At 55.0% G+C, this 101,637-nt stretch carries 100 protein-coding genes, 1 other RNA gene and 1 pseudogene (1 of these 102 only partly in view); 32 read left to right on the plus strand and 70 right to left on the minus strand.

Going from position 1 to position 101,637, the window contains the following annotated elements; genetic code table 11:
- The 9 genes from murD to rsmI form a co-directional block, all read right to left on the minus strand.
- On the minus strand, positions 1–501 hold the 5' portion of the coding sequence (gene murD / locus HALA3H3_RS23050; protein WP_022523904.1) for a UDP-N-acetylmuramoyl-L-alanine--D-glutamate ligase. It extends 888 nt beyond the left edge of the window; the window shows 501 of its 1,389 coding nt (coding positions 1–501); it begins with the start codon at positions 499–501; its stop codon lies beyond the left edge, outside the window.
- A 72-nt stretch (positions 502–573) separates the two neighbouring features.
- Positions 574–1,656 (minus strand): phospho-N-acetylmuramoyl-pentapeptide-transferase, encoded by a 1,083-nt coding sequence (mraY, locus tag HALA3H3_RS23055; RefSeq protein ID WP_022523905.1) that lies wholly within the window; start codon positions 1,654–1,656, stop codon positions 574–576.
- 14 nt (positions 1,657–1,670) lie between these two features.
- Positions 1,671–3,023: a UDP-N-acetylmuramoyl-tripeptide--D-alanyl-D-alanine ligase gene (locus HALA3H3_RS23060; RefSeq protein ID WP_022523906.1), complete on the minus strand. Its 1,353-nt coding sequence runs from the start codon at positions 3,021–3,023 to the stop codon at positions 1,671–1,673.
- Positions 3,023–4,516, minus strand: a complete 1,494-nt coding sequence (locus tag HALA3H3_RS23065) for a UDP-N-acetylmuramoyl-L-alanyl-D-glutamate--2,6-diaminopimelate ligase (RefSeq protein WP_022523907.1) — start codon at positions 4,514–4,516, stop codon at positions 3,023–3,025. Before HALA3H3_RS23065 ends, HALA3H3_RS23060 begins: the two co-directional genes overlap by 1 nt.
- A 17-nt stretch (positions 4,517–4,533) precedes the next feature.
- Positions 4,534–6,240, minus strand: coding sequence for a peptidoglycan D,D-transpeptidase FtsI family protein (locus HALA3H3_RS23070; RefSeq protein ID WP_022523908.1), 1,707 nt, complete (start codon positions 6,238–6,240; stop codon positions 4,534–4,536).
- On the minus strand, positions 6,237–6,572 hold the full coding sequence (gene ftsL / locus HALA3H3_RS23075) for a cell division protein FtsL (protein WP_022523909.1): 336 nt from the start codon (positions 6,570–6,572) through the stop codon (positions 6,237–6,239). The genes HALA3H3_RS23070 and ftsL overlap by 4 nt, the downstream gene beginning before the upstream one ends.
- 8 nt (positions 6,573–6,580) lie before the next feature.
- Complete coding sequence (rsmH, locus tag HALA3H3_RS23080) at positions 6,581–7,537, minus strand: 16S rRNA (cytosine(1402)-N(4))-methyltransferase RsmH (RefSeq protein WP_022523910.1); 957 nt, start codon at positions 7,535–7,537, stop codon at positions 6,581–6,583.
- 81 nt (positions 7,538–7,618) lie between these two features.
- Positions 7,619–7,977: RNase P RNA component class A (gene rnpB / locus HALA3H3_RS24920), an RNA gene on the minus strand.
- A 32-nt stretch (positions 7,978–8,009) separates the two neighbouring features.
- Positions 8,010–8,867 carry a 16S rRNA (cytidine(1402)-2'-O)-methyltransferase gene (gene rsmI, locus HALA3H3_RS23085; protein ID WP_022523913.1) on the minus strand — a complete coding sequence of 286 codons (858 nt, stop codon included), beginning with the start codon at positions 8,865–8,867 and terminating at the stop codon, positions 8,010–8,012.
- Between the two features lie 114 nt (positions 8,868–8,981).
- On the opposite strand from rsmI, the gene HALA3H3_RS23090 reads away from it, so the two are divergent.
- The 4 genes from HALA3H3_RS23090 (at position 8,982) to HALA3H3_RS23105 (ending at position 12,165) form a co-directional block, all read left to right on the plus strand.
- Positions 8,982–10,490 (plus strand): penicillin-binding protein activator, encoded by a 1,509-nt coding sequence (locus tag HALA3H3_RS23090; RefSeq protein ID WP_022523914.1) that lies wholly within the window; start codon positions 8,982–8,984, stop codon positions 10,488–10,490.
- A complete protein-coding gene (locus tag HALA3H3_RS23095; protein ID WP_022523915.1) occupies positions 10,480–10,851 on the plus strand; it encodes a YraN family protein in 372 nt (123 codons plus the stop codon). The genes HALA3H3_RS23090 and HALA3H3_RS23095 overlap by 11 nt, the downstream gene beginning before the upstream one ends.
- An 86-nt stretch (positions 10,852–10,937) precedes the next feature.
- Positions 10,938–11,528, plus strand: a complete 591-nt coding sequence (locus HALA3H3_RS23100) for a phosphoheptose isomerase (protein ID WP_007114714.1) — start codon at positions 10,938–10,940, stop codon at positions 11,526–11,528.
- Between the two features lie 64 nt (positions 11,529–11,592).
- Positions 11,593–12,165 (plus strand): BON domain-containing protein, encoded by a 573-nt coding sequence (locus tag HALA3H3_RS23105; protein WP_022523916.1) that lies wholly within the window; start codon positions 11,593–11,595, stop codon positions 12,163–12,165.
- A gap of 88 nt (positions 12,166–12,253) precedes the next feature.
- Here HALA3H3_RS23105 and HALA3H3_RS23110 read toward each other — a convergent pair whose 3' ends face one another.
- The 8 genes from HALA3H3_RS23110 to zapE all read right to left on the minus strand — a co-directional run bounded on the left by HALA3H3_RS23110 (position 12,254) and on the right by zapE (position 18,649).
- A complete protein-coding gene (locus HALA3H3_RS23110) occupies positions 12,254–12,760 on the minus strand; it encodes a ClpXP protease specificity-enhancing factor (protein ID WP_009287785.1) in 507 nt (168 codons plus the stop codon).
- A gap of 66 nt (positions 12,761–12,826) precedes the next feature.
- Positions 12,827–13,453, minus strand: coding sequence for a stringent starvation protein SspA (gene sspA / locus HALA3H3_RS23115; RefSeq protein WP_007114711.1), 627 nt, complete (start codon positions 13,451–13,453; stop codon positions 12,827–12,829).
- Between the two features lie 149 nt (positions 13,454–13,602).
- Positions 13,603–14,370, minus strand: coding sequence for a cytochrome c1 (locus HALA3H3_RS23120; protein WP_009287784.1), 768 nt, complete (start codon positions 14,368–14,370; stop codon positions 13,603–13,605).
- On the minus strand, positions 14,370–15,629 hold the full coding sequence (locus HALA3H3_RS23125; RefSeq protein WP_009287783.1) for a cytochrome b: 1,260 nt from the start codon (positions 15,627–15,629) through the stop codon (positions 14,370–14,372). The genes HALA3H3_RS23120 and HALA3H3_RS23125 overlap by 1 nt, the downstream gene beginning before the upstream one ends.
- A complete protein-coding gene (gene petA / locus HALA3H3_RS23130) occupies positions 15,629–16,228 on the minus strand; it encodes a ubiquinol-cytochrome c reductase iron-sulfur subunit (protein ID WP_022523917.1) in 600 nt (199 codons plus the stop codon). Before petA ends, HALA3H3_RS23125 begins: the two co-directional genes overlap by 1 nt.
- 208 nt (positions 16,229–16,436) lie before the next feature.
- Positions 16,437–16,826 carry a 30S ribosomal protein S9 gene (gene rpsI / locus HALA3H3_RS23135; protein WP_022523918.1) on the minus strand — a complete coding sequence of 130 codons (390 nt, stop codon included), beginning with the start codon at positions 16,824–16,826 and terminating at the stop codon, positions 16,437–16,439.
- Positions 16,827–16,839: 13 nt separating this feature from the next.
- A complete protein-coding gene (rplM, locus tag HALA3H3_RS23140) occupies positions 16,840–17,268 on the minus strand; it encodes a 50S ribosomal protein L13 (RefSeq protein ID WP_022523919.1) in 429 nt (142 codons plus the stop codon).
- 184 nt (positions 17,269–17,452) lie between these two features.
- Positions 17,453–18,649 (minus strand): cell division protein ZapE, encoded by a 1,197-nt coding sequence (gene zapE / locus HALA3H3_RS23145; protein WP_022523920.1) that lies wholly within the window; start codon positions 18,647–18,649, stop codon positions 17,453–17,455.
- A 210-nt stretch (positions 18,650–18,859) separates the two neighbouring features.
- On the opposite strand from zapE, the gene HALA3H3_RS23150 reads away from it, so the two are divergent.
- The gene (locus tag HALA3H3_RS23150; RefSeq protein WP_022523921.1) at positions 18,860–19,318 is read left to right on the plus strand and encodes a Z-ring associated ZapG family protein; all 459 of its coding nucleotides are present in this window, start codon (positions 18,860–18,862) and stop codon (positions 19,316–19,318) included.
- A gap of 54 nt (positions 19,319–19,372) precedes the next feature.
- On the opposite strand, the gene HALA3H3_RS23155 is transcribed toward HALA3H3_RS23150, so the two are convergent.
- Positions 19,373–20,134 (minus strand): Nif3-like dinuclear metal center hexameric protein, encoded by a 762-nt coding sequence (locus tag HALA3H3_RS23155; protein WP_022523922.1) that lies wholly within the window; start codon positions 20,132–20,134, stop codon positions 19,373–19,375.
- Positions 20,135–20,262: 128 nt separating this feature from the next.
- Between HALA3H3_RS23155 and HALA3H3_RS23160 the strand changes: the two genes are divergently transcribed.
- Complete coding sequence (locus HALA3H3_RS23160) at positions 20,263–21,528, plus strand: Do family serine endopeptidase (protein ID WP_022523923.1); 1,266 nt, start codon at positions 20,263–20,265, stop codon at positions 21,526–21,528.
- Between the two features lie 46 nt (positions 21,529–21,574).
- Here the strand turns inward: HALA3H3_RS23160 and hisD are convergent, their stop codons facing one another.
- The 9 genes from hisD to HALA3H3_RS23205 form a co-directional block, all read right to left on the minus strand.
- Entirely contained in the window at positions 21,575–22,891 is a 1,317-nt protein-coding gene (gene hisD / locus HALA3H3_RS23165; RefSeq protein WP_022523924.1) for a histidinol dehydrogenase, read from the minus strand.
- Positions 22,892–22,904: 13 nt separating this feature from the next.
- The gene (gene hisG / locus HALA3H3_RS23170; protein WP_022523925.1) at positions 22,905–23,558 is read right to left on the minus strand and encodes an ATP phosphoribosyltransferase; all 654 of its coding nucleotides are present in this window, start codon (positions 23,556–23,558) and stop codon (positions 22,905–22,907) included.
- A gap of 61 nt (positions 23,559–23,619) precedes the next feature.
- A complete protein-coding gene (gene murA / locus HALA3H3_RS23175) occupies positions 23,620–24,882 on the minus strand; it encodes a UDP-N-acetylglucosamine 1-carboxyvinyltransferase (protein WP_022523926.1) in 1,263 nt (420 codons plus the stop codon).
- A gap of 10 nt (positions 24,883–24,892) precedes the next feature.
- A complete protein-coding gene (locus HALA3H3_RS23180; RefSeq protein ID WP_022523927.1) occupies positions 24,893–25,144 on the minus strand; it encodes a BolA family protein in 252 nt (83 codons plus the stop codon).
- A gap of 93 nt (positions 25,145–25,237) precedes the next feature.
- Positions 25,238–25,576 carry an STAS domain-containing protein gene (locus HALA3H3_RS23185; RefSeq protein WP_022523928.1) on the minus strand — a complete coding sequence of 113 codons (339 nt, stop codon included), beginning with the start codon at positions 25,574–25,576 and terminating at the stop codon, positions 25,238–25,240.
- Positions 25,573–26,214 (minus strand): MlaC/ttg2D family ABC transporter substrate-binding protein, encoded by a 642-nt coding sequence (locus HALA3H3_RS23190; protein WP_081742670.1) that lies wholly within the window; start codon positions 26,212–26,214, stop codon positions 25,573–25,575. Before HALA3H3_RS23190 ends, HALA3H3_RS23185 begins: the two co-directional genes overlap by 4 nt.
- A 90-nt stretch (positions 26,215–26,304) precedes the next feature.
- Positions 26,305–26,769: an outer membrane lipid asymmetry maintenance protein MlaD gene (gene mlaD, locus HALA3H3_RS23195; RefSeq protein ID WP_022523930.1), complete on the minus strand. Its 465-nt coding sequence runs from the start codon at positions 26,767–26,769 to the stop codon at positions 26,305–26,307.
- Positions 26,770–26,785: 16 nt separating this feature from the next.
- The gene (mlaE, locus tag HALA3H3_RS23200; RefSeq protein WP_035539165.1) at positions 26,786–27,586 is read right to left on the minus strand and encodes a lipid asymmetry maintenance ABC transporter permease subunit MlaE; all 801 of its coding nucleotides are present in this window, start codon (positions 27,584–27,586) and stop codon (positions 26,786–26,788) included.
- 67 nt (positions 27,587–27,653) lie between these two features.
- The gene (locus HALA3H3_RS23205) at positions 27,654–28,466 is read right to left on the minus strand and encodes an ATP-binding cassette domain-containing protein (RefSeq protein WP_022523932.1); all 813 of its coding nucleotides are present in this window, start codon (positions 28,464–28,466) and stop codon (positions 27,654–27,656) included.
- Positions 28,467–28,793: 327 nt separating this feature from the next.
- Here HALA3H3_RS23205 and HALA3H3_RS23210 point away from each other — a divergent pair, with 327 nt between their 5' ends.
- From HALA3H3_RS23210 to HALA3H3_RS23255, 10 genes are all read left to right on the plus strand, one after another.
- Positions 28,794–29,780, plus strand: coding sequence for a KpsF/GutQ family sugar-phosphate isomerase (locus tag HALA3H3_RS23210; RefSeq protein ID WP_022523933.1), 987 nt, complete (start codon positions 28,794–28,796; stop codon positions 29,778–29,780).
- A gap of 52 nt (positions 29,781–29,832) precedes the next feature.
- Positions 29,833–30,375, plus strand: a complete 543-nt coding sequence (locus HALA3H3_RS23215; protein WP_022523934.1) for a KdsC family phosphatase — start codon at positions 29,833–29,835, stop codon at positions 30,373–30,375.
- On the plus strand, positions 30,376–30,945 hold the full coding sequence (lptC, locus tag HALA3H3_RS23220) for an LPS export ABC transporter periplasmic protein LptC (RefSeq protein ID WP_022523935.1): 570 nt from the start codon (positions 30,376–30,378) through the stop codon (positions 30,943–30,945). It begins immediately after the preceding gene.
- An 11-nt stretch (positions 30,946–30,956) separates the two neighbouring features.
- Positions 30,957–31,472: a lipopolysaccharide transport periplasmic protein LptA gene (lptA, locus tag HALA3H3_RS23225; protein WP_009287774.1), complete on the plus strand. Its 516-nt coding sequence runs from the start codon at positions 30,957–30,959 to the stop codon at positions 31,470–31,472.
- A gap of 11 nt (positions 31,473–31,483) precedes the next feature.
- Complete coding sequence (gene lptB, locus HALA3H3_RS23230) at positions 31,484–32,233, plus strand: LPS export ABC transporter ATP-binding protein (protein ID WP_022523936.1); 750 nt, start codon at positions 31,484–31,486, stop codon at positions 32,231–32,233.
- 129 nt (positions 32,234–32,362) lie between these two features.
- Positions 32,363–33,775, plus strand: coding sequence for an RNA polymerase factor sigma-54 (locus HALA3H3_RS23235; RefSeq protein ID WP_022523937.1), 1,413 nt, complete (start codon positions 32,363–32,365; stop codon positions 33,773–33,775).
- 97 nt (positions 33,776–33,872) lie between these two features.
- Complete coding sequence (hpf, locus tag HALA3H3_RS23240; protein WP_007114683.1) at positions 33,873–34,181, plus strand: ribosome hibernation-promoting factor, HPF/YfiA family; 309 nt, start codon at positions 33,873–33,875, stop codon at positions 34,179–34,181.
- Positions 34,182–34,185: 4 nt separating this feature from the next.
- Positions 34,186–34,656 (plus strand): PTS sugar transporter subunit IIA, encoded by a 471-nt coding sequence (locus HALA3H3_RS23245; protein ID WP_039859784.1) that lies wholly within the window; start codon positions 34,186–34,188, stop codon positions 34,654–34,656.
- Between the two features lie 87 nt (positions 34,657–34,743).
- Positions 34,744–35,676 (plus strand): RNase adapter RapZ, encoded by a 933-nt coding sequence (rapZ, locus tag HALA3H3_RS23250; protein WP_022523939.1) that lies wholly within the window; start codon positions 34,744–34,746, stop codon positions 35,674–35,676.
- A gap of 45 nt (positions 35,677–35,721) precedes the next feature.
- Positions 35,722–35,991, plus strand: a complete 270-nt coding sequence (locus HALA3H3_RS23255; RefSeq protein ID WP_022523940.1) for an HPr family phosphocarrier protein — start codon at positions 35,722–35,724, stop codon at positions 35,989–35,991.
- Positions 35,992–36,007: 16 nt separating this feature from the next.
- Here HALA3H3_RS23255 and pmbA read toward each other — a convergent pair whose 3' ends face one another.
- A complete protein-coding gene (pmbA, locus tag HALA3H3_RS23260; protein WP_022523941.1) occupies positions 36,008–37,348 on the minus strand; it encodes a metalloprotease PmbA in 1,341 nt (446 codons plus the stop codon).
- Positions 37,349–37,471: 123 nt separating this feature from the next.
- Between pmbA and yjgA the strand changes: the two genes are divergently transcribed.
- Positions 37,472–37,993, plus strand: coding sequence for a ribosome biogenesis factor YjgA (gene yjgA, locus HALA3H3_RS23265; protein ID WP_022523942.1), 522 nt, complete (start codon positions 37,472–37,474; stop codon positions 37,991–37,993).
- Positions 37,994–38,044: 51 nt separating this feature from the next.
- Here yjgA and tldD read toward each other — a convergent pair whose 3' ends face one another.
- From tldD to HALA3H3_RS23300, 7 genes are all read right to left on the minus strand, one after another.
- On the minus strand, positions 38,045–39,496 hold the full coding sequence (gene tldD, locus HALA3H3_RS23270; protein WP_022523943.1) for a metalloprotease TldD: 1,452 nt from the start codon (positions 39,494–39,496) through the stop codon (positions 38,045–38,047).
- Positions 39,493–43,344, minus strand: coding sequence for a YhdP family phospholipid transporter (locus HALA3H3_RS23275; RefSeq protein ID WP_022523944.1), 3,852 nt, complete (start codon positions 43,342–43,344; stop codon positions 39,493–39,495). Before HALA3H3_RS23275 ends, tldD begins: the two co-directional genes overlap by 4 nt.
- Before the next feature lie 2 nt (positions 43,345–43,346).
- Positions 43,347–44,810, minus strand: coding sequence for a ribonuclease G (gene rng, locus HALA3H3_RS23280; RefSeq protein ID WP_022523945.1), 1,464 nt, complete (start codon positions 44,808–44,810; stop codon positions 43,347–43,349).
- Between the two features lie 71 nt (positions 44,811–44,881).
- Positions 44,882–45,463 carry a Maf family protein gene (locus tag HALA3H3_RS23285; RefSeq protein WP_022523946.1) on the minus strand — a complete coding sequence of 194 codons (582 nt, stop codon included), beginning with the start codon at positions 45,461–45,463 and terminating at the stop codon, positions 44,882–44,884.
- Positions 45,460–45,948, minus strand: coding sequence for a rod shape-determining protein MreD (gene mreD / locus HALA3H3_RS23290; RefSeq protein ID WP_022523947.1), 489 nt, complete (start codon positions 45,946–45,948; stop codon positions 45,460–45,462). The genes HALA3H3_RS23285 and mreD overlap by 4 nt, the downstream gene beginning before the upstream one ends.
- On the minus strand, positions 45,948–46,910 hold the full coding sequence (gene mreC, locus HALA3H3_RS23295) for a rod shape-determining protein MreC (RefSeq protein ID WP_009287769.1): 963 nt from the start codon (positions 46,908–46,910) through the stop codon (positions 45,948–45,950). Before mreC ends, mreD begins: the two co-directional genes overlap by 1 nt.
- Positions 46,911–46,934: 24 nt before the next feature.
- Entirely contained in the window at positions 46,935–47,972 is a 1,038-nt protein-coding gene (locus HALA3H3_RS23300; RefSeq protein ID WP_007114671.1) for a rod shape-determining protein, read from the minus strand.
- A 229-nt stretch (positions 47,973–48,201) separates the two neighbouring features.
- On the opposite strand from HALA3H3_RS23300, the gene gatC reads away from it, so the two are divergent.
- The 3 genes from gatC (at position 48,202) to gatB (ending at position 51,488) form a co-directional block, all read left to right on the plus strand.
- Positions 48,202–48,489: an Asp-tRNA(Asn)/Glu-tRNA(Gln) amidotransferase subunit GatC gene (gatC, locus tag HALA3H3_RS23305; protein ID WP_022523948.1), complete on the plus strand. Its 288-nt coding sequence runs from the start codon at positions 48,202–48,204 to the stop codon at positions 48,487–48,489.
- Positions 48,490–48,573: 84 nt separating this feature from the next.
- A complete protein-coding gene (gene gatA / locus HALA3H3_RS23310; RefSeq protein WP_022523949.1) occupies positions 48,574–50,034 on the plus strand; it encodes an Asp-tRNA(Asn)/Glu-tRNA(Gln) amidotransferase subunit GatA in 1,461 nt (486 codons plus the stop codon).
- Positions 50,034–51,488: an Asp-tRNA(Asn)/Glu-tRNA(Gln) amidotransferase subunit GatB gene (gene gatB, locus HALA3H3_RS23315; RefSeq protein WP_009287767.1), complete on the plus strand. Its 1,455-nt coding sequence runs from the start codon at positions 50,034–50,036 to the stop codon at positions 51,486–51,488. Before gatA ends, gatB begins: the two co-directional genes overlap by 1 nt.
- A 54-nt stretch (positions 51,489–51,542) precedes the next feature.
- Here gatB and sixA read toward each other — a convergent pair whose 3' ends face one another.
- The 4 genes from sixA to HALA3H3_RS23335 form a co-directional block, all read right to left on the minus strand.
- Positions 51,543–52,025, minus strand: coding sequence for a phosphohistidine phosphatase SixA (gene sixA / locus HALA3H3_RS23320; protein ID WP_027959073.1), 483 nt, complete (start codon positions 52,023–52,025; stop codon positions 51,543–51,545).
- Entirely contained in the window at positions 52,018–53,163 is a 1,146-nt protein-coding gene (locus HALA3H3_RS23325; protein ID WP_022523951.1) for an NAD(P)H-dependent glycerol-3-phosphate dehydrogenase, read from the minus strand. The genes sixA and HALA3H3_RS23325 overlap by 8 nt, the downstream gene beginning before the upstream one ends.
- A gap of 114 nt (positions 53,164–53,277) precedes the next feature.
- Positions 53,278–55,212, minus strand: coding sequence for a molecular chaperone HtpG (gene htpG, locus HALA3H3_RS23330; RefSeq protein WP_022523953.1), 1,935 nt, complete (start codon positions 55,210–55,212; stop codon positions 53,278–53,280).
- Between the two features lie 151 nt (positions 55,213–55,363).
- Positions 55,364–55,696 (minus strand): YkvA family protein, encoded by a 333-nt coding sequence (locus tag HALA3H3_RS23335; RefSeq protein ID WP_022523954.1) that lies wholly within the window; start codon positions 55,694–55,696, stop codon positions 55,364–55,366.
- A gap of 139 nt (positions 55,697–55,835) precedes the next feature.
- On the opposite strand from HALA3H3_RS23335, the gene HALA3H3_RS23340 reads away from it, so the two are divergent.
- Positions 55,836–57,785 (plus strand): transglycosylase SLT domain-containing protein, encoded by a 1,950-nt coding sequence (locus tag HALA3H3_RS23340; RefSeq protein WP_022523955.1) that lies wholly within the window; start codon positions 55,836–55,838, stop codon positions 57,783–57,785.
- 35 nt (positions 57,786–57,820) lie between these two features.
- Here the strand turns inward: HALA3H3_RS23340 and HALA3H3_RS23345 are convergent, their stop codons facing one another.
- Complete coding sequence (locus HALA3H3_RS23345; protein WP_022523956.1) at positions 57,821–58,477, minus strand: LysE family translocator; 657 nt, start codon at positions 58,475–58,477, stop codon at positions 57,821–57,823.
- A gap of 133 nt (positions 58,478–58,610) precedes the next feature.
- Here HALA3H3_RS23345 and HALA3H3_RS23350 point away from each other — a divergent pair, with 133 nt between their 5' ends.
- A complete protein-coding gene (locus HALA3H3_RS23350; RefSeq protein ID WP_007114660.1) occupies positions 58,611–58,814 on the plus strand; it encodes a cold-shock protein in 204 nt (67 codons plus the stop codon).
- Positions 58,815–58,883: 69 nt separating this feature from the next.
- On the opposite strand, the gene HALA3H3_RS23355 is transcribed toward HALA3H3_RS23350, so the two are convergent.
- The 4 genes from HALA3H3_RS23355 to HALA3H3_RS23370 form a co-directional block, all read right to left on the minus strand.
- A complete protein-coding gene (locus HALA3H3_RS23355) occupies positions 58,884–59,774 on the minus strand; it encodes a hypothetical protein (protein ID WP_022523957.1) in 891 nt (296 codons plus the stop codon).
- Positions 59,775–59,818: 44 nt separating this feature from the next.
- Positions 59,819–60,778, minus strand: coding sequence for a lipid kinase YegS (gene yegS, locus HALA3H3_RS23360; RefSeq protein WP_022523958.1), 960 nt, complete (start codon positions 60,776–60,778; stop codon positions 59,819–59,821).
- A gap of 55 nt (positions 60,779–60,833) precedes the next feature.
- On the minus strand, positions 60,834–63,464 hold the full coding sequence (gene pepN, locus HALA3H3_RS23365) for an aminopeptidase N (RefSeq protein WP_022523959.1): 2,631 nt from the start codon (positions 63,462–63,464) through the stop codon (positions 60,834–60,836).
- Between the two features lie 67 nt (positions 63,465–63,531).
- Entirely contained in the window at positions 63,532–64,017 is a 486-nt protein-coding gene (locus tag HALA3H3_RS23370) for a YajQ family cyclic di-GMP-binding protein (protein ID WP_007114656.1), read from the minus strand.
- Positions 64,018–64,265: 248 nt separating this feature from the next.
- On the opposite strand from HALA3H3_RS23370, the gene cobO reads away from it, so the two are divergent.
- Positions 64,266–64,865 (plus strand): cob(I)yrinic acid a,c-diamide adenosyltransferase, encoded by a 600-nt coding sequence (cobO, locus tag HALA3H3_RS23375; protein ID WP_022523960.1) that lies wholly within the window; start codon positions 64,266–64,268, stop codon positions 64,863–64,865.
- 68 nt (positions 64,866–64,933) lie between these two features.
- On the opposite strand, the gene HALA3H3_RS23380 is transcribed toward cobO, so the two are convergent.
- The 11 genes from HALA3H3_RS23380 to HALA3H3_RS23430 all read right to left on the minus strand — a co-directional run bounded on the left by HALA3H3_RS23380 (position 64,934) and on the right by HALA3H3_RS23430 (position 78,054).
- Positions 64,934–66,229: an adenylosuccinate synthase gene (locus HALA3H3_RS23380; RefSeq protein WP_022523961.1), complete on the minus strand. Its 1,296-nt coding sequence runs from the start codon at positions 66,227–66,229 to the stop codon at positions 64,934–64,936.
- Entirely contained in the window at positions 66,229–67,425 is a 1,197-nt protein-coding gene (locus tag HALA3H3_RS23385; protein ID WP_022523962.1) for an ATP phosphoribosyltransferase regulatory subunit, read from the minus strand. The genes HALA3H3_RS23380 and HALA3H3_RS23385 overlap by 1 nt, the downstream gene beginning before the upstream one ends.
- A 143-nt stretch (positions 67,426–67,568) precedes the next feature.
- Positions 67,569–68,465: a protease modulator HflC gene (hflC, locus tag HALA3H3_RS23390; RefSeq protein ID WP_022523963.1), complete on the minus strand. Its 897-nt coding sequence runs from the start codon at positions 68,463–68,465 to the stop codon at positions 67,569–67,571.
- Positions 68,466–69,737 carry an FtsH protease activity modulator HflK gene (gene hflK / locus HALA3H3_RS23395; protein ID WP_022523964.1) on the minus strand — a complete coding sequence of 424 codons (1,272 nt, stop codon included), beginning with the start codon at positions 69,735–69,737 and terminating at the stop codon, positions 68,466–68,468.
- Positions 69,738–69,886: 149 nt separating this feature from the next.
- A complete protein-coding gene (hflX, locus tag HALA3H3_RS23400) occupies positions 69,887–71,197 on the minus strand; it encodes a ribosome rescue GTPase HflX (RefSeq protein ID WP_022523966.1) in 1,311 nt (436 codons plus the stop codon).
- A 37-nt stretch (positions 71,198–71,234) separates the two neighbouring features.
- The gene (hfq, locus tag HALA3H3_RS23405; protein ID WP_007114649.1) at positions 71,235–71,483 is read right to left on the minus strand and encodes an RNA chaperone Hfq; all 249 of its coding nucleotides are present in this window, start codon (positions 71,481–71,483) and stop codon (positions 71,235–71,237) included.
- Between the two features lie 192 nt (positions 71,484–71,675).
- Entirely contained in the window at positions 71,676–72,614 is a 939-nt protein-coding gene (gene miaA / locus HALA3H3_RS23410; RefSeq protein WP_022523967.1) for a tRNA (adenosine(37)-N6)-dimethylallyltransferase MiaA, read from the minus strand.
- 60 nt (positions 72,615–72,674) lie between these two features.
- Positions 72,675–74,582, minus strand: coding sequence for a DNA mismatch repair endonuclease MutL (gene mutL / locus HALA3H3_RS23415; protein ID WP_041158154.1), 1,908 nt, complete (start codon positions 74,580–74,582; stop codon positions 72,675–72,677).
- Between the two features lie 18 nt (positions 74,583–74,600).
- Positions 74,601–76,064, minus strand: a complete 1,464-nt coding sequence (locus tag HALA3H3_RS23420; protein ID WP_053857083.1) for an N-acetylmuramoyl-L-alanine amidase — start codon at positions 76,062–76,064, stop codon at positions 74,601–74,603.
- Positions 76,055–76,570, minus strand: coding sequence for a tRNA (adenosine(37)-N6)-threonylcarbamoyltransferase complex ATPase subunit type 1 TsaE (gene tsaE / locus HALA3H3_RS23425; protein WP_039859770.1), 516 nt, complete (start codon positions 76,568–76,570; stop codon positions 76,055–76,057). The genes HALA3H3_RS23420 and tsaE overlap by 10 nt, the downstream gene beginning before the upstream one ends.
- 11 nt (positions 76,571–76,581) lie before the next feature.
- Entirely contained in the window at positions 76,582–78,054 is a 1,473-nt protein-coding gene (locus HALA3H3_RS23430; protein WP_053857084.1) for a bifunctional ADP-dependent NAD(P)H-hydrate dehydratase/NAD(P)H-hydrate epimerase, read from the minus strand.
- Positions 78,055–78,151: 97 nt separating this feature from the next.
- Between HALA3H3_RS23430 and queG the strand changes: the two genes are divergently transcribed.
- On the plus strand, positions 78,152–79,279 hold the full coding sequence (gene queG / locus HALA3H3_RS23435; RefSeq protein WP_022523971.1) for a tRNA epoxyqueuosine(34) reductase QueG: 1,128 nt from the start codon (positions 78,152–78,154) through the stop codon (positions 79,277–79,279).
- 16 nt (positions 79,280–79,295) lie between these two features.
- On the opposite strand, the gene orn is transcribed toward queG, so the two are convergent.
- From orn to HALA3H3_RS23480, 9 genes are all read right to left on the minus strand, one after another.
- Positions 79,296–79,901, minus strand: a complete 606-nt coding sequence (gene orn / locus HALA3H3_RS23440; RefSeq protein WP_022523972.1) for an oligoribonuclease — start codon at positions 79,899–79,901, stop codon at positions 79,296–79,298.
- A gap of 253 nt (positions 79,902–80,154) precedes the next feature.
- Entirely contained in the window at positions 80,155–81,129 is a 975-nt protein-coding gene (locus HALA3H3_RS23445) for a 2-hydroxyacid dehydrogenase (RefSeq protein WP_022523973.1), read from the minus strand.
- A 24-nt stretch (positions 81,130–81,153) separates the two neighbouring features.
- Complete coding sequence (locus tag HALA3H3_RS23450) at positions 81,154–81,864, minus strand: GntR family transcriptional regulator (RefSeq protein WP_022523974.1); 711 nt, start codon at positions 81,862–81,864, stop codon at positions 81,154–81,156.
- 180 nt (positions 81,865–82,044) lie between these two features.
- Positions 82,045–83,088, minus strand: coding sequence for an L-idonate 5-dehydrogenase (locus HALA3H3_RS23455; RefSeq protein ID WP_022523975.1), 1,044 nt, complete (start codon positions 83,086–83,088; stop codon positions 82,045–82,047).
- Between the two features lie 9 nt (positions 83,089–83,097).
- Positions 83,098–83,865, minus strand: coding sequence for an SDR family oxidoreductase (locus HALA3H3_RS23460; RefSeq protein ID WP_022523976.1), 768 nt, complete (start codon positions 83,863–83,865; stop codon positions 83,098–83,100).
- 11 nt (positions 83,866–83,876) lie between these two features.
- Positions 83,877–85,076, minus strand: coding sequence for a mandelate racemase/muconate lactonizing enzyme family protein (locus HALA3H3_RS23465; RefSeq protein WP_022523977.1), 1,200 nt, complete (start codon positions 85,074–85,076; stop codon positions 83,877–83,879).
- A 12-nt stretch (positions 85,077–85,088) separates the two neighbouring features.
- Complete coding sequence (locus tag HALA3H3_RS23470; protein ID WP_022523978.1) at positions 85,089–86,396, minus strand: TRAP transporter large permease; 1,308 nt, start codon at positions 86,394–86,396, stop codon at positions 85,089–85,091.
- Entirely contained in the window at positions 86,386–86,907 is a 522-nt protein-coding gene (locus tag HALA3H3_RS23475) for a TRAP transporter small permease subunit (RefSeq protein WP_022523979.1), read from the minus strand. Before HALA3H3_RS23475 ends, HALA3H3_RS23470 begins: the two co-directional genes overlap by 11 nt.
- 57 nt (positions 86,908–86,964) lie before the next feature.
- Positions 86,965–87,990 (minus strand): TRAP transporter substrate-binding protein, encoded by a 1,026-nt coding sequence (locus HALA3H3_RS23480; RefSeq protein WP_022523981.1) that lies wholly within the window; start codon positions 87,988–87,990, stop codon positions 86,965–86,967.
- A 616-nt stretch (positions 87,991–88,606) separates the two neighbouring features.
- On the opposite strand from HALA3H3_RS23480, the gene rsgA reads away from it, so the two are divergent.
- The 3 genes from rsgA to asd all read left to right on the plus strand — a co-directional run bounded on the left by rsgA (position 88,607) and on the right by asd (position 91,572).
- A complete protein-coding gene (gene rsgA / locus HALA3H3_RS23485) occupies positions 88,607–89,626 on the plus strand; it encodes a small ribosomal subunit biogenesis GTPase RsgA (protein WP_022523982.1) in 1,020 nt (339 codons plus the stop codon).
- An 18-nt stretch (positions 89,627–89,644) separates the two neighbouring features.
- Positions 89,645–90,487, plus strand: a complete 843-nt coding sequence (locus HALA3H3_RS23490) for a sulfurtransferase (protein ID WP_022523983.1) — start codon at positions 89,645–89,647, stop codon at positions 90,485–90,487.
- Positions 90,488–90,738: 251 nt separating this feature from the next.
- Positions 90,739–91,572, plus strand: a complete 834-nt coding sequence (asd, locus tag HALA3H3_RS23495) for an archaetidylserine decarboxylase (RefSeq protein WP_022523984.1) — start codon at positions 90,739–90,741, stop codon at positions 91,570–91,572.
- 21 nt (positions 91,573–91,593) lie between these two features.
- Here asd and HALA3H3_RS23500 read toward each other — a convergent pair whose 3' ends face one another.
- A complete protein-coding gene (locus tag HALA3H3_RS23500) occupies positions 91,594–92,256 on the minus strand; it encodes a TetR/AcrR family transcriptional regulator (RefSeq protein ID WP_022523985.1) in 663 nt (220 codons plus the stop codon).
- Positions 92,257–92,437: 181 nt separating this feature from the next.
- Between HALA3H3_RS23500 and HALA3H3_RS23505 the strand changes: the two genes are divergently transcribed.
- A complete protein-coding gene (locus HALA3H3_RS23505) occupies positions 92,438–93,613 on the plus strand; it encodes an HlyD family secretion protein (RefSeq protein WP_022523986.1) in 1,176 nt (391 codons plus the stop codon).
- Positions 93,610–95,160 carry a DHA2 family efflux MFS transporter permease subunit gene (locus tag HALA3H3_RS23510; protein WP_009287747.1) on the plus strand — a complete coding sequence of 517 codons (1,551 nt, stop codon included), beginning with the start codon at positions 93,610–93,612 and terminating at the stop codon, positions 95,158–95,160. The genes HALA3H3_RS23505 and HALA3H3_RS23510 overlap by 4 nt, the downstream gene beginning before the upstream one ends.
- 28 nt (positions 95,161–95,188) lie before the next feature.
- Here the strand turns inward: HALA3H3_RS23510 and epmA are convergent, their stop codons facing one another.
- Both epmA and efp read right to left on the minus strand, forming a co-directional pair.
- Complete coding sequence (gene epmA, locus HALA3H3_RS23515; protein WP_009287746.1) at positions 95,189–96,169, minus strand: EF-P lysine aminoacylase EpmA; 981 nt, start codon at positions 96,167–96,169, stop codon at positions 95,189–95,191.
- Positions 96,170–96,255: 86 nt separating this feature from the next.
- Positions 96,256–96,822, minus strand: coding sequence for an elongation factor P (gene efp, locus HALA3H3_RS23520; RefSeq protein ID WP_022523987.1), 567 nt, complete (start codon positions 96,820–96,822; stop codon positions 96,256–96,258).
- 164 nt (positions 96,823–96,986) lie between these two features.
- On the opposite strand from efp, the gene epmB reads away from it, so the two are divergent.
- Complete coding sequence (gene epmB, locus HALA3H3_RS23525) at positions 96,987–98,021, plus strand: EF-P beta-lysylation protein EpmB (RefSeq protein WP_022523988.1); 1,035 nt, start codon at positions 96,987–96,989, stop codon at positions 98,019–98,021.
- A 71-nt stretch (positions 98,022–98,092) separates the two neighbouring features.
- Here the strand turns inward: epmB and HALA3H3_RS23530 are convergent, their stop codons facing one another.
- Entirely contained in the window at positions 98,093–98,479 is a 387-nt protein-coding gene (locus HALA3H3_RS23530) for a type II toxin-antitoxin system VapC family toxin (RefSeq protein WP_022523989.1), read from the minus strand.
- Between the two features lies 1 nt (position 98,480).
- Positions 98,481–98,720: a type II toxin-antitoxin system Phd/YefM family antitoxin gene (locus HALA3H3_RS23535; RefSeq protein WP_022523990.1), complete on the minus strand. Its 240-nt coding sequence runs from the start codon at positions 98,718–98,720 to the stop codon at positions 98,481–98,483.
- 248 nt (positions 98,721–98,968) lie between these two features.
- On the opposite strand from HALA3H3_RS23535, the gene HALA3H3_RS23540 reads away from it, so the two are divergent.
- Entirely contained in the window at positions 98,969–99,334 is a 366-nt protein-coding gene (locus HALA3H3_RS23540; protein WP_022523991.1) for a hypothetical protein, read from the plus strand.
- Between the two features lie 10 nt (positions 99,335–99,344).
- A complete protein-coding gene (locus HALA3H3_RS23545) occupies positions 99,345–101,363 on the plus strand; it encodes a pyrroloquinoline quinone-dependent dehydrogenase (protein ID WP_022523992.1) in 2,019 nt (672 codons plus the stop codon).
- Positions 101,364–101,433: 70 nt separating this feature from the next.
- Here the strand turns inward: HALA3H3_RS23545 and HALA3H3_RS27545 are convergent.
- A pseudogene (locus HALA3H3_RS27545) lies at positions 101,434–101,637 on the minus strand (hypothetical protein); the annotation flags it as partial.

The following is a 101,637-nucleotide window of genomic DNA, read 5'->3' on the forward strand; positions in this document are numbered from 1 at the left end:
GATATAGAGCGCGGCATCGGGATGGCTGGCCAACAGATCCAGCGCGGGGGTACCAAGATTTCCCCCTACCGCCGCATTAACACCGGCAGCAGCGGCCATTTCTCCCAGCAGCGAAGTGACTGTTGACTTGGCATTGGATCCGGTAATAGCGGCGATGGGGGCGTTAGCGGCGCGTACAAAGAGGGCTATCTCGCCCACCACCATCGGTTCACCTGTGTGCGGGTTTAGTTGATCCGCCAGCTCTATCAAACCCGGCATTCTCGGATCAAGACCAGGGCTAACCACTACCTCTTCAACATCACGCAGATCCAGCGACGTTAACGGGCCACAGTGAACTTCAACATCCGGATGAGCGGCTTTAAAGTCATCCAACCCCGGAGGTTCGGCACGTGTATCCGCTACCATGTAGGGCACTTTCAAGCGGCTTAAATGGCGGCATATCGCTCGACCCGACAGCCCCAGCCCCACCACTAGCGTTAATCCTTTAGCAACTCGAACCATCACCGGCTTCCTCTCGCCTCATGCTCTCGACCCGTCGATCCACTCTTGGCCATTTGCATCAACGAACTTTCATTAACGAACCTTGAGCGTTGCGAGGCCGAGCAGCACCAGCACCACGGTAATGATCCAAAAACGCACGATTACCCGCGGCTCAGGCCAACCTTTCAATTCATAGTGGTGATGCAGTGGCGCCATGCGAAAGATGCGCCGCCCGGTAAGCTTATAGGACCCCACCTGAAGAATGACCGACACCGTCTCCATGACAAAAATACCGCCCATAATAAACAGCACGATCTCCTGACGCACGATCACTGCCACCACGCCCAACGCAGCCCCTAACGCCAAGGCACCTACGTCGCCCATAAAGACCTGGGCGGGGTAAGTGTTGAACCATAAAAAGCCAAGCCCGGCACCGGCAATGGTGGCACAAAAAACCGCCAGCTCACCGGTACCGGCAATAAACGGAATATGTAAATACTCGGCAAACACCGTATTGCCGCTGGCATAAGCAAACACTGACAAGCCCATGGCCACCAGTACCGTAGGCATAATTGCCAAGCCATCCAGACCATCGGTCAAATTAACCGCATTGGAACTGCCCACAATCACTAGGTAGGTGAGCACGATATAGAATAGGCCCAGCGGCAGTGCGACCTCTTTGAACATTGGCACTAACAAGCTGGTTTCGACCGGCGTTGAGGCAGTCAAATAGAGCAGCACTGCCGCCCCAATCCCCACCACCGACTGCCAGAAATACTTCCAGCGGGCGGGTAAGCCACGCGGATTTTTCTCCACTACTTTGCGGTAATCATCGACCCAGCCGATGGCACCAAAACCTAGAGTGACGCCTAACACCACCCAAATATAAAGATTGGTTAGGTCACCCCATAGCAAGGTACTCATGGCAATGGCCAACAGAATCATCGCCCCACCCATGGTCGGGGTACCCGCCTTGGAAAGATGGGACTGAGGGCCATCGTCACGCACGGATTGACCGATTTGCCCCTCGACCAGTTTGCGGATCATCCATGGCCCCAGCCATAAGCAGAGCATTAATGAGGTGAGAGCGCCTAAAATCACGCGCAGGGTTAAATAATTGACTACCTGAAAATCAGATTGGTACTGCGACAGAAAATTCGCCAAGTGAAGTAACATGAACGGCGTTTACCTTATTTATCCGAACGCAGTGCATTGATGACATGTTCCATGCCCGCACTGCGCGACCCTTTCACCAGCAAGGTGGTGTCCGGCGGCAAAGTATTAGTGACATGACGCGTTAGCGCCTCGTGATCGTTAAAATGCAGCCCACGACCAAAGGCCTCGCTGGCAGCGCGTGCCGCGTCGCCCAGCGTCAACAGCTGATCAATGCCAAGCTCTGCAGCGTAACGGCCAATGTCCGCATGCAGCGCTGCCGACTCGTCTCCCAGCTCGCCCATTACGCCCAACGCACACCAGCGTGGAGCCGGGAAACTTGCCAGCGTATCCAGAGCGGCTTTGACCGCCCCGGGGTTGGCATTGTAAGTATCATCCAGTAGCTTGCCCCCCCGCAAACCGGGCACTACGGTTAGTCTACCCGCTAGCGCTTGCAATGCACCCAAGCGCGTAATGATCTGCTCTGGCGGCACGCCCAGCGCTAATGCCGCGGCAGCCGCAGCTAAGGCATTGCTGACATTATGCTTGCCAAGTAGCGGTAAACGCACTTGGCCCAGCGCCTGACCATGCTGCAGTAGCGTGAAAGCATACCGCCCTTGAGGATCACAGGAAAGCGCTGAGGCGCTGACATCTGCCTGGGGATGAAAGCCAAAGCTAACCACTCGCCTTGGGGCCGCACGCGAAGCCCAAAAGGAGTAGTAGCGATCATCGCGGTTCAATATGGCCGTACCCTGCTCGCTTAGCCCGGCGAGCAGTTCACTTTTCGCCTGGGCGATCTGCCCCATGCCGCCAAACTCACCCACATGGGCGCCGGTGACATTGGTGATAATCGCAATATCGGGCTGTGACAGCGGCGCCGTCCAGGCGATTTCACCCAGATGATTAGCGCCTAACTCTATCACGGCGACTTTGTGCTGTTGGCGCAATCGTAATAAGGTCAGCGGCGCACCGAAATCGTTGTTCAGATTCCCCTCAGTCGCTAACACCTCGCCCAAAGGCGTCAGCAGTGCCGCACACATCTCCTTAACCGTGGTTTTACCACTATTGCCGGTGACCGCTACCAAGGGCCCATGCCATGCACGTCGATGTGCACCGGCTAGCAATCCCAGGGCTAAGCGCGTATCGGGACACACCAACTGGGGTAAGTCGCTGGCAACAGGTGCGTCGACCAACGCCGCTGCCGCGCCAAGCGCATGGGCACGCTCGACAAAATCGTGGCCATCAAAATTGACGCCTTTTAACGCGACAAACAGGCAGCCAGGCTCAATTTTACGGCTATCGGTAACAACCGAGTGAATGATTAACTGTGCACTGCCTGATGGCGCTTCGATGCCGAGCGCGGCGGCCACTTGACCAAGAGCCCAATGCATTACTGCGCTCTCCGCTGAGCAAAAGCGCGTTGAATCTCTTCGCTATCGGCGTAAGGATGGCGCACCCCCTGTATCTCCTGATACGCCTCATGCCCTTTCCCGGCGATCAGCACCACATCCTGGGCGCCAGCTTGTTGAATAGCCGCTACTACGGCCTCGCGACGCTCAGCAATTTCAATCGGCTGCACAGCGGTTGAGAACCCGGTCAGAATCTGCTCACGGATTTGCGCGGCGGATTCATTCCGCGGATTATCGTCAGTGACAACGATGCGATCTGCCAACTGCTCGGCGACCCGGGCCATCTCGGCTCGCTTACCCGTATCACGCTCCCCGCCGCAGCCAAACACACACCACAATTTACCCGCGTCCCCCAAGTGAGCACGTAGCGCCTGAAGGGCACTCTGTAGGGCATCCGGTGTGTGGGCATAGTCCACGACCACACTGGGGGCGTCCACATCGCCATAGCGCTCCATACGCCCCGGCACCGGAGAAAGTGTTGTCGCTGCATCAAACAGCGCATCGAGGGATTCACCTAACCCATACAGCACAGCCATCGCCAGCAGGACGTTATCTAAATTAAAGCGTCCCATTAACGTTAAGCGCAGCATTTTCTCGCCGTCGGGGGTCGCAATCATTGCCTGCTGCCCCTGCTCGAACGCCTGCCAGTCCAGCACCCGCAGCGTAACAGCCTCGTCTTGCCCAGTGGCCAGCACACGTACGCGGCTACTAGAACCAGCCAGCATTAAGCGCGCCAAGGGGTCATCACCATTCACCACCGCCAAGCTAAGCTCAGAACGGCGAAACAGCTTGGCTTTCGAGGCCGCATAGGCCGCCATGCTGCCGTGATAATCTAAATGGTCGCGGGTCAGATTGGTAAACACCCCTACACTAACGTTGACCGCTTCCAACCGGTACTGATCCAGAGCGTGGGAAGAGGCTTCGAGGGCAACGCGCTTCACCCCCTGTTGGGCCAACTCACCCAGCGTCGCCTGCAGCGCCAAGGGGCCAGGCGTGGTTAAGCCACTATCGCTCAGTTCGCCAGGACGCCCCACGCCTAAGGTGCCGACAAGACCCGCAGGTGTTCCCAACGCTTCGCTGAGGGCAGCAATATAGTGAGTAACAGAGCTTTTACCATTGGTACCGGTCACCGCAATGACTTCCAGATCACTAGGCACCTGGTACAGCGCCCTACCTAGCTCACCTAAGCGCGACGACAAATGTGGCAGTTGCAACACCCGCCCTTCAAGCTGTACATCGCCGTGAGCCCCCTGCGCTAAAACAAGCGAAGCCCCAGCTTCAAGGGCTTGCTCAATGAAATCGCGTCCGTCACGCTGACTGCCGGGCACGGCCACGAAAATGTCGCCCTTGGCAAGCTTGCGCGAGTTCATTTCAATGCGCACCTGATCCGGCAGCTTGGGCAGGTCAGCGGGCAGTGGTGACTTGGGCCATACTTTCGCGAGTGCCGTTAATATTTCGCCTGGACTCAGCGTCATGCCATCTCCTTAAAAAACTACTCCGCCTCGTGATCCGGCGGGACGTCCAGCAAGCGTAAAGCATTCCCCGTCACGCTGGAAAAAACCGGTGCGGCAACGGCGCCGCCATAAAATTCGCCTGCTTTGGGGTGATCAATCATTACCACTGTGACAATGCGCGGGTCGGAAATAGGCGCAATACCGGCAAAAACGCTGCGGTAGGCATCGGTGGTATAGCCCTGCTGGCCTATTTTGCGCACCGTGCCCGTTTTTCCGCCAACACGATAACCCTCGACACGAGCTCGCCGCCCGCCGGTATAGGCCGCAACGGAAGTTTCCAGTATTCGCAACAGGTCATTGGCAACCGTGGGCTCTATCGCGGGGATGCCTTGGGGTGGCTCAGAAAGGCGTAACAGCGAAGGCGGCAGACGCACGCCATCATTGGCTAGCGCCGTGTAAGCACTCGCCAACTGCACCGCTGACACGGATAGGCCGTAACCGTAGGAGAGCGTCGCCCGCTCGCTGCGCGACCAGCGAACTGGCGCCGGTAAGCTGCCAGTGGACTCGCCAGGAAAACCGGTTCCGGGTGCCTGCCCCAGCCCTAACTGGTTATACTTTTCCCAAATCGCCGTATCGCTCAACCGCAGTGCTAGTCGGGACATCCCCACATTCGAAGAGTGTTCCAGAATGCCAGCCAAATCCAGTTCGCCATAATTACGGAAATCGCGAATGGTGAACTGATCCAATCGCATCCAACCGGGCGAGGTATCGACCACAGCGTCGCGATCCACCACGCCACTCTCTAACACGGCAGCCATGGCCAGCGGCTTCATCACCGAACCGGGCTCAAATACATCGACCAACGCTTGGTTACGTAACCCACGCGGATCAAGCCCCGCTCGGTTGTTAGGGTTGTAGGAGGGCAAGTTAGCCATAGCCAACACCTCTCCCGTACGGGCATCCATCATCACCAGCACGCCACCATCAGCCTCATTCTCAGCCACCGCTGCGCGCAGCTCCCGGTAAGCCATATACTGGATGCGTTGATCAATAGAGAGGGTCAGTTCGCCCCCTGGCTGGGCTTCGTCAATAACGCCCAGCTCGCGCACCAAGCGCCCGCGACGATCTTTAATGACCCGCCGCTGACCTGGTCGCCCTGCCAGGTAAGGCTGATAAGCAAGCTCCAGGCCTTCCTGACCGACATCGTCAACGTTGGTTACCCCCAGCAGTTGAGCGGCAACCTCGCCAGCGGGATAGTAGCGTTTATATTCACGCTGCGGGTAAACGCCGGGCGTGCGCAGGTTTAGAATCTGCTGGGCCGCCGCGGGGGTCATCTGACGGCGTAAATACATGAACTCATGCTCGCTGAAGCGCGCCACCCGCGCCTCGAAGTCACCCAGCGTCATACCCAGCGCCTGGGCCAGCATTACACGCTGTATAGCATCGTCGGGTAGTTCTTGCGGATTGGCCCAGAGGGTGACCACTGGTGTGGAAATCGCCAACGGTTCGCCATTGCGGTCTGTAATCATGCCGCGGTGGGCAGGGATCGTTTCGTGACGAAGAGTACGCGCGTCGCCCTGGCTTTGCAGAAAGGGTCGGTCAATGACCTGCAGCAAGGTAATCCGACCAATCAAAATAGCCGATGCCAAGCCAATCGCAAGCAGAATAAACATGAACCGCCCGCTGCCGAGCGGAGGGGCAATCGGCGCCTGACGCGAGGTACCGCCTCGACGTTCGCTTCTCATGGTCGAATCACCTCAACATCATGGACATCGGGGATTCGCATACCCAGGCGGTCAGTGGCAATTTGTTCAATACGGGCAGGTGTCGACCATGCTCCCTCCTCGAGCAGCAGTTGCCCCCACTCCGTTTGCAGCTGGTTCTCTTCTTGCTCCAGCTGTTGCAGCTGAGCAAATTGAACCCGCGTCATATGGGTAGTGACAACCACGCCCAGCCCGGAGGCCATGCAGAGTAGAAAGAGTAGCGTAATAGCTACCGGCCAGGCGCGTAAACGCAGCCTGAAAGGCCATTCGGTGCGTAGCGTGGTTGCCCACTGCTCAATCCGATCCATGCTCATGATGACATTTACATCCGTTTGCGTGCAGCCCGCATGACGGCGCTACGTGCGCGGGGATTGGCATCCACTTCCTCCTCGCTTGGCCGCACACCTTTGCCTAGCGCTTCAAGACGCCGATTCATTTGATCATCGCGAATCGGCACCCCTCGCGGCAAGTCGGTATCGCCGCGGACATGGTGGCGAATAAAGCGCTTCACGCGACGATCTTCCAACGAGTGAAAGCTGATAACCACTAAGTGACCACCAGGTGCCAGCGTCTCTAGCGCGGCGTCTAAAGCACTGTCTAACTGCTCCAGCTCGCCGTTGACGAAAATACGCAGCCCTTGAAACGCTTTGGTGGCAGGATGGCGTCCCTTTTCCCAGGCGGGGTGGGCTACTTTTAATACCTCGGCCAAATCCACCGTGTGGGTAAACGGCTTCTCGACCCGGCGAGTGACCACAGCGCGGGCCAAACGTTTGGCATAGCGCTCTTCGCCGTAGGTTTTAAACACGTAGGCAATGTCTGCTTCACTGGCCCGGGCCAGGAAATCAGCCACACTTTGCCCTTGGTTAGGATCCATACGCATATCTAGCGGGCCATCGCGCATAAAGCTGAAGCCGCGCTCGGGGTCATCTAGTTGAGGCGACGACACGCCAACATCGAGTAACACACCGGAAAGCTTGCCAAATACGCCCTGTTCACGGGCAAACTCGGCGAGCTGAGCAAATTCTCGCTGGGCAATCTGAAAGCGTGGATCGTCTATGTCAGCGGCCGCGGCAATCGCTTGGGGATCGCGATCCATCGCAAGCAGTTGGCCCTGAGCATCCAGACGATCAAGGATCAAGCGTGAGTGACCGCCCCTCCCAAAGGTGCCATCTAAATAGACGCCTCGCGCATCGTGCACCAGAGTATCGACAGCACCTTCCAGTAGTACGCTGGTATGGCGAAAGCAGTTAGCAACCTGTTCAGCGTCAGGAGAAGGCATGTTTTTCTCACACAAAATGATAGTGACAGCGTACAGCGTACAGCGTAATAAAGAGCGTGCGGACACGCTCTGGTACGTAAGTGGGGGAGTCGGCCGATAAGCCGGGTTCTGTCGTGGACAGCCATTCCTCTAGGCGCTGCGTTACCACAGCGCTCAAGCAACCTACCCGGATCCAGCGCGGGCCACGCCATTGGATCCCTATTTGGTCTTGCTCCGAGTGGGGTTTACCATGCCACGCACTGTTACCAGGCGCGCGGTGCGCTCTTACCGCACCCTTTCACCCTTACCGGCCCCGAAAGGCTTAGGCGGTCTACTCTCTGCTGCACTTTCCGTCGGCTCACGCCGCCCAGGCGTTACCTGGCACTCTGCCCTATGGAGCCCGGACTTTCCTCCCCCAACACCTTTTAAGGGGTATTAGCGGCGACTGTCTGGCCAACTCCGGCGGCAAGCATACCAGCGCCCTCGACTTGCCTCAATGCTCACCTTTGATTGCTTGCAAACGCGCGTACCAGACTTGCTTACGACCACCAAGCATTCGCGCGGCAATTGCAGCGCCCTGTTTCACACCAACCCCCTCTGACAGCAGTGCCTCCAGCAAGGCGTCCGCTGATATATCCTGATGCTCACTCTGCTCAACCGGCGGAGCCCCGGCAACAATCACCACGAATTCACCGCGGGCTTGATTAGGGTCGGCAGTCAATTGCTCCAGTAACGATGCAGGCGTACCGTGCAAAAACGTTTCGAAGGTTTTAGTGAGCTCACGCGCCAATACCACATCGCGATCCGCCATTTGCGCCTGTAACGCTTCAAGGGTATGCACGATACGATGGGGAGATTCATAAAACACCAGCGTCTCTTCGCGGGTTTTCCAACTCTCCAATGCTTGGCGTCGTGCGCCTGGCTTGGCAGGCAGAAAACCGGCAAACACAAAGCGGTCTGTTGGCAGGCCTGCCCCTGACAGCGCAGTAATCAGCGCACAGGGGCCGGGGATAGGCACAATATGGCGATTGCGCGCCCTCAGTTCACGTACCAGCACAAAGCCGGGATCGCTAATCAACGGTGTGCCGGCGTCACTGATCAGGGCGATGTCTTCACCTGCAGCGAGATAACTATCCAAAGCCTCTACCCGGCGCGCCTCGTTGTGCTCATGTAAAGAGAGCATGGGCTTGTTTAGCCCCAAGTGCGCCAACAGGCGGCCACTATGGCGAGTATCTTCAGCGGCAATTCGTGTCACTTGGCCCAGCACCCGAGCGGCACGCGCGGTTAAGTCATCCAAATTCCCAATTGGCGTGGCAACCACGTACAATGTACCCGGATTATCGTCTGTCATTGTTGACTCTCAATTCGTTGATGGCTTGCCCTGCTGGTGCGCTATGCTTGTGCAGTGGCTTGGTCAATCGCTGACAAGCAGCGACAGCGCAAATGGAAACCTAAGGAAGGATACATGAAACAGTCATTACGTGGCTTACTCGCCGCTGCCCTTGTGGCATTTCTCGTTGCTGGCTGTGCGATGCAATCGCCTAGCGTGGTAGATCGAGTGCCCGATGAAAACCCTGGCCAGCTACTCAGCCAAGCGGAACAGCAAGCGCCAGAGCAAGCCGCAAAAACACGCCTGGAAGCGGCTAATATTCTGGCCCGTCAAGGTGAGCGCGACAGAGCCTTCGAAACCGCCGATGGGATTGATGAAAGCTTGCTCTCAGAACCCGACCGGGTACGCTGGGCACTGCTATTTTCCGAGCTTGCCCGCGCGTTGAATGAACCCCGTGCCGTGCTGCGCGCCACTCAGGTACTCGGCGACGAGCTGCCGATGCAGGCTAACCAGCAGGAGCGGCTTGAAGAACGCCAGCGCTGGGCCCGTGAGGCGCTTGATCAGCCCAGCGGCGCAGTGAGCGTTGCGCTGCCAGAGCTTGAGGGTCAGGAAATACGCCGCATCGTGGTAGCACTGCCCGAATCAGGCCCGCTTAGCAGCGTCGCCAATACTATCGCTTCGGCTATGCGGCAGCACCATGACGCCAAGGGCAGCAACGTCGAGCTAAGCTTCCTGGACACCTCGCGCTACTCGATGGATGAGCTCTATGACCGCGCCCAACAAATGAATGCGCAGTTAATTATTGGCCCACTGGATAAGGATCGAGTTACCCAGCTAGAAGAGCGCGATAGCGTGCTGCTCCCTACACTGGCACTCAACTATGGTAGCGGTGATAACAATCAAGCCCAGCGACTCTTCCAGTACGGCCTTTCAGCTGAAGACGAAGCACGCCAAGTTGCCCGCCGCGCCTGGCAGGACGGGCACCGCCAAATGTCCATGATGGTTCCGGATAACGGCTGGGGCCGACGCGTAGGCGAAGCCTTCTGGAATGAGTGGCATAGCCAGGGTGGCGAAATCACCAACGCCGTGCGCTATAACCCGGATAGCTCGGTCTCCAATGCCGTACAAACCGCGCTCAGTGTTAGCGGTGATCGCGCGCGCCTAGGCAATATTGACGCCCTATTCCTGCTCGCACTGCCCGAGTATGCGCGCCAGGTACCGCCGACTATGGATTACTACTACGCTCCCAATCTGCCGATCTATGCCACCTCACACTTGCATGAAGGACGCCTGCAGACACGCCTTGACCAAGATCTAAACGATGTCATGTTCGTTGATATCCCCTGGCAAATCCCCGACGCCGCCGTTGGTGGCGAAGAGGCTCTGCCCTTTGCATCTACCTACCAAAGCCTGCGGGATGAATCAGACGCCTCCATGTTCCGCCTGATGGCAATGGGCGTTGATGCTTACGAGCTGGCTATCCGCTTTTCCAACCTTGGCGAGCTGAACGGCCTTCATGGCAGCACCGGCACTCTCTACTTAAGCGACGATGGTCGCATCTACCGCGAGCTGCCCTGGGCGAAATTCCAGAATGGCGTTCCATCACCTATTTTAATTCCTAACCTGATCGAAAGTGACGACTAACGCCCACACTGCCCGTGCCCGCGGCGCAGCCATTGAGCAGCTTGCCGCTCAATGGCTGCGCCAACAGGGGCTCACCCTTGTCACGCAGAATCATTACGTGAAAGGGGGTGAGCTTGACTTGGTAATGCGCGATGGCGATATTCTCGTCTTTGTTGAGGTCAAACACCGCACCACGACGCGCTACGGTCACCCGCTGGAAACCGTCACTTATCAGAAACAACAGCGCCTGGTGCGTGCAGCACGGCTTTATATCGCCCGCGGCGGGCTTTCTTCACCCTGCCGCTTTGATATCCTGGCCATAACGGGTAAGCCGCCCAACCTTGAGTTTCACTGGGTAAAAGCTGCCTTTGATGCCTTTTGACTGTTTTTTAAAGCTGTTTTTATAAACCGGCTTTAAAAACGGTCTTTAAAAAACACTCTTTATCACTATTCAACCAGGAAGCCCTGATGGACTTTCAATCTCGGATACTCGGCCACTTCAACGCTAGCATCGACACCAAGACGTACGCCAGCGAAGTACTTCCGCCGTTCATTGAAGTGGCTAGCCAAATGATGGTGCAGTGCCTTGTCAGCGAAGGAAAAATTCTTGCCTGCGGCAATGGCGGCAGCGCTGGTGACAGCCAACACTTCTCCTCTGAACTGCTCAACCGCTTTGAGCGAGAACGCCCTAGCCTACCCGCACTGGCACTCACCACTGATACGTCCACGCTCACTTCAATCGCAAACGACTATAGCTACAACGAGGTGTTTTCAAAGCAGATTCGCGCCCTCGGGCAGCCCGGTGATGTACTCTTGGCCATCTCCACCAGTGGCAATTCGGGCAATATTGTGCAGGCCATTCAAGCCGCCCATGATCGCGATATGACCGTAGTTGCCCTTACCGGCCGCGACGGTGGCGATATGGCGTCACTGTTAGGCCAGGATGACTGCGAGATTCGCGTCCCGGCGACATCAACGGCCCGCATCCAGGAAGTTCACCTGCTGGTGATTCACTGTTTATGCGATCTTATCGATGAACAGTTGTTTGGCAGCGCTTAGTCGCCATTTGTACTGTGTTAACAACCACGATGTCTTTAACTGCTAGCATCAAAGGAGTCATACGATGACCCAACGCCTCTCCCCCCGCGGCTTCATGGCCGTTGCGCTTTGCGCGGCACTCTTCATTACCGGCTGCGCTAACAACTCAGCCTCCAATCAGTCCAACTATGCTCAGCGTAGCGACGATGTTGAAGCCATCGACACCACCATTGAGCGTGAAGTTGATGACGCGTTAAAGCGTGCTGACGCCCGGCTAGGCGATGCCCGCATTCGTGCCCACAGTTATAACGGCGTTGTGCTCCTGGTGGGCCAAGTACCCAGTGAAGAGCTTCGCGATATGGCGGGTGAAGTTACCAGCAACCTACGCGGTGTTACTGACATCCACAACGAACTCACCATCGCCGCTCGCCTACCGGCCAGCCAGCGCCTGACCGACACATGGCTCACCACGAATGTCGTCAGCCACCTGGCAACCAACGACCGCATCGACTCTTCAAAAATCAAAGTCACCACCGAAAATGCCAGCGTATATCTGATGGGCCGCGTGACCCGGGAAGAGGCTGACCGTATCGTCAATGCCGCTTCCTCGGTTGGTGGTGTACAACGAATCGTAAAAGTATTTGATTACCTAGACTAATCCACTGTTTTCCCATTGCGTTTTAGCAGCCACAAAAAAGCCTCGCTTAATAAGCGAGGCTTTTTTGTGGGCGGCACACCCCAGGGTGTTATTTAACGACCCGCAGGGTGGGTTTTTTCTTCGTCTTGCTCTTAGCTTGAGACTCTTTTTCAGACGTATCCGCTGACGCCGTTGAGTCACTGTCACTCTTTTCGGAGACGGGCTCTGTGATCGACAGCTCAGGCTTACTAGAGGGCTTCTCTTCGTCCTCAATAGCGCCAAAAGAGTCGGCTCCATCACCTAGCTCAGGCTCATGACCAAAGACCATTCCTGCACCGTTCTCACGGGCGTAAATAGCGATTAAGGCCGGAGTCGGTATCATTACCTGCATAGGCTGCCCGCCAAAGCGCGCATTAAAGCCTATCGCCTGATTCTCCATAAAAAGATCACGTACTGCAGTCGGCGCCACGTTCAAAACGATCTGACCGTTTTGAACAAACTGACGGGGCACCTCAACGCCAGGCAAGGTAGCATCAACCACCAGGTAAGGCGTTAGCTCATTATCCAGCAACCACTCATAGAGTGCTCGGGCGAGATAGGGGCGACTCGATTTCATCTAGACTCCCTCCTCCTTACAAGAAAGGCTCCCTGCCCTTATCAAGCACAAAGGAGCCAAATGAATTCAAGCGCGCATCTCTTTTTCACGCTCACTTAAAGATGCCTTGAACGCTTCACGCTCGAATACTCGCGACATGTAGGACAGCAGCGGCTTAACCTGCTTCTCGGGCAATTCGATATTGAGTTCCGGCAAACGCCACAATACAGGCGCTAAACAACAATCCACCAGCGTAAACTCTTCGCTCATGAAGTAAGGCATATCCTCGAAAATTGGCGATATGCCGATCAGACTTTCACGCAACTCTTTACGCGCTTTATCTGCCTCTTTCTTTCCACCACTGCGAATCAGGTCGACCATTGGGCACCACTCGCGCTCAATGCGGTGCATCCATAGGCGGCTTTGCGCACGCGCTACTGGATAAACAGGCAATAGCGGAGGATGCGGGAAACGCTCATCCAGGTACTCCATCATAACTTTGGACTCATACAGCACCAAGTCACGATCTAACAGCGTCGGTACGCTGTTGTACGGATTGAGGTCTGCCAGCTCTTCCGGTGGTTTTTCGTCGAGTACATCGACGATGTCGACGGCAACCCCCTTCTCGGCCAGCACAATGCGCACACGATGACTGAAATGATCATCACTGCCTGAGTAAAAGATCATCGACGACCGTTTGGCCACAACACCCATGAAAGCATCCTCACATCAAAACAATCTTGGATAATAACACGCCAGCGCTACCTTAGGGGAAGCCAGCTTGCTTTGCTTTACTGCCATGCTGACAAGCAAAAGGCGCACGACTTACGCCGTGCGCCCCACTGACCATCAGCTACTGCTAATTAGTGGATATCTCGCCAGTACTCGCGCTTGAGCAGGTAAGCAATCACACCAAAAATGAAAATAAAGATCAGTACTTTAGGTGCCAGCGCCTGTGCTTGAAGCTTGGAGGGCTCACCTACATAAGCCAGGAAGTTAGTAAGATCATACATCGCCTCCTCAAATTCCGCAGGTTCGAGCTCCCCCGGCTCGGTCACTTGCAGCACGTTACAAGACTGATACTTGCCCGATAACGCATCCGGTTCTTGCCCTTCTACCGGGTGATCGGTTTCAGCACACACCAGCTCTTGCACGCCCTGCAGAGGCTCTAACACGTTCGGCATTGCCACTAGGTCAAACACCGTATTGTTAACGCCCGTGGGACGGCTAGGATCTTTGTAGAAACCGAGCAAATAAGAGTAAATCCAATCGGTCCCACGCACACGCGTCTTGAGCGACAGGTCGGGCGGCGGCGCACCAAACCAACCCTCCGCATCACCGCTATTCATGGCGTTATGCATTTGATCGTTGTAAGCCAAATCTGACGAGAAAATCAAATTCTCTTCAACCAAATCCTGAGGCATCCCCAAGTCGTCTGCCGCACGCGAAAAGCGTTGATAGTTAAGCGAGTGACAGCCCATGCAGTAGTTAACATAGAGCTTCATGCCATTTTGCAACGAGGCCTGATCATGCAGATCAGGATCCATCGAGTGAGGCACACTTGCGCCCCCCGCAGCCATCGCGGTTACTGGCACTAAGGCGAAAAGGAGTCCAAATAGATACTTTTTCATTAGCCAGTCACCCTTTCCGGAACGGGTTTAGTCTTCTCCAGCTTGGTGTAGAACGGCATCAAGACAAAGAAGGCGAAATAGATCACGGTGCACGCCTGGGCTAGCAGTGTTCTACCCTCTGTCGATGGCAACACACCTAAAACACCCAGGATGACAAAACTGATAGCAAACAGCAGCAGCATGACTTTCGACATCCAGCCTTTGTAACGCATAGAGCGCACGGGGCTACGATCCAGCCAGGGCAGAACAAACAGGATTGCAATCGCCGCGCCCATAAAGATAACCCCTAGGAACTTGGCGTCTAAACCAAAGACCGAGAAGGTGATGGCGCGGAGAATGGCGTAGAACGGTGTCATATACCAAACGGGGGCAATGTGATCTGGTGTCTGCAGCGGGTTCGCCTGATCAAAGTTAGGCCGCTCAATAAAGTAGCCACCACCTTCGGGGAAGTAGAACACCACTACGCAGAAAACGAAAAGGAACACTGCCACACCGACAAGGTCTTTCACCGTGTAGTAAGGGTGGAAAGGAATTCCATCCAACGGCACACCAGCCTCATCCTTCTTCTGCTTGATATCAATGCCGTCCGGGTTATTCGAGCCCACCTCATGCAAAGCAATGATGTGCAGCACAACCAGTGCCAGAATAACGATTGGCAGCGCAACCACATGCAGTGCAAAGAAGCGGTTTAGGGTAATGCCTGAAATCAGGAAGTCACCACGCACCCACTGTGCCAGGTCAGGGCCGATCGCCGGAATCGCTGAGAACAGCGAGATAATCACCTGCGCCCCCCAGTAGGACATTTGCCCCCACGGCAGCAGATAACCCATAAAGGCTTCCGCCATTAGCACCAGGTAAATAGTCATGCCGAAGACCCACACTAACTCGCGCGGGGCTTTATAAGAACCGTACAAAAGGCCACGGAACATATGCAGATAGACAACGAGGAAGAAGGCGGAGGCCCCCGTGGTGTGCATATAGCGAATCAACCACCCCCATTCCACATCACGCATGATGTATTCGACGGAATCGAAGGCACCTTCAGCTGAGGGGTTAAAGCTCATGGTCAACCAAACCCCGGTGAGGATTTGGTTGACCAGCGCCAGCAGCGCTAACGAGCCAAAGAAGTACCAGAAATTGAAGTTTTTCGGCGCGTAATATTTGGAGAGGTGCTCTTGCCACATCTGAGTAGCAGGGAAGCGATCATCCACCCAACGCATGAGGCCTTTTTCCGCCTTGGCTTTATTCGGATTACCCATTAGGCAGTCTCCTCATCTTCGCCGACGATAATGATATCGTCATTCTCAAAGCGGTAGGGTGGAACCTCAAGATTGGTCGGCGCAGGAACGTTGTTAAATACGCGACCAGCCAAATCAAAGCGGGAACCGTGGCATGGGCAGAAGAAACCACCCGGCCAGTTATCAACGCCTACGCCCTCTGCGTCGGGTTCAGGCCGGAATAACGGCGAACAGCCTAGGTGAGTACAAATACCGATCAACACCCCAATCTCGGGCTTGATAGAGCGCAATCCACCCTCGATATAAGCGGGCTGTTGTGGCTCTTCCGAATCCGGATCGGCCAGTTGCTCACCGCTCAGCGACTCAGTACGCTCGATCATTTCCGGCGTGCGATTAATGATCCATATTGGCCGACCACGCCACTCAACGGTCATACGCTGCCCAGGCTCAAGCTTGGAAATATCTGCTTGAACGGGAGCACCCGCCGCTCTTGCTTTGGCACTAGGCTGCCAAGAAGCCACAAAGGGTACCGCTACCCCGACAGCACCTACCGCACCCACAACGGAGGTGGCGCCTACGAGGAAACGGCGTCGGCCTTTGTTTACGCCGTTATCTGCCATTTCAGGTTTCTCCCATCAGCTTACCCGTTCCGCCACAAAGGCATCTTGCGGCGACGAATATTAATTACGCTCTATGGTAAAAAAACAAAGCGCTGTGCACAAGAACAACCGCTCGTGACCATAGTGGTACGAGCAATATAATTTTTTGATATTCCAATAAAAAACGCCCAGGTCGATGACCTGGGCGTTTTCCCGCATAGCGTAAAAATTAACGCTTCGAGAACTGCGGACGACGACGTGCTTTGCGCAGACCGACTTTCTTACGTTCAACTTGACGTGCATCACGCGTTACGTAGCCAGCGGCACGTAGCGAAGGACGCAGGTCTTCATTGTAGTTCATCAGGGCACGTGTAATGCCGTGACGGATCGCACCAGCTTGAGAAGAACCACCACCACCAGCGACAGTCACGAAGATGTCAAACTGGTTCAGGGTTTCAGTCAGTTCAAGCGGCTGGCGAACAACCATACGACCGGTAACACGACCAAAATAGAGGTCAAGGTCTTGGTTGTTGACAGTAATTTTGCCAGAGCCCGGCTTCATAAACACGCGAGCGGTGGAAGTCTTGCGGCGCCCGGTACCGTAATACTGCTGTGTCATGGCGAAGATTTCCTCAGAGGTTCAGTTCAAGCGGCTGTTGGGCAGCATGCGGATGCTCGTCGCCAGCGTACACTTTCAACTTCGTGTACATGGCACGGCCCAAGGGACCTTTCGGCAACATACCTTTAACGGCAGACTCAATGATACGCTCGGGCGCATGATCAAGCATTTTGTCGAATGTCATAGAGCGCAGACCGCCCGGGTAACCAGTGTGGCGGTAATAGGTTTTAGCCTTCGCCTTATTACCAGTTACGTGGACTTTCTCTGCGTTGATCACGACGATGTAGTCGCCAGTATCAACGTGAGGGGTAAATTCGGGCTTATGCTTGCCACGTAGGCGGCGAGCAATCTCGGTTGCCAGACGACCGAGCGTTTTGTCCGTAGCGTCGACTACATACCAGTCGCGCTGGACGGACTGCGGCTTAGCACTGAACGTCTTCATGGATGAAATCACCAGATTAAATGTATTGGGTGACTTACACCGTTGTACGGCGAAGCACCATCCCTATTCTTTTTGGTTGCTGGTTTAACCCAGCAACATGCAGCGAGGCGGCATTCTACAGTAAGGCTACTGACAAGTTAAGCCGTATCGTGACTTTTTTACTGAGCCGACATCCCGTCAGGCTTTAAGGCTTATGCGCCAACGCCAAGTACTCCTTGGACTGCATCTCTTGTAGGCGCGACAAAGTCCGCTGGAACTCGAACGTTAGCTTGCCATCGCTATACAGCTCTTCAATCGGCGCTTCCGCGGACATCAGTAGTTTGACGCCACGATCATAAAACTCATCGACCATATTGATGAAGCGGCGTGCCTGATCATCCTGCTTGGCATTCATACGCCTCACATTGGAAACCAGCACTGTATGAAACTCCCTGGCCAGTTCAATATAGTCATTTTGACTGCGCGGCCCGTCACACAGCTCAAGAAACTCAAACCAAGCGACATCATCATGCAGCCGACGCGTTTTCAACACACGGTGGTTTACCTCTAGCGACGCCTCTGACTCGCCTTCGTGCCCGGCTATTTCCCGAAAGCTGCGCGATAGTTCGCGCTCAGCCGCTTCATCCAGCGGCGAGTAGAAGATGGCCGCACGCTCCAATGCGCGCAGTCGATAATCCACCCCTGAATCGACATTAACCACCTCACAATGACGATTCACAAGCTCAATGGCTGGCAAAAAGCGCGCCCGCTGCAGGCCATCTTTATATAAATCATCAGGTACGATATTAGAGGTCGCCACCAATACCACTCCGCGCTCAAATAACGCCTCTAGCAAGTTGGCAAGAATCATCGCATCGGTAATATCTTTGACGAAAAATTCATCAAAGCAAATAACACGCGCCTCAGTGGCAAACTTACCCGCGATTAGGGTCAGTGGATTCTTTTCACCTTTATAGTGGGTCAGCTCGTTATGGACACGCTGCATAAAGCGGTGAAAATGGGTACGCATTTTGTCGGGAAAGGGCAAGGCTTCATAAAAGGTATCGACCAAGTAGGTTTTGCCCCGCCCTACCCCACCCCAAAAATAGAGGCCTTGGATATCAGGCAAGACAGGCTCATCAGCCAATGAGGATTTCTTGCCCATGAAACCCGCCATCTTGGCTTTTAACCCTTTATGGAGCCCCTTATTCGCAACCAGAGCTTTGGGAACGGTTGTTGGCGCAGCGACAAGCTCATCATAGAGCCGCTGTAGATGCTTTACGGCCAACTCCTGCGCTGCATCATATTGAAAATCATCGCGCTCTAAGTCCGCCCGATAGCGCTCTATAGGCGATGCAGGGCGCGTTTTTGACGATGCCCTACTCGCAGTTGTTGATGACATGCACTCGCCTCCCACAGCATGTAAGGCAGCCGCCAGTACATGACTGGCAACCTTGAAAAGGTTGTGATTATACCTGTAGAGACATCTAAGCGCATGAGCGGATTGACCCAACCGGCTGAGTGACGCCTATAATGGCAGCCTGTTTGATTCTTAAGCTGCTAGCATATGCAGCCTCTAAATCATTATATTCAAGGCGCCAGGGAGAACACTGTGGACGCGAGCTCACCATTAACGTTTGCCATAATCGGTTTTATCGTCGGCCTGATCATTGGAGCGGTTGCTTATCGCCTCTTCAGCAAAAGCCAGCGTGAAGCGGCTTCCATGCGCCAAAAGCTACTCGAACGCGAGCACCAGATTGCCGAGATGAAGAGCAGCGTGGGCAGCCATTTAACGGGTATTTATCAACGCCTAAGCAATATACGCGATGAAGCCAACCAGCTTGAGCTTCAACTGAAAGAGGACGCCGCGGAGTGGGATATTCGCGACGCTGCTATTCAGCCTAGCCTTGATCTCTCGGGTATTGATCCAGCGCGCGAGCAGCAGACGACGGCAGACGCCAGCTCCCCTTCGACGCCACGTGACTACGCGGATGGTAAGGGCGGCACGCTGTCAGAAGACTTTGGCTTGAAGAGCAATGAGGCGGCGACACCACAGCCACCGCGCTACTAATAATGATTGATCAGCCCCGGCTCCTGTTATCGGTGATCCGGGGCATTTAATGCGTTAAGCGGGATTATCAATATCCACAAAGCGGTGCTCAACGTCATACTCATCGCTTAGCCACTCGCCCAGCGCCTGAACACCATAACGTTCAGTGGCATGGTGCCCGGCGGCGATATAATGAATACCCATCTCCCTCGCCAGGTGAGTGGTTCGCTCGGATATCTCACCCGATACAAATACCTGTGCGCCCGACTCATAGGCGTCGGTGATCATGTCCTGCGCACCACCGGTACACCAGGCGATGCGCTCAATATCTCCCACCTGCGGGGCTTCAATGACCAACGGCTTGCGCTGTAAGGTTTGCGCTATTTGCGCTGCCAGCTTACTGACTGAGTGTGGCTGCGGTAATCGTCCTGACCACAAAAGCCCCTCCCCCAGCGCGCCATCAATGCATCCCTCTACTTTCCACCCCAAGTGACGGGCTAACTCCGCGTTATTGCCCATCTCGGCATGCGCATCCAGAGGCAGATGATACGCTAACAGACTAATGTCATGATCAAGCAGGGTTTTAATCCGCCGCTGCTTCATACCAGTAATCGCCACGGGCTCGTTTTTCCAAAAGTAACCGTGATGCACCAGCACCATATCTGCCTGCCAGGCAACGGCTTCGTCCAGCAGCGCTTGGCAGGCAGTAACACCGGTCATGATGCGCTTGACGTGCTCACTGCCCGCCACCTGTAAGCCATTAATGGTAAAATCTTTAAACTCTGCCGCACGTAACTGATGGTCACAAGCCGCTACTAGTTGATCACGATGAATCATATTGAGTCCTTTATTGATTTAACCGCACCCGTGAGGTAGCTGCTAAGAAAGTGTTACCATAAAACCATTGTAAAACTCGCTGCTTTATATCGCGAACAGCGAGACTGACCCGTTAAGGAATTGATTGCATGCGACGCTACGTGCTGCCTTATCTCTGGCCTGTTATCACTGGCGTACTGCTCGCGGTGGTGATTCTCTTCGCACTCCCCGAGCAGTTGCCCAACCCGTTTCGTGACTCGTCGCCTCAAGCCCCCCAAGTCGCCGCGCCGGTCATCTCGACGACACCAGAAGTGGTAGAACCCAACCCTAGTCGCCCTGCGCCTGAAATTCATCAGGCAGCGCCGCTTTCCCGGAACAAAGGCCCCGTCAGCTATGCTCAGGCAGTGGAGCAAGCCGCGCCGGCGGTAGTAAATATCTACTCATCGCGCATCGTTGAGCGCGACCAGCACCCACTGATGTCAGATCCATTTTTTCAGCAATTTTTTGATAACCAGGGAGATGACGCGACGACCCATCAACGCATGCTCTCAAGCTTGGGCTCTGGCGTTATAGTCAGTGAGGACGGCTACGTACTAACCAATCACCACGTCATCAACGGCGCCGATGAAATCCAGGTCGCTCTGCGCGACGGACGCGAAACCCTGGCAGAGGTGATCGGCACAGATCCTGAAAGTGATTTAGCCGTGCTAAGAATTAACCTGGACGATTTGCCAGTCATTGAACTCACAGACTCAGCCGACGTAGCGGTAGGCGACGTAGCGCTCGCTATTGGCAACCCTTTTGGTGTCGGTCAGACGGTCACCATGGGTATTATTAGTGCCACGGGGCGCAATCATTTAGGGCTAAACGCCTATGAAGACTTTATTCAAACAGATGCGGCTATCAACCCGGGTAACTCAGGTGGCGCGCTGGTCAATCCTGAGGGCGCCATGGTCGGCATTAATACGGCTATTTTCTCGCGCTCAGGTGGCTCCCAAGGCATTGGCTTTGCCATTCCTGCCAACCTTGCCCACAGCATTCTGGATGAACTGGTCACTCAAGGACGGGTAATTCGTGGCTGGTTAGGCATTGAAGCGCAAGCACTATCACGGGAACTGGCAGCCTCTTTTGGACTGCAAACACCCCAAGGTGTGATCGTCGCGGGGGTTGTCAGCGGAGGGCCTGCCGCGGAAGCGGGGCTAGAGCCAGGCGATGTGCTTCTCTCTGTCAATGGCCAGCCTATTCTGGATGCCCGCACCACGATGAGTGAAATCGCCTCTATCGCACCCGGCACCTCGCTACCACTCACCATCGTCCGTAGCGGCGAGCGCCTGGAGATGACCCTCGAAGTGGGCGAACGCCCACTCCCTACCATCCCAATTAATGAAGAGACTCCTGGCCCACGCGACTCGTAGCCTGTTTACAAAACGCGCTGGCGTAGCGCAAAGCGCATTGGCAGTATCAATCGCGAATCCGGTACTCCGCGGAGCGGGCGTGGGCGGTGAGTGATTCACCTCGCGCCAATACCGAGGCGATTTTGCCCAGCTCAGAAGCACCGTCTGCGGAGCAGTGAATAATCGAAGAGCGCTTCTGGAAATCGTAAACCCCCAACGGTGAAGAGAAGCGCGCCGTGCCAGAGGTAGGCAGCACGTGATTTGGCCCGGCACAGTAATCACCCAGCGCCTCGGCGGTGTAACGCCCCATAAAGATTGCCCCGGCATGACGAATATCGTCTAACCACGTCTCGGGGGCAGCCACCGAAAGCTCCAGGTGCTCAGGAGCAATCCGGTTAATCAACGTAATCGCTTCTTGGGCGTCCTGGCAGAGCACTAACGCTCCTCGCTTACGCAGCGACTCACGCACGATCTCTTTGCGCTCTAAGGTCGGCAGTAGCCGCTCAATTGCCGACTCCACAGCATCTAAGTGTCCGGCATCCCAGCTCACCAAGATCGCCTGGGCATCTTCGTCGTGTTCGGCTTGAGAAAATAGATCCATTGCCAGCCAATCGGGATCAGTCTGACCATCGGAAACCACCATAATCTCCGAGGGCCCGGCAATCATATCGATACCCACCTGACCAAATACTGCACGCTTCGCCGTGGCCACATAAATATTGCCCGGCCCAACTATTTTATCGACTCGAGGAACACTTTCAGTGCCGTAGGCAAGGGCGGCTACGGCCTGAGCGCCGCCGATGGTAAACACATAGTCGACTCCCGCCAAGTGAGCCGCTGCCAGCACCAACTCATTGAGCACGCCATCCGGCGTAGGCACGACCATAACGATTTCGCGCACGCCGGCCACATGGGCAGGAATCGCATTCATCAGCACTGACGAGGGATAGGCAGCTTTGCCGCCAGGAACATAAATACCGGCGCGATCCAGGGGGGCAACTTTCTGCCCCAGTACCGTGCCGTCTGCTTCTTCGTATTGCCAGGAGCTGGGCTTCTGACGCTCGTGGTAGCACTTAATCCGCTCGGCGGCGCTGGAAAGCGCCTCGCGCTGCTCAGCAGGCAAGTTATCAAACGCTCTTTTCAACTGCTCGGGCGTTAACTGCAATTCGTCCATCGAGGTAGCCGCAAGTCGGTCAAAACGATTCGTGGCTTCCACTACCGCAGCATCGCCGCGCTGCTTTACACTGGCAAGAATTTCTTCGACCCGCGCCTGCACCGCTTTGTCAGACACCCCTTCCCAATCTAACAGCGCATCAAGTCGATGGTTAAAGGCATCATCGCTTGTCGATAGGCGTGAAATCGTTGCAGTCGTCTGTTTGCTCATGGGTAACCTCACATCATTCGGCAAGCTGGGTCTGACGCTTTTTGACCGCACTGTCCAAGCGCTCTAGTAACGGCTTAATACGCTCATGCTTCATGGTCATGGCGGCCTTATTCACCACCAGCCGGGTGCTGATATGGGCAATAAGCTCACGCGGCTCCATACCATTCGCCCGCAGGGTATTGCCAGTATCGACGATATCGACAATTTCATCGGCGAGATTCATTAACGGCGCCAGTTCCATAGCGCCATAAAGTTTGATCACCTCAGCCTGAATTCCCTGCTCGGCGTAGTAGCGTCGCGCCACGTTAACAAATTTCGTTGCCACCCGACGCCGGGCACGGGCTGGCAACTGGCCGGTCACACCCGCGGTCATCAACTTACAGCGGGCAATTTCCAAATCCAACGGCTCATAAAGCCCTTCGGCACCGTGCTCAAGCAGCACATCTTTACCTGCGATACCGACATCGGCTGCCCCTAGCTGAACGTAGGTGGGCACGTCGGTGGCACGGATAATCACCAGTTTTACGTCGGGCAAGTTGGTATCAAATAGCAGCTTACGACTTTTGCTTAAATCCTCTGCAGGTGTAATACCCGCATCGGCCAGTAGTGGCAGCGTCTCTTCCAGAATACGGCCCTTCGAGAGGGCTAAAATCAGTTGCTTACTCATCGTGTTGCCCAGTGGTTATTAGCATGCAGGGGCTTAGCAGCAGAGACTCAGTAGAAATGGTCTAGCCAGGAATACGGCGAATGCGCGCACCCAGCAGCTGCAATTTCTCTTCGATACACTCGTAGCCACGGTCAATGTGATAGATGCGGTCTACTAGAGTTTCCCCCTCGGCCATCATGGCCGCAATCACCAGCGAAGCCGACGCGCGCAGATCGGTTGCCATTACCGGTGCACCGGAAAGCTTCTCGACCCCCTCAATCAAGGCGGTGTTGCCCTCCAGCACGATATTGGCGCCCATTCGGTTAAGCTCTTGAACATGCATAAAGCGGTTTTCGAAGATCGTCTCGACCACCCGAGAGTGCCCCACGGCCACAGCGTTCATGGCCACGAACTGCGCCTGCATATCGGTTGGGAACGCTGGATAAGGCGCAGTACGAATATTCACCGCCTTAGGACGCTTGCCGTGCATATCCAGGGCGATCCAGTCGTCTCCACTGGTGACTTCCGCACCCGCCTCTTCCAGCTTGGCAATGACCGCGTCCAGGATATCGGCCCGGGTGCGCTTGACCTTCACCCGTCCGCCAGTCATGGCGGCGGCAACTAGAAAGGTGCCTGTCTCGATACGGTCGGGCATGACATCGTGCTCGCAACCGTGCAGTTTTTCGACGCCTTCGATAGTAATGGTGTCAGTGCCTTGACCGCAGATTTTAGCGCCCATTTTGATCAAGCACTCAGCCAAGTCGACAATTTCAGGCTCGCGGGCAGCGTTTTCCAGAACGGTTTTGCCATCGGCTAGGGTCGCCGCCATCAGCAGGTTTTCGGTACCGGTCACTGTCACGGTATCAAAGTAGATAGTTGCCCCTTTTAGACGACCGTCCACCCGCGCGCGGATATAGCCAGCCTCAACGCGAATCTCCGCCCCCATGGCTTCTAAACCGCGAATATGCAAATCCACCGGGCGCGAGCCAATGGCGCAACCACCGGGTAGCGATACATCGGCTTTACCGAAGTGGGCAAGCAGAGGGCCCAACACCAGTATCGAGGCACGCATTTTCTTAACCAGCTCATACGGTGCGTGACACTGAGTGACTTGGGAGCCATCCAACTGAATACTCAGCTTTTCGCCCATCACCGGCTCAACGCCCATGCGGCCGAGCAGTTCTAAGGTGGTGGTAATATCCTGTAAGTGCGGCAAGTTACCAATCACCACGGGGCCATCGGCCAACAGGCTGGCACACAGAATAGGCAGCGCCGCATTCTTAGCGCCACTCACCCACACTTCACCGTCTACCGATCCATTGCCGGTAATGATTAATTTATCCATGGGGCGACCGTTATTGAACGTTTTCCGGTGCAGTTTGCCACTGCACCGGGGTAAACGTTTTGATGCTAATAGCGTGGAGCGCACCCGAGGCGATCTCATCGCTCAGCGCAGCGTAGACAAGCTGCTGACGTTTGACCGGAGAGAGACCTTCAAAGGCATCGCCAACCGCAATCACCTGAAAATTACAGCCTTCACCCTGGATATGGAACTGACATCCGTCGATACGGGATTCAAGCAGTGCTTTTACCTCGTTGGGTTGCATGGCGCAGAAAACTCCTTTGGGGTCATCGTTATTAATGAACGTAATTGGGTCGACATAATAAAGAAAAGCAGTGCGCTTGGCGATGCCGGAGCGTTAAATGGCCAGAGTAGCCGCAGGCTGATCAATCAAAGCATCCAACTCAGCCAGGGAGGCAAGTCGGCGTAGCGGCGCTGAAAAAAGAATGGCTTGGATATGGATACCGCGCTGCCGACAAATTCGAAGCCATTCAAACAGCACGCTAATGGCAGCGCTGCTAGCCTTCTCAATGCGACTAAAGTCTAAGCTAAGCGAAGTTAGCTCGGTGTGCTTGAGCCATTTAACACCACAGGCGGCCAAATCGGCCGCCAAGGATACCTCCACATCACCTTCCACCAGCAAGGTAGTGTTTTCTACACTAACCGTTACACTGGGGCGTGAAAACAGCACTGTCACGCATCGCCTCCCTGCTCAAGCTCTTCAACGCCCACTTCAGGTGACCATCCGTCAATAACCGCGTCATAATCACGATTGTTATCGCGCATGGCTTGGTCAAACTGATTGCGGAACGTCAGACCCAGATTAATACCGTTAACGATCACGTTAACCACCCGCCACTCGCCGTCGGAGAGTCTCAGGCTATAGCTTACGGGGTACACCTTGCCGTTATTGGCCACCACTTCCATGGCAACGCTGGCCTGGTCGTCATAGCGCTGAGCCTGCTGGGCATTCAGCACCCGCAGCTCATCATAATCAAACGTCACCAGTCCGCGGGTATAGGTATCAATCAGCGTTTGGCGAAACACATCGACAAAACGACGGCGCTGTTCCGGGGAAGCGTTGCGGAAGTAGTTCCCCATCACGCTGGCCCCGATATAGCGGAAATCCGCCACTTGTTCGAGGTTGCTATCCACTAACGCCTCAAGCTCGCTAAGATTATTGGCGTAATAATCCTTGCGACCTTCGAGCTCCGACATCAGTGACTCAACGTTATCGCGAATCATTGCTTCTGGCGTCTGAGACTGCGCCTGTGACTGCAGTGGCACCATTAACGCCGCCATCATCATTACCACCAATAACCAACGACCCATCATCAAGTTCACTCCATTCATAACCATCATCTCCCCACCCGGTATTGCACTGGGCCCGTTATTACACTGGATTAGTGCCTGCCGTTTGAAACACTAGTTAGTTGCCATATTGGACACAAACTGCTGGATAAGTTCTTCCAACACCAGCGCCGACTGGGTGTCACGAATCGTATCGCCATCCTCCAACATTTCAGGGTCGCCGCCCACGCTAAGGCCAATGTACTGCTCACCTAATAAGCCTGCGGTCAGGATCGAGGCAATCGAGTCTTTGGAAAGCTGACCCTCAAGTTCGCTATCCAGGCTAAGAACGACCCGCGCATCGAACCACTGCGTATCCAGTTCAATGGCTTCTACCCGCCCCACTGTCACACCCGCCATGGTGACCCTGGCACGGGGTTTTAAACTGCCAATATTGGCGAAGTTGGCCTCTAACTGAAACGACTGCGTGGGCGCTGAGAGCGTCAGTCCACTCACACGTAGGCCGAGGAACACCAGCCCCAGAATGCCCGCCACCATAAACAGGCCCACACCGAACTCCATGGTTTTACTGCGTTTCATGAAACTGCTCCAGCCATTAAAGGCCGCCAAACATAATGGCGGTCAACACAAAATCAAGCCCCAATACTGCAAGCGACGAATACACCACCGTGCGCGTAGTAGCGCGGGAAATACCTTCAGAAGTGGGCACCAAATCATAACCTTGAAATACCGCGATCCAGGTCACCACCAAAGCAAATACGGCGCTTTTGATCATGCCGTTACCGATATCACTGATAAAGGCTACATTGGCCTGCATGTTGCTCCAGTAAGAGCCCTCGAAGACGCCTAGCCACTCCACGCCCACCAAGTAGCCGCCCCAGATGCCCACGACACTAAACCCAACCGTTAAAATAGGCAGTGACACAAAGCCTGCCCATAGGCGTGGCGCCACCACGCGGCGCAGTGGGTCAACACCGATCATCTCCATGCTGGTGAGCTGCTCTGTCGCTTTCATTAAACCGATCTCGGCGGTGAGCGCAGATCCCGCCCGGCCAGCAAACAGTAGTGCTGCCACCACTGGGGCTAACTCCCTCAATAGCGACAGTGCCACCATTTGTCCCAGCGCCTGCTCAGCCCCGAAATCGACCAAAATGGTATAGCCCTGCAGTGCCAGCACCATGCCGATAAACAGCCCCGACACCAATACAATGGCTAACGAAAGTACGCCCACAAAGTGCATCTGGTGCAACCATAATCGCCAGCCTTCCCGGGAAGGCACGCCGACCACCGACTGGAATAGAAACACGCCCGCTCGACCCAATGCTTCCATTAAGTCGCACCCTCGGCGCCCCAGCCGTGTAACACGTGCGGCGCTATTAGAGAACTTTGACTGCATTAACTCTGCCCTTTATTTACCCTGCATTGGTGCATTTAAGCGCCTTATGTCACCCACCCTAGCAGTTCTATTTAACCGGAGCCTCGCCCAGAATATCGCGATAAAACGCCTCAGCGGGGTAGTGAAATGGTACCGGCCCATCAGGTTCGCCATGAATAAACTGGCTAACCCGGGGATCTTGATTTGTGTCCAGGGTTTGCGGTGTGCCATGGGCTACCACCTGGCCATCGGCGATCAGATAGAGATAGTCCGCAATGCTCAAGGTCTCCTTGATATCATGGGAGACCACCACCGAGGTTAGCTGCAGTGCTTGATTAAGGCGCTTGATTAGCTGCACCAACACGCCCATAGAGATGGGATCCTGACCAACAAACGGCTCATCATACAAAATCAGTTCTGGATCCAGCGCCACCGCACGAGCCAATGCGACCCGGCGCGCCATCCCTCCGGACAGCTCCGCAGGCGTTAAGTGTCGCGCTCCACGCAGGCCGACCGCCTGTAGCTTGAGCAACACCAGGTCACGCACCATTGTATCGGGTAAATCCGTATGCACCCGCAGCGGAAAGGCAACGTTTTCAAACACATCCAAATCAGAAAACAGCGCACCACTCTGAAACAGCATTCCCATCCGCTTGCGTAGCGTGAATAGCGCCTTCCGGGACAGTTTATGAACATCCTGCCCATCAATGAGTATTCGACCACTCTCCGGGGTTAGCTGGCCGCCGATCAGCTTCAGTAGCGTGGTTTTACCGGTACCACTTGGCCCCATGATCGCGGTTACTTTACCCCGCGGTATGGTCATATTCACGCCACGGAAAATTTCGTGATCACCACGCGAAAAGTAAAGCTCTTCAATTTCTATAAAGGGTGCATCTGTCATGGATCAGTTGACTCTTAACGAGGCGCGACTAAAGCTGTATAGCATACCCTACTTGCGGCTATCGCAATTAGAAAACAGCGTTTCTAAAACATTATCGAACATTGTACTATAACGCTACAAGGCATTAACTGCACGAATGGGCTTTCCTATTGTTCAGGGTTATCAAAGTTGCAAAGGCTTGCTTACCCTCGCCTAAACCTGCTCTCGGCCCTGGTGATGCGGGTATGCCCCCCAGGGAGTCGCCTCAATTACTGCCTATTAGAGGTGTCGAGATGTTATTCTTACCGGTTACTACTTTTATATTTTCATTTGTTAAGAGAAAACGCTATGCGCCAGCCTATCGCCCCCTCCAGCCTACTACGTGAAAGCGCACTGCGTACGCTACAAATCGAGCAGGCAGCGATTGGAGGCCTTCAGGCTAAGCTAGACGAAAGCTTTGATCGCGCCTGTGAGCTAATTCTCGCCTGCCAAGGTCGTGTCGTGGTGACCGGTATGGGCAAGTCGGGGCATATTGCTGGCAAGCTAGCGGCGACACTTGCCAGTACCGGTACGCCGGCTTTTTTCGTTCACCCCGGCGAAGCCAGCCATGGCGATCTAGGCATGATTACCCGCGCAGATGTAGTACTGGCGCTCTCTAACTCGGGCGAAACTGCCGAAGTCACTGCTCTGCTACCACTGCTTAAACGCCTGGGCACACCGCTGGTCAGCATGACGGGGCGGCCCCACTCCACGCTTGCCAAGCACGCTGATGCGCACCTAAACAGTGGCGTCGAGCGTGAGGCTTGCCCGCTCGATCTAGCCCCCACCAGTTCCACCACCGCTGCCCTCGCCCTGGGTGATGCACTGGCGGTTGCGTTACTGGAAGCACGCGGCTTTACCGCTGAAGATTTTGCCCTCTCCCACCCCGGCGGCAGTTTGGGCAAGCGCTTACTGCTACGCGTTAGAGACCTCATGCACGACGGCGCACGCCTGCCCCAAGTCGCATTGGGCAGCCCGCTGCGCGACGCACTACTCGAAATTACCCGGCAAGGGCTTGGCTTTACCTGCGTAGTGGATAGCGAAGGACGATTAGCGGGGGTCTACACCGATGGCGATCTACGCCGCACGCTGGATCAATTCCATAATCTGCGCGACGTGCGCGTTGATGATGTCATGACCCGGCCGGGCAAGCGCATAGGCCCCGATATCCTGGCGGCCGAAGCGGTACGCATCATGGAAGAAAGCCGTATTACCGCGCTAGCGGTGGTTGATGAACAACAGCGCCCAATTGGGGCTCTACATATGCACGACCTGCTCGCCAGCGGCGTTATTTAACCCAGCGGCGCCAACACGACCTGCTTTACGAACTGATTGATATGGAGGTTCTATGACCCTACCTGCCTCGCTACTCGACCAACTCCGCCGTGTACGCCTGCTAGCACTGGATGTTGACGGCGTCCTTACCGATGGGCGCCTCTACTTTCAGGCCGATGGTATCGAAATCAAAGCATTCCACACCCAGGATGGCCACGGGCTAAAGCTTCTCAAACGCGTGGGCGTACATGTCGCGTTGATTACCGGGCGCGACTCCCCCATGGTTAGCCAACGCGCGGCGGCACTCGGCATTGACCATGTTCACCAAGGCTGTGAAGACAAGCTGGCCACACTGCGCGGGCTCTGCCAGCGCCTCGATATTGAACTAGAGCAGGTGGCTTATTGTGGCGACGACCTACCCGACCTAGCGGCTATCAAACGTTGCGGCGTCGGCATTACCGTGCCAAACGCGCCGGACTATATGCATACCCACGCCGACTGGACTACCGAACGCCTGGGTGGCCACGGTGCCGTACGTGAGATCTGCGATACGCTGCTTGAATCTCAAGGACACTGGGGCGCGGTGCTCGACACCTATCTGCACGGCCGCACGTAAATGTTTAAACGCTTTAAAGTACGCCTCTGGTTAGCCGGGCTAGTCATCGCGCTGGGGATTCTGCTGGTATGGCTTGACCCCCGCGGGCCTCAAGACACCAGCATCGACCCCGAAGCACAGGCTCAGGAACCTGGCCACGTGCTGGAAAATGCCGAGATTACCCTATTCGGGGATAACGGCAGTGTCATGCAGTCGCTAAAAACACCGCGCCTTATCCATACCCCGCAGCGCAGCGAAACCTGGACGGAAGAGCCCGAGGCAGTACTGTATGACAGCGAAAACCGTCAGTGGCTGGCCAGCGCCGATGTAGGCACGCTCAACACCGCTACCCAAGCCCTGCTGCTGTCAGGTTCGGCTCGGCTGTTTGCACCAGATGAAGGCTGGCAGCTAGATACCGAGCTACTGCACTATGATGGCCTCGAGCAGCATGCCTGGAGTGACACACCGGTATTGATGCAGCAACCGCCGCAGCAAATGAGCGCTTCACGTATGGACGTTTGGCTTAACACCAGCCAGGTTCGCTTAACGGATAATGTGCGCGGCACGCACCCCCCGGCCACACAACGCTAATAGGAACCGCCATGAAAGCCATGATTTCCCCAGCCCTGCTCTACACTGCACTGTTCGGTTTAGCGATACCTTTATCAGTGTTAGCCCAAACCAACTCATCTTCCCAGGCCCCAGTGGAAGTGGAAGCCGACCGTTTAGATCTTGATCAGCGGGCAGGCACAGCTGTTTATACTGGGGATGTGGACATTCGCCAAGGCGAAATGCAGCTGCGCGGCGAGCGGGTAGAGATCGAACGCAACGACGCGGGCGAACTCTCGACAGCCACCGCTACCGGTGAGCGCGCCTACTTGCGCCATCAAGGCGAAGGGCAAGAAGGCCCCACGGAAGGCTGGGCGCGGCGGATTATTTATCACGTCGCCGAGCGTCGCGTAGAGCTGATCGACCAAGCCGAACTGACCCAGCAAGAGGACACCTTTAGTGGCGGTCGCCTTGAGTATTTTATTGACCGAGAAGTGATTCAAGCGCGCTCTGACGTTGATGGCAGCGAGCCCCAGCGCATACGCATGACCCTTCAGCCTGAACAATAGGGAGCCTAGCTGTGGCCACTGCTGACACTGCGCCGATCAAAACCCTTTATGCCCACCACCTGGCTAAAAGCTACAAACGCCGCCGAGTGGTCAAAGACATCAATCTGGAGATATCCCAAGGCAGTGTCGTTGGCCTTTTGGGCCCCAACGGCGCGGGCAAAACCACCTCATTTTATATGATTGTTGGGCTGGTCAAATCCGACGCTGGCAAGGTGGGTATCGACGATGTGGATTTAACGCGCGCCCCCATGCACGAGCGCGCAGCCGCGGGGATTGGCTATCTACCTCAAGAGGCGTCTATTTTCCGCAAACTCTCGGTTGCCGAGAATATTATGGCGATACTCGAGACCCGCAAAGAGCTTAACCGCAGCGATCGCGAACAGCGCCTGGAAGCGCTACTCGAAGACTTCCATATCACCCATATTCGCGACAACCTGGGCATGAGCCTTTCGGGCGGCGAGCGCAGGCGTGTAGAAATAGCCCGCTCGCTAGCCACAGAGCCCGCTTTTATTCTGCTCGATGAGCCTTTTGCGGGCGTTGACCCCATCTCGGTAGGTGAGATTAAAACCATCATTCGTGCACTGAAACAGCGCCATATCGGCGTGCTGATCACCGATCACAACGTGCGTGAAACACTAGACATTTGCGATATCGCCTATATCGTCGGCGATGGGCAAATCATCGCCAGTGGCTCGCCCGCCTCGATTCTCACCAACCAAAAAGTAAGGGATGTGTATTTGGGCGCCGATTTTCGCCTGTAATGTTTTTGCCTTAATCACCCCTAAATAGCGCTTTAAAACAACTTTACGACCAATGGCATGCTTATTGCACTTGCGCCAAGCACTCACTCGCACTAGGGTGGAGCATTCTGATTAACGAGTGGTTCTCAGATGGTCATGAAAGCTTCTCTCCAACTGCGTATCGGCACACAGCTGACCATGACGCCCCAGTTGCAGCAGGCCATTGCGCTGCTGCAACTCTCTACGCTGGATCTTCGTCAAGAAATTCAGCAGGCCCTCGATGCCAATCCCATGCTGGAGCAGGAAGATGAATTTAGTGAACAGGCTGTCAGCGAGCCTAAGGAAGAAGAGTGGTCAGAGAGCATCCCTACTGAGCTCTCGGTAGATAGCGACTGGTCAGATACCTATCAAGATATGGGAAGCCAGGGGGGCAGCAGCGAAGGCCCCGACTTTGAGCGCCAGGCAGCCGGGCAGAGCCTTCATGGCCACCTGCTGTGGCAACTCGCCATGACCGATTTTAGCGCTCGCGAGCAGCTTGTCGCGGAAAGCTTAATCGACGCGCTAGACGCCAACGGCTACCTGACCCAGCCGCTCAACGACATCCGTGAAGGGCTTCGTGCCCAGGGCATTGACGGGCTAAGCCAGCGCGAAGTGGAAACCATTCTACTCAAGCTCCAGCAGTTTGAGCCGACCGGCATATTTGCCCGTGACTTGCGTGAGTGCTTGATGCTGCAGCTCGCAGCTCTCCCCGATGATACGCCACTGCTGGTTCCCGCCCGCCGCTTGGTGCGGCAGTTTCTCGAAGCGCTTGGCAAAGACGATATGCGTCTGCTGAAACGCCGTCTAGGGCTCGACGACGAACAGCTGGCCGATGTCATCCTGCTTATTCGCAGCCTAGACCCACGCCCAGGCAGCGCCTACGGCGACACCGATGACAGCTATGTCACCCCCGATCTAGTCGTCCGCCACGATAATGAAGGCTGGCATTTAGAGCTCAACCCCGAGGCCCTGCCACGGCTGCGCATTCAGCCCGACTACGCCAGCTTGATTAAGCGTGCGGATAAAAGCGATGACAACCAGTTTCTCAAAGAGCACTTGCAGGAAGCGCGCTGGTTGATCAAGAGCCTCTCTAGCCGAAACGATACGCTGCTGCGTGTTGGTCGCGAAATCATTACCCGCCAGATTGGCTTTTTAGAGCACGGCGAAGAAGCCATGAAACCACTGATACTGGCCGACATTGCCGAAGCCGTGGAGATGCACGAGTCGACTATTTCACGGGTAACGACGCAAAAATATATCCATACACCCCGTGGTGTGTTTGAACTCAAATACTTTTTCTCAAGCCAGGTGAGCGGTCAAGATGGCGACAGCCACTCCAGCACCGCCATCCGTGCACGACTCAAGAAACTGATTCAAGAGGAGCCGCCCGGCAAGCCGCTTTCAGACAGCCGCTTAGTGACGCTATTAGGCGAAGGAGGGATTCAAGTGGCGCGTCGTACGGTGGCGAAATACCGTGAAGCCATGGGCATTCCCTCTTCCAGTGAACGGCGTCGTTTGCGCTAACTTCGTTAACGTTTCAGGGAAACTCTCGACAAGGGCTTTGCAACGCGGCAAAAAGGGTTACAATCGAAGTACAGTCCGATGGATAAGGAGCACGTCAATGCAAGTAAATATCACTGGTCATCACGTAGAACTGACTGACGCCTTGCGTGACTATGTCAACGAAAAGCTTGAGCGTGTAGAGCGCCATTACGACAATATAACTACGGTGCAAGTCACCTTATCAGTGGAGAAAGAGCGCCAGCAGGCCGCCTGTACGCTGCACGCCGCAGGTGCTGACTTACATGCGGAAGCCCTAGACAGTGATATGTACGCCGCTATCGACGCACTAGCGGACAAAATCGACCGTCAACTCGTTAAACACAAGGAAAAAGCACAAGCTCGCGCCCAAGGCGCCGGTGTGCGTTAATTCAATGACGTTGGAAACCATACTCCCCCCGGAACGCGTTCTGTTCGACGTCCCCGGGGGCAGCAAAAAAAGGGTGCTGGAGTTTTACAGCACCTTTATCGCCCAAAATATCCCCAGCCTGGACAGCCAAGAAGTGTTTAGCCGTTTAATCGGCCGCGAGCGCTTAGGTAGTACGGGTATTGGTAACGGCGTGGCTATTCCTCATGCGCGTAGCCCCCACTGCAACGCCCCTATCGCTGGATTTTTGAAACTGGCTGAAGCGATCGATTTTGACGCTATCGACGGCGACCCGGTAGATCTGGTGTTTGTCCTGTTGGTACCCGAAGAGGCAGATGACACGCATCTCTCACTGCTGGGTCAGGTAGCGACCATCATGAATGATGCGGACACGCGCCAGCAACTGCGTAAAGCAGCCAGCCAGCGCGAACTGCTTGAGCTGATTACCGCCAAAATTCGCGAGCAATCAGCGGCCTAAGGGTCTGAAACCCTGTTCAGGGCAGATCACAGCAGGTTATCCGCTCACCACCCTCAACGCAGCTTGATCAAAGCAAAGAGAGACTCTATGCAACTGGTGATCATTAGCGGCCGCTCCGGGTCAGGTAAATCTATCGCCTTGCAAGCGCTGGAAGATCTTGGCTACTACGCGATTGATAACCTCCCAGCTATGTTGCTGGGGTCGTTGGTGGATGAACTGCGTGACCAGGGCGACCGAGCACATTTAGCGGTGAGTATTGATGCCCGCAATTTGCCGGGAGCTCTGGAGCGCCTGCCCTCTTTATTAGACGAGTTGCGCCAGCGTAAAATCGACTTTCAAGTTATTTACCTGACCACCGATGCGCGCATACTGCTTGAGCGTTACTCAGCAACGCGTCGCCGTCATCCGCTGACCCGCGATAGCGAAATGACGCTGGAAGAGGCGATCAATAAAGAAGAGACGACGCTAGAGGATATTCGCGATCTGGCCGACCTATTGATCGATACATCACGATTATCGGTGCACGATTTACGCCGTCGCATTACCGACCAAGTAGCCCATCAGCGGCGCGACAAGCTGACGCTAACGCTGGAATCGTTTGGGTATAAACGCGGCGTACCGTTAGACGCCGACCTGGTCTTCGATGTGCGCTGCCTGCCAAATCCGTACTGGGATCCAACGCTGCGCCAATTCACTGGCCGCGACGCGGAAATCGTGGCTTTTTTGAACAGCTATCCGATTGTTGATGCCATGAGCGACGACATCTTGGCCTGGCTAGAGCGTTGGCTACCCGCTTACCAGAATAGCCAACGTAGCTACATGACTATCGCGATTGGCTGTACTGGTGGCCAGCACCGCTCGGTCTATATGGCCGAGAAGTTAGCGGAAAAATTGACTCCTAGCATGGGCGAAGTTCAACTTCGCCACCGCGAACTGGGTCTGCACTACACCATAAGCGAACAGTTGGCCGCTCCCCTCGTCAGCGCTTCCACACCTAACGAGCGGCCAGAGACCTCTTAAGCGCGTCTATCCATTAATGACACCACTCGGCGAAAAGGAACCAGGGTGCCAGAACGCATACTTACACTTACCAATCAACGCGGGCTACACGCTCGCGCGGCGACAAAACTGGTCAAATGCGGCCAACAGTTCACGGCAAACATACGCGTTTACAAACAGCAACAGGCCGCCGACGCCGCCAATATCATGTCACTGCTGATGCTTGCCGCACCTTGTGGCACCGAGCTTAGAATCACCGCCGAAGGCGATGACGCCGAACAGGCGCTTGAAGCGATTCAAGCGCTGTTCGACGCCCGCTTTGAGGAGGATCAGTAAGCCGCCGCTTGACTTGTTAGTCCCCCGCCACGGTCATGGCATCAATCAACCAGCTACCCGTGTGAACACTGCCACGGGTATCAGTGTCATCGCCAATACCTACTAAGCCAGCAAACATCCGCTCCAGGTTTCCAGCAATGGTGAACTCTTCGACCGGGTACTGCACCTTTCCATTTTCGACCCAAAAACCTGCTGCACCGCGGGAATAGTCACCGGTCACACCGTTGACACCTTGGCCCATCAACTCAGTCACCCAAATACCCCGCCCCATCTCTTGCAACAAGCTTTCGCGTGATTGCAGTGGCGTTGCTAAACGCACGTTACGTGCCCCACCGGCATTGCCCGTGGTTTGCATATCGAGACGACGAGCGCTGTAAGAAGAGAGCATATAGCTGGCAATGCGTCCCTGATCGATAAAGCGATTATTGCGCGTTTGCACGCCCTCGCCATCAAACGGTGAGCTTGCCGTGGCGCCAATCTCCATTGGCCGCTCTTCGAGACTAAACCAGTCGGGAAACAATGGTGTACCGAGCCGGTCGCACAAAAACGAGGCCTGCCGGTAAAGCGCACCACCGGCTAACCCACCGAGCAGGTGGCCAACCAAGCCACTGGCCAACGATGGGTCAAACAGCACCGGAAAGGTGCCCGTTGGCGGCCGTTTAGCACCTAGCCTGCGCAGCGTACGCATCGCGGCTTCGCGCCCCACCTCAGCGGGGTCACGTAGCGCCTTGGGGTCACGGGCAGAGGTGTAGTCATAATCACGCTGCATACCGCTCGCGTCTTGGGCAATCAGCATGCAAGAAAGAGAGTGACTACTGCCCTTTTGGGTACCTAAAAAGCCGTGGCTATTGGCGTAAACGCGCACCCCTTCGCCACTGGAGAGAGACGCGCCATCTGACTGTGAGATGCCGTCAACGTCTCGCCCCGCCTGCTCGCAGGCAAGCGCTAACTCAATCGCCTCATCCGTTGTGAGCGCCCAGGGGTAGTGCACTTTTAGATCGGGCAACTCAGTAGCCATAAGGGAGGCATCGGCCAGCCCTGCGGCCGGGTCTTCGCCGGTATAGCGGGCAATCGCCAGCGCTTTCTCTACGGCTGCCTGGATCGAGGCACTGCTGGCATCAGTGGATGAAGCGCTGCCTTTACGTTGACCCACGTATAGCGTGACGGCAATGCCTTGGTCACGGGATAACTCAACCGTTTCAACTTCGCCCAGGCGTACGCTAACGCCTATACCCTGATCGACGCTTGCGCCTACTTCGGCAGCATCCGCGCCCAAGCGCTTCGCCAGCGCTAACGCCTCTTCGGCGCGCGCGGTCAATAGCGACTGCTGCGCGGATGCATCAAATGCCTGTGCCATATGGCCTCCTATTTCAACCGAATGCCTCTCAACCAAAGTCTTGCAAGAGAGTGTCATCGGCGAATCAATGTTGTACTCGCAGCTGGTATAATGCCGCCACGAATCTTGTCTGTGAGTCACACTATGCGTAAGCAACGTCCCGATCCCGTTGAAGTAGAAGAACAGGAAGAACGCCCTAGCAAGTCGCAACTCAAACGCGAAATGCATGCCTTACAGGCACTTGGGGAAACCTTAATCGCCATGCGACCGGCGGAACGCGCCCGTTTCCCCCTCTCTGACGATATGCTACGCGCTATCGAGGAAACCTCGCGTATTCGCACCCATGAAGGTCGCCGCCGCCATATGCAGTATGTCGGTAAGCTGATCCGTAAAGAGGATCTTACCGCCATTCAAGCCGTGTTCGACTCCATCGATCAGGAGCAAGAGCAGCGCGACCACGCGTTCCACCGACTGGAAAAATGGCGGGAACGCTTAATTGACGAGGGCGATGCGGCAGTTGACCTGTTTATGGCGGAGCACCCCGACGCCGATCGCCAGACACTGCGTCAATTGATTCGCAACGCCCAGCGGGAACGCGAACAGGGCAAACCGCCGACCAGCTCGCGCAAGCTCTTCAAACACCTGCGCGAAACCTTAGCGCTTTAAAAACCGCACTTTAAAAGCAGCCTCTTTAAGACGGCTTTTCAAGACCGCCTATCAAGACTGCGTGCCGCCGACGGTCAGCTCATCCAATTTCAGGGTGGGCTGGCCCACACCCACCGGCACGCCCTGCCCTTCTTTACCACACACGCCAATACCGGTATCCAGCGCCATATCATGGCCAATCATGGAAACACGCTGCATCGCTTCCGGCCCGTTACCAATCAAGGTGGCGCCTTTCACCGGCGCCGTCACCTTACCGTCTTCAATCAAGTAGGCTTCGCTGGCAGAGAACACAAATTTGCCAGAGGTGATATCCACCTGCCCGCCCCCAAAGCTCACCGCGTAAATACCGCGCTTAACGCTTTTGATAATATCGCTGGGCTCATCTTGGCCCGCAAGCATGACCGTATTCGTCATGCGCGGCATCGGCAGGTGGGCAAAGGATTCGCGTCGCGCATTGCCTGTGGGAGCCATACCCATTAAGCGGGCATTGAGTTTGTCCTGCATATAGCCGGTCAAAATGCCGTCTTCGATAAGCGGCGTGTATTGGCCCGGCGTGCCCTCGTCATCCACGCTCATTGAGCCACGGCAATCCGATAGTGTCGCATCATCGACAATCGTCACGCCTTTTGCGGCCACGCGCTCGCCCATTTTGCCAGCAAAAGCGGAACTGCCCTTACGGTTGAAATCCCCTTCCAAACCATGGCCGACGGCTTCATGAAGCAAAATTCCCGGCCACCCCGACGCCAGCACCACAGGCATTTGCCCCGCGGGCGCATCGACGGCTTCCAGGTTGACCAGTGCCTGACGCACCGCCTCTTTGGCGTACTGCTCGGCAACTTGGTCATCGCGCAGCTTGGCCATGGAGTAACGGCCACCGCCGCCCGCACTGCCACGCTCACGACGACCATTTTTAACCGCGATAACGCTGACATTAAAGCGCACCAGCGGGCGAATATCCGCCGCCAAGGTGCCATCGCTTGCCCGCACCAGCACTACTTCGTAGGTACCTGAAAGAGAAGCACTCACTTGGCTAATGCTGGGATCCGCGGCACGGGCGACACGGTCAGCCTGTTTTAGCATGGTGACTTTGTCTTCCGCGCTTAGCCCGGCCAGGGGGTCGATTCCCGCATAGCGCGACATGGCGGATACCGGGCGCACCAACTGTCCAGGCAGACGTTGACCGCTGCGGACGATGCCTGCCGCCGTGCGGCCGGTGTCCATTAGCGCATCGGCCGTTATTTGGTTGGAGTAGGCAAAGCCAGTCTTTTCACCTGCCAGTGAGCGTACGCCGACGCCACCGTCAATATTGTAGCTGGCCTCTTTTACCTCTCCATCCTCCAGTACCCAGCCCTCTTGCCAGGTACGCTGGAAATAGAGATCGGCATAGTCAATGCCCGCGCCCATGGCGTAGCCCAACCCCGTTTCCAGAGCCTCTAAATCGAGCCCTCCGGGGGTCAACAGAATGGCGGCGGCCGTATCTACATCACTTTTATATGCGGTCATTGGGGGCCTTCTAAAGTAACCTGCGGCGAAGTCCAAGGGCCTCGCACGCGATAATGGAGTGTCGTGGCGCGATCTAAGGCGTCGCCAAACAGCTGGTCAGCAAGGAACAGCGCGCCACCCACGATGGGTGCGCCAACGGCAATCGCCGCGATCGGTAAACTTTGCGTCACTGGTAGTGTGACGCCAAGCCGCTGGTCAAGTTCACGCGTCACCAGGTTGACACTGCCGGTAAGCGTTAGGGTGGTGGCCGGAGTATCAATTTGCAATGGCCCGCGCAGCGTCAGCAACTCACCAGTAACATCAGCCGTCCCCTTAACACGGTCAAATGCCGTGCCGCGGCCGGTAACGTCGGAAAAATCCAAGCGTAGACGACGTAAAATATTATCGAAATTGAGCAAGCCAATTAAGCGCGCAGGTGCCGATTCCAGAGTGACAAAGCGGCCATCACGAATGTCGGTACTGATATAGCCATCTGAGCGGCTTAACTCCAACTGCCAGGGCGCCCCCGGCCAATCAAGCGAAGCAGCCACATCGGTACTTCGGCTACGCATGGCCACCGGTTGGTCAAGACGCTCAAGGGCGGTGCCGATGTCGCCACCCTGAATCGTAATGTCCGCACGGGTATGACTGGAAACAGCGTCCCCCTCCCAGTAAAGCTCACCTCGCGCAGAGAGCTGACCCAGGGTTAAGCCAACGGGGGTAAGCGAAAAACGCTCGCCGTCAGTTTTCCAGTAAGCAGTCAAAGGGCCGAAGCGGCGCGGCCCCATAGCAATTTCGGCTAAGCGTAATCGTCCATTGGGCACATCGGCTAGCCAATCAGGAATGGCCACAGGCACCTTGCGCTGGGTGTCGACCGTTTCCATCCAGGAGTCTGGCATCGGAGCATCGCTGTCGTGTTCAACATTGGCTAACGCCAGCAAGCGATCAAGCGCCAGCGCTTCAATGGCCACATCTAACGGTTGCGGTGATTGAGCATCGTACAGTAAATGCCCAGTGACCAGATTACCGCTTAGCCCCAAATCGATCCGGCCATCGTTCACGCCTCCCGACGCGTTAAGGCTGCCTAAACACTCCCTTTGGTAAACCACACAGGGTGTGGCTAACGAGACCGCCAACGGTATTTGAGTACCTCCACCCGACGCACTGAGCAACCCGCTGGGCATTAGCGGTGAAATCGCCTGCTGCCACGCTAGCGGGTCAATGCGAGGTAGGGCAGCATCGATACTAACCCCTGGCTGGGATGGCCAGTCGGGCAGGCGCACCGCCTGGCTGCCTAAATTTAGCGTCCCGGCAAGCGAGCCATTAAGCTGTTGCAGTCGTGCAGAAGCGATATCGGCTAGGCGGCTTTCGATACGTTTTGTGTCCATATCGGCGGTTAATGTCCAGGGCCAGGCCTGCTGTGGCGATTTTGCAAAGGGCTCGGGAAGATGACTGGTGACGCCGACTAAACGACTCTCCAAGCGCAGGATGGGAGTTGGCGTTAGGGCGACACTGCCCTGCCACTCTAGCGGTCCTTCTAGCGGCATACGCCCTTGACTATCCAACCCTGCAAGCCCAAAAAGCGCCCCAGTGGCGACACTCCCCTGCAGCTGTATGTCGTTGCGTTGAGTATCAATATCAGCGTTGATAGGGCCTCCCAGCAACTGCCCACTAACCTCACCGACGAGACCTGAACTCTTCCCGTTTTGAAGCCAGGTGAGATCCCCCTCAACCGATTGAAGACGTAGATCGAGCGGTTTATACACCACTTCCGGAAAGCGTGGCCGAGCATTGATTTCCAGTTGCAGCGCTTCAGGGTTTGCCAACGGCAACGACAACGCAATATCGCCGTTAACGCCACCCGTTACGCGCAAATCACTTAGTGGGGAAAGATCAATCTCGGGCATTGCCTGTAAAAATGATATCAGCGCTGGCCCATCCGATGTTAACTGCCCCGAAAGGTTGAGCGTCTCATCCTCCATCACCACCTCACCCTCTGAAGCAGTGATGCCATGGCTCTGAGCGTTATCAATTTCAGCTTCTAACACTCTGTTTTGCCACTTTAAGCGCCCCTCGACGTCGTCAAGACGTGGCCAGCCTGGCGCGATCGGCAAATGTCCTTGGGTCACCGCCAGAGCGAGCGTTGCAGTAAAGTCGTTGGCGGTCGCCCCTTCGCCTAACGGTTGGCTAAGCTGCAGAGAGCCCTCGCTCACGTAGCCACCAATATCATTAAGCAGCCATTCGCGAAGCTCGTCATCCATGACGCTGAGCGGCAACCACTGGGCCAGCGGACGCTCAACAGCATCCACGTCACTGAAATTGAGGTCTAAACCAAAATGCCCGCGCTGATTACCCGTCACCAAACCAAAGCCGCCCGCTATCTGGGCGCCGTCCCAGTCGACGCTTAGGCGCTTGCCACTCACCATGGTATTGGGGCCGTCGTATACCCACTCCACTTCCCCTTCAGCACGTCGCAGTTGCATGGGAGCGGCAAAAAACTCAGGAAAGTAGAGAGTGCTTTCACCGTTGCTGCTAAACAGCACGCGGCCGCGTAAATCCCGCGCCTGTACCCAGGCATCCAGCGGGCCTCCGCCCGGTGCCTGCTGCCACGGTGAGACCTCCACGCCGGTTAGCGCCGCATCCACTCCCCAGTGGCCATCCTGCTGCCCCACGTGCAAACCCTCGACTTGCCCACGGGGAGCGAGGGTTTGTAATACCCGGGTGACGGATTCAGGGAGCAATACGTAGTCACGCCAAGCGGTCAGCGAGGCAAGCTCAAAGGCGCTGGTGCGCACTTCCCACTGTCCTGGTTGGTGGGTGGCATGCCAGTGGCGTGGCAACGCTGGCCCAACGTTACCTCCAGGGGGCTGGGCCCACTCAACGCTCTCCGCGTCGCCGCTTAGCCACGCCTCACCACCTTCGCCGTCGCGCTGCCACAGGCCATTAGCCTTAATATCTCTTAACACCGCGTACTGAACCTGGTGGCGAAGCGTCAACTGTGGAACGTCGACGGCAACACGAGCTTCCTCAAGACGCCCGGTGGTCCAACGCCCCCATAGCCGCGCACTGCCCCCGGCTTGCTCTAAATAGGCGGCATGATCAGGTCGAAACATATCCGCCAGAACCACTAACTGATCAAGCTGAATATCCAACTGCAGTGCTGCCGAAAAATCGCTAAAACCTCGTCGGCCGGGCTGCATTTCGACCTTCATTTCCGCCGCAGGAAGGTCTATATCGCGAGCCTGCTCTAACGATGGGGCAATATTGATGGCGCCCTCTAACCTTGTGCGCCGCTCATCACCGGTCAGCAGCAGTGTCTGAGCATGCAGCATCACGGTGTCGTCTTTGCCGTGCAGTACAACCCGCGTGTCATCCACCCACAGGCGTTGGCGTAGAATCAAGCCCGCCCAGCTATCAATTGTGGCCAGATCCACATCGGGTTCTGCCGCCATCAATAGCGGTAACTCCGCAGGCTCAGGCCACTGTAAAGACCTCCCCGAACCTTGATAGAGGTGAACCTGTGTACCACTGATACGCGCATCACTAAAAATCGGTGCCAGATTGGCAAACGACGCCCAGGTATCTAAGCGCAGTCCCGCATGCTCAAGGGAAAAGAGTGCTTGGCCATCGGGGGTTTCCGCGTTCACCCCGTCAAGCCGTAGCAGTAGATCGCTACGCGCTAGCGATAGCGATAAGCGATCGATGGTCACCGGCACGCCAATGCGCGCCTCGAGTAACGCTTCAATGTGGGGGGTAAGGGCATCGGATTGGCTGATCGCTAGACGCAGCAGCAACAGCAGCACAGCCGCGCTGCCCAAAAGCCAGGCCGCTATCAGCAAACTCCAACGCACCAGCGAACGAGTCAGCATGGTTACATCAGCACAATATCGTACTGCTCTTGGGAGTAGTGTTGCTCAACCTGAAAACGGATCGTTTTATTGATAAACGTCTCCAGGTCAGCCACTGCCGCTGACTCTTCATCTAGTAAGCGGTCAACAACGGGCTGCGATGCAAGCACCATATAAGTTTCAGCACTGTAGGCACGCTCTTCGCGCAGAATTTCACGGAAAATTTCGTAGCAGACAGTCTCAGGCGTTTTAAGTGTGCCCCGGCCACTACAGGTGGGGCATGCTTCGCAGAGCGTTTGCTCCAGGCTCTCCCGGGTGCGCTTGCGGGTAAGCTGAACCAAGCCAAGCTCGGTGACACCGGTACACTTGGTTTTAGCGTGGTCGCGCTCTAAGGCTTTTTCCAATACTCGCAACACTTGCCGCTGATGCTCAACATCGCTCATATCGATAAAGTCGATAATGATGATGCCGCCCAGGTTGCGCAACCGAAGTTGGCGGGCAATCGCCGTGGCCGCCTCAAGGTTGGTTTTGAAAATGGTCTCTTCAAGGTTGCGGTGACCTACATAGCCGCCGGTATTAACATCAATGGTGGTCATTGCCTCGGTGGGGTCAATCACCAGATAGCCACCGGATTTCAGCTGCACCTTGCGACCCAAGGCTTTCTGGATCTCATCCTCGACACTGTAGAGATCAAAGATGGGGCGCTCACCTGGGTAGTACTCAATCCGCTCAACGGCATCGGGCATAAACTCTTCGGCAAACTCGACCAGTTTGACGAAGTTTTCCCGCGAATCGATACGCACTTTTTCAATATCGTCGCGCATTACGTCGCGCAGAGTGCGCATAAAGAGCGGCAAATCATCATAAATGACGCTTTGTGGCGTCGCGGTGACTTTACGCTCACTCACCTTACGCCACAGCCGCAACAGAAAGTGCATATCGCCTTTTAGCTCTTCGTCACCTACGCCTTCCGCGGCAGTTCGGACAATAAAGCCACCCGTCACTTCCAGCGTCTGCTCCGCCACGCTGTTATCCAGCAGGGCTTTTAAACGCTCGCGTTCACGCTCATCCTCGATGCGCTGCGAAACGCCGTGATGCGGCGAGTCGGGCATATACACCAAATAGCGGGAAGGGATCGAGAGGTGCGTGGTTAAGCGCGCACCTTTACTTCCAATAGGGTCTTTGGTCGCTTGCACCACCAACGCCTGACCTTCATGAAGCAACTGGCCGATGGTCTGCTGCTCATCGAGCGGCGTGCCGGGTGGCATCACTTCGTGGGCATGAATAAATGCCGCCCGCTCTAAGCCAATATCAACAAAGGCAGCCTGCATACCAGGCAACACACGCACTACTTTGCCTTTGTAGATATTGCCCACGATGCCACGCCGACGGGAACGCTCGATCAGTGCCTCTTGCAAAACGCCATTTTCAACCAGCGCGACGCGGGTTTCCATTGGCGTTAAATTGATGAGAACTTCACCGCTCATGCAAAATTCCTTGTTGGTTGACGTATTCCTTGCCAGCGATACAGGCGGCGTTGCCCTCTATATCTAGAGAATTAAACGCGCTGCCAGATAGGAACTCCCTGTCGGCATAGCAAGTGCGTCGTCTCATACAGCGGTAGCCCTACCACTGCTGAGTGACTGCCTTGAATCTGTTTTACAAATATGGCGGCTAACCCCTGTATTGCGTAGCCACCAGCCTTATCAGCAGGTTCACCCGTGCGCCAATAGGCAACGATTTCATCAGCGCTTATCTCACGCATTGTCACCTGAGTAGTCACGCAGGAGGAGAGCATACCTTCTGGCCCACTTATCGCCACAGCGGTAAGCACCTCGTGGCACCGCCCCGAAAGCAGCCGCAGCATCTCGGCGCCCTCCTCAGCATTCGCTGGTTTACCTAGGATACGCCCATCGACCACCACAGCGGTATCTGAACCTAGGATAGGCAAGTGGGTAAAAGGGGCTGCTGCCTCGGCTTTGGCAACTGCTAAGCGCTGCACATACGCTTGAGCCGACTCACCCACCTGCGGAGTCTCATCAATATCACAAGGGTGAACCGCGACCGGCACACCAATGGATGCCAGCAAAGCTCGACGGCGTGGAGAGGCAGACGCTAAACACAAAACAGGCGCAGTCATGAAGCGGCCAACCGACGTTCTAATGCCTGGAACATCGTCGCTAGCCATGGCCATAGCAACGCACTGATCAGCGCGGGAATCAAAAAGGCTAAATGAATCGAAAAATCACCCACGATAGTGCGTAGCCATTGAGCAACTAATTGCATCAAGCCCAACAGCACCAACACCAGCGCTGACTGCTGTACCAGTGAATAAGCACGGAAGCGGGGATAGACCAGCGCACACAGGAAGGCCAGCAGTGCATAAATAAGCGCATGCTGGCCCAGCACGGTGCCTTCAATTAAATCCATCAAAATCCCCAGCACAAAGCCATGAAAAACGCCGACTCTGTCGGGTGTGCGCATACACCAGTAGATCAGCATCAGCCCTAACCACTCAGGGCGATATACCTGCCAGCCATCGGCCAGCGGCATCACCTGCAAGCAAAGAGCCAAGACCAAACTAAACCAAATAATCACTAGCGGAACAATCGGTGCTCGTGGCATCAGGGCACCTCTTGAGATGATGCATTTGAGTCGCGCAACGCATTATTGGGACTTGTTGAAAGCTGGAGTGAAGAGCGCAAGGCTTCTGCGGAGATATCCAGCGTCTCATCCCAGGCATGCTCTTCTACCTCCTCTCGCGGGGGCGGAAAAAGTAGCAAGAAATGACGCGAGCGCTGCAGTTGAGCCATCGGTTCGGCCGTCACGCGAGCAAAAGGCTGCCCCGGATCGTGAAACACCTCGGTGACTCGCGCCACGGGGTAACCCGGAGGAAAGCGTCCAGCCAAGCCCGATGTGGTCAGTAAATCACCTTCACGGATATCAGCCGTATCAGGTACGTGCATCACATTAACGCTGCTGTAACGCCCCGCCCCTTGGACGATAAAACGTAAGCCATTGCGGTTTAACTGAACCGGCAACGCATGACTGGCATCAGCTAACAGCAGTACCCGACTTGAGTAGGCAGAGACCGCGGTAATTTGCCCCACCAAGCCCGAGGCATCAATCACCGGCTGCCCCACGTAGGTGCCATTGCGATGGCCGCGATTAATCACCATCTGATGACTAAAGGGGTCGTTATCAAGCGACAACAGTTCGGCGGTGATATAAGGAATATCACGCCGCTTCGCGGCTTTTAGTAATTCGCGCAGCTCGCTGTTTTCCGCGGTCAAATTCGCCATTCGCTGACCACGATGGGAAAGGGTGAGAATCTGCTCACGCAGGCGACGATTTTCATCCACCAACGCCTGCTGATCGGAGAGCGCAAGCGACCCCCAATTCAACAGGTCGCTAGGCACACTGACGACCCATTGAATAGGAGCAACGACCATCGACATTTGCGCGCGCACTTTCTCCATACGCGTGAAATGCTGGTCGACAAACATCAATGCACTGGCGGCCAAGACGCAAAAAAACAGCCGGTAGCCCGGCAGTGGCCCGTGCGAAAACAGCGGTTTAATAGGCAATCCCCCCGCAATTAACCGCTGCGATTAGTCGCTCGACAGCAACTCAAAGGTGTGCTGATCAATCATCTCCAGCGCCTTACCACCGCCGCGAGCAACGCAGGTCAACGGGTCTTCGGCAACAATTACCGGCAACCCTGTCTCTTCAGCGATCAGCTTGTCCAGGTCTCGCAACAGCGCCCCACCGCCCGTTAGCACCAAGCCTCGCTCAGCGATGTCGGATGCCAACTCAGGCGGTGACTGCTCAAGGGCGCTCTTAATCGCGGCCACGATAGAACCCAGGGTTTCTTGCAATGCTTCCAGGGTTTCGTGGGAATTGAGCGTGAAGCTGCGTGGAATGCCTTCGGCCAGATTACGACCGCGCACGTCAATTTCGCGCAGTTCGCCACCGGGGTAGGCGCAACCAATCTCTTCCTTGATGCGCTCGGCTGTCGCTTCGCCTATCAGGCTGCCGTAGTGACGACGTACATAGGCGGTAATGGCCTCATCAAAGCGGTCGCCGCCCACCCGAATCGATTCGGAGTAGACCACGCCGTTGAGTGAAATAATCGCGATTTCAGTGGTACCACCACCGATATCCACCACCATCGACCCCTGCGCTTCATCAACCGGAAGGCCAGCGCCAATTGCCGCCGCCATGGGTTCTTCGATCAAGAACACCTCGCGGGCACCTGCCCCTTCGGCAGACTCACGAATCGCCCGACGTTCTACTTGTGTTGACATGCAAGGAACGCATACCAGAACGCGTGGACTGGGGGTTAAGAAGGTGCTTTGGTGAACTTTACGGATAAAGTGCTGAAGCATCTGCTCGGTGACGGTGAAGTCGGCAATAACGCCATCTTTCATCGGCCGAATCGCGGTAATATTGCCGGGCGTACGCCCCAGCATTCGCTTGGCATCAGTACCAACTGCCGCGACGCTGCGCATATTGCCAGACTGGCGGATAGCAACCACGGACGGCTCATCGAGCACGATACCGCGACCGCGAACATAAATCAGTGTGTTGGCCGTACCCAAGTCGATCGATAGATCGCTGGAAAACAGCCCCCTCAAACGTTTAAACATGGATGTTGTTACCTAGTGCAGACCGGGAACCCTGTGCGGATGCAAACGGTATCACCGCAACCCCCTGGCAGCAAGCACGAGTCGCGCCTAACACTGCCCGTTAAGGCCAAGATGTGGTACCTTTTGCGGCTATTTTCCACGTCTGCAACACAAGACGTTTTTTTGATATCGGTATGTATACCGCTTAAAGCCGATTATGTTCCATCACGTTTATAAGGAAATATCGATCATGGCGCTTGAAGAATCTCATGTGCGCCGGGCCGCTCACTTGGCCCGACTCGCTGTCAGCGATGACCAAGCCAGCGGCTTTGTAGACGACCTAAGCCGGATTCTGGACATGGTCGACCAGCTACAAAGCCTCGATACTGAAGGCGTTACGCCGCTCGCCCATCCGCTAGATGCGACCCAGCGACTGCGCGCCGATGAAGTGACGGAAACCAACCAGCGCGACACGTTTCAGCGCTGTGCTCCGGCAGTGGAAAATGGCCTGTATCTCGTGCCCCGCGTCGTTGAATAAGTACGCTGAGTAACAACGCACGAATATTTAATCAAGCCACCACTATTGCCTCTTTTTTTCTCCCCTGAACGGAGCTTCTGGGTCATGTACGAGAAAACCTTAACGCAACTCGCCGCCGCGCTAAAAAGCGGTGAGTTCTCAAGCCGCGAGCTGACCGCTCACTATTTGCAGCGTATCGAACAGGCTGACGGCAAGCTGAATAGTTTTATCAGCGTGACCGCCGAGCAAGCGCTGAAACAGGCTGAAGTAGCCGACAACGCCCGAGCGGCAGGCAACGCCGGGCCGCTGTCAGGCATTCCCCTAGCGCTCAAAGATATTTTTTGCACCCAGGGCGTGAAAACCAGCTGCGGTTCAAAAATGCTGGATAATTTTATCGCCCCCTACAACGCCACAGTGGTTGAAAAGCTCAACGCGGCGGGCACGATCAGCCTGGGCAAAACCAATATGGACGAGTTCGCCATGGGCTCCTCCAACGAAAACAGCTACTACGGCCCGGTCAAAAATCCCTGGGATCTGACAGCGGTGCCCGGCGGCAGCTCCGGCGGCAGCGCAGCAGCAGTCGCGGCTGGTTTGGTGCCCGCCGCCATGGGTACCGACACCGGCGGCTCGATTCGCCAGCCCGCGGCATTTTGTGGCATCACCGGTTTAAAGCCCACCTATGGTCGTGTGTCGCGCTTCGGCATTATTGCCTACGCCTCAAGCCTTGATCAGGCTGGCCCCATGGCGCGCAGCGCCGAAGATTGCGCCCACCTACTGGGTGTTATTGCGGGCCATGACGGCCGCGATTCCACCAGCGTTGCCCGCGGCGTACCCGACTATGTGGAAGGCCTTAATGCCCCCCTCTCGGGCCTCAAGATCGGGCTTCCCAAAGAGTATTTCGGCGATGGTTTAGACCCTGATGTCGAAAAAGCCGTCCGTGAGGCGGTAAAAGTTTACGAATCCCTAGGCGCGACGGTTCGTGAGGTCAGCCTACCGCATACCCACTATGCGATTCCGGCCTACTACGTGATCGCCCCCGCGGAAGCCTCTTCCAACCTGTCCCGCTACGACGGTGTGCGTTTTGGTCACCGCTGCGACAATCCCAGCGATTTGATTGACCTCTACACACGTTCGCGGGCTGAAGGCTTCGGCGAAGAAGTTAAACGACGCATCCTGATCGGCACTCACACGCTCTCTGAAGGCTTCTTTGACGCTTACTACACCAAAGCCCAGCAGGTGCGCCGTTTGATCCGTCAGGACTTCCTGGACGCCTTTGAAGACGTCGACGTGCTGATGGGCCCCGCCTCGCCTACCCCCGCGTTTGACCTGGGTGCCAAAAAAGATCCGGTGTCGATGTACCTGCAGGATATCTACACTATCGCGGTGAACCTAGCGGGCATTCCCGGCATCAGCGTGCCGGCGGGTTTGGCCGGTGGCCGCCCCGTTGGTCTCCAGATTCTGGGCACCCACTTTGCCGAAGCGCAGCTGCTTAACGTCGCTCACCAGTTTCAGCAAGCGACCGACTGGCACTTACAACGTCCTGCCTTTGCCGAGGAGTACGCCTAATGCAATGGGAAACCGTGATTGGGCTTGAAGTCCACGTTCAGCTCGCAACGCGTTCAAAAATCTTTTCCGGTGCCTCAACGGCGTTTGGCGCCGAGCCAAACACCCAGGCCTGCGCGGTGGATTTAGGCCTACCTGGCGTGCTGCCAGTGCTCAATGAGCAGGCCGTGGCCATGGCCGTGCAGTTTGGCCTGGCGGTGCATGCGGATATCGCCGAAGTCTCGGTGTTTGACCGTAAAAATTACTTCTACCCCGACCTGCCCAAGGGTTATCAAACCAGCCAGATGTACCATCCCATCGTCGGCCCTGGCGATGTTGAGATTACGTTGGAAGATGGCAGCACCAAGCGTATCCGCATTCACCATGCCCACCTTGAGGAAGATGCCGGTAAATCGCTGCATGAAGATTTTCACGGCATGACCGGTATCGACTTGAACCGTGCTGGCACGCCGCTACTGGAGATCGTCTCCGAGCCGGATATGCGTAGCGCCAAAGAGGCCGCGGCGTATCTCAAAGCGATTCACTCGATCGTTACTTACCTGGGCATTTCCGACGGCAATATGGCGGAAGGCTCCATGCGTTGCGACGTTAACGTCTCGGTACGCCCCAAAGGTCAGGAAGCCTTTGGCACCCGCGCTGAGATTAAAAACGTTAACTCTTTCCGTTTTGTCGAGCGCGCCATTGCCTTTGAGGTTGAGCGACAAATTGAGCTGATCGAAGATGGCGGCAGCGTGGTTCAAGAAACCCGCTTGTTTGACCCAGACCGTGATGAAACCCGCAGCATGCGTACCAAGGAGGAGGCCAACGACTACCGTTACTTCCCCTGCCCTGACCTGCTGCCGGTGGTGCTTGACCAAGCTTATCTTGACCACCTGCGTGGCCAGTTGCCCGAGCTGCCAGCAGATAAGCGTGAGCGCTTCCAGAACGAGCTGGGTCTGTCTGCTTATGACGCCAATGTCATCTCCGCCAGTCGCGATATGGCCGAATTCTTTGAAGCGGTGCATAGCGAGTGCGGCGATGCCAAGCAGGCAGCTAACTGGGTACAGGGTGAACTTTCCGGGGCACTTAACCGCGAAAACCTGAGCATTGCCAATAGCCCGATCTCAGCGCGCCAGCTAGGCGAGCTGATCAGCCGCGTACTGGATGACACCATTAACGGCAAAGCCGCTAAGGAGGTTTTTCAGGCGTTGTGGAACGGTCAGGGTGAGTCCGCCGACGAGGTGATTGACGCAAAAGGCCTCAAGCAGGTGACCGACACCGGCGCCATTGAAGCAATGATCGATCAAGTGATTGCCGACAGCCCCGCTCAGGTCGCCCAGTACTGCGACTCGGAGCCGGAAAAACGCGGCAAAATGATCGGCTACTTTGTTGGTCAGGTGATGAAGGCGTCGCGCGGCACCGCCAACCCACAGCAGGTGAACGGCTTGCTAAAAGAGAAGCTCGACGCGCTGCTGTAAAACCCAAAAAAACGGCTGCCTAGGCAGCCGTTTTTTTAATGACACACATTTGAACTAGGCCAACTGGCTGGGTTGGGTAAATCGCTTCAACTGCGCGCACCCAGCGGCCCACACATCGGCTTCAAACTCGGCGATGGCGGCGGTAGGGAAGCCAAGCCCCTGAGCAGGGCTGCCCTCTACTAATAACCCCGCCAGCTCGCCTACCAGCGGCATATGGCTGACCAGCATGATCGGCGCACCTTCAGGCTGCTCAAGCAACCAGTCGCTTACTGCATGAGGCGAGTCATCCGGAGTGATAAAATCCAGCGTTTCCAGCGAGGCTCCCAGCGCATCACATAGCGTTTGCGCGGTTTGCTGCGCGCGAGAATAGGGGCTGGCATAAATTTGCGGCATAAACAGCTCCCCATCAGCCACGCGCTCAGTCAGCCAACGGGCCATTTTTTTGACCTCCTGCTCACCATGAGGCGTTAATCGACGCGCTTGGTCGGGATACCCCGGTGCGGCCTCAGCGTGGCGCATAATCAACACATCAGGCATTCCTGCCTCCCTTGTCCTTAGAAACCTGGCCCTTAGAAACCTGGTTCTTAGAAGCGTGGTTGTGAGGAGCTTGGTCTCGATGGGCCTGCTGTACGGCTTCACGGGGCAGAATAAACTCTACATCGCTACTCTGCTCACCCATCATAAGGGTGCGCGCCATCTCCTGGGCGGGCACGCCGTCAAACAGCACATGATTGAGACCTTCCGCCAACGGCATATAAACACCCATTTCACTCGCTTTAGCGCATACCAGTTTAACGGTGTTTACCCCTTCTGCGACCTGGCCAAGGGCATCAACCGCCTCTTCCAACGTACGCCCTTCGCCCATGGCGTAGCCAACACGATAATTACGCGACAGGTTAGACGAGCAGGTAACGATCAAATCCCCCACCCCCGCCAGTCCTAAAAAGGTCATTGGGTTAGCCCCCTGGGCAACGGCAAAGCGGCTCATTTCGGCTAAGGCGCGAGTCATCAGCATACTGCGGGTGTTTTCGCCCATGCCCAGCGCCGCCGCCATACCGGCGGCAATCGCATAAATATTTTTCAGTGCACCACCCAGTTCAACACCATGACGGTCATCGCTAGCGTACACACGAAAGTAACGGCAACCCAATACTTGCTGTACGCGGGTGCGGGTAAGCGGGTCAGCGCTGGCAATCACGGTAGCAGTTAACTGCTTATCGGCAATTTCAGAGGCCAGATTTGGGCCCGCAATCACGCCAATGTGACTAAAGCCCGTTTCCTGCTCGAGTACCTGGCTCATCAGCAGAAAGCCCTTCTGCTCGATCCCCTTGGTGGTACTGACCAGTATCTGCTCGGGTCTCAACCACGCTTTCGCCGCCTGCACAACGCTGCGAAAGGCCTTTGAAGGAATAGCGATGAGTACAAGCTCCGCGTCGGCCAGCACGGCTTGGAGGTCGGTTGAGGCTTTCACTGCCGGATTCATTGCATAGTGGGGCAGATAACGACCGTTACGATGCTCTTGGTTGATTTGTGTGACCAGCGTTTCGTCACGCATCCACTGACGAACGCGGGCACCATTATCGGCGGCAATACTTGCTAGCGCCGTACCAAAACTACCGCCTCCCAGCACCGCTACGTTGGTTGTCACTGGGACATTGGTTTGCTGCTCAGCCATGACGATATCCTGATCGTTAGTCTCTTACATTTACTGGGTACTTTAGCATCTTCACTAACAGATGCGGCCCGCTTGGAAATCCAAGCGGGCCGCGTGTCTGACGCTATTGGCTCATTAAGCCGTCAAGACGCTATTCAGACGCTTCACGTAGGCAGCCGGGTCATCCAGATGGCCGCCCTCTGCAATAATTGCCTGATCGAGCAGGATGTGGGCTAACTGTCCAAATTGATCGCCTTCAGCCCCTTCCAAACGCGCTACCAGCGCGTGGCTAGGGTTAAGCTCAAGAATCGGCTTCACCTCGGGCAGCGGCTGACCGGCGGCTTCCATAATGCGGCGCATCTGGTAGCCCATTTCATGCTCGGGTAGCACGACGCAGGCCGGTGAATCGGTAAGGCGGTGAGTCACTTTTACCTCTTGAACACCATCGCCCAGCGCTTCTTTTACGCGCTTCACCAGTTCCTCTTTGGCTTTAGCGGTCTCCTCCTGAGCTTTTTTCTCTGCTTCGTCTTCCACATCGCCAAGATCAAGCTCGCCCTTGGCCACATCAGCAAAGGTTTTACCGTCGAATTCAGTCAGATGGCTCATCAACCAGTCATCGATACGGTCAGACAACAGCAGAACCTCGATGCCTTTTTTGCGGAAGATCTCCAGGTGAGGGCTGTTTTTCGCCGCATTGAAGCTATCAGCTACGACGTAATAAATCTTCTGCTGCCCCTCTTTCATGCGCTCGACATAGTCTGCCAGCCCGTGCTCCTGGGCAGCCGTATCGGTATGGGTTGAGGCAAAGCGCAGCAGACCAGCAATTTTTTCCCGATTAGAGGGGTCTTCGCCCGGCCCTTCTTTCAACACGCTACCAAAGGTATTCCAGAACGTCTGGTACTGCTCTTTATCTTTGGCCAGCTTCTTCAGCATATCCAAACCGCGCTTAGTAAGCGCCGATTTGATCTTATCAACATTGGGATCCTGCTGGAGCAGCTCACGGGATACGTTTAGCGACAGTTCGCGGGTATCCAGTACGCCTTTGATAAAGCGCAGGTAGAGCGGCAGGAACTGTTCGGCATCGTCCATAATAAAGACACGCTGAACGTAGAGCTTAACGCCCCGGGCACCGTCGCGCTCAAACAGGTCAAAAGGTGCCCGACCCGGTACATAGAGCAGGCTAGTGTATTCGAGCTTGCCTTCGACCTTGTTGTGGCTCCAGGTCAGGGGGTCAGAGAAATCGTGGGCAACGTGCTTGTAGAACGCCTTGTACTCATCGTCGGAAACCTCGCTCTTGGGACGCGACCACAGCGCCGTCGCCTCGTTAACGGTTTCCCAGGTAGTCACTTCACTACCCTCGATAGGATTGCCCTCGTCGTCCTTCGCCGTTTCTGTTTTCGGCATGCGCACGGGGACTTCGATATGATCCGAGTACTTACGAACCAAGCCCTGCAGCCGATAGTCGTCAGCAAACTCTTTGGCGTCCTCTTTCAGATGCAGAGTGATTTCTGTACCGTGCTGAGCACGCTCAATATCGGCAACGGTAAATTCACCTTCCCCTTTCGAGCGCCACTCAACGCCTTCTGAAGCGTCTGTACCCGCCTTGCGGGTGCGCACCGAAATTTCATCAGCGACGATAAAACCCGAGTAGAAACCAACGCCGAACTGACCGATTAGCTTGGCGTCTTTCTGCTGCTCACCAGAGAGCTGCTTGAGAAACTCAGCGGTACCGGAACGCGCAATGGTACCCAAGTTGGCGATCACGTCTTCCCGGTTCATGCCAACGCCATTATCACGTAGGGTGATAGTGTTGGCATCGCGGTCGTGTTCGATTTCAATGCGTAGTTCGCTGTCGCCTTCGTAGAGCGCATCGTTATCGAGAGCCGCGTAACGTAGCTTATCGCAGGCGTCGGCGGCGTTTGAGATAAGCTCGCGTAAGAAAATCTCCCGGTTAGAGTACAGGGAGTGAATCATCAAATTCAGCAGTTGCTTAACTTCCGTCTGAAAGCCTAGCGTTTCTTCGTGGTTAGCCGATTTATCAGTCGCTTGTTCGTGGGTAGCTGTAGTCATGCGCTTAGCCCTTATCAATCACGTTGAGTCGCATCCCTCTGCGTGTAGATGCAGTGGGATAAAATGGTTTCGTGGAGTAGATATGGGGATAGGCAGCGATTTTTCAAGCAGCCTTGATCAAGAAGCCACTGGCGGTAGCAAGCCGCTGGGGTCAAGAAGGCGTCATATCGGGATCGGTATATTTCCAGGCTCGATAGCCTTCCAGGCGCTGATCGATACGATTGAGCAGCCAGCCGACAATCAGCACGTCATCCACCACGCCGATTAGCATCAGAAAATCGGGTATCAGATCGAACGGCAGTACCAAATAACCCAGCGCTAATGCCATCATGCCGAATGCCGACCAGGGAATAGGCCGAAAATCGCCACGCATGACGTCTCGCGTCATGGGGATAAACAGTTTTAAAGCACGCACTATACGTTTTGTCGCCCAAACGCGGGATTTGAGTCGACGCAGCAACGACCAAGTGGATAATGGGGCCATAGGTAATTAAATCCTTTTAGTATCTGGGCTGTCAGATCATGACGGCTAATATTCGTTCAGTATAGCGGTTGCACCGCAAACTGCGTGGGCTGCTCCCGAGCCCCGATTAAGTGACACCGATTTACAGAGAGAGAGCACCATGTTGGTTTCGCCATTTCGCCATACCGCCCGCGTGCTGTGTACAGCACTACTGGCGGGATTACCTGCACTTTCGTGGGCCGCATCCGATAGTGAGTTACGCGATGCCCTCGCTGCTGCCCGCGAGCAGCAGTGGGCACGGGTCGATGAGCGCTCAATTGAAGACCACCCGCTGCGTGGCTATGTGGAGTACCACCGCTTAAGGGGGCAATTGCCTAACGTGGCTCCTGAAAGGGTGCATCAATTTATCGACCAGCACGCAGACTCTCCTCTAGCAGGGTGGCTGCGTGGTCAAGCGATCGCAAAGTATGGCCATGCGGGTCGCTATAGCGACCTGCTGGCAGTGGCCGATGGCGAGCCTGCGGGCACGGTTCGCCAGTGCTACTACTACACGGCGCTGCTGGATGAGCAGCCTCAGCAGGCGAGCGAAGCGGGGTTGGCTTTATGGCGCGTAGGCAGCTCGCAGCCTAATGCTTGCGACCCGCTATTTGCACGCCTGCGGGCCAATGGCACTATTGATGCCACAGCTATTTGGGAGCGTAAAATGCTCGCCTGGCAGGCGGGAGAAACGCGCCTATCGAGCTATCTTGGTGGGCTATTAAGCGGTCAGTGGCAAACCGCTCTAGAGACGGTGGATAGTGCCACCGCGCGCAGCAGCGCCATTACCCAGGCGCCCAGCTGCCTAGGCCCCGAGTGTGCCGCCACGGCAAGCTTCTACCGGGCCGCCATGCAGCGCTACACCCGTGAAGATACGCCTGCAGCCTTTGCCGCCTGGCAGACGCTCTCGTCGCGTTTAAACCTGCTGCCCAGTGACCGTCAAGCTATTGAAGAAGAACTGGCTTTTTACGCCCTGGTGCGCAATGTACCGGGCACGCTAAGCTGGGTTGACAGCGTGCTACCGGGCCTGGAAAGCGAGCGCGTATTAGAGCTGCGTGTCCGCAATGCGCTGGCTAGCCGGGATTGGAACGGAGTGCTCTACTGGATTGCCGAAATGCCCGCTATCCAGCAGGAGAATAGCCGTTGGCAGTATTGGCTGGGCCGCGCCAATGAGCAGCTTGGCAACCAGGCGGCCGCCGAAGCACGCTACCAACAGGCTGCGCAGGATCGCAGTTTTTACGGCTTTGCAGCAGCAGAAAAGCTCGGCCAACCCTATCAACTGAATCTTGAACGCAATCATTTTGACGAAGCGTCGCGTCAACGTATTGCCCAACTACCCGCCGTTCAGCGCACCGAGGCCTTGCTACGCATTGGTGAGGATGGTCTCGCCAACAGTGAGTGGCTGCACGCGGTGCAGAGCGGTTCGCCGCAACAGGCACGAGCGCTAGCCGACTATGCCGCTCAACAGCAGTGGCATGCGCGCCTGGTGCAAACCACCATTGCCGCTGAAATGTGGGACGCCTTGGATTGGCGCTTCCCCCAGGCCTACCACGACAGCTTTCAACATTGGGGCCGTCTCACCGGCGTGGATCCATACCTATTGATGGCCATTACCCGGCGTGAAAGCGCTTACAACCCTAACGCCCTTTCACCGGCCGGGGCGCGTGGATTAATGCAGCTAATGCCCGGTACCGCCAGCCAAGTCAGTCGCGAATTGGGCATTAGCGATCCTGGCCCCTACGGCGTTCTCGACCCAGAGCTTAATATTCGCCTGGGCAGCACCTACCTGCGCGACAAGCTGCAACGCTACCAGGGCAATCGACTGGCCGCCGCAGCGGCTTATAATGCGGGCCCTGGCCGCGTCGATCAGTGGCTGGGCGATGGCGTAGAGGCCTTTGATCTCTTTGTAGAGAGCATCCCTTTCCGCGAAACTCGCGACTACGTGCAGGCGGTGCTTAGCTATCGGGTGATTTTTGAAAGCCTCGCTAACGGTGGCAGCAGCGAAGGCGTTTCACTACTTAGCGATAACGAGCAGCAGGTACGCTACGACCGAGCCCTGCTGGCCCGCCGCTAAGCCCTTCTCTACTTACCATATTACCAGCGCCTGGTTTATACCGGGCGCTGTGTTAATGCCAGCCGAATACCAAACACCACCAATACACTGCCCGTCACGGCATTAAGCGCTTGCGCAAAACGTGCGTTAGCCAACCATTTGCCGGCGCTTCCCACCATCATGACCACGCTGATTTGCCAAATATTGGCGATGATAAAGTGCACCCCTGCCAGCCATAGCGACTTCAGTAGCGCAGGATCCCCAGGAGCAATGAACTGAGGCAAAAAAGCCATGTAGAACACTACGGTTTTGGGATTCAACACATTGGACAAAAAACCCTCTTTAACCGGCTGCCAGCGCGAAACGGCAGGCACACCTTCTAGCACACCATTAACCGGCAGTGGCTGGCCTTTCCGCGCTGCTAACAAGCTGGTAATACCCAGCCAAATTAGGTAGCCCGCCCCCAGCAGCTTCAGCATATGAAACGCCCAGGCCGACTGGAGCAGGATCAACGAAATGCCCAATGCAGAAATCGTGGCATGCACAAACAGGCCGCAGCAGATAGCTAAACTCGTGGTGACCCCATCGCGGATGCCTCCGCGGGCCGTATTGCGTATCACCAGCAACGTATCAACACCGGGGCTTATCGTCAGCAACGTGATCGCTACCAAAAAGGAAATAAACTGCGCATCAATAAAACCTAACTGCATCATTTGTGCTTGCTCGCAACCAAATAAAAAATCTTAGGAATGTCGCTGGACGACAGCCGTGTTTACATCTAGAGTAATTGTAGCGGGTGGACAATAGAGTTGCCCGTGATTACTAAGCACGTTAAGGAAATAGAAAATGGCAACTGGCACTGTTAAGTGGTTCAACGACACTAAAGGCTTCGGCTTCATCTCTCCTGATGACGGCGGAGACGATCTGTTCGCCCACTTCTCCGAAATTCAAGCTGAAGGCTTCAAGACCCTGCAAGACGGTCAAAAAGTCAGCTTTGAAGTGACTCAGGGTAAAAAAGGCCTTCAGGCTTCCAACATCCGCCCAGCTTAATTGCTAACGGATGGACAAAGGCCCGCATACGCGGGCCTTTTTTATTGCCTGACTATTGGCTAAAGAGAATCACTCAAGCGATCCTCTCTCACTCCGCGACTCTCCATTAGCACCGGTTTCCTGGCTATCTCCAGCGCTATCGACATCACGATTATCAGAATCACCGCTATCGGAGTCATTGCTGTCAAAGTCATTGCTATCAAGCTCGCCTGACGGCTCGACCACAGCACCACTCTCCGCCTCACGATTCTCCAACTCTTGGAATTGTTCCTCAAGCCGCTGCTGCGCTTCTTCAAAGCGACGTTCGGTGTCTTCAATCAAGGCGTCAACATCGGTTACATCACTGTCATCCTGCAAGGGTGTGCGCTCGGGCAGACTGCTTTCGGTGTCCCAGCTAGGCGGTACATCCTCGTTCTCCATCGGCTCCAAGGTTGGCGCCTGCTGCTCTACCTCCTGAAACTGCTCCTCCAAACGCTGCTCGGCCTCTTCAAAACGGCGTTCAGTTTCGGCAATGATGTCATCTACATCGGAACGTGTAGCTTCACCCGGCATAGCGCTCTCTTCATCGAGCACCTCTTCAGGATCCGCCGCCAAGGTGTCTTCACCAGCCTCAACCTCTTCACCGCCAGCCGTCGCACTGCCACTGGACTGAGTGCCGCTGGATTGGGGATCACTAGCCTGAGTGTCGCTATCCTCGCGCAGCGCTTCCGCTCGCTCAAGCTCCTCAGCAGCTTGGCGCTCCTCAATATCATCCTCTACTTCTTCAGGACTGGACATCTCAGTCGCGTTTTCAGCCGTGACCGACGCTTCTTCGCCCGCCCCCTCATCACGAGCCGTTTCTTCATCCGTCACCGCAGCATTATCATCGGGTGTCACGCTGGGATCTTCCTGGGAGTCACCGCAGGCACTCAGCAAAAGAGCCACGGCGGCGAGCGCGGGTATCCACACGCGATTTGCCATTTAATTCTTCTCCTTTATAACGTTAACAATGTGAGCCAAAAGAACTAAGGCCGGCTGGTCGAGGAGAGCAACGGGCACTCCTCAGGCAGTAACACACGCAGAGCAAGGGGCACTACTTCCGCGCAGAACTGGTCATAGTAGCGCGCTTCGCCGTCTAACGTGAGTGGCCAGGGCGAACCATTTGCCTGGGTGGTCACGGTTAGTTGGGTCGTGGTGAAGTAGCGCACGAATCGCCCGTCATAGGGGAAACTCTGCAGCTCGCTAATGAGCTTGGTCAGTTCCGTTATCGACCGAAAGTCTTTGACCAGCAGCACGTCCAGACGGCCATCATCCAGCTTGGCACGCGGCCCCAGTACCTGTCCCCCGCCCGACTGGCGGCCATTACCTAGCGCCAGTAGCAACAAAGACGCACTCTCCTCTTTTTCGTCCCAATGGAGCGTGCCGCGATAGCTGCGGTGGCGCCAAGCCTTCAGCGCGCCCATCACTGAGTAAGCCCCGCCCCCGAGCAGCCGCTTAAGCGTTTTCGGTGTCGACGAGGTAACTTCAGCGCCAAACCCACCGGTGGTCATGTTGATATAGTAGCTGGTGGACGATTCGCCACCTGCACCTGCGGTCACGCGCACAACATCAATGGGATAGGCGCTTAACTCCCGTGCAGCGGCCAAAGCGGCGCCTGGCTCCAGCGGTAAACCAACGGAGGTAGCAAAATCATTGGCACTGCCTAGGGGCACAATGCCCAACGCAGGACGCCGGTCATGAGGCAAGCGCATCAGCCCGTTCATGACTTCACTGACGGTGCCATCGCCACCACAGGCAATCACGTGGGTAATGCCCATGGCGCCAGACTGCTCTGCAATATCCGCAGCGTCGCCCCCTTCCCAGGTAGCGCGAACCGTAATCAGCATCCCTGCCTGACGTTGTTCATTGACTGCTTCACGCAATGCCGGGTTACCGGCGGATTTACCATTGATAATCAGTAAATAGTGTTGCTGTGAGTCTGTCACTATTGTTATTCCTTTCCATGGTTTAACTACGGTTGTTCACTACTGCGCTAAACGCTTATGCCAGTGCTTTCTCGACCACCTCGTATACATTTGAAGATAGCGGCTGTTGTTTGATCCGCTCAAGCTCAGACCGCATTAGTGCTTGGCGGGTTTCATCAAAGCGCTGCCAGCGGGTTAACGGGGTGATTAGCCGCGCGGCAATTTCCGGGTTAAGCCGGTTGAGCTCAATGACCACATCAGCCAGCAGTTGGTAGCCTTGACCATCCAAACGGTGGAAATTGACCCGGTTCTGAGCAAAGGCGCCGACCAATGCACGGACTCGATTGGGATTCTTGAGTGAAAAGGCGGGATGCTGCATCAGGTACTTCACCCGCTCAAGCACATCTGGCTGAGGGCGCGATACCTGGACGGTGAACCACTGATCCATCACCAGCGGGTCATGCGCCCACTTCTCACCGAAGGCTTTGAGTGCTGGCGAAGCCAGGTCGTCGCGGTCGCTGTGCACCAGCAGGGTGAGCGCCTGACGCACATCGGTCATATTGTGGTCAGCAGCGAATTGGCTTTCACACAGTGCCAAGCCCTGCTCATCTTCAATCGACATAAGATAAGAGAGCGCCACGTTTTTCAGGCTACGCTGAGCTATTTGCTCAGATGTCGGCGCGTACGCTTCTTCCGTCACATTGGCTTCATAGATAGCCAGAAACTCATCCCGCAGAGCCACGGCTAATGACTGACGGACAAATTCCCGCGCGGCATGGATAGCATCTACATCCACAATGGGCTGCTGCTCGGCGATATATGCTTCAGAGGGTAGCGCCAGCATCTCTGCCAATACCGCCTTATCGCTCATTGGCCCGCTCAGCAGCGCTCTAAAGGCATCGACGACGCGGCTATCCATGACCTTTTCGACGCCATTCCTATGGGCAGCAATCAAGTCATCCAAGGCCAAAAGCGCCAGGCGTTGACCCGCATCCCAGCGGTTGAAACCATCGCTGTCGTGGGTCAGCAAGAAGGCGAGATCTTCCCTTGAATAGGGGTAATGCAGCTTCACCGGGGCGGAAAATTCGCGTAGCAAAGAGGGCACTGGCGCTTCGGCAACATCGGTGAATACGAACGTTTGCTCATCGTCACGTAGATGAATAACCGCGTCTTTGCCGAGCTTTTCGCCATTGAGCGTCAGGGTGAGATCCTGCCCCGACTTGGTACCTACCAGCCCCATACGCACCGGGATATGCAACGGCAGCTTATCTGGCTGGCCAGGTGTTGCAGGCGTACGCTGACGCAGCGTCAAGTGGTACTCGCCCTGAACATAATCATACTCACCGTGGGCATCAATATCCGGCGTTCCCGCCTGGGAGTACCAGCGCATAAACTGGCTGAAGTCTTCACCGGAGGCTTCAGCCATACAGCCGACAAAGTCTTCAATGGTCACCGCTTGACCGTCGAACCGCTCGAAGTAAAGGTCTGAACCGCGACGAAAGCTCTCCTCCCCTACTAAATTACGCAACATGCGTACGACTTCGGCCCCTTTCTCATAAATCGTCAGGGTGTAGAAGTTGGTAATTTCGATAAAGTGGTCGGGACGAATCGGATGCGCCGTGGGGCCAGCATCTTCGGCAAACTGGGCCGTGCGGAAAAAGGAGACATCCTGAATGCGCTTAACCGGCGCTGAATTGGTATCCGCTGAAAAGCACTGGTCACGAAAGACCGTGAAGCCCTCTTTCAGCGAGAGCTGGAACCAGTCGCGGCAGGTAACGCGATTGCCCGACCAGTTGTGAAAGTATTCGTGGGCGACTATGCCTTCCACGTTTTGGAACGCTGCATCGGTGGCGGTCTGGGGGTGGGTCAAGACTGCGGCAGAGTTAAAGATATTGAGGCCTTTGTTCTCCATCGCCCCCATATTGAAGTCATTGACGGCCACGATCATAAACAGATCCAGGTCGTATTCGCGCCCATACGCCTGCTCGTCCCACTCCATGGCACGCTTTAACGAGGCCATGGCATGCTCGGTCTTATCCAGGTTCTCTTTTTCTACCCAAATTTGCAGCGTGACATCCCGCCCACTCATGGTGGTGAAATGATCTTCTACGCTATGCAGGTTGCCTGCCACCAAAGCAAACAGGTAACAGGGCTTGGGGTGCGGGTCTTCCCAAGTAACAAAGTGGCGACCGCCCTCCAGCTCGCCGCGCTCAATCGGGTTACCGTTAGCCAGCAAAATCGGCTCTTGCTGCTGATCGCCGATCACAGTGACCTTAAAGGTCGCCATGACGTCTGGGCGGTCAGGGTAAAAGGTAATCCGCCGGAAGCCTTCGGCCTCGCACTGGGTGCAGTACATACCGTTGGATTGGTACAGCCCCTCTAACGCCGTATTCTCCTGCGGGGCGATCTCCACCTCGCTCTCCAACACAAAACGCTCGGGCACCTGAGCAATGCGCAGGACTTCATCATCTAGTTCATAAGCAGCGGCATCCAGCGGCGTTGCATCAATCGCCAGAGAGATAAGCTTTAGCTGCTCGCCATTTAAGGCGAGCGGTGCATTAGCGTCAGCTTCTGGATGTCGCTCAATCAACAGTCGCGCTTTCACACGGGTCGCGGCGGGGTCAAGATCAAACGTCAGCTCGGTATGAGTTACCCGGTAGGCGGGTGGCTGGTAGTCGCTTAAATAAACCGGCTGCGGATCAGACATAGTGCGTGACTCCTGTATAAAACGAATATTACATACTTCAAAATGTTCGACAGCTTAACACCGCTACCTAGTCGCGGAAGTTATCGAATTGGAGCGGTAAATCCGGCCCCTCTTCGCCGCGCAGCAATGCCATAACAGCTTGTAAATCGTCGCGCTTTTTACCCGTTACACGCACTTTCTCACCTTGAATTTGCGCCTGCACTTTGAGCTTGCTGGCCTTGATGCGCTTGACCACATCTTTGGCTTCCGCCGCGTCGAGCCCCTCCTTGAGAGCGACTTCCTGGCGTGCTTTCACGCCGGAGAGCACCGGGTCTTGAACATCCATACAGCGGGCATCGATACCCCGGGCGATTAAACGGGCTCGCAGCACATCGAGCATCTGCTTGAGCTGGAAATCGACTTCCGCCTCTAGCTGCACTTTGTCACCTTCAAGGGTGAAGCTGGCATCGACCCCCTTAAAATCGAACCGTGACTGCACTTCCCGGTTAGCTTGGTCTACGGCGTTAGCGCCTTCGTGTTTATCGAACTCTGAAACAATATCAAATGAGGGCATGATGTAATTCCTGAAAAGACATGACCACCTATTCTAGAGCAGCCAGCCCCCTAGGGGCCAATCCTGTTCTTTTTTGTTGGATTTTAGGGTGCATTATTGAGACAAATATTCACAAAACACCGAAAATACCTGTACAAAAATTATCTTCAAGTACCTCCATAAAGATGTTCAACCCTGTGCTGATAGCTTAGGCTAGCGGATTATGAATATTGGCTATTTTTCAGCTTTCCGCTTTATCAGGAGATACCATGAGTGACCGCGACACCCGCCACAAAGCCTCTATGGAGAAGCTTAAAACGCGCGTAGAGGAGAAAGTCGCCAGTGCTAACGAGCAGCGCGGCCTAATCATCATTAACACCGGTAACGGTAAAGGCAAAACAACCGCTGCCTGGGGCACGGTCACCCGCGCTTTGGGTTATGGCTATAAAGTGGGCGTAGTGCAGTTTATCAAGGGGTTGTGGGAGTGCGGCGAACGCAATCGATTGGAGGAGGATGCCAATCTAGAGGTGGCGATAATGGCTACCGGTTTCACCTGGGATACGCAAAATCGCCAAGCGGACACCGACGCCTGCCAAGCAGTGTGGAAAGAGGCTGAGCGTATGCTCGCAGACCCAGAGACCTATCTGGTGGTGCTCGACGAAATCACCTATATGCTCAAGTTTGGCTACCTGGAGATCGAAACCGTTAAACAAGCACTGGAGAATCGTCCTAAAGAACAGACAGTGATTATTACCGGCCGCAACGCTCACCGCGAACTCGTCGCTATGGCCGATACAGTGACTGAAATGCAGGAAGTGCGCCATGCCTTCAACAATGGCCTGCAGGCGCGTCGGGGTATCGACTTTTAAATAGCAAAAGGGGCAACTAAGTTGCCCCTTTTGCTCATCTGCTCACTAATGGCCCGCTTAAAGCGTGCTTAGCTATCGAACGGGTTACGTAGCACGATGGTTTCCATGCGGTCTGGACCGGTGGAGATAATATCGATACTGGTACCTACCTGCTCTTCAAGGTAACTGATATAAGCGCGGGCATTGGCAGGTAAATCCTCTACCTTTTTAGCCCCTAGAGTCGACTCTTTCCAGCCTGGCAGGTCTTCGTAGAGGGGTTCAACAGCTTCATAGCCTTCTGAATCCACTGGCGTTTCCAGCACGTCACCATCTTTACTGCGATAGCCAACGCACACGCGGATATTTTCCAGCCCGTCCAGTACGTCCAGCTTGGTCAGGCAGATACCGGTGACCGAGTTGATTTGCACCGCGTGACGCAGTGCCACAGCGTCAAACCAGCCACAGCGGCGGGCACGGCCAGTGGTAGCACCAAACTCGTGGCCACGCTCGGCAAGGTGGCGGCCATCGACATCGAACAGCTCAGTGGGGAACGGGCCTGAACCAACACGGGTGGTATACGCCTTGGTGATACCCAGCACGTAGTCCAAATAGAGCGGGCCGACGCCAGAGCCGGTGGCTGTGCCGCCTGCGGTGGTGTTAGAGCTGGTTACATAGGGGTAGGTACCGTGGTCGATATCCAACAGCGAGCCCTGAGCCCCTTCAAACAGGATATTCTCACCGGCTTTTCGCAGGTCGTGCACCATACTGACGGTATCGCACACCATGGGACGCAGCTCTTCGGCCATTTGCATCGCCGTGTCCAGCACTTCCTGGAAGTCGACCGCCGGTTCACCGTGGTAATTCACCAACACGAAGTTGTGGTAGTCGAGCACTTCGCCCAACTTGGAAGCGAAACGTTCGCGATGCAGCATATCGCCTAAGCGCAGGCCACGACGGGCGACTTTGTCTTCGTAGGCAGGCCCAATGCCCCGGCCAGTGGTGCCAATTTTGGCAATGCCACGGGCTTTTTCACGGGCCTGATCCAGGCGCACATGGTAGGGCAGGATCAGCGGACAAGCTGGCGACAGACGCAGGCGTTCGCGTACTGGCACACCTTTGGCTTCCAGCTCACGGATCTCTTTGATCAGCGCTTCCGGCGAAAGCACCACACCATTACCAATCACGCAGGTTTTGCCTGGGCGCAAAACGCCAGATGGAATCAGGTGAAGAACGGTCTTTTCACCGTCGATGACCAGCGTATGACCCGCGTTATGGCCACCTTGAAAACGCACCACGGCGGATGCGGATTCAGTCAGCAGGTCAACGATTTTACCCTTGCCTTCGTCACCCCATTGGGTGCCCAGCACTACGACATTCTTACCCATTATGATGCACTCGTCTCTTGTGTCAGGGCCGTTGGCTGCCAACGACCATCGATAAGCTCAAGACGGCGGTCACACTCATGCTCCGCCGGCCCAGTACGCTGCCCTGGCAGCGCTTGAATCACGCGTTCCCCCTGCTCACGCAGCGCGACAATGGCAGCGTTGAGCGACTCATCCTGCACAGCGGGCGACCAAATAGCCCCGCGACTCGGGGAGGCCAGCGCCAGCGACGCCAGCTGTTTCAGATCCATCGAGAAGCCGGTGGCCGGGCGCGCACGACCAAAAGCCCGCCCGGTATCGTCATAACGTCCGCCTTTAGCCAACGCATGTCCGTAGCCCGGCACATAAGCGGCAAACATCATACCCGTGTGGTATTGATAGCCGCGCAGTTCCGCCAAGTCAAAGTAGAGCGACACATCAAAGCGTGCCAGCACCCCTTGATAGAGCGCATCCAACTGATCCAGTGCCGCCGTGACCGAGGCCGGCGCACCGGCAAAACGCTCCCGCGCCTGGCGTAAAACATCCGCACCGCCGTGCAGATCACCCAGAGCTAACAGCATGTCCGCTAAGGCCGGGTCGCTGACGCTGGCATCTACATGCTGCGCCAGTTGACTGGGTGATTTTAGCGCTAACGCCTCAAATAACGCACGCTCCTGCTCGTCACTGAGCGCTGCCGCTTCTGCAAGGCTTCGATAGATACCGATATGCCCCAACGCCAAGTGAATCTCCTCAGCGCCCGCGGCCTTCATACTGGCCAGCGCCAAGTGAATTATCTCACTGTCCGCTTCTAGCCCGGCATGACCAAACAGCTCAGCACCCACCTGTACCGGGCTACGCCCTCCCTGATGCTGGTCTGCCTTAGCACGCAGTACATTAGTGCAGTAGCAAAGGCGCACCGGCCCCTGACGCTTTAGCGAATGGGCATCCATACGCGCAACCTGCGGCGTAACGTCCGCCGAGGCGCCCATCATACGGCCGGTCAACTGATCAGTCAGTTTGAAGGTCTGAAGATCCAGATCCGTACCGGTGCCGGTTAACAGCGAATCCAGAAACTCCACTGGAGGCGGCATAACTTGGTCGTAGCCCCAGCAGTGGTAAAGATCGAGCAGCGCGCGGCGCAGCTCTTCCATACGGCTTGCCTGAGGCGGGAGCACCTCATCCATGCCGTCGGGCAGTAGCCAGCGGTCAGCGATGGTCATGACGATTGCCTTGAACTTGAAGAAATAGGAGCCACAAAAAAACCGGGCGACGCCCGGTCAACAAATTCTATCACGTTTATTGGCCGGGTGAACCCCGCTTGGCTATCAACAAACCAAGACGAGGAGCACCGGCCAACGGCGGTTTACTCGCCGCTGTCTTCACCGCTTTCTGGTTCAGCGCTGCGCAAATAGCGGAAGAAGTCGCTACTCGGCTCCAGCACCATCAGATTGCCATCGTCGGCAAAGCTTTCGCTATAGGCATTAAGGCTACGCCAGAAAGAGTAGAACTCCTGATCCTGACCATACGCTTCAGAGAAAATCGCAGCGGCTTGGGCATCACCTTCACCGCGCAGCGTCTCGGAGCGCTCATTGGCCTGGGCAAGCAGTACTTGGCGACGACGATCCGCATTGGCGCGAATACGCTCAGCCTCTTCCTGACCCTGAGCACGCCATTCACGAGCTTCACGCTCACGCTCGGAGCGCATCCGCTCAAAAACAGCGGCTGATACGTCTTCGGGCAAATCGATGCGCTTGATACGAATATCGCGAATTGCCACCCCGAGCTCTTCACGCATCAGCTCGTCGAGTTCTGCGGTGGGGCCCGTCATCAGGTCATCACGACGCTCGGCGATAATTTCCTGAAGATTCAAGCGACCAAATTCATTACGCAGGCTCTCATCCACCCGCGGTTGAATCAGGCGAATGGCCATCAACTCATCGCCGGCCGTCGCTTCGTAGTAGCGAGTAGGATTAACCACCTGCCACTTAACATAGGAGTCAACGATAACCGCTTTCTGCTCGAGGGTCAGATAGCGGCTGGTATCGGTGTCCAGCGTCAGCAATCGAACATCAAACTTACGGATCGTTTGCGCGATCGGCACTTTAGCGTGCAAGCCAGGCTGAATATTCTCTTCAATGACTTCACCAAAGCGCAGCTTAACGGCACGCTCGGTTTCGTCTACCACGTACAGAGTGTTGCTTGCCAGCCACGCCACGGCAGCCAGACCACCAACAATCAGCAGGGATCGATTATTAATCATTTACCGGCCCTCCCTGCGGATGGAGCTACTATTGGTATTCGATGAAGAGCTGGAACTGCTTTGGGTGCTGCGTAACCGCTCAAGCACACTCGGGTCTAGCTGTTCATCGCTATTGGCGCTTCCGCTCGAAGAGTTATTTCGATTACTGCTTCCACCACTAAGCTGATCAAGGGGCAGATACATCAGCGGCGCGTTTTCGCTTACATCCAGCAGCACCTTCGGCGAATTACTAAACACTTCTTCCATTGTGTCCAGGTACATACGTTCACGCATGATCTCCGGGGCATTGCTGTACTCGGAGAGTAGCGAGTTAAAGCGGTTGGCTTGACCTTGCGCTTCAGCAACGACCGACTCACGGTAACCCTGGCCCTGCTCAACGATACGCTGCGCCTGACCTTGCGCTTCAGGAATAATTGCGTTGGCGTAAGCAATACCCTGGTTGATGGTGCGTTGACGATCTTCACGAGCACGAATAACGTCATCGAAGGCGTCGATCACTGGCGCGGGCGCCGAAGTGGACTCGATGTTAATGGTCTGTAAACGAATACCAGCACCGTAGTTGTCGAGATAGGACTGTAGACGACTAGCGACCGAGCTACCCAGAATCTCACGACCCGAGGTCAGGATATCGATCATATCGGTACCGCCGACGACGTGACGTAGTGCCGAATCCAGCGCATTCTCAATCGAGATAGCAGGATCGCGTACGTTAAGCACAAAATCACGTGGATTAGCTACTTGGTACTGAGCAGAAATTTCCACTTCGACAATGTTTTCGTCGCGGGTCAGCATCGACTGGGTCTGCGACAGAGAGCGCACACGGGTCACATTGACCATACGTACATCGTCAATCAGCGGCGGATTCCACTGCAGGCCTGGATCTACGATGCCCTGAAACTCACCAAACCGCAGCACAACGCCGCGCTCGGATTGATCCACGAGGTAGAAGCCCATTGCAGCCCAAATAGCCAGCGCAACAATAATCAGCAGGCCTGGCAGCGCGAAAGGGTTGCGGTTCTTATCACTACCGCCACCACCGGTTTTCTTGCCGCCGCCTTTTTTGCCGCCACCCAACATGCTGTTGAGCTTGTCCTGAAACTTTTTCAGCGCTTCATCCAGGTCAGGTGGACCTTGGTTGTTGCCCCCTTTATTGCCATTGTTGCCGCCGCCATTATTACTGCCACGGTTTCCATCGCCGTCGTTTCCACCGCGTCGGCCGCCACTACTCCAAGGGTCGTGCTGGTTGCCACCACCAGGCTCATTCCAGGCCATACTTCGTCTCCACTAAGGTATTCGCTAACGCTAATGGCATCACACTTAGGCGGCACCACCGCGTTTTGATATTATTGCTCTATAAACCTTGTACCATTTTTATACAAAACTGCATACATGCAGCGTACTAGGATGGGTAATTAAGTCGCTTACCACTCATTGGTTTCACGCAGCGCTTCAGGTAAATAGGTGTTGGCTCGCTCGCCCAGTTGGGCCATCAACTGATTAAAGTCACGCCGCGGCAAACGCACATCAAGCACTGAATACCCCTGCTCATCAAAGGCTTCCTCGCGAACGGCATTGAGCTCGTGCAACCCTGCCCGCAGCTTACCCTGCTCGGGAGTCAGTGTCAGCGAAAAGCCAATGACATCATTTGCCAAGCGCTCGGTCAGCGCCTCATGGAGCAGCTCAAGCCCCTGGCCCTGCTGGGCCGAAAGCCAAACCACTTCGGGCACACCATGCCCATCACGCTCTATACGTGGGGCACTATCGAGCTTATCAATTTTATTCATGACTTTGAGTACCGGCACATCATCGGCGCCGATCTCTTTGAGCACTAGCTCCACCTGCTCCACGTTTAACTCGCGGTCAGGATCTGCGGCATCGATCACGTGTACCAACAACGACGCTTCAGAGGCTTCCTGGAGCGTCGCTTGAAACGCCTCAACCAACTTGTGCGGCAAGTGGCGAATAAAGCCCACGGTATCGGCCATCACTACCGGACCAACGTCTTCAATCTCAAGCCGCCGCAAAGTAGGGTCAAGTGTCGCAAACAGCTGGTCGGCTGCATACACCTCAGAATTGGTTAAGGCGTTAAATAGCGTTGACTTACCGGCGTTGGTGTACCCCACCAGCGATACGCTATGAATTTCCGCGCGCGCACGCGCTCGGCGATTCTGGTCGCGCTGGCTGCGCACTTTATCGAGCCGTTTGTGAATCGATTTGATCCGACCACGCAGCAGACGACGGTCAGTTTCTAACTGCGTCTCGCCTGGGCCGCGCAGGCCAATCCCACCTTTTTGCCGCTCTAGGTGTGTCCAACCACGCACGAGGCGAGTCGACATATATTCAAGCTGAGCAAGCTCTACCTGCAGCTTACCTTCATGGGTTCTTGCCCGTTGCGCAAAGATATCGAGGATCAAACCAGTACGGTCGAGCACTCGACACTTGAGCTCTTGCTCTACATTGCGCTCTTGAGAGGGACTTAAGCTATGGTTGAAGATCACCAGCTCTGCCTCATGAGCCGCGAGCAGTGCCCGCAGCTCTTCCAACTTACCTGACCCAATAAAGGTGCGCGAGTCAGGTCGGTGGCGGCTAGCAGTGAGAAGAGTCGCAGGCTCTGCACCAGCAGAGCGTACGAGCTCTAAAAACTCACCCGGGTCTTCACGTTTTTGTTCATCATGAAAATCGACGTGAACAAGAACTGCCGTTTCACCGGCGTCTGGGCGTTCGAAAAACAATCAATACCTCGTGGACTCTCTTGCTTCTCCAGCGGTGTTAAATCTCCGCATCCTGCTCTGCCGGGTCTTGCGCAGGCAAGCGTACGTTGCGAGATGGAACAACCGTGGAAATAGCGTGTTTATAAACCATCTGACTAACGGTATTGCGCAGCAGGATAACAAACTGGTCAAACGATTCGATCTGGCCCTGCAGCTTAATGCCGTTGACCAAAAAGATAGAGACCGGAATGCGCTCCTTGCGCAGAATGTTCAAGTACGGGTCTTGAAGGGACTGCCCTTTGGACATGTTGCTCTCCCTAAAACTGTCGTTGGGGTTAATTATCAAATGGCGTGCCCTACTGGTGCTACGCCGCACTATTTTATTACTGCCCGAAAGGCCGAATGATGCCCGAAGAGCCTAGTGATATTCGAAAGGCTCAAACACCCAGCCAATCGAAAACACACTACCTAAATTACCAGCTTAGCGAACTATCTTACGCTAAGCACTGCTGTCACGCACGAGTTTCAACACCTGATCCAGTGCATCTGAGCGCTGTGAATCTACCCAGTTAAGTTTTGGCCAGCTTCTTAACCAGGTTAATTGTCGCTTGGCTAACTGACGAGTTGCGATCACGCCTCGCTCAACGAGGGAGGCATAGTCATACTCACCTTCCAGGTACTCCCACACTTGGCGATAACCAACACTCTTCATCGCCGGTAGGCCTAAATGTAAGTCATTACGCTTTTTGAGGGCGGCGACTTCATTTATCAAGCCCTCACCCAACATTACTTCGAAACGCTGGGCAATGCGTTGATGCAGCAAGCTGCGATCACTGGGCGCCAAAGCTATCGACAACACGCGCCAGGGAAAGGTTTCCGGCTGCTGCTCCGCCCACAGCTCACTCATTGGCCGCCCACTGGCGTAGTACACCTCCAGTGCGCGCATGACGCGCTGCGGGTCATTGGGGTGAATGCGCTGGGCGGATAGCGCATCCACCTCTGCCAGGCGTTGATGTAGCGACAATAGTCCTTCGTTTTGCCACTGTGCTTCAAGCCGCTGGCGAATAGCCGGGTCGGCAGAAGGCAAGTTTGCCACCCCTTCGACCAGCCGCTTGTAGTAAAGCATAGTACCGCCGACCAGCAGGGGGACTTTGCCCGCCGCGCTGATTTGTCGCATAAGAGAAAGCGCATCTAAACGAAAATCGGCCGCCGAATAGGGCTCAGCGGGATCGCGGATATCGATCAAGTGGTGAGGCGCACGGGCAAGCTCACTCGCGCTGGGTTTGGCACTGCCAATATCCATGCCGCGATATACCATGGCCGAGTCAACGCTAATCAGCTCATGCCCCAGGCGCTCGTGTAGCGCCATTGCAGCATCGGTTTTCCCAGCGGCCGTGGGGCCCATTAAAAAAATCGCCCAGGGGCGGGTATCAGCCATGCGCGGTTCCATTAGCTAAGAAAATGGTGATTACTGATTGCGCAGCTGTTGTTCAAGCATCTATTGGCCGCGCAAGAAGAGCCGATCAAGCGCTTTGAGCCCCATCTGCGTCCAGGTGGGACGACCGTGATTACATTGGTCGCTGCGCTCGGTGCGCTCCATGTCGCGCAGTAGCGCGTTCATCTCGTCGATAGTAAGCCGACGGTTGGCACGCACGCTGCCATGACAGGCCATAGTAGAGAGTAGTTCATGCACCCTAGCCTCGACTTGATGGGTACGCCCATAGCGCGCCAGCTCTTCCAGCATCTGACGCACCAGCGCCTCAGGATCAGCCTGGGCAAGTAACGCCGGCAGTTGGCGTACCAGCAGCGTCTCTGGCCCGGCGATATCCAGCTCAATACCCAGCTTGGCAATTGCCTCTTGCTCGCTCTCTGCCGTGGCCACTTCGGCCCGGCTAGCAGCAATGGAGACAGGCACTAGCAGCGGCTGCGCATCCAACCCTTTGGCAGCGGCCAGCTGTGTCTTCATGCGCTCATAGACGATTCGCTCATGGGCGGCATGCATATCCACCAGCACCAATCCCTCAGCGTTCTGGGCCAGAATATAAATGCCGTGCAACTGCCCTAGCGCAAACCCTAGTGGTGGTGGCGCAGTGGGATCGTTATCAGGCATCGCCAGGGGCGCTTCACGCACCTCACTACCTCGCTCACTGGGAGGGCTCGGCTGAGGCGTTAACAGCGTTTCTTCGTGATTGGGGTGTAGCGCCTGATAACCCTGCATAAAGCGGCGCACGCGCTCAGCACCGGGGTGGCGATCCGGCGAGTGGGTCAGCGCAATCCCCTGCTGCTGCCAGCGGGGTTGTTCGGCACCCACTTCTGAAGCTTCGCCCTGTGGCGATGCGCCTGACGTATCAGCCACCTCGGCATCATGCTCCTCTGCACTCTCAGCGGGTTTAGCCGACGCCAGGGAGTGATGGAGGCTCGAATAGAGAAAGTCGTGAACCATACGACCATCACGAAAGCGCACTTCATGCTTGGTGGGGTGGACGTTGACGTCCACAACGTCTGGATCAAGCTCCAGATAAAGCACAAAGACCGGATGACGGCCGTTAAACAGCACATCACGATAGGCCTGACGCACCGCGTGGGCGACCAAACGATCACGCACCACGCGTCCATTGACAAAAAAGTACTGTTGGTCAGCCTGTGAGCGCGAGTGGGTGGGCAAGCCAACCCAGCCGCTTAGCCGTATACCGCCCGCTTCGCGCTCGATATAGCGAGCATGCTCGATAAAATTCTTGCCCAGCAGCGAGGCAATACGCCGCTCCCGGGCCGCCGCAGAGTGACCGGCGGGCAACTGGTGAATGACTTTTTGGTTATGGCGCAATACCCAGGCGATGTCGTAGCGGGATAGCGCCTGACGGCGAAATGCCTCTTCTACATGGGCAAATTCGGTCTTTTCTGTGCGCAGAAACTTGCGCCGGGCGGGGGTATTAAAAAACAGATCGCGCACGCCAACGCTGGTACCACGGGGGTGTGGCGCAGGTGTCACCCGTGCTTCCATGCCCCGCCCTTCCGCAACCACCCGCCAGCCATGGCGGGGGTCGTCTTCGGCATTGGAGATCAGCTCCAGCCGCGAGACGGAGCTAATCGATGCCAGCGCTTCACCGCGAAAGCCTAGCGAACTAACGCCCTCTAAGTCTTCCAGGCTGCCAATCTTACTGGTGGCATGGCGGGCCAGGGCCAGCGGCAAATCCTCTTCGCCAATGCCAATCCCGTCATCGCGCACTTTGATCAGCCGCGCGCCCCCTTGCTCGATCTCTACTTCGATACGCTGGCTGCCCGCATCAATAGCGTTCTCTATCAACTCTTTGGTGACCGATGAGGGGCGCTCAACCACCTCACCGGCGGCAATCTGGTTGGCCAACCGTGGGTCGAGTACCTGTATACGCGGTGCGATAGCGGTTATATCAGTCAACACGGCACCTCATGAACGGGGAATCTGTAACACTTGGCCAACGCGAATCACGTCACCATTCAGGTCATTGGCCTGCCTCAACTGATTAACCGGCACGCCATGACGCACAGCAATCGCTGACAGGGTGTCTCCCGACTGAATACGGTACTCGTTACCCGAAGGGCGACGCTGATTATCACGCTGCCAGGCAAGCAGGCTGGCCGGCGGTGGGAAGCGCTCGAAATGCTCGCGCAAACCGCTGAAGATAGCCTGAGAAAGCCCTGATTGGTGTACTGGGTCGCGTAGCCGACGCTCTTCGTCAGGGTTAGAGATAAAGCCAACCTCGATCAACAGCGAGGGGATATCGGGAGACTTCAGTACCATAAACCCAGCCTGCTCGACCCGCGACTTATGCAGCCGGTTAATGCGGCCTAACTGCTCCAATACCTGACCACCGATCGAGAGCGAGTCATTCAGCGTGGCAGTCATGGTCAAATCCAACAACACGCCGCGCAGCACCTGGTCTTTATCACGCAAGGAGAGACTGCCATCGACACCGCCGATAAGGTCGGAGCGGTTCTCACTATCCGCCAGCCACTGGGCGGTTTCCGAGGTGGCGCCGCGCTGAGAAAGCGCATAGACCGAGCTCCCTTGGGGTCTTGGGCTGGTGAAAGCATCGGCGTGTATCGAAACAAAAAAGTCGGCTTTCTGCTCACGTGCCAGTGCGGTACGCTGACGCAACCCTATATAGTAGTCACCATCCCGCACCAGCACGGCTTTAAAGCCCTCAGTACCGTTCACTTCAGCGGCTAGGCGACGGGCAATTTCCAGCACTACGTCCTTTTCCCGTGTGCCTGAAGGGCCAATCGCCCCTGGGTCTTCACCACCATGACCGGCGTCGACGGCAATAATAATATCGCGCCTTGGGTGCGGCTTGGCTTCCTGCACTTCTGTCGGCGCTGCCTCGCTAGGCGGCGCCACGCTGTCCGACAGCTGGCCTTGAGCAGATGCCCGCTGGGCCTGAATTTCCTGGTCCCGAATCATCGCCTCAATGGGGTCAATCGGATTCTCGACGGCACTCTCACCAGGATATTCGAGATCAACGACCAGTCGGTGACCGTACTGGTCGTTAGGTGTCAGGGTAAAATGGCGTGGCTCAATTTCTCGATTGAGTTCAAGCACTACCCGCAGGCCCCCACCCTCCCGCACGCCGGTACGCACCGAGGTAATTGCACTGTCGTGCAAAGGCAGCGTACTGGGGTCGGTATCCATTTGGGTATCATCTAAATCAATCACCAACCGCGCCGGGTTATCCAGCGAAAATACGTTGGCATTAGTCGCAGCGGAGAGATCAAACACCAGCCGGGCATGATCTGGCGCCGCCCAAAGCCGCATGCTCTCTACGCTGGACGCTTGTACATCAACCGCCGCCAGGGCAAAAAAACCGGCGGCTAATAAGCGATATACGCCTGCCGCTATGCCCTTCATTTCCATTGAATCACACCGTTCTCCAACTGGTCGGAACCTTCTTTACTGACTGCACTTACCTTACTTCGCAATAATTCAAGCATACGCTGACCGTTATCACTACCCGCAGCTAATGAGACTAAACGCCCTTGCGCCACTACTTCCAAGGTTAGGCGCAGGTCAGGCGCTGGCAACCACCCTTCACCGCGGCTGGGCCACTCAATAATGGTGACTGCATCGTCGGCCAGCACGTCTCGACCACCAATAAACTCAAGCTCTTCTGGATCCGCTAAGCGGTATAAATCCAGATGATAAACCCGCTGATCGTTCAACTCATAAGGCTCTACCAAGGTGTAAGTGGGGCTTTTAACCGCCCCTTGATGGCCGTAAGCCCGCAGGATGCCACGCGTTAACGTGGTTTTACCGGCACCTAGCTCACCCTCTAGATAGACGAGCCCGCGTCCTTGCAATACGTGCCCGAGAGTTTCGCCAAAAGCGACCTGGGCCTCTTCGTTGTCTAATTGCACCTGCATGTGGGCTGCCTTCACGGATTAATCAATTTTCGCGCATAGGATGCCAGATCGCTGGCCAGCAGGCCACGCTCGCCTTCTTCCGCTGCCGCGCGATCGGCCGCTAACGCATGCACCATGGCACCTAGCCAGACACTAAACTCCACCTCGCCCCGCTGAGCAACCAACGCCCCCAGCATGCCGCTAAGCACATCGCCCATGCCGCCGCTGGCCATACCGGGGTTCCCGTAAGGGCACACCACCAAACCGCTAGGCCCAGCAATTAAACTGCCCGCGCCTTTTAAAATCACCACACCACCCCGAGCGCGTTGCAGTGCCTGGGCAGCAGCGGGCCGGTCGGACTGGATATCGGCAACGGAACAGTTCAATAGTCGCGCGGCCTCACCGGGGTGTGGAGTCAAAATCCAGTTATCACGGCGAACCTCCGGCCACTGGCGCGCCAGCAGGTTAAGCCCGTCGGCATCCACCACCAGTGGGGTATCTGACTGCAACGCACTCTGTAGCACCGCCTGCCCCCAGGCAGACTGACCAAGCCCTGGCCCTACCACCACAACGTCAGCGTTACTGGGCAGTTCAGCGGCCTCAGCGCCACCGCGTACGCCATGAGCCATCACCTCCGGGCAACACACCAAACTGGCGGCAATATGTTCTGGGGCAGTCGCCAAGCTTACTTTACCCGCCCCTAAGCGGGCAGCAGCCTGACAGGCCAGCAGCGCGGCACCTCCGAAACCAGGCGCGCCGCCCATGATCAGCACATGGCCCATGTCGCCTTTATGGCTGGTACGCAGGCGTGGTGCAAAAGCCTCTGCCAGCAGCGAATCATCCAGCCGCCAAGCCGTGGGGGGAATATCGAAATAGGCCTGGGCTTTGACACCCAGGGGTCGAAAGTCGATCTCGCCAGTATAGGCAGGGGCATCACCTGTATGTAATCCAACCTTATCGCCAATAAAGGTCACCGTGCAGGAGGCCTTCACAGCAATACCCGGTACCGCACCGGTGTCGGCAACCAATCCAGAGGGAATATCAATCGCCAGGACTGGCTGCTTTGCAGCGTTGATCGTTTCAATAGCACGCTTGAAGCGCCCCTCTACTTCACCGGTCAACCCGGTACCCAGCAATGCATCAACAATCACTTCGCCGGTGAGCTCAATCCCAGCGTGCCACTCCTCGCAGCCCACGCCCGCGGATGTTGCTAATTCTGCAGCACGGGCCGCGTCGCCGCTGAGCTCTTCAACGGACTTAAGGGTTATCCGCTGCACTTTGAGGCCCGACTGCATGGCTAGCGCTGCCAGCACGTGACCATCGCCACCGTTGTTGCCACTCCCACATAGCACGGTGATACTACGTGCTTGTGGCCAGCGGGAGCGGAAGCTGTGCCAGGCGCTTGAGGCGGCGCGCTGCATCAATGCAAAGCCATCGATACCCCCGGCGATCGTGCGCCGATCGAGTTCCTGAACCTGGGCGGCTTTATAGAGGGGGCGTAGCATGGAAGTATTCGGGACTGTCACGATCGCTCCTTTCACATGTTTTGATGGCTGCCAATGCGTTAGCATAGCGCGCTTAATGCCTTGCTGTTGATTGACTATGTCGAATTCCACTGCCTTTGCACGTTCTGATGGTGCAATGACTGACCAGAAACTTGCTCGCCTTGCCGACCTGATTAAAACCTGGGGGCGAGAGCTGGGCTTTCAGCAGGTGGGCATCACCGATACTGAACTGTCGGCTCATGAAGACCACCTCGACGCGTGGCTGGAAAAGGGCTACCACGGCGAAATGGGCTTTATGGCCAAGCATGGCACCAAGCGCACTCGCCCAGAGGAGCTGGAACCCGGCACTCAACGCATTATCAGCGTGCGTATGGATTACCTGCCCGCCGAGGTGGAGAGCACCAAGGTGCTCGGTCAGCCCAACCGCGCCTATGTATCGCGCTACGCCCTTGGGCGTGATTATCACAAGCTAATCCGCAAACGGTTAGCCCTATTAGCAAAAAAAATTGAGCAGGAAGTCGGCAGCTTCGGTTACCGCGCTTTTGTCGACTCAGCGCCGGTGATGGAACGCGCCCTGGCTCAAAAAGCGGGGCTCGGCTGGTTTGGCAAAAACGCCATGCTGCTCAACCCCAAGGCGGGTTCGCTGTTTTTTGTTGGCGAACTCTATACTGACCTTCCATTGCCCATTGACGCACCGTTTGAGCACGAACACTGCGGTAGCTGTAACGCGTGCAAAGTGGCCTGCCCCACCGGTGCCATTGTTGACGATAAAGTGATCGACTCGCGCAAGTGCATTTCGTATCTCACTATTGAGTTGCACGGGGCGATTCCAGTCGAGTTTCGTCGCGCCATGGGCAACCGTATTTACGGCTGCGATGACTGCCAATTGGTATGCCCTTTTACGCGTTTTACCCATTTTACCCAGGAAGATGACTTTGCGCCGCGCCATGACCTGGATCGCGCATCGCTTATTAGCCTGTTTGGCTGGGGCGAAGCGGAGTTTCTGGATAAAACCGCTGGCAGCCCCATTCGGCGCATTGGCTACCAGCGCTGGCTGCGCAATATCGCCATTGGCCTGGGCAACGCGCCCTGGAGCGAGGCCGTTGAAGCCGCGCTCTGGGCGCGCAGAGCCTACCCAAGCTCGCTGGTGCGTGAACACGTCGCCTGGGCGCTTGAGGAGCAGCGTCTTAAACGCAGTGAGCGCATTGCCACTGACGCGTCTTAAACGCTACTCTTCTTAGCTATTCTTCTTCGTCGCTGCGCTGATCAACGCGTAAAAATGTATTGCGGTAGTGGGCCAGCTCGGCAATCGACTCTTTAATATCGTCCATGGCCAAGTGCACATTCTGTTTACTAAAGCCCGCCAGCGCACCGGGGTTCCAGCGTTTGGCCACTTCTTTTATGGTAGACACATCAAGATTGCGGTAGTGGAAAAAGTTGAGCAACGCAGGCATTTCACGCTCGAGAAAACGACGATCCTGATGGATGCTGTTGCCACACATGGGCGACGAACCTGCCACTGCGTACTGCTGCAAAAACGCCAGGGTTTGCTGCTCAGCTTCAGCGGTTTCCACTTGGCTTGCCTTCACGCGTGCGACTAAGCCTGATTCGCCGTGGGTTTTCTGGTTCCATTCATCCATCTGCGCCAGCAGACTATCGGGCTGCTTCACCGCAATAACCGGCCCCTCGGCGACCACATTCAAATCCGCATCTGTAATGAGCGTGGCTACTTCAATGATGCGCTCTTTATTAGGATCGAGACCGGTCATCTCTAGATCAATCCACACCAGCAGATCATTCCGCGGCGCTGTTTTTCCTTCTGTTGAACCCGTCGTATCGTTGCTCATTACCGTTATCCTTTTGCCTAAATGGCTATTCAAATCATGCCATTGTGCCTTAAATTTACGCTTACAGTTAAACAAGGGCCTGTGGACGTTTCAGCGTGAATCACGACGAAACGTCCACAGGCCCTATAAATTCTCGCACTTTAACACGAGAGGAAACAGTTCCGCATCTGCCGCTGAAGCTATATCATCAGCAAACTATGCCGTTTTAATTATGGGTAAAGATTCACAAGCAGATCTCTGATTTAATTGGCATTTAAGTAGAAACAATGTTCACAAGATCGCCGTCACCCTTGGAAAGTTTATTAATATTGCGTGCCATCGTTAACTGGCGGCGCTTTACCGTACCGTGTGTCCATCCTGACATGTGCGGGGTCATAATCACGTTGTCTAATTCATGGAAAGGAAGAGAAGCGGGTAAAGGGTTAGACTCTGAGCCTGCTGGATAGACATACCAAGTATCTATGACCGCGCTAGCAATTCTCGACTCATTTAGGGCATCAAATAACGCTTTCTCATCAACCACGCGGCCACGACCAACATTGACAAAAACAGCGCTCCTTTTCATATCTTTAAACTCTTTTTGACCAATAAAACCTTCAGTATCTTTAGACAGCGGAAGCGTATTAACGACAATATCGACATCTTTCAACATAGAAGATAGATCATCAAAAGCATAATATTTTTTTATTTGGTTAGACGCTTCAACTATGCTCCTATTTGCTATTGAAACATCCATTCCAAAAGCATGAGCTCGACTTGCCAATTCTTTCCCAATATGTCCAAAACCGATGATACCTATGGATTCAGAAGATAGCTCAGTGCGTAGGCCTGATGCACCACCAGCCCAATACTCCCAGTCACCATGTCTTAATTTTTTATCAGCATCCGCTAGAGGAACATGTCTCAGCAGCAGAGCTGATATAATATACTCAACGATGGCTTGCTCATGGCCAAAACAATTACAGACCGTTGTTGTGCTTGGAAGCAGAGAGAGGTCTAAACCGTCATAACCAGCGCCTGGGACATGAAACAACTTTGTTTTTGTTAAAGTAGGTAGCGATGAATCATGTTTGACACCAACAATGACATCGGCACCGGCATAGCAAGCAATATCTTCTTCGGATTCGAGCGTATCTGGCAACAGTTTTATGGTGTGATCGTCCTCAAGAAGGGATTCAAAATTGCTAAAAAATGTTTGTGCATTTTTGCCATGAAAGACTATGTTCATGGAAGCTCCAGTATTGTTATTAAATTAAGGTTGTTTAAATTCCATTCTTACATCAAAGACACTAGGAGGTAATTCATCGCTTAAAACCGGCAACATATCTTTCACAAAATCAATAAGCTTATCAGATGCCAGTGCGGCTTGTTCTGGCTTACCGGAAAGTATGGCATCCAGGACAGCGATATGACCTTCCACGGTACTATCAAGACTTTCCCCACCGGCAGTATAGGAATGATAAACCCAGCCAATTCTTCGAAAAATAGTATGCAGAGGTCTAAGCGTATACTGTAGAAAAGGCTCACCGCACGCGGAAAGCACCATTTGGTCTATTTTGCTATCATAAGCATTGAATTCAGAGATAGTTAAAGACTCACTTGTTTTTAACAAGTTAGCTATGTGGCGAAACTGTCTTCTTTGCGCGTCGCTTGCCCTTTGGCTAGCCAGCGATATAACAAACCTTTCAAGGTCTCGACGTAAGTCAAGCAGTAATGAAGCACGAGACAAGTCTATTGGTGAAATCTGGACACCTTGTCGCGGATGAATAATCATTAACGTATCAGCAGCCAAACGAGTTGTCGCCTGATACACCGGCATTCGATTAAAGCCTGTCATCGTTTGTAAGTCTTGAATCCTAAGATGGCTGCCTGGCTTTAGCTCGCAGGTGACAATGAGTTCTTCAAGCTTATCATAGGCGAGATCAAGCAGGTTCTGACCCGCATTACTAGTTTTATTGCTCATATCTATTCAGCCATTGTTATCGGACAAAACTTGCCTATTTTTCCATACATAAGCTCGCCAAATAAAATATTATACTTGGTAAATAAACAAAAATACTCATCACACCTTTCATAGCAAACATAAATCTAACATTCAATCAACCTCTATCAAAAAAAGCACAACAAATTACCATATAAAAACTCATTTTCCGTCAAAATCAAGCTGAACTTTCATGGATTTTTCACGCAGAGAAGCTAGATCGAAAGCAGACTTTGCCTCTCCAAAAGGTATAACTGAAGATACGAAAGGTTTTAAATCAACCACCTTTCTATCAATAAGATCAGCTGCCTGGGAAAATTCCTCGTCAAAGCGGAAGCTCCCCATCATCTTAACCTCCTTAGCAACCGCTAAATTTAAGGGAAATGGAATCTCACCACCTAAACCGACCAAAATAATAATACCGCCGGGCTTAATAATCTCTAATGCCGACGCAAGTGCTTTGGGGCTACCCGAGCATTCAAAGATAACATCTTGGCTACCCTTCCCGTGAGCAAGGGAGGTCAACGCATCTGGTTGGCTATTGAGATTAACACTACGATGCGCACCTAATTGAGCCGCAATCGCTAAAGGAGCATCAGAAAGATCTGTCGCGGTAATATATTGAGCCCCAGCACGAGCAGCAGAAAGTACCGTTAAGCAGCCAATCGGCCCGCATCCCGAGACTAATACGTTACTCCCGACCAAAGAGCCTGCTTGGCGTACAGCATGGAGGCAAACGGCTAAAGGCTCTGCGCAAGCAGCATATGTCAGGTCAGTATCGAGTTGTAGCGGGTAGAGTTGTTGGGCTGGAATCGTGACATTTTGGCGAAACAACCCCTGTTGATGAGGAAAACGCATGGCACTTCCAAAAAAACGCATGTCTTCGCATTGGTTTCGTTGGCCATTTTGACAGTACTGGCATGTGCCACAAGGCATAGAAGGATTCACAGCCACCTTATCGCCCACTTTCAAATGTGAAACACCTATGCCAAGTTCCGCGACAACACCAGCTACTTCATGCCCTAGAACCATAGGCTCTTGCAACCTTACCGCACCAAAACCGCCGTTATGGAAGTAATGAAGGTCAGAGCCGCAAATACCACCTTTACTAATCGTTATTTTTGCTTCACCTGAACCAGGCGGATGCGCTTCTTGATGCTCTTCGACGCGCAAGTCACCAGGGGAGTGTATGACTATTGTTTGCATAAAGGCCCCCTATAGCACTGATATCATGCCGCCATCAGCATAAATTATTTGTCCATTAACATAGGCTGAAGCAGCGGAGCTAAGGTAAATGGCTGTTCCTGCGAGTTCCTCAGGCTTTCCCCAACGACGGGCAGGTGTTCGGCTTTTTACCCATGTATCAAAATCTGGGTTTGAGGTTAGGGCTTCATTCATATCAGTCAACATATAACCAGGCCCAATGGCGTTAGCCTGGATACCATGCTCTCCCCACTCAGCTGCCATCGCCTTAGTCAGCATTTTAACCCCACCCTTGGCTACCGTGTAGGGAGCAACCGTTGCCCGGGCTAGCTCACTGGTTAGGGATCCGATATTAATTATCTTTCCGTGACCACGCTCAATCATTCGCTTTGCCGCTTCTCTGCCGACAACAAAAGCTGAGGTTAAATTAGTATCGATTACACGGTGCCAATCGGATGTTTCAAGCTCAACCATCGGCTTTCTAAATTGTATTCCGGCATTATTTATCAAAATGTCAATATTGATACCAGCTTTATCGAATTGGTCGAAGGCTGATTTAATCTCGCTTTCATTGGTGACATCAAAAGCTGCTATTTCGACATGATAGCCACTCTGAGTCATCTCTCTTTTAGCTGCCTCAAGCCTCTCTAGGCTCGTGCCATTAAGAATGATCGAAGCTCCAGCACTGGCAAGCCCCTCGGCAAAAGCGCGACCCAAGCCCCGTGAAGAGCCGGTAATGAGAGCGGTTTTACCCGTTAAGTCAAAAAGATTCGTTGCCATGGGTATCTCCTTTAAAGTGACGTTTTTCTCACGCTCAAATCGGAGCGTTTAAAGAAAGTGGGCAGTAATTCAACACCAAGCCCTGGCCCTTCCATGGGATATACAAAGCCATTCTCGATTTTGGGTACAGCTGTTACCAGCTCGGTGTACCAGCCTCGATAAAAAGCTCTTACACTCTCCTGAATAAGCGTGTTTGGCTGGCTAAACGACATATGAATGGCGGCCACAAACCCGACCGGGCCAATACAGTCATGAGGAGCAAAAGGGCGATGCCAGGTTTCGGCAAGGGAGGCTATTTTGCGCCCTTCTGTTAACCCCCCAGTCCAGCAGAGATCGACCATGACCACATGGGTTGCGTCACGATCCAGCATGTCTTTATAGGGCCAACGAGAGCCAAGCGTTTCACTGGCACACGTCCAAACAGAGGTAGAAGCGGCAAACTCAGCAAGTGCTTGCGGTGAGTTCATTCGGATGGGGTCTTCATACCAAGTGGGATTAAATTGCTCCAATTCCTTAGCAATATTTTTTGCGGTCGGTAAATTCCACTGAGAATGAAACTCAACCATGATGTCAATTTCATCGCCAACAGCCTTACGTATTTCTTCGAAAGGTTTTATCGCTTTTTTCATTTGCGGTGAGGTGATGTACTGGCCACGCGTCTCAGCAGCAGCGGGGTCAAATGGCCAGATTTTCATTGCCGTAATACCCGACTCCAGGAGATTTTCAGCTAACTGCGCTGGGCGGTTCATAAAGCCGTCCAGATCCTCATAAGGCCCCTCTGAGGCACCTATATTCCAATTTGAAACCGGCTTGATATTGTTGGTTCGAACGTAACGATAACCTGCGCAAGTGTTATATATACGAATTTTCTCCCAACAAAGCCCCCCTAACATTTGGTGGACTGGCTGGTTACATACTTTACCAAAGATATCCCAGAGAGCTATGTCGATAGCAGAGGCTGCGCGGTATTCAGCGCCTGTTGAAGACTGCGCCATGGGGAGTGATACCATCTCTTTGTGCAAAGCCTCAATATGAAGAGGATCTTTGCCCAACAACCGCTCGGAAAGTGTTTCGTGTATATGGGCCTCTACAGCCCCAGCACCATAAAATGTTTCACCTAAACCGACGATACCTGCATCCGTTTCAACGTGCACCCAAAGCACATTGGAAAATTCTTTTAGTCGATATGTTTTTATCGCTGTTATTTTCATTTTTAATCCTTTTTAGCTGAGTGCGGCAGGCAACCAAAGTGCTATACCAGGAAAAGCCAACATAAATACCAGTATTGCTATTTGTATAAGCATAAATGGCCAAAGCGAAGCGTATATTGTCTGAAGGCTGATCTCAGGTGGGGCAACACTTTTCAAATAAAATGCAGCCGGCCCAAATGGAGGTGACAAAAATGCAACTTGCATCGTTAGTGAAAAGAGCACACCAAACCATACTGGGTCATAACCTAAATGAGTTACAATGGGTACAAAAATAGGAATTGTAAGAAGCAGTATTCCAATCCAATCCATAAACAGCCCAAGCACAAAAAACACTAGCATCATAACCAAGATTGTTGCAAAAGGAGAAATACCTAGCCCAGCAATAAAGCTAGTAACATACTGCTGCCCCCCTGAGAGATTGTATATTCCAATTAATACAGCTGCGCCAAAAGTTACCCATAAAATGATACCGCATGACAGGAGCGTCCTTTTAAGCGCTTGCCACACTAACTCTTTGCAAAGCTCTTTGCGTGCATATATCACCATAAGGGTGGCGCCCACAGCTACCCCAGCTGCTTCTGTAATTGATGTTACTCCTCCATAGATGCACCCAAACACGATAAAAATTAGCAACAGAAACGGAAGGAAGCCATGAATAATGTCCTTCCAACCAATGGCTTCGACTTCTACTTTATCAGGCATTGGGGCTAGATTTGGATTTAACGTACAACGAATATAGATATAAGCATAATAGGCAAGCGCTAATACAAAGCCTGGAAAAAATGAAGCAAGAAACAATTTATGTACTGAGACTTCGGCGGTGAGCCCATAAACAATTAGCACAATTGACGGAGGGATCATTGTCCCCAAGGAACCGCCAGCACAGATCACGCCAATTGCCAGTTTTTTATCATAGTTAAGCCTCAACATTTGAGGTAGAGCCACTAGACCGAGCAGAACAATCTCACCACCTATGATACCGCTTATGGCAGCCATAAAGATGGATATAACAAGCGTAACGGTCATTACCCCACCTTTTCGGTGTCCAAATAGTTTATTGAGACTATTGTAAAGGTCGTGAGCTATTCTCGATCTTTCTAACAGCGTTGCCATAAATATAAACAACGGAATAGAGAGTAACGCATACTCAGTAGCCAGCCCATATATCGTTTTGTGGGCAATGGCGATGACGGGAGTACCATAATTAAAATAAGCTATTGTGATCGCAAGAGAGCCCGCAGCAAAGGCCAGCGGCACACCTATGGCCATCAGAAATAGAACGCCAAGAACAAGTACTAGGGTAATTAACTCAATCGACACGTCCCTTCTCCTCAGCCAGTGAGCGAGTGTCGATCCCCCGCATATTGTTGACGAAATTGATAATCGCGTAGATCGCTATTATCAGTGCTGCGCACACTATGGCAGGCTTGACTGTCGCAGGTATGGGAGGATTCCAAGCGGTACCAAAGCGCTCCCACGTTGACAATGCTTTCCATGAACTGGGCCAACCGAACCAGGATACCGCCAAGCAGTAAGTAAGCACGCAAATAAGCTGGATACAGTCGAATACTCGCTTTAGCCAAGATGGCGAAGCGTCATATAAGACGGTAATACGGAGGTGTTGGTCGAGCTGCATTGCATAGACACCTGCCGCCGCATAAAGAATCGCAGATAACCAAAGTGCCAGCTCATTGGCCCACAGGGTGGGAGATTTAAATATATACCTGGCTAACACTTCGTAAAAAGTGACGGCCACAATCACGAGTAGCAGCAAAGAAAAAAGTGCCGTTATTGTTTTTGCAATCGATGACTTATGCTTAGCAGGTGGCATAGAGTCTCTCCTTGAGTAAGCCGAGGCCTAATGGCCTCGGTTTATTGGCATTTTCATCTATTCAAGGATGCCTATTTTCGTCATATAGGCGATATGTGAATCGTACGCGGCTTTTGCTTCAGGACTACGTGTCGACCAATCTTCCCACACGGCTTGAGCTGCTTCCCTGAATGCCTGACGGTCTTCCTCGCTCCAATCGTGCAGAGTTACGCCTTCTTTCCTAAGTTCTACTGCTGCTTGACGATCGAGCATCGTGGAGTCTTGAACTATCTCCAATGCAATGGTATCCAGAGCAGAACGAAGTATTTGTTGCTCTGCTTCACTAAGGCTATTCCACTTTTCAAGATTCATCGCCACGTGCTCAATGGGCATTGAATGAAAACCCGGATAAGTAGCGTGCTCTGCTATATCGTAGAGACCTAAACCTTTATTCACTGCCAAGGTGGATGCATCCGCGCCGGAAACGGTTCCTGTGGACATCGCCGTAAACACTTCACCAAAAGGCATTACAACTGGGCCAGCTCCCAAACTTGCAAATATTTCAGACTCCATACCAGGAGGAGAGCGGAACTTCCAACCGTCTATATCTTCTATCCCCGCCAACTCAGTAGTCGAGCTGAGCGCTTCAGGAGTCGCGACAAACACTCCAACCAAGTGCATATCAAATTTGTGGTATAGTTCGTTAGCTAGCTCTAATCCATCTCCATCTTTATACCAACCGATTAACTCGTGAGGTGTGTTGTACCCTCCCATGATATCGCCATAAAATTGAAAGGCTGGATTTTTACCCGTTATATATCCTGCCCCTGTTGCATCACCATCAATAATTCCCATGCTGGCTGACTCAAATGCCTCAGACGCTTTCACTACTGCTGAGTCAGTATGCATTTTTATATCTAAACTACCGCCTGACATTTCGTTTGCCAAATCGGCAAATCTAATAAGAGCCTCCCCTTGTAGCGATGAGGAACTATGATGCGTTTGAAAGTTAAGCGTTGTTACATCTTGCGCGTAACTGTTGGTTAAAGGCGTGAGTAAAGCAATGCCAAGCGCTGCTACGATAGATCTTTTTATAGTTTTCATAAGCTGCTCCATGTTTGCGATGCATGCTGTGATATATCACAAAATATTAATAGCAGCCCTCAGATTGCTGTGTCAAATAGCCCTTGGTGAAGATTTTTTAAAGACCCATAAAAAGACTAGTGAGACCTATGCTTATACAACCCTATAATTCAGCCTGGCTCAGAACATAAAATGTATAAGAATACATTTTATGTTATATAAAACACTTCCTTACGAGAGCCACTCCGATTTCAGGTGCATACGACATAAGGTCATCTGATTTGACGCCCACAGTAAATGCGTAGTGAGCAGCTACAATGCCTTATACTAATTGATGAGTGCTCTTGAGACATTTCACCAGACAGAGCAAGCGCACAACCTTCGCGAATCTCACCTTTAGCACGGTTACGATACCTTGTAATGCTTAGCCTTTAGGTGTTGATGAGAGCACTGCAATGAGTAGCGGACTTGAATGCAATCTGAATAGTGAAAAACAAAATAATACTTAAATAACACTGACAATAGACCCTTCAAGCAGCTACAAAGGAGAGCTTGGCTACTTGATGGCATCTTTGATAAGTACAATCACACCTTTGATAGGTACAATGACATCTATTGTAGCGATCATCAGGTGGTCATGAGCAAACGTAAATTAAGTCGCCAGCAACAGTGGCGCGTCGAGAAAGTCCAGGCGGAACGTGCCCAGCGTGCAGAAAAGCGCGATGTTCAAGACGCTGAAAAGCTCGCCGCCGGTGAATACGGTGCCGAACAGCCAGGCCGTGTCGTTGCTCACTTTGGACGCACCTTGGAGGTGCGCAATAGCGATAATGAACCGGTGCGCTGTCACTTACGCGCCAACTTGGACGGCCTAGTCACCGGCGACAGAGTGATATGGCGCGCAGGGCAAGAAGGCTCCGGCGTGGTGGTGGCCCGTGAAGAGCGCGATAGCGTGCTTAAGCGCCCAGATGCTCGCGGCCTGCTCAAGCCAGTGGCCGCCAATATTGACCAGCTGTTGATCGTGTTTGCGGTGGAACCCGCACCTCACGCCAACCTTATCGATCGCTATCTGGTCGCCGCCGAGGCCACCGGTATAGCGCCAGTGCTGGTGCTCAACAAAACCGATCTGCTGCCAGAAGATGGCGGCGAGTTAGGCAAATTATTAGAACGCTATCGCGATTTAGGCTATCCCGTCGTGCGCACCACCACAGCTACCGAAACCGGGCTGGATGATCTGCGCAGCCAGCTTGAAGGCCGTACCTCGGTATTCGTCGGTCAAAGCGGCGTGGGCAAGTCTTCGCTAATCGACCTGCTGCTACCCGATGAAACCCTGCGCATTGGCGCGCTCTCGGAAGACTCGCGTAAAGGTACTCACACCACCACCACGGCACGCCTCTACACCATGAGTCGTGCTGAAGTGGCCGATGGCGATCTCATCGACTCACCGGGTATTCGCGAGTTTGGCCTGGTGCACCTCAACGAGCAGGAAGTCACCGACGGCTTTATCGAGTTTCACGACTATATTGGTCACTGCCGCTTCCGCGACTGCCGCCACCGCAATGAGCCAGGCTGTGCTTTACTCGCAGCGGTCGAGGCAGGCAAGATTCATCCAGCACGCTTTACCAGCTACCGGCGCATACTTGATAGCTTGGATAGCTAGGATTTAGAGGAGTTACTCATGAGCACCGAAAGCCAATCGTCGGAATCCAACCTGCTGCCGCTAATCGTTGAGCCCGAACAACTGCAGGAACATTTGGATGACCCACAGCTGCTGATTATCGATGTACCGGTCAACGGCGATAGCTATCGCCAGGGCCATGTGCCTGGGGCTATCTTCCTCGATTTTCGCTACTTGATGCGCGGTGAAGGGCCTGTGCCCAGCGACGTTCCCAGCGTCGAGGCGCTATCAAGGCTGTTCAGTGCCCTGGGCTTAACCCGCGATACTCACGTGGTCGCTTACGACGACGAAGGCGGCGGCTGGGCGGCACGGTTACTGTGGACGCTAGACCTGATCGGCCACACTCGCTACTCCTATTTGAACGGCGGCATTCACGCCTGGCGCGATGCGGGCCTGGAAGAGAGTACAGAACCGACCGCCCCAACCCCCAGCGAATACCACGCTGAGTTTCTCAACCCCCAAGCCCTGATTACCTGCGACGAAATCAAAGAAAAGCTCGATGATAGGCAGTTTGCGGTATGGGATGCGCGCTCCAAAGATGAGTACGATGGCTTACGCGGTAACAACAAGCACCTGGGCCATATTCCGGGGGCGGTCAATATGGATTGGCTCCATGCCATGGATCGCAACCGCGCGCTACGTATACGCGATTACGCCGAGCTGATCACCGAGCTAGGCGCCCTGGGCCTCACGCCCGACATGGAAATTGCCACCCATTGCCAAAGCCACCACCGCAGCAGCTTCACCTGGCTGGTGGGCAAGGCGCTAGGCTTTAATATGCGCGGCTATGCGGGTTCCTGGGGTGAATGGGGCAACCGCGACGACACACCGATTGAGAAGTAATAACACACTCTTCCCCAATGTTTAAAACAAATATGTGCTCGATCAAGAGCGCCGGGGACAGGTTGTAGAGGGGGTCATTTGCCATGGCCGGAAAATGTTCCATACCATTCCGGCATTTCCGCCATCCATGGCGGTCAGATGGCAAATGTAGCGCCCAAGGAAGGGTTCACAGCGCCCCCTCGTAGACCTGTCACCGGGGTAGCTCTTAATGACAATATCCCACTACAAGCCACTGCCAAAAAGTAACCACTGTGACTCTTTCCCAAAAAACCTTTTCGCTACTCCAATATCCGCTGCCTCACCACGCGATCTCGCGCCTAACCGGCCAGTTCGCCCAGTGTGACAATCCCTGGGTGAAAAACACCTTGATTAAAGCGTTTATCAAACGCTTCAACGTTGATATGAGCCAGGCGCTAGAGCCAGACCCTACCGCCTACGCTACGTTCAACGACTTCTTCACCCGTGCGCTCAAAGCGGATGCCCGCCCGCTAGGCGACGGTATTCTCAGCCCCGCCGATGGTACGCTCTCCCAATACGGACGCCTACAGGCCGGACAACTGGTGCAGGCCAAAGGCCACACCTACCCCGCGCAAACCCTGCTCGGCGGCGATACGGCACTGGCAGAAGAGTTCTTAGGCGGCAGCTTTGCCACCGTTTACCTCTCCCCTCGGGACTACCACCGGGTGCACATGCCGGTGACGGGTACGCTTAGGGAAATGATCTACGTGCCGGGGCGACTATTCTCGGTCAACCAAGCCACTGCCAACTGCGTGCCAGGCCTCTTCGCCCGCAACGAGCGCTTAGTATGTATCTTTGATACCGAGCACGGCCCCATGGCGATGGTACTGGTTGGTGCGATGATCGTCGCTGCCATCGAAACCGTCTGGTCAGGGCAGGTGACGCCGCTTGCGGGCTGCCCTCAGCGCACACAATTTAGCCAACCTATCACACTTGAAAAAGGCGCTGAGATGGGCCGCTTCAAGCTCGGCTCAACGGTGGTGATGTGTTTCGCCAAGCCGCCCAATTTCGCAAACAATCCGCTGGGCAGCATGGTGCAGATGGGGCAAACGCTGGGAGCTTATTGATGACCTTTCCCCCTGAACGACCTAGGTCGAAGCACTAGCCGCACCTGAGAGGAAGAGCTCGACACAGCGTCGAGCTCGAGCGTTGCACCGCGTCTCGTCAAGACGCACATGGCGACCAAGCAGAGCGTCAATGTGCCATTCACCAAGCAACATGCCCATAAACATACCGGCCGCTTCACGCGGATCGTCGAGGTCAAGACGGCCGCTATCCACCTGCTCGCTTAAGTAAGCAGCTAGCGCCTGACGGGTCTGGTCGGGGCCGCGAGTGAGAAACAGCTCACCAAGCTCCGGAGCCCGTTCGGCCTCAAAGGCTAAGCCGCGAACTAAACGGATCACGCCCGGCTCGAACACCAACGTCAGCATTCGGCGGCCTAGCTCGTACAGCACCTGCTCTAGGGCTTGGTGATCCCGTCGCCCCTCCTCCAGCACTGCCCAAGCGGTGGAGATATGACGCTCCATCGCCGCTGTGAATAATCCCTCCTTGTTACCGAACTGCTTATACAGCGTCGCCAAAGATCCGCCGGCGCGGGCAACCACTTCGTTAACGCTGGCACCGGCATAGCCCTGTTCAAGAAAAACATCCCGGGCAGCATCCAGCAAACGTTCACGGCGCGCCACGCCGCGCGACGTTACGCCATCAGTTATGTTGCGACCGAGCATATCTGGCGCGGTTGAGCGTGGCATTGACACTCCTATAGAGGTATATAAAGAAGGATTAATTATAAAGACGCGGCGCACAGAAGTAATATTTTTGCCCTGGAAATGTAATGTAGCATTCATTACACTATTTGTCTTTTTCCCAAGGGAGGTGTCTTTGCCTCACAGGGAGCCCCTAGCAGGAGCGCTATTGCCTTAAGGAGTGGTCATGACATCGAATACTAAGCCGGGCGAACCCCCGGATGAGCGCCAAAGCAGCCATACCGTCGCGGGTCAATATGCCCACTCCAGCGGCAAAACTAGCCGCAAGTTACTCGCTATGGTGGCGGGGATTATCGTCCTGGCGGCGCTAATTTGGTGGGGCATGGGCTGGTGGCAAACCGGGCGCTTCATGGAAGAGACCGACAATGCCTACGTGCGCACCGACAGCGTCGCGGTACGCGCCGAGCTATCAGCGCGGGTCGTCGAGGTGGCGGTAGATGATAACCAAACGGTCAAGCAAGGCGATCTGCTGATACGTCTAGACGCCGAGAGCTACCGCGACCAGGTGACCCAGGCCGAGGCCCAGCAGGCAGTGGCCGCAGCCTCAATCGCCCAATCACACCGCCAGGTAGATTTGCAACAGGCGGCTATCGATCAGGCCACGGCTCAGCAGCAGGCGGCCCAGGCTAATCTCGACCAGGCGCGCCAGCATCTGGAGCGCTCCTCGTCGCTTGCCGCCAACAACTATGGCTCCCGTCAGCAGCGCGAAGATGACCAAGCCGCACTGAGTGTCGCCCAGGCAAAGCTTGCCGAAAGCCAAGCAGCGGTTGTCTCGGCCAGGCGGCAGCTAGCCGTGGCCGAGAGCGACGTGACCCGCGCTGAAGCCAATCTGGACGCCGCTAGCGCCGATCTTGACTATGCTCGCCACCAGTTGGATAAGACCCGCATCGTCGCCCCCCGGGACGGCGTGATTGGCAATCTACGCGTTGAGGTCGGCACCTTAGCGCAGCCGTCGCTGACGCTTTTGCAGCTGGTACCCATCGAGTCGGCCTACGTGGCAGCCAACTTTAAGGAGACCCAGCTCGAACGGATTCGCGTCGGCCAGCCAGTCGCGGTGCATTTGGATGCCTACCCGGATATTACCTACGAAGGCATCGTCGACAGCCTGTCGCCAGCCACCGGCACCGAGTTCAGCCTGCTGCCCCAGGACAATGCCACCGGCAATTTCAACAAAATCGTCCAGCGGGTGCCGGTCAAGATCCGCGTCACCGGCCCCACCGAGGCGCTGAGCCAACTGCGCGCCGGGCTATCGGCCGTGCCCGAGATCGATACTCGTCATCTTGAACCACAAAATGACTCCCGCCCTGCCCAGCAGTTGGCAGCGGAGCGGCCCAAGTCATGAGCGAGACGGTCGCCGGCTCGGTGACGGGCGTTAACGACATGCCACCCTGGCCACAGCGCATTGGCTTCATTGCTGCGGTGTTTGGCATGTTCATGGCAATTCTGGATATTCAGATCGTCGCCAGCTCGCTCAACGAAATCCAGGCGGGGCTCTCAGCCAGCGAGGATCAAATCTCCTGGGTGCAGACCGCTTACCTGATCGCCGAGATTGTGATGATCCCGCTGTCGGGCATGCTGATGCGCATTCTCTCCACTCGAGTAGCCTTCACCCTGTCGTGCGTCGGCTTCACCCTGGCGAGCCTGGGCTGCGCGCTGGCCACCTCGATCGAGCAACTGATCGTGCTGCGCGCTATTCAGGGCTTTATGGGCGGAGCGATGATACCCATTACCCAGGCAGTTAGCTTTTCGATCTTTCCCCGCCGGGTGATGGGCAGCGTGCAGGCGGTGATCGGCATGGTTGTCACCATGGCACCCTCTGTGGGTCCCACCGTGGGCGGCTACATCACCGAGACGCTCAGCTGGCACTGGCTGTTCCTGGCCAACGTGATCCCCGGCGTTCTGGTCTGCTGGGCCGCCTGGACATTTCTCGATATCGATAAGCCCAACCACGCGGTCGCGCGCCACCTGGACTTGATCGGCCTGGTATTGATCGCGGTGTTTTTGGGCTCGCTAGAGTTTGTGCTTGAAGAAGGGCCCGGCGATGACTGGTTTGCCAGCCAGCGAATCTTGCTGTTCAGCCTGACCTGCCTAGTGGCGGGAGCCTGGTTCTTCATCCGCACCCTGCGCAGCGACCACCCAATCGTCGATCTGCGCGCCTTTACCAACCGCAACTTTGCCATCGGCGCCGGGATGGGCTTTATCATCGGCATCGCGCTCTACGGGCTGGTCTACATCATGCCGCTGTTTTTTGGCTATGTGCGCGGCTATTCGAGCCTGCAAATTGGCCAGGTGATGTTCGTCACCGGGCTGACGATGTTTCTTTGCGCGCCTATTGTCGGTCAGCTGTCCAACCGCCTCGATCTGCGCATTATGCTGTTTATGGGCCTGCTGCTGGTCGGCGTGGGCACCATAATGAACGCCAATCTTACCGTGGAGTCGGGCTTTTGGCAGTTCTGCGTGCCGCAGATCGTGCGCGGCATGGGGCTGATCTTGTGTATCATTCCAGCCTCGCGTATTGCCCTAGGCACCCTGCCGCCGAGCGAGGTAGGCAACGCCAGCGGGCTTTTTAACGTGATGCGCAACCTGGGGGGTGCCATGGGACTGGCGCTGATCGATACGGTGCGCGACATCCGCGAGGACTTTCACTGGAATCAGCTCATCCCTGCTATCGATACTAGCCGCGAGGTCGTGGTAGCGGAGATCGCCAAATACCAAGCGATGCTCGCCGGCTCGGTGCCCGATACCTATCACACCGCCGTCGCCATGCTGGCGCAACGCGTCTCTCAGCAGGCACAAGTGCTGGCCTTTAACGACATCTTTACTTGGATGGGACTGATCTACATTGCCAGCGTACCGCTGGTATTCCTACTGCGGAGGATTTCGGCTTGACGGCTTGCAGCCTGTTAGCGACTAGCCGCTAACAGCTGGGCGTTGAGAATGTAAGCACGTCTTCCAGGCGTGCCTTGCCGAGTGCCAACTGAATCAAGCGATCTATCCCCAGCGCCACACCGGCGCCTTCGGGCATTCCGTGCTCAAGTGCGGCCAGCAGCCGCTCATCCACATCCACTTCCGGTAAGCCCAAACGGCGGCGCTCAGCGTTATCTTCAGCAAAGCGCGTGCGCTGCTCAGCCGCATCGGTCAGCTCATCGTAGCCGTTAGCCAACTCAATACCGTTAAGATAGACCTCAAAGCGGGAAGCCACCCACTCACCATCTGCATCTTGATGGCGCCGAGCCAAGGCTGCTTGGCTAGCCGGATAATCAACTACCACGCTTAGCTCCTGCTGGCCTAACTGCGGCTCGATCACCACGCTCATTAACAGGTCAAGACAGGTCTCGCGGCCTTCATCAGCTAAGGATTGGGCAGACATTTGTGCCCGCTCGGCAGCTATCGCCCTCAGCCTATCCAGAGACGTCGTGAACGGATCAACCTCTACGTAAGTATGAAACAACTCCCGGTAGCGGTAATGCACAGGTGGGCCCGGGAAACTGGGCAACAGTGACATAATGAGCGTCGCAGTCTCATCAATCAGTTGATCCAGCGTAAATTGCGGCCGATACCACTCCAGCATAGTGAACTCAATATTATGGCGGGCGCCGATTTCGCCATCGCGAAAACTTCGCGCAAGCTGAAAGATCGGCCCACTGCCCGCTGCGAGCAAGCGCTTCATATGGAATTCAGGGGAGGTTTGTAGCCATAGACGGCGCTGCCCTTTGTCCGTGCGCGCCAGAGTGTGCAGCGACACCAAATGGATATCCGTGCTTCCCCCCTGCCCCAGCACGGGCGTTTCCACTTCCAGCACGTCACGCTGGGCAAAAAAAGCGCGCACTTTGGCCATTAACCGCGCCCGTTCGCGCAGCGTTTCAAAGGACGCTGAGGGTTGCCAATCAATGGCCATAACGACTCCTTGAAAAAATCACCTTAAATAATAATGGCCACGCACAAAGCGTGGCCATTAAGACATACAAGCGCCCTGGAAAGCGATCAAGCGCGTGAGACGTAGTCCCCACTGCGCGTATCAATTTTCAGCACTTCACCCTGGTTGATAAACAGCGGTACACGCACCACAGCACCAGAAGACAACGTCGCAGGCTTAGAACCACCCTGTGCCGTATCGCCTTTCAAACCGGGATCTGTTTCCACGACTTCCAACTCGATAAAGTTAGGCGGCGTCACGGAAATGGCCTTATCATCCCAAAGCGTAATGATATAGGGCACCTGCTCTTTCAGCCACTTGATGGTATCGCCTAGCGCTTTTTTCTCTACCGCATACTGCTCAAACGAGCCATCGGTCTTCATGAAGTGCCACATATCACCATCGGTGTAGAGATACTCCATCTCTAAATCCATGACATCGGCACCTTCCAGCGAGTCACCGGATTTGAAAGTCTTCTCACCTACGCGGCCAGTCATCAAATTCCGCAGTTTAACGCGGTTAAACGCCTGCCCCTTACCGGGCTTGACCAGCTCGTTCTCAACGATCGCACAAGGATCGCCGTCGAGCATTACTTTCAGACCGGCCTTGAATTCGTTGGTAGAATAGTTCGCCATAATGTCTCTCAATCATCCATTTCAGTTATTTGTATCAACAGGTGGTGCGCGAAGCCATACTTTGCCGCTGTCAGCAGGTTTATATACCAGTAGCTATATGCCAGCAGCGTTGCAAATGGCGTCGTTAAATAAGTGCGCGCATGATAACCCGAAGGAGGGCTTTTTTGCAGGAGAACATCATTATTGCCGCGTCTGAAACGCAAAGCCATCGCGACTCACTGGCGCATTCCACTTGGCAGCAGCAGCTTTCTCATGCCATTCGTGATCCGCAAACACTTTGCGAACGGCTGGGCCTAAGCCACGACTGGTTGGCGGGCGCCAAGGCTGGACATGCACTGTTTGACGTATGTGTGCCTGAAGCGTACCTCAACAGAATAGCCTATGCCGACATAAACGACCCGCTGCTGCGTCAGGTACTGCCGCTTGGCGAGGAAGCACTAACGCCACATGGCTACGTCGTCGATCCGCTTGAAGAAGCCGAACATCGGCCCGCCAAAGGGCTGATCCATAAGTATGCTGGCCGAGTGCTGCTTATCGCCAGCCCCAACTGTGCCATCAACTGCCGCTACTGCTTTCGCCGCCATTTCCCCTACAGCGATAACTCACCCTCCAGAGCGCAGTGGCTGGAAGCGCTGGATTACCTGCGCGCTGACACCACTATTCACGAGGCGATTCTGTCTGGCGGCGATCCGTTGGCCGCCAGCGATCGCCAGTTGGCATGGCTGGTGGAGCAGCTAGAAAGCATCCCGCACCTAAAACGGCTACGCATTCATACCCGCCTGCCGGTGGTGATTCCCGATCGGGTCGATGACGCTCTGCTTGGCTGGCTTTCCTCTACACGCCTGCAAAAGGTGGTGGTGTTGCATATTAACCACGCCAATGAAATCGACCAGGCGGTGGTAGACGCCTGCGCGCGCCTTAAGCAGGCGGGTGCAACACTACTCAACCAGAGTGTACTGCTGCGCAATGTGAACGATAGTGTCACGGCCCTTACCGCACTTTCTGAACGGCTATTCGAAGCAGGTATTCTGCCCTATTACCTGCATGTACTGGATCCTGTGCAAGGCGCTGCGCATTTTGATGTGCCGGACAGCGAAGCACGCGAGCTGGTTGCTCATCTTCGCGATCATTTACCCGGTTTCTTAATGCCACGCCTAGTGCGAGAAATTCCTGGAAGGGGAAGTAAAACGCCGTTGTGACGCATGTTGAAGAAACAGCGGCACTGAGACGTTTGAATGGCTCAGTGCTGAAGCCTTAAGCCACAAGTTAGTTATACCCTCCGAATAGGCCCAGCATACTGAGCCACCAGCTCATCCGCAGTAAGCAGCAAAAATCCCTCAGCTTCTGCCTGGGCCACCAAAATTCGATCAAAAGGGTCTTTGTGGATGACTGGTAAATGAGCAACGTTAAGTGTATGCAATGAATTGATAGAAAGTTCTAAATAACCGTTATCCAGCAGCCCACGACGCAGCAAGTGCGGGTCAACGTGAAAATCAGGGCGTTGCAGACTGTTCTTAATGACCACTTCCCATATGCTGGCAGCGCTAAAATAGAGCCTGTTATCTTCGTCATTAATCATAGCTCGCGCATCAGCAGAAAGCCTCTCCGGCGCTGCCGCCGCCCAGAGCAAAACATGCGTGTCCAGAAGTAGATTCACATCAACCTCCAAACATCTCGGCTATTTCCTCCTGTCCCATACGATCAAAATCATTAGGTATCTTAAACTGGCCTGCCAGAAACCCCAGACGCTTTTGCTGGCCAGAAGCAGGGCTATCAATGGCCGTCACGCGTGCCATCGGTTTGCCTGCTTTGGCAATAATAAACCCCTCCCCCTCGGCAGCCCTCGCCACCAGCTGAGACAACCGTGTTTTAGCTTCGTGAATATTGATAGCCTCCATATAAAATCTCCTAAAAATGCGGCTTTGTTAGTAAGCTTAGTTTAATAGGTTTAGTTTAGCCGAGGCGAACGCTTTTACAATGCATCCCCTTCATTGAAAAAACAGCGCTAGGTGTTGCTACAGTTAATCAAGACATGTCACCCAGATCGTAAAAATATCGTTTTCTGCTAAAGTTATAGTGCTAACGATTTCTGACGTTGAATTAGCCTCAACGTTGGGCATCTCACTCAGCAGGAGGCCATAGCGTTATGTCACCATCCCTCTCGTCCAGACCGGGCGCTTTCGTCCTCTTAATAGCCTCGCTTGCCGGGCTGGCCATCGCTTTATATGCCTATTTCACACCACTAACCGGCGTCACTGGAACGCTTGGGGCACTGGTCGCCATTGTGGCCTGCCTCGCCCTTGCGGTGATGGCGTTACTTCTCTTTAAAGTTAGAGGGCGTGGTGCTTCCATCGTACTGCGGATACTCATACTGATGGGGCTTGCCGGTACATCTTTCGCCGGAATGCTGCTGCATCAGTGGTGGATCAGCGCAGCCATGGTAGTCGGTCTGATCGGCTTGATTGTTGATATGGTTCGCGCAACCCATCACGCCCGTCTCACCCACACCTGAGGAGCCGCCCATGCCGACATTATTACCCACCCCGTTTAAATCGATAACCCCAGGCTTAGGCGCAGTCACCGCCCTGGCGATCTGTTTTACGCCCTTGCCGTTACTGGCTCAGGGTCAACCCAGTGAGCAGGAGAATCCCGAGCAGGAAGAAGCGCCCAGTCGCGCTCCCATCCCGCTGGTGCCTGGCGAGCCGACCTGGAACAGCTTCCATGGCCAGCTTAATGCCCAAAAATATAGCCCACTTGATCAAATCAATACTGATAACGTCGGCGAGCTGGAGAAGGTATGGGAAGTGCATACCGGCGATGTCGCGGATGGCTCGGGGGAATTGCCAGCCACCGTTTGGTCAGCGACCCCGGTGTTTGCTAACGATACCCTTTATATTGGTACCCCCTTCTATCGCATACTCGCGTTAGACCCCGGTAGTGGCGAAGAGAAATGGAGTTTCGATACTCAATCCTCTCTGGAAGCGCTAACTCAACCCGCCTTGAAAAACCGTGGTGTGGCCTACTGGCAAGCCGACGATCCGGTAGCAGGCGAGCCCTGTCAGAAAATTATCTATATGGGCACCATGGATGCACAGCTTTTCGCGGTTGATGCCGATAGTGGCGAACAGTGCGCCGACTTTGCCGATAACGGTGTGCTCGACGTCAACCAGTGGAACGACACCAACGACCGCTGGCCGCTTTCGCTACTACAACCCCCTACCGTGGTGGGAGACCACTTGGTACTCGGCTGGGCAGGGATGGACTGGGCCTACGAACAGGCGCCACCCGGCACTGTTTACTCAATTAATGCCCGCACTGGAGAACGTGAATGGACGTTCCAGGCACTTTCCGATGAGATGCGCGATCAAAGCGGCACCGCCAATGTCTGGACACATATGTCCGCCGACGAGGAGCGTGGTTTAGTCTATCTGCCGGTTTCCTCACCCTCGCCGAACTACTGGGGCGGCAATCGCACCGAAGAAGTGCCTCTGGGCACATCCACCACTGCCCTGGATATCGAGACCGGCGAAGTGGTTTGGTCGCGGCAGTGGGTACATCACGATATCTGGGATTACGATATCAATGCCGCACCAACGCTGATGGACATCACAGTAGATGGTGAAGAAATACCGGCACTCATCCAGGCAACCAAAATGGGCTTTCTGTTCGTGGTTAATCGCGAAACAGGCGAAGACGTTTGGCCGATTGAGGAGCGCCCGGTACCCAGCGGCGACGGCAGCGTTGAGGGCGAAGTTTACGCGCCGACCCAGCCTTTCCCGACTAAACCGGAACCGCTGTTAGATCAGTCTGAAAAGCCCAACGTCTGGGCGCTGGCCGACGCGGTTAGCTTCGGAGAGTGTTCCGCATTGTGGGACGATCTTCACTATGAAGGCATGTACACCCCACCGACGACCCAAGGCGAAGGCACCCTTGGCTTTCCCATCAGCGCGGGTGGCGTTCAGTGGGGCGGCGTAGCCTTCGACCCCGAAAGCCAGACAGCGATCGTCAATACCTCGCACATTGTGCAGTACATAAAACTCTATAATCGCGAAGATTATGACAAAGCGGATAGCGGCTCCGGCAACGAAAGCGGCTTCGCCCCTCAAGAAGGCGCCCCCTACGGGATGCGCCTTGAGGTAGCGCTTAACCGGCTAGGCATGCCCTGCTGGGAGCCCCCCTTTGGCGAGCTTGTCGCCCTGGATATGACCAGCGGTGATATCAAATGGCGTCGTCCGGTGGGTGCATCGCAACAGTATGGCTTTTTTATGCCTGAGAGCTGGGGCTCGCCCACCATCGGTGGCCCGGCCGTAACCGCAGGCAATATTATCTTTATTGGCGCTTCCATGGATGCCAAGGTGCGTGCCTACTCCCTTGAGACCGGCGAGGAGCTCTGGTCAGACCAGACCGAAGCCCCCTCCGTCTCGAACCCCGCGGTCTACGAGTACAATGGCCGCCAATATGTCGCCTTTGTTTCCGGTGGCAATACCATCCTGAAAGATCAGGTAGGTGATCAGATCGCGGTCTACGCGCTGCCAGAGTAACCCTTAGCGTAAAACGGGGCGGCCTCAGAGGCTGCCCCGTTTACGTTAACAACTACTTTCTCTCACTGCTTCAGCCAAGATCACGGGTCTGAGGCTTGGTACGCCTGGCTAACTGATTGTTTGCCGCCCTAAAGCATACCCGCATCAGCGGCACCAGCAGCCACAGTATCGGCGTAAGTAGCCAGCGGTAAATAAAGCGCGCAATGAAGAGTACTGGCAGTAGCACGATGAGCCAGATAAGAAACTGACCGAGCCAAACCGGCCAGCCTAGCCA

This window comes from Halomonas sp. A3H3 (genome assembly GCF_000982975.1).
Classification (GTDB): domain Bacteria; phylum Pseudomonadota; class Gammaproteobacteria; order Pseudomonadales; family Halomonadaceae; genus Vreelandella; species Vreelandella titanicae.

Excerpts from the sequence above, each read along its gene's own strand:
- mraY (WP_022523905.1), bottom strand. The coding sequence starts at position 1,656 with ATGTTACTTCACTTGGCGAATTTTCTGTCGCAGTACCAATCTGATTTT.
- HALA3H3_RS23060 (WP_022523906.1), bottom strand. The coding sequence starts at position 3,023 with ATGCATTGGGCTCTTGGTCAAGTGGCCGCCGCGCTCGGCATCGAAGCG.
- HALA3H3_RS23065 (WP_022523907.1), bottom strand. The coding sequence starts at position 4,516 with ATGACGCTGAGTCCAGGCGAAATATTAACGGCACTCGCGAAAGTATGG.
- HALA3H3_RS23070 (WP_022523908.1), bottom strand. The coding sequence starts at position 6,240 with ATGAGAAGCGAACGTCGAGGCGGTACCTCGCGTCAGGCGCCGATTGCC.
- ftsL (WP_022523909.1), bottom strand. The coding sequence starts at position 6,572 with ATGAGCATGGATCGGATTGAGCAGTGGGCAACCACGCTACGCACCGAA.
- rsmH (WP_022523910.1), bottom strand. The coding sequence starts at position 7,537 with ATGCCTTCTCCTGACGCTGAACAGGTTGCTAACTGCTTTCGCCATACC.
- rsmI (WP_022523913.1), bottom strand. The coding sequence starts at position 8,867 with ATGACAGACGATAATCCGGGTACATTGTACGTGGTTGCCACGCCAATT.
- HALA3H3_RS23090 (WP_022523914.1), top strand. The coding sequence starts at position 8,982 with ATGAAACAGTCATTACGTGGCTTACTCGCCGCTGCCCTTGTGGCATTT.
- HALA3H3_RS23100 (WP_007114714.1), top strand. The coding sequence starts at position 10,938 with ATGGACTTTCAATCTCGGATACTCGGCCACTTCAACGCTAGCATCGAC.
- HALA3H3_RS23105 (WP_022523916.1), top strand. The coding sequence starts at position 11,593 with ATGACCCAACGCCTCTCCCCCCGCGGCTTCATGGCCGTTGCGCTTTGC.
- HALA3H3_RS23110 (WP_009287785.1), bottom strand. The coding sequence starts at position 12,760 with ATGAAATCGAGTCGCCCCTATCTCGCCCGAGCACTCTATGAGTGGTTG.
- sspA (WP_007114711.1), bottom strand. The coding sequence starts at position 13,453 with ATGGGTGTTGTGGCCAAACGGTCGTCGATGATCTTTTACTCAGGCAGT.
- HALA3H3_RS23120 (WP_009287784.1), bottom strand. The coding sequence starts at position 14,370 with ATGAAAAAGTATCTATTTGGACTCCTTTTCGCCTTAGTGCCAGTAACC.
- HALA3H3_RS23125 (WP_009287783.1), bottom strand. The coding sequence starts at position 15,629 with ATGGGTAATCCGAATAAAGCCAAGGCGGAAAAAGGCCTCATGCGTTGG.
- petA (WP_022523917.1), bottom strand. The coding sequence starts at position 16,228 with ATGGCAGATAACGGCGTAAACAAAGGCCGACGCCGTTTCCTCGTAGGC.
- rpsI (WP_022523918.1), bottom strand. The coding sequence starts at position 16,826 with ATGACACAGCAGTATTACGGTACCGGGCGCCGCAAGACTTCCACCGCT.
- rplM (WP_022523919.1), bottom strand. The coding sequence starts at position 17,268 with ATGAAGACGTTCAGTGCTAAGCCGCAGTCCGTCCAGCGCGACTGGTAT.
- zapE (WP_022523920.1), bottom strand. The coding sequence starts at position 18,649 with ATGTCATCAACAACTGCGAGTAGGGCATCGTCAAAAACGCGCCCTGCA.
- HALA3H3_RS23155 (WP_022523922.1), bottom strand. The coding sequence starts at position 20,134 with ATGATTCATCGTGATCAACTAGTAGCGGCTTGTGACCATCAGTTACGT.
- HALA3H3_RS23160 (WP_022523923.1), top strand. The coding sequence starts at position 20,263 with ATGCGACGCTACGTGCTGCCTTATCTCTGGCCTGTTATCACTGGCGTA.
- hisD (WP_022523924.1), bottom strand. The coding sequence starts at position 22,891 with ATGAGCAAACAGACGACTGCAACGATTTCACGCCTATCGACAAGCGAT.
- hisG (WP_022523925.1), bottom strand. The coding sequence starts at position 23,558 with ATGAGTAAGCAACTGATTTTAGCCCTCTCGAAGGGCCGTATTCTGGAA.
- murA (WP_022523926.1), bottom strand. The coding sequence starts at position 24,882 with ATGGATAAATTAATCATTACCGGCAATGGATCGGTAGACGGTGAAGTG.
- HALA3H3_RS23180 (WP_022523927.1), bottom strand. The coding sequence starts at position 25,144 with ATGCAACCCAACGAGGTAAAAGCACTGCTTGAATCCCGTATCGACGGA.
- HALA3H3_RS23190 (WP_081742670.1), bottom strand. The coding sequence starts at position 26,214 with ATGATGGGTCGTTGGTTATTGGTGGTAATGATGATGGCGGCGTTAATG.
- mlaD (WP_022523930.1), bottom strand. The coding sequence starts at position 26,769 with ATGAAACGCAGTAAAACCATGGAGTTCGGTGTGGGCCTGTTTATGGTG.
- mlaE (WP_035539165.1), bottom strand. The coding sequence starts at position 27,586 with ATGCAGTCAAAGTTCTCTAATAGCGCCGCACGTGTTACACGGCTGGGG.
- HALA3H3_RS23205 (WP_022523932.1), bottom strand. The coding sequence starts at position 28,466 with ATGACAGATGCACCCTTTATAGAAATTGAAGAGCTTTACTTTTCGCGT.
- HALA3H3_RS23210 (WP_022523933.1), top strand. The coding sequence starts at position 28,794 with ATGCGCCAGCCTATCGCCCCCTCCAGCCTACTACGTGAAAGCGCACTG.
- HALA3H3_RS23215 (WP_022523934.1), top strand. The coding sequence starts at position 29,833 with ATGACCCTACCTGCCTCGCTACTCGACCAACTCCGCCGTGTACGCCTG.
- lptC (WP_022523935.1), top strand. The coding sequence starts at position 30,376 with ATGTTTAAACGCTTTAAAGTACGCCTCTGGTTAGCCGGGCTAGTCATC.
- lptA (WP_009287774.1), top strand. The coding sequence starts at position 30,957 with ATGAAAGCCATGATTTCCCCAGCCCTGCTCTACACTGCACTGTTCGGT.
- HALA3H3_RS23235 (WP_022523937.1), top strand. The coding sequence starts at position 32,363 with ATGGTCATGAAAGCTTCTCTCCAACTGCGTATCGGCACACAGCTGACC.
- hpf (WP_007114683.1), top strand. The coding sequence starts at position 33,873 with ATGCAAGTAAATATCACTGGTCATCACGTAGAACTGACTGACGCCTTG.
- HALA3H3_RS23245 (WP_039859784.1), top strand. The coding sequence starts at position 34,186 with ATGACGTTGGAAACCATACTCCCCCCGGAACGCGTTCTGTTCGACGTC.
- rapZ (WP_022523939.1), top strand. The coding sequence starts at position 34,744 with ATGCAACTGGTGATCATTAGCGGCCGCTCCGGGTCAGGTAAATCTATC.
- pmbA (WP_022523941.1), bottom strand. The coding sequence starts at position 37,348 with ATGGCACAGGCATTTGATGCATCCGCGCAGCAGTCGCTATTGACCGCG.
- yjgA (WP_022523942.1), top strand. The coding sequence starts at position 37,472 with ATGCGTAAGCAACGTCCCGATCCCGTTGAAGTAGAAGAACAGGAAGAA.
- tldD (WP_022523943.1), bottom strand. The coding sequence starts at position 39,496 with ATGACCGCATATAAAAGTGATGTAGATACGGCCGCCGCCATTCTGTTG.
- HALA3H3_RS23275 (WP_022523944.1), bottom strand. The coding sequence starts at position 43,344 with ATGCTGACTCGTTCGCTGGTGCGTTGGAGTTTGCTGATAGCGGCCTGG.
- rng (WP_022523945.1), bottom strand. The coding sequence starts at position 44,810 with ATGAGCGGTGAAGTTCTCATCAATTTAACGCCAATGGAAACCCGCGTC.
- HALA3H3_RS23285 (WP_022523946.1), bottom strand. The coding sequence starts at position 45,463 with ATGACTGCGCCTGTTTTGTGTTTAGCGTCTGCCTCTCCACGCCGTCGA.
- mreD (WP_022523947.1), bottom strand. The coding sequence starts at position 45,948 with ATGCCACGAGCACCGATTGTTCCGCTAGTGATTATTTGGTTTAGTTTG.
- HALA3H3_RS23300 (WP_007114671.1), bottom strand. The coding sequence starts at position 47,972 with ATGTTTAAACGTTTGAGGGGGCTGTTTTCCAGCGATCTATCGATCGAC.
- gatC (WP_022523948.1), top strand. The coding sequence starts at position 48,202 with ATGGCGCTTGAAGAATCTCATGTGCGCCGGGCCGCTCACTTGGCCCGA.
- gatA (WP_022523949.1), top strand. The coding sequence starts at position 48,574 with ATGTACGAGAAAACCTTAACGCAACTCGCCGCCGCGCTAAAAAGCGGT.
- gatB (WP_009287767.1), top strand. The coding sequence starts at position 50,034 with ATGCAATGGGAAACCGTGATTGGGCTTGAAGTCCACGTTCAGCTCGCA.
- sixA (WP_027959073.1), bottom strand. The coding sequence starts at position 52,025 with ATGCCTGATGTGTTGATTATGCGCCACGCTGAGGCCGCACCGGGGTAT.
- HALA3H3_RS23325 (WP_022523951.1), bottom strand. The coding sequence starts at position 53,163 with ATGGCTGAGCAGCAAACCAATGTCCCAGTGACAACCAACGTAGCGGTG.
- htpG (WP_022523953.1), bottom strand. The coding sequence starts at position 55,212 with ATGACTACAGCTACCCACGAACAAGCGACTGATAAATCGGCTAACCAC.
- HALA3H3_RS23335 (WP_022523954.1), bottom strand. The coding sequence starts at position 55,696 with ATGGCCCCATTATCCACTTGGTCGTTGCTGCGTCGACTCAAATCCCGC.
- HALA3H3_RS23340 (WP_022523955.1), top strand. The coding sequence starts at position 55,836 with ATGTTGGTTTCGCCATTTCGCCATACCGCCCGCGTGCTGTGTACAGCA.
- HALA3H3_RS23345 (WP_022523956.1), bottom strand. The coding sequence starts at position 58,477 with ATGATGCAGTTAGGTTTTATTGATGCGCAGTTTATTTCCTTTTTGGTA.
- HALA3H3_RS23350 (WP_007114660.1), top strand. The coding sequence starts at position 58,611 with ATGGCAACTGGCACTGTTAAGTGGTTCAACGACACTAAAGGCTTCGGC.
- HALA3H3_RS23355 (WP_022523957.1), bottom strand. The coding sequence starts at position 59,774 with ATGGCAAATCGCGTGTGGATACCCGCGCTCGCCGCCGTGGCTCTTTTG.
- pepN (WP_022523959.1), bottom strand. The coding sequence starts at position 63,464 with ATGTCTGATCCGCAGCCGGTTTATTTAAGCGACTACCAGCCACCCGCC.
- HALA3H3_RS23370 (WP_007114656.1), bottom strand. The coding sequence starts at position 64,017 with ATGCCCTCATTTGATATTGTTTCAGAGTTCGATAAACACGAAGGCGCT.
- cobO (WP_022523960.1), top strand. The coding sequence starts at position 64,266 with ATGAGTGACCGCGACACCCGCCACAAAGCCTCTATGGAGAAGCTTAAA.
- HALA3H3_RS23380 (WP_022523961.1), bottom strand. The coding sequence starts at position 66,229 with ATGGGTAAGAATGTCGTAGTGCTGGGCACCCAATGGGGTGACGAAGGC.
- HALA3H3_RS23385 (WP_022523962.1), bottom strand. The coding sequence starts at position 67,425 with ATGACCATCGCTGACCGCTGGCTACTGCCCGACGGCATGGATGAGGTG.
- hflC (WP_022523963.1), bottom strand. The coding sequence starts at position 68,465 with ATGATTAATAATCGATCCCTGCTGATTGTTGGTGGTCTGGCTGCCGTG.
- hflK (WP_022523964.1), bottom strand. The coding sequence starts at position 69,737 with ATGGCCTGGAATGAGCCTGGTGGTGGCAACCAGCACGACCCTTGGAGT.
- hfq (WP_007114649.1), bottom strand. The coding sequence starts at position 71,483 with ATGTCCAAAGGGCAGTCCCTTCAAGACCCGTACTTGAACATTCTGCGC.
- miaA (WP_022523967.1), bottom strand. The coding sequence starts at position 72,614 with ATGGCTGATACCCGCCCCTGGGCGATTTTTTTAATGGGCCCCACGGCC.
- HALA3H3_RS23420 (WP_053857083.1), bottom strand. The coding sequence starts at position 76,064 with ATGGAAATGAAGGGCATAGCGGCAGGCGTATATCGCTTATTAGCCGCC.
- tsaE (WP_039859770.1), bottom strand. The coding sequence starts at position 76,570 with ATGCAGGTGCAATTAGACAACGAAGAGGCCCAGGTCGCTTTTGGCGAA.
- HALA3H3_RS23430 (WP_053857084.1), bottom strand. The coding sequence starts at position 78,054 with ATGCTACGCCCCCTCTATAAAGCCGCCCAGGTTCAGGAACTCGATCGG.
- queG (WP_022523971.1), top strand. The coding sequence starts at position 78,152 with ATGTCGAATTCCACTGCCTTTGCACGTTCTGATGGTGCAATGACTGAC.
- orn (WP_022523972.1), bottom strand. The coding sequence starts at position 79,901 with ATGAGCAACGATACGACGGGTTCAACAGAAGGAAAAACAGCGCCGCGG.
- HALA3H3_RS23445 (WP_022523973.1), bottom strand. The coding sequence starts at position 81,129 with ATGAACATAGTCTTTCATGGCAAAAATGCACAAACATTTTTTAGCAAT.
- HALA3H3_RS23450 (WP_022523974.1), bottom strand. The coding sequence starts at position 81,864 with ATGAGCAATAAAACTAGTAATGCGGGTCAGAACCTGCTTGATCTCGCC.
- HALA3H3_RS23455 (WP_022523975.1), bottom strand. The coding sequence starts at position 83,088 with ATGCAAACAATAGTCATACACTCCCCTGGTGACTTGCGCGTCGAAGAG.
- HALA3H3_RS23460 (WP_022523976.1), bottom strand. The coding sequence starts at position 83,865 with ATGGCAACGAATCTTTTTGACTTAACGGGTAAAACCGCTCTCATTACC.
- HALA3H3_RS23465 (WP_022523977.1), bottom strand. The coding sequence starts at position 85,076 with ATGAAAATAACAGCGATAAAAACATATCGACTAAAAGAATTTTCCAAT.
- HALA3H3_RS23475 (WP_022523979.1), bottom strand. The coding sequence starts at position 86,907 with ATGCCACCTGCTAAGCATAAGTCATCGATTGCAAAAACAATAACGGCA.
- HALA3H3_RS23480 (WP_022523981.1), bottom strand. The coding sequence starts at position 87,990 with ATGAAAACTATAAAAAGATCTATCGTAGCAGCGCTTGGCATTGCTTTA.
- rsgA (WP_022523982.1), top strand. The coding sequence starts at position 88,607 with ATGAGCAAACGTAAATTAAGTCGCCAGCAACAGTGGCGCGTCGAGAAA.
- HALA3H3_RS23490 (WP_022523983.1), top strand. The coding sequence starts at position 89,645 with ATGAGCACCGAAAGCCAATCGTCGGAATCCAACCTGCTGCCGCTAATC.
- HALA3H3_RS23500 (WP_022523985.1), bottom strand. The coding sequence starts at position 92,256 with ATGCCACGCTCAACCGCGCCAGATATGCTCGGTCGCAACATAACTGAT.
- HALA3H3_RS23505 (WP_022523986.1), top strand. The coding sequence starts at position 92,438 with ATGACATCGAATACTAAGCCGGGCGAACCCCCGGATGAGCGCCAAAGC.
- HALA3H3_RS23510 (WP_009287747.1), top strand. The coding sequence starts at position 93,610 with ATGAGCGAGACGGTCGCCGGCTCGGTGACGGGCGTTAACGACATGCCA.
- epmA (WP_009287746.1), bottom strand. The coding sequence starts at position 96,169 with ATGGCCATTGATTGGCAACCCTCAGCGTCCTTTGAAACGCTGCGCGAA.
- efp (WP_022523987.1), bottom strand. The coding sequence starts at position 96,822 with ATGGCGAACTATTCTACCAACGAATTCAAGGCCGGTCTGAAAGTAATG.
- HALA3H3_RS23535 (WP_022523990.1), bottom strand. The coding sequence starts at position 98,720 with ATGGAGGCTATCAATATTCACGAAGCTAAAACACGGTTGTCTCAGCTG.
- HALA3H3_RS23540 (WP_022523991.1), top strand. The coding sequence starts at position 98,969 with ATGTCACCATCCCTCTCGTCCAGACCGGGCGCTTTCGTCCTCTTAATA.
- HALA3H3_RS23545 (WP_022523992.1), top strand. The coding sequence starts at position 99,345 with ATGCCGACATTATTACCCACCCCGTTTAAATCGATAACCCCAGGCTTA.